Origin of the sequence: Rhizobium sp. ARZ01, from assembly GCF_014851675.1 — a bacterium.
GTDB lineage: Bacteria > Pseudomonadota > Alphaproteobacteria > Rhizobiales > Rhizobiaceae > Mycoplana.
The window spans coordinates 57,672-167,869 of the sequence record NZ_JACVAE010000005.1; the positions used below are offsets into that span (position 1 = coordinate 57,672).

Here is a 110,198-nt window from a genome sequence, read left to right on the forward strand (position 1 = left end):
AGGTGCCGACCCAAGATACACTGGAAGCCTGCGAACCGGGCGGGCACGAAGTGGTGGTTCCGCCGGACGTGTTGCACAAAGCGCCATCCAAGGCGCAATGCCGCCAGTACTCACAAGCGGAACCCTCCTCTGCTCCAGCAGTTTCACTGGCGTAGGCGGCGCCGAGGGTGCGGTCGTAGGGCAGAAGCGGCATGAGCGCAGCTCCCCCCAACAGTGCGCCAGTCTTGGCAAGGAAACTGCGGCGTCCAAATTGACGTGCGGCGAGGCGGGCACTGTTTTCCGCAGTTTTATCGATTGTGGTTAGGAGGTAGTTGATGAATTTCAGCATATCTTCCCCTTTTCATAGTTTGCAAATTCAAGCTCGTAGTAAAGCGGAGCTCTCTTCGAATGTTTGGATGGTCGAATTCGCTGTTTCCGCTGCGGTGAACAAGCTCTCAAGGTGCTCCCGATTGTTGATCAGCCCCTTGGCGCGCACAATTCCGTCACCGTCGATCAAGACGGCGAAGGGTATTTTTTGAACTCGGTATGTCAGACCCAGATTGGCCGAAAGAACATATGGGAAAACGGCAAGGCCGGCTTTCTCGATGAATGCTCTATGCTTGTTCTCGTCGCCGTCGCTGGCAAGAACGACATCGAGCCAGCTGGCTTCAGCAATTTGCACTGAGCGGAGGACCGGGATCATCTTCTTGCAAATTGGGCAAGTCGTCGACAGGAAGAATACAACCGTACTCCGCGCTCCGTGCGCACCTATGGAGACCGAGCCGCCGGTGAGACTGGAAAGTTCGAAGATCGGGGTAGCTTCGCCAATCTTGGGACCGGAGTCGTTGACAAGCGCGCCGACGGGCGCGATGCGTTCGTAGAGTATCCCAATCTGTCGCGTCAACGCGAAGATGACAACGGCGAGTGCGAACAGGGCCGCCCAGAGGACAATTACGGCAAATACTAGGGGACTCATCGGCCTTCCTGCTTTCTGGCTGCTTCTGACAGGCGCCCGGGTCGGTTGGGCGTGCGGCCGAAGTTGGCTAGGACCTGATCAGCAGCGATGTAAGTGATCCAAAATATGAGTCCGGCCGCCACCGCCGCGGCCACCCCAGGCAAGCCGATTGGCCCACGTACCCCACTCGAGAGGACCGTGATCGCGATCAGCAGGGTGTTACGGGCTAACAGACTCCAGGAGAGGGGTTGCGTGATTGCGCCGCAACCGCATTCGACGCTCAGCCGACCGCGCAACAGGTTGATCGCGATAGCGATGCCGTAGAGTGCCAGTAGTGCGCCAGCAAAATAGCTCGCCCAAGCGACGGTCGCCGGTAATACGAGACCAGCAACTATCGTCAGCTCCGCAACCACGGCTAGTCGCGATACCCAAGTAACTAGATAGGGAGGCAACAGCTCATAGTCGGCGACGTATCCGGTGAAAGCGGGGAAATCAGCAAGCTTATGCAATGCGGAATGCGCAAAAAGCAGGACAAGAAACGTAGTTGCCGACGCCCCCAACATGTCTTCCGTCATGGGTAGCATCATTCTCTTTCCGTCGAGACCAAAGAGACGAACATCAAGCCATTGACCGTCTGCGCCGGCTTGACCGTGAACTCCCCTGCCGGGTTAACTTCGAACCGCGTGAGAATGCCGTCGGAATCGTTAACGCCGTAAAGATCTGGTGTCTTCCCGGAGGTCACGGCTATGAACTTTATGCCCTCCACCGGGGAGCGGGATAGGACCTTCCTCGCTCCGAGGTCGATCGCCCATATTTCCGTTGCCGGATCCTTGTGGCTTCCATCCTTGGCATCGGGGTGCATCGTTACGAAAAGAACATCGTTTGCCTCGCTATAGGCCATGATGCTGAACCCGCCCGGCGCCCATCGGCCTTCCGTTCCCTCAGTGTAGGAGAATTTTTCCACCAGCTTGGGGGCCGCATTCTTGTCAGAGATGCGATAGAGATTGCCGTTGTAGGATGAAAAGATGAGGTCATCGCCGACCCGTTCGGCCGCAGTGAAAAGGGGATCCGCGTCGGCATCAAAAATCTTCGCGCTCCTGGCCGGTTCTGAAACCTTGCCATCAGCGCTCACCTCAAGACTGATGATCGTCCCGTCACCACAGAGTGACGAGAACTTCGCACCTGCGGTAGAGGGATAAATCGACCAGCAGCCGGGAGTCGGAACCTCGGCAAGGACTTTGCCAGCCTCAAGGTCGACAACGGTCACTGATGTTGCGGGCGTCGCATTTTGTACGAAGATGTACTTCCCGTTGGCGCTCAATTGGAGCATGTTTCTGTGAGATCTGAGCATGGCCATCTTGGATGGGATCACGATCTCGCGCTTTAGCGTCAAGGTTTCGACGTCGTACTCCTCCAGGACCGCCTCGATCGGGCCCCTTAGAAGCCGCTTTGCATAGGTTGAAGTGGTGTAAGCGGTCCTTCCATCAGCGCTTAGCGTGAACTGGCTGACGAGGCCGATGCTAACATTCCCCTTGAGTGCCAAATCCTTGGCGCCATAGACGTTCACAGTACTTGCGCTATAAAGGCCCTGCGTCACTGCAAAGACGTTTGGCCCTGGCTTGATGCGTTCTTCCACCGTCAATTTTTCTGGAACGAATGCCTCCTCGGCCATAGTGTGGTCGATGACCAATGCATTGATAGCAGCGGCAAAAAGAAAGACAGGCAACCGCATTTTCGAACTCCATTATTTGTGACTCTACCAATTCAATTGCTGTTACTCATGTGCAGCGGGGTCGTCGCCACGATGTCCAGGCAGATTTGGGCCGAGATGATATGCGCGACTTGTTCAACAGGGATGTCATTTGCACGCCATCCCTCGTGACATATGTCTTGATTAACCGTCATCGCGCTTCTCCTCCATCTACCGCTGCACCGCACACGCACAGCCCGGCGCGCCACCGTGCTGGCGCCCTTGCAGGCATCACGTTGCCTCGCCACAAACAGGTCCCTCTCCAAAACGGCGGCGATCACGTTGTCCGGATTTGGAAAACCAGCCTCACTACCCACAACAGCCAGCCCAGCCAGGCCAGGAGGTAATGGCTGAAAGGAAAACCTCGCCACAGCAACTTGCCCAACGCGATACGATTCGCCACCTCTCTCCCCCGTGGCTTCTCCGTACGATCCACCATAGGCAGGGCGAAATGGCGTAGTAAAGCGCTGTTTCGGATCGTATAAGATCTCAAAAATAGCGCTTAACGCTAATGGAGCGGCAAGCCATGACGCGGAACTGGATCGCGCGGCCCTCGGCAAGGCGGTTCGGGTTTGTGACCGTGCTCACGGGCAGGGGATGATGTGGCCCTGCTGGGATTCACGTCGGGTTCCACGCAGGCAACGATGCATTTTCACCACGATCTTCTCATCATCGCTGATGCCTAAGCCGAGATGGTTCTGGGGCGCACCGACGATGTCTTCGCTCGTCGGTCGGGTTCATCGCTCTCTTTGTCAGGGGCGGTGAAACCTGAGGGCGGCGGAAGGCCATCAATGTCGGAGCTTGTCCCGTCGGAAGCGGCGGTCGACGAATATGACTCAACACGATTCTGTCTCCTGAGACGGTGGCCGCTGCCAGTCGTCAAACGAGAACATGAGCTGCCCATGTCGGAGCTGTGAACGTTGCAGCCATCGGGTTTCAAGAGACAAGACAAATTTTCGAATACTGCCGTCGAATGTACTTGACAGAAAATTTCATATAGATTGTTATTTGGGAGCCAAATGAATTTCCTGGAGAATAAGAGGGGAGGGGGTTCATGCATACTGCCCGTCTCTTCGGACAAAGAGAACTGCGCGAAATCGGACGACATGTGCGGATCGAGCGAGAAAAATCTGGGCTCACGCAAGCTGATGTTGCTGATGCCGCTGGCATGTCGAAGCGCGCCGTGCGCGATCTTGAGGCTGGACGCTCCAATCCGACACTCGCTACCATGGTTGCGATTTCGGATGTGCTCTCCATCGCCCTTGATGCGCTGATCGCAGCAGCATTGCAACGCCGGCCGGGGCCTGACCTGACGTTTGCCGCCAATATCGGGCCTGGCTCTAATGCCCTGACCCGAACCCTGCCGAACCCGAGCCTTCGTGCCTCGCTCATGTGTTACTCGGCGGAGGGCGAACAACCGGAATTGCCGAAAGCAGCCATATTCGGCCAAGTCCTGGCGGGCCAAGCAAGAGTCTCGCTTGACGGGGACTTGGTTGTTTTGCGGCAGGGTGACAGCCTGCATGCGCGCGCCGGTGTCGTTAACGATCTCAAAGCTATCGGATCAGGAGTGCGTGTGTTGCTCGTAGAAGCAGCCGGGGGCAATCCGTGGCCGGCAAAACATGAATCTGTGGGAGATAGTGTAGTATGAACGAAATCACCTACCTCGTCGCGACAGACGTCGGGGGCACGTGCACCGACACGATTGTTGTCTCGTCGCAAGGCGACATTCATATAGGTAAGGCTCTTTCCACCCCGCCCGACTTCGCGACGGGCGTGTTGAATTCCGTGCGCTCCGCCGCCGATGCAATGGGCATGGAGCTTGGCTCGCTTCTCGCTCGGACAACGTTGTTCATCCATGGATCGACCGTGGTGGACAACACGGTCTTTACCCGCGACGGGACAAAAACCGGGCTGATCGCGACCGAGGGGTTTGAAGACACCATCCTCGTCACGCGAGGCGCGTATGGCCGCTGGTCCGGCCTCACTGAGGACGGAATTAAAAACCCGGTCAAAACGGACAGGGCTTCCGCTTTGGTGGAATCCTCGGCCATTGTCGGGGTCGCGGAACGAGTAGACTGCGATGGCGACGTCGTGACGCCTTTGGACATGGAACAGGCGGAAAGAGCCATTCGCTTCCTTGTCCAGGACAGAGCGGTGGAATCCATAGCGATCTCGCTTTTGTGGTCATTCGCCAATCCTGCTCATGAACTGGCGCTCCGCGACCTGGTGAAGCGTGTGGCTCCGGACGTGTATGTCACAATTTCTAGTGACATTGCGCCGGTTCCCGGGGAGTATGAGCGGACCTCAACCGCCGTGATCAACGCCTATGCGGGCCGCATTACGCGTGACTATCTGAGTGCCCTCGAGGCCTTGTTGCGCGAAAATGGCTACAGTGGCCAGACCATGGTCATGCAAGGCTATGGCGGCCTCCTTCCGGTGGAAGAGGCAGCAGAACGTGCTGTCGGCATGGTGGAATGCGGACCCGCTGCAGGCGTGATCGGGGCAAAGTTCCTCGGCGACATGATGGGCGATGCCGACATCATCGCCGCCGACATGGGTGGGACGACCTTCAAGGTGGGTGTCATCCAGAACGGTGAGCTCGAATTCGCGCGCGAGCCACTGGTCGACCGATTTCATTATGTCGCGCCCAAGATCGACGTTGTGTCGATTGGCGCAGGCGGCGGCAGCATCATTCAAATCGATCCCAAGACGCGGCTACCTATGGTCGGACCGCAATCGGCCGGTTCACGCCCAGGTCCTATTTGCTATGGCCTGGGCGGAACCGAGCCGACGCTGACCGATGTCATGCTGCTCATCGGCTACATGGATCCTGGCCACTTCCTGCGCGGCAGCATGTCGCTCGATGCTGAAAACACGCGAAGGCTGTTCCGGGAAAAGGTCGCCGATCCTCTCGGTGTCTCCGTGGAAGAAGCTGCAATCGGCATCTACAGGATTGCCTCTGCCCAGATCTCCGACTTGATCCGCAAAATCACGGTAGAGCGCGGTCTCGACCCACGGGACTTCGTGTTGCATTCCTTCGGCGGCACTTGTGGCATGCTGGCGTCGGCGTTTGGCGAAGATCTCTCCGTTCGCCGTATCGTCATACCTTACACGGCATCAGTGAACTGCGCATTCGGACTGGTCACAGCGGATGTTCGCCACGAATACTCCGTAACCAAAACGCTGCCGGCCAACGTGTCGCCCGATGAAATCAACGCACTCTTCGAGCCCATGATTGAGCGGGCGAGGAAGCAGCTTACGGCCGAAGGCTTTGATGCCGGTTCGATTGGCATGAACTGGTCGGCCGATCTACGCTATGGACGGCAGGTCCATGAAGTAACGACCCAGATCCGCGCGGGCGCCCCGCTCGATGCGCAGGGTCTGGCGCTGCTACTGTCGGATTTCGAAAAACTGTACGAACGCAAGTTCGGAAAGGGCTCCGCCTATCGCGAAGCAGGTATCGAAATCACGATGCTACGGCTTACTGCCAGCGGCAAGCTCAAACGACCGAGCCTACCCAAGCTTGAAGAAGGCTCCGCCGACGCATCGGCCGCAAAAATAGGCTCGCGGCGAATCTATGTCGAACGACGCGGCACCCTCCACGAAGGGTCGATCTACGACTTCAACAGGCTGCAGCCCGGAAATCGACTGAGCGGTCCTGCTGTCATCCATACGCCAATCACGACAATTGCAGTGCAGGAAGGACAGGTGGCTCGGATGGACGGGTATCGAAACATTGTTCTCGAGATGGAAGGATGAATCTGATGGATCCGATGACATTTTCCATTATCCGCCATCGTCTATTCCGTATCATCGACGAGGCCGTGATCACGCTTAAGCATGTGTCGGGGAGCGCCATCACCAATGAAGGCCACGATCTCATGGTCTCGCTCTACGGAGCAGACGGGTCGTTGCTGATGGGCGGCGTCGGCTTCCTGCATCACCTCACGAGTGCTGCCGAGGCCTGCAAAGCCATCATCCGGAGATTCGAGGGTCGCATTCGCGAAGGCGACGTCTTCCTTCTCAACGACCCCTACACCGCGGCATTGCATACCTCCGACATTTATCTGGTGGCTCCGATCCATTACGGGGGCAAGCTCGTTGCGTGGAGCGCATGCTTCGTTCACGTTTATGACATTGGGGCCATGAACCCGGGTGGCTTCAGTCCGCAGTCTACTGATATCTTTACCGAGGGCTTCTCCTCTCCGGGCATCAAGATCGTCGACCAGGGCGAGATGGTGCAGGACGTCGTGGACACCATGCTGAACATGGTTCGTTCGCCCGAGATGGTCATGCTGGATCTTCGTTCCATGATCGCCTGCAACAATGTCGCGCGCGAGAGAACGCAGGCGCTGATCGCAAAGTACGGCGTCGAGACGGTCGAATCTGCGGGCAACGAGCTAATTCGACAGTCCGAGATGCTTTTCCGTCAACGGCTGCAGGAACTGCCAGACGGCTCCTGGCAATCGCGACAGTATCTCGATGTTGAAGGGGAAACGGCCACCGTCCGCCTGACGATGACGAAAACCGGTGACCGGCTCACTTTCGATTTTTCGGGATCGAGCCCACAAAGCCGACATGCGATCAATTGCACCAAGTGGGCCGCGCTGGGCGGATTGTTCGCGCCGCTGTTTCCCCTGTTATGCTACGACATCACCTGGAACGAAGGCATTATTCGTCTCGTCGAAATGATTGCGCCGGAGGGTACAATCGTCAATTGCACACGGCCCGCGCCCGTGTCAGTGGCGACGGTCGGCGCAATTCAGTCCGTGAACAATGCTGCCTGCGCCACGATCGGGAAAATGCTGGCTGCCAGCGACAAGTTCCGTGAGCAGGCTACAGCTGTTTGGCACGCAAATCACTTCGCCATCTTCAAGTTCGGCCGGAACCAGAAAGGCACTATGTCGATCGGTATTCTTACCGAGACCTTCGCCGGTGCGGGCGGTGCGCGCTCCTTCGCGGACGGGGTGGAAATTGGCGGAGAAGTACCGAATCCCATCTCGCGAATGGCCAATGTCGAAACGATCGAGGCGAGTTTTCCGATCCGGTATCTGTTTCGGAAGCGAAAGGAAGACTCCGGCGGGCCGGGCCTTTGGCGTGGCGGTACCGGGGGAGAGCTTGCCATCGTCCCCCACAAAGCACCCGATGGCGGCCTTCACTATGTTATCTCCGGTAAAGGCTCGAGGCATCCCATGAGCGACGGTCTGGCCGGTGGTTATCCCGGCGCGCCCAATAGCTATCAATGGGCGAAGAAGGATGAAACGCAAAAGGACGGTGACGATTCTCGATTGCCGGGAGCCGCACAGTCAGTTTCCTGGGGCGTCTATCCATTGATGGGTGAGGACGCACTGTATGTGCGTTGGAACGGCGGCGGAGGCTATGGCGATCCGCTTGAACGGGAGCCTGGCCATGTGAGCCGCGACGTTGCCGAGGGCTTGGTCAGTGTTACCGCAGCCCGCGAAATCTACGGTGTCGCACTGAATGACACTCGCAAGCTCGACCCGGATGCGACCGCAGCACTGCGGCGCGAAATGAAGGCAAGGCGAATTGGGAAGGAGTTGGTTCGATGAGTGACGTACGTTCGTGGTCTCCTACCCTTGTCAGCAAGACGGGCGACGGTGGACAGAGATATATCGCTTGCCGCCAGTGCGGCACTGCAATTTGTCCGACGAGCGCTGAGTGGAAGGCGCACGCCGTGCTCTCGGAAGAGCCATTGGCTCGATCCGGAGCGGCGTTCTCAGGCGTGAGCGAGGTTCTGCAGCTGCGGCGCTTCTTCTGCGCGTCTTGCGGGACGACCCTCGACACCGAGATGGCGATGCCAGGAGAGCCCTTCCTCGTTGACAGGATCATGGAGTGACGGATGTCGTTCGCGCGGCGAGAGGCGATGGATCAGGCGGCCCTGGAAAGCCTGGGCTTCCAACTGCGCCAGCTTCGCAAGGCGAAGGCCTTCAGCATAGCCCAACTCGCCGTCGCCGCCGACGTGCCCGTCAGCACGATAAGCAAGATCGAGAATGGTGTGCTGAAGCCGAGTCTTGTGAATGCGATCAACCTTGCGACGGCGCTGGATTCAAACCTCGGCTTCCTCGTCGACCAAACGCGCAAACAAACCGCACGGTATTCGATTGTACGAAAGTCTCAGCGAAGCCGACGCGAGTTTTCCGAAATGTCCATGGTTCTGGAAGACATGAATGTTGGCTTCGTTCCGGGCCTGTTGGAGGCGCGGGTGGGCACGCTCAGTCCGGCTGCTCATTCAGGATCCGAGCATATGACGCATCCCGGGGAGGAGTTCACTCACGTTCTCTCCGGTCAAATTCTCTACGATATCGATGGGGTGCATTACAGGCTGTCCAAGGGCGACAGCCTGCATTTCAAGTCGGATACACCGCATCGCTGGGTCAACGATACTGAAAGGCCTGCCACGATCCTCTGGGTCTTCTCCGATGGGCTTTCATTCTAGGAAGGAATAGACAATATGATTAGCCAGCACATTATCGACCGAGTCATGGCGAGACGGGGCAAGCTGCACCTGTTCGACAGTATCGATGCCAAGCGCACGGCGCTTGTGATTATCGATATGCAGAAGACATTTTGCGAGCCCGGTGCCCCGGCTGAAGTACCCTCGTCCCGCTCAATCATCGAGCCTATCAATCGTCTTGCGGCGGCGTTGCGCAAGGCGGGTGGCAAGGTCATCTGGTGCACGCATGCAAATGTCGGTGTGGATGACAGCAGCGACTGGCGCAATTTCTTCGACAATTTCGTGTCCGACAACGTCCGTTCACGGACGATCGAAAGTCTGTCGCCGGGCGGTTCGGGTCAGGAAATCTGGCATGAGCTCGACGTCGACGATAGCGACATCAAGCTTTTCAAGAATCGTTACAGTGCGTTGATCTCTGGATCGTCCCAGCTGGAGCGCGTACTCAGAAGTCTGGACATCGATACGCTGCTCATCTGCGGTACCAAGACCAACATCTGCTGCGAATCCACTGCGCGCGACGCCATGATGTTGGATTTCAAGGTCGTCATGGTCTCCGACGGAACTGCTGCCCTGTCTGACCAAGAACATCGCGTCGCCTTGGAGAACACCATCCAGCAATTTGGTGATGTCCTCAGCGTCGATGAAATCACGGAGCGTTTCTGACAAGCAGTGTAGCGCTCCAAAAACATAAAAATGCGCTAACACAGGGGAACTGATATGAAAAAGCTGCTTTCCATGTTTGTGGTGGCGTCAATGGCTTTTGCCGTTGGCGCCCACGCAGAAACGAAGCGTATTGCTCTTGTCCTGCCGGGTCCGATTACTGACGGCACCTTCAACTCGGCTGCCAACAAGGGCATCGAGGCTGCAAAAAAGAAATATGACATCGAAGTCGCTGTCCGGGAGAACACCGACTTTGCGCAGATGGAAGAGGTATTGCGATCCTATGCGGACGATGACTACGACATGGTCATCGCCCATGGTTTCCAGTTTGGCGAGGCAGTCCTTGCCGTTCACAACGACTATCCGGAAACATTCTTCGTCGTTAATACAGCCCAGGTTTCGGCGGCACCGAACGTCGCATCGTTCGACAATCGCTGGGGCGATGCCGGTTATATCGCGGGTGCCGTAGCAGCCCTTTATTCGAAAAGCGGGAAGATCGGAACGATCGGTGCGATTGCCGTACCTGTCATCGAGCAATACAATCTCGGTTTCGAGCGCGGTGCCAAGCACATGAAGCCTGAAACCAAGGTGCTTTCCGCCTATGTCGGTTCATTCACTGACGTCGCGCGTGGGGCCGAAATTACGACATCCCTGATAGAGCAGGGAGCCGACGTCGTGACTTCTACGGGCAACGAGAACGTCATGGGCACGATACAGGCTGCCCAGAAGGCAAAGGTCAAGGCAATCGGCAGTGCGTTCGATAGCTACCAGATGGCACCCGACACGATCATCACGACCGCGCTGATCAATATGGATGTAAACATTGATCTTGCGATTGGCCGTTTCATAGAGGGCAAGCTCAAGCCCGAGTCTTATGTGCTCGGGCTGAATGATGGCGGCATTGGCCTGGCACCACTGCGCGAATTCGAAAACCAGATCTCCGCTGAGGACAAGGCTCGCATCGATGCTCTCATTGCGGATATCGCGGTCGGTCGTATCAAGGACTTGCCCTGACTTGTCGAACATCGATACTGGTTCCACAGTGCGGAGCTTCGTTGCCCTCAAGGGAGTCACGAAGCGCTTCGGACCCGTCGTCGCCAACCGGTCCGTGGATATCGATGTTGCCACCGGTGAAGTTCTCGCCCTCGTTGGCGAGAATGGCGCGGGCAAATCGACAATCGTGAATATGCTCGCCGGTCTGTTGAGGCCGGACGAGGGGTCGATTTCCGTCAACGGACAGGAAACAAATCTGACGAGCCCCACAGCTTCCATTGCTGCTGGCATCGGCGTTGTTCATCAGCACTACGTGCTGGTGCCGACGCTATCAGCGCTCGAGAACATTGCGCTCCAGATGACCGAGTATGGTCTAGGTCGCATTGATCGAAACGGGCTTGCCACGGCCGTCCTCCGCGTATCGACTTCGCTCGGCTTCGCGTTCGACCTCGACGCCAAAGTAGAAGACATGGACGTGGCGCATCAACAGCGCATCGAGATCGTCAAAGCATTGATGCGTGAGGTCCGGCTCCTGATACTGGATGAGCCAACAGCCGTCCTCGGAGCCAACGATCGAGAGAAGCTTTTTGAGACAATAGGGCGACTGAAGGCACGCGGAACGTCCGTTATCCTTATCACCCACAAGCTTGATGATATTTTCCAGGCCGCGGACAGGGTGGTGGTCCTTAAAGCAGGCGCGGTCTCTCTCTCATGCTCGGTGTCCGATACGGATCCGAAAGGTATCATAAGAGCTATGGTTGGTGATGTCGGCAATAACGCGATTGCCGACATTGTCGATGGTGGAGGCACGCTTGTTGTCGAGCGTCAGGCCAAGGAGGCGTGTTGCTCCGTCAAAGCGGCCTCGCTGCTGCGGGCAAATGGCTCGCTTGCGGTGAGCGACCTGTCGCTCGATGTCCACTTTGGTGAGATCCTGGCAGTGGCTGGTGTTGACGGGAATGGCCAGAGTGAGTTCGTGCGCTGCCTGGCAGGGCTAGCGAGGCCATTCTCGGGGCATGTTGACTGCCTGGGAGTTTCGTCGAGCTCAACTGGCTGGAACACTGCATTTCTCAGGAGCGTCGGCGTCAGCCATATTCCAGAAGACCGTCGCAGATCAGGTATTGTCGGAGCGATGTCGCTCGCGGACAATTATCTCTTAGGCCATCTTCATAATCCCGAGTTTGTTCGACATGGTTTTATTGATCGGCGAAAGCTGGGCGTCGTTACGACGCAAATGCTCAAGGACTATGAAGTTCGCGCCAGAGGACCTTCTGACCCAATAGCGAACCTGTCTGGCGGCAACCAACAAAAGTTGGTCCTGGCGCGCGAGCTTGCCGGAGAGCCGAAGCTCATACTGGCTGCCCATCCCTCTCGTGGACTTGACATCAAGACAATCCGGTTCGTGCACAAGCTACTTGCTGACGCGCGTGCGGAAGGCAAAGCGGTGATTTTCCAGTCGTCGGATATCGATGAAATCCTCACTCTTGCGGACAGGATCCTTGTCTTTGCCGGCGGTCGTGCTTTCGGGCCTGTCGATTGTCGAGGGCTCAGCCGCAAGCAGGTGGGAGCCTGGATTGCCGGGCAGGAGGATCTGCCATGACGGGGGCCAGTTCAAATGTTCGCGCGGCCGGGGCAATCGTTTCTCTTGTTGCTTTGGTCGTTGCGGCCATCGCCATTACCGACGCCGATCCCTTGTCTGTCATGACCGAAGTGGTGCAACGTGCGCTTTTCACGCGGGCGGGCTTTCTGGAAGCATTGCTGCGCGCAATACCCTTGACGATCATGGGCCTGGGTGTCGCTCTCGCGTTCCGGGCGAAGGTCTTTAATATCGGTATGGACGGCCAGTTGATTGCTGGGAGTGTGCTGGCCGTACTTGTGGCGCCCTTTCTGCCCTTAGGGCCGATTGGCCTGTTTCTACTTATTCTAGTCGGCATGATTGGCGGCGGTATCTGGGGTAGAATCGCGGGTGAGCTGAAATCGCGATGCGGAGGCAATGAAATCATCGCGACAATCATGCTGAACTATGTCGCGATCCAGATCCTATCCTGGTTGGTGAGAGGGCCCTTGCAGGAAGCGGCAAAGATCATCCCACGAACTGATTTGATCGATGCTGCATTTCGGCTGCCAGTACTTCTGCCGGGGACGAGACTCCACGCCGGTCTGATCATTGCGCTTCTGTCTGTCGCGATCATCGCGGCGTTCATGTCGAAGACGCGTTTCGGTTTCAAGCTGTCGGTGGTCGGCTCCAGCAGTTCCGTTGCTCAGTATGCAGGGATCCGGCCAGGCTCGGTAGCGAGCCTCGCCCTGTTGCTGTCAGGTGCCATGGCGGGCCTTGCAGGCATAGTCGAAGTTTCGGGTCTCTACGGCCGCCTGCAGGAGGGCTTTGCGCCCGGCTTCGGAATTGCTGCGATTGCAGTCGCGCTGGTGGCTCGACTGAATCCCCTGCTGATCCCGTTTTCGGCCTTCGGCTTCTCGCTTCTCTATGCCGGTCTGGGATCTCTCGCGCGCAAAGGTACAGTACCGTTCCCCATTATCAACATCATCGAGGCCGCGATTATCCTTATCTTCCTTGCCTCCTCTGTCATGTCTACGCGCGCCAAGGAGGTGAACGGGCATGGATGAAATCTTGCTGGTCAGTTCACTGCTTGCGGCTGGTATCCGGTTGGCTGTGCCGATTGCGTTCGCGTCTATAGGCGAGACCATCTCGCAGCGGGCAGGCGTGATTAATGTCGGCATCGAAGGCATCATGCTGGTGGGTGCCTTCGTCGCGGTGTGGCTGACGGTGATATCAGGAAATGCGTGGATAGGGTTGTTCGCCGCTGTCGTGGCCGGCATGGTCATGGCCGCGATCCACGCCTATTTTGCAGTCATACTCAAGGTCGAACAGATTGTTGCCGGTATAGCTCTGCTGTTTTTTGGGCTGGGTATTTCCGGGTACGGATTTCGTCTGACAATAGGCGCTTGGGGTACAGCTGTGCCAGTACCGGGGTTCGAGCAGTTGAATGTCCTGGGGATGGCGAACGTCCCCGTCGTAGGACCAATCCTGTTCGGGCAACATGCGCTCGTCTATGTGATGGTTGGACTTACGGTCCTCATTGCCTGGATGCTGCGTGCAACACGGCTCGGCCTTATCATCAAGGGGGCCGGAGACTATCCGAACGCCATCGATGCTGTCGGGATCAATGTGGATAGAACACGGATAATCTGCACTGTGGCAAGTGGCGCTTTTGCCGCTGTCGGAGGCGCATTCCTCTCCACGGCGCATCTTTGGGGCTTTGTCGAGGGGATGACGGCGGGGCGAGGCTTCCTAGCAATAGCGTGCGTGGTCTTCGGCAGGTGGAATCCGGTGTTGGGAGTGATCATTGCGCTGATCTTTGGTATCGCCGATGCCGCACAGATCAGGTTGCAATCCTACTTTCCAGGTATTCCCTACCAGTTCTTCGTCATCGTTCCCTATTTGGTAGCCATTCTATCGATCGCCATCGGATCGAGACGTGCGAGGACACCGGCTGCATTGGGTGTCCCGTTCCGCAAGGCGGTTTGAGAATTGAAGTGGATGTCGACCAATAGGCTCGTGTCGGTGTTGCACCATGCAGCTTCGAGAAGGCGGCGTGGTTCAACAACGATCTGCCTTGGCCACCTGCATTCATGTGCCCTCGTGATCAGAACGCCAGCATTCCGATGCTCTGCCTTGCAGGCCCTTCTCGTGCCCCAGCGGGGCGAGAGCACATGACCTGCGGCAGCCGCTTGGAGCGGCGCCGATCGGGTCATCCCTGAAGACACTGAGGACGGACTGCAGGCCAGGTAGGACCTGCGGTGCCATGAAAGGACAAAGACATTGAGGATCGGGACACCGAGGGAAATCTTTGCCGGCGAGGCGCGTGTTGCAATGACGCCGGACTCGGCGCTGCAATTGCAGAAGCTTGGGCATGAGTGCGTGATCGAGGCCGGGGCGGGCCGGTCGGCGGGCTTTTCCGACGACGCCTATCGCGCCGCCGGCGTGACGGTCGTCGATGATGCGAGCGCGCTCTTCGCCATTGCCGATGTGGTCACCAAGGTGCGGCCGCCGGCGCCGTCCGAGATTGCGCGCCTATTGTCTGGCCAAACGCTGATCTCCTTCTTTTATTCGGCCCAGAACGGAGAGCTCTTGGCGCGCGCTCGCGTCAGCGGGGCAACCGTCATCGCCATGGACATGGTGCCGCGCATTTCCCGCGCCCAGAAGATGGACGCGCTGTCGTCGATGGCCAACATCGCCGGCTACCGCGCCGTCATCGAGGCCGGCAACAATTTTGGTCGCTTCTTCACCGGCCAGGTGACCGCCGCCGGCAAGATCCCGCCGGCCAAGGTGCTGGTGATCGGCGCGGGTGTCGCCGGTCTGGCGGCGATCGGCACCAGCGTCTCGCTCGGCGCCATCACCTATGCCTTTGACGTGCGCCCGGAAGTGGCCGAGCAGATCGAATCGATGGGCGCCGAGTTTGTCTTCCTCGACTTCGCCGAGCAGCAGGATGGCGCGGCCACCGGCGGCTATGCCGCCCCGTCCTCGCCGGAGTTTCGTGAAAAGCAGCTCGCCAAGTTCCGCGAACTCGCACCTGAGATCGACATCGTCATCACGACGGCGCTGATCCCGGGCCGCGATGCGCCAAAGCTGTGGCTTGCCGACATGGTGGCGGCGATGAAGCCCGGCTCGGTGGTCGTCGACCTCGCCGCCGAGCGCGGCGGCAACTGCGAGCTGACGGTGGCCGACCAGAAGGTGGTCTCGGACAACGGTGTCACCGTCGTCGGCTACACCGATTTCCCGAGCCGCATGGCCGCTCAGGCCTCAATGCTCTATGCCAACAACATCCGCCACATGCTGGCCGACCTGACGCCGGGCAAGGACGGCGTCATCGTGCACAACATGGAGGACGACGTCATCCGCGGCGCGACGGTGGCCCATAAGGGCGCGATCACCTATCCGCCGCCGCCGCCGAAGGTCCAGGCGATCGCCGCGCAGAAGCCGCAAGAAAAGGCCAAGGAGCTTACTCCGGAGGAGAAGCGCGCGCAGGAACTGGCCGCCTTCAAGGCGCAGACGAAGAACCAGGTCGGCCTTTTGGCCGTCGGCACGGCGCTGCTGCTTCTCGTCGGCGCCTATGCGCCGGCGAGCTTCATGAGCCATTTCGTCGTCTTCATGCTCGCCTGCTTCGTCGGCTTCCAGGTGATTTGGAACGTCTCGCATTCGCTGCACACGCCGCTGATGGCGGTGACGAACGCCATTTCCGGCATCGTCATCCTCGGTGCGCTCCTGCAGATCGGCTCCGGCAACCGGCTGGTCGTGCTCTTGGCGTCGCTGTCGGTGCTGATCGCCACGATCAACATCGTCGGCGGGTTCTTGGTGACGCGACGCATGCTCGCCATGTTCCAGAAGTCGTGATCGGGGAGGGGAAAACATCATGACGATCGGTATCGTTTCGGCTGCCTATCTGGCAGCAGCAGTTCTGTTCATCCTCTCTCTCGGCGGCTTGTCCGGCCAGGAGAGCGCCAAGCGCGCCGTCTGGTATGGCATAACAGGCATGGCGCTGGCGGTTGTCGCCACCGTGTTCGGCCCCGGCGTCGGCCATCGGGGTATCATCGTCTTGATGATCGCCGGCGGTTCGCTGATGGGCTACTACGTCGCTGCCCGCGTGCAGATGACAGAAATGCCGCAGCTGGTGGCGGCGCTCCACTCCTTCGTCGGTTTGGCCGCCGTCTTCATCGGTTTCAACGCCGAGCTGGAACTCGGCACCGTGCTGGAGCTCAAGGCCGCCGGTGGCGACCTTAGCAAACTCGCCGGGTTTGCCGAGAAGCTCGCCCCAAAGGATGCGGTCGAGATTGCCATACTTAAGGTCGAGGTGTTCCTTGGCGTCTTCATCGGCGCGGTGACCTTCACCGGTTCGGTGATCGCCTTTTGCAAGCTCGCCGGCAAGGTCGACGGCAAGGCGAGGAAGTTGCCCGGCGGGCATCTTCTCAATGCCACAGCCGCGCTTGCCTCGCTGGTTCTCCTGGTGGTGTTCTGCAACGGCGCCGCGATATGGGCGTTGGTTCTCATGACGCTGCTCGCCTTCTTCATCGGCTACCACCTGATTATGGGTATCGGCGGCGCCGACATGCCCGTCGTCGTCTCGATGCTCAACAGCTATTCCGGCTGGGCGGCGGCGGCGATCGGCTTCACGCTCGGCAACGATCTTTTGATCGTCACCGGCGCGCTGGTCGGCTCGTCGGGTGCGATCCTCTCCTACATCATGTGCAAGGCGATGAACCGCTCGTTCATCTCGGTCATCCTCGGCGGCTTCGGCGGCACAACCGGCCCATCGATGGAGATCGTCGGCGAGCAGATCGCGATCGACGCCGACGGCGTCGCTTCCGCCCTCAACGAGGCCGACAGCGTCGTCATCGTGCCGGGCTACGGCATGGCTGTGGCGCAGGCTCAACAGGCCGTTTCCGAACTCACGCGCAAGCTGCGTGCGTCCGGCAAGACTGTCCGCTTCGCCATCCACCCGGTGGCCGGCCGGCTTCCGGGGCACATGAACGTGCTGCTCGCTGAGGCCAAAGTGCCCTATGACATTGTCTTGGAAATGGACGAGATCAACGAGGACTTCCCGACGACCGACGTCGTCATCGTCATCGGCTCGAACGACATCGTCAACCCGGCCGCCCAGGAAGACCCGAACTCGCCGATCGCCGGCATGCCGGTGCTTGAGGTGTGGAAGGCCAAGCAGGTGTTCGTCTCCAAGCGTGGCCAGGGCACCGGCTATTCCGGCATCGAGAACCCGCTGTTCTACAAGGACAACACCCGCATGTTCTACGGTGACGCCCGCGAGTCGATCAGCAAGCTTCTACCCGCTGTTTGAACCACTGCGCCACCCGCGCACCGCAAACAGCCGACGAATTCCTGCTTTCGCGCGGAAAATCTACCAGACCTGCGTCCCCGGCTAAGATAGCAATCTTGGCCGGGGACGCAGGTCTGCGCGCCGTTCGAAAGGAGCTCAGCGCGATCGACAGTCCGACGCCCTATCCCAGGTTAACGTGACTGGCCAACGCAATGTGCGTTTCTCAGCGCTCAAGAGTTCCATAATTTGTCTTACGCAATTTTTCTTATCATATTGAAAAACACGGAGAAATAGCCTTCTCAGTGTTGCGATTTGAGGCGTGGCTCCTGCGCGTCGAGGCCAGTGCAAGACGGGCTTTGACTAGACGCCGGCAATCGAGCGCCAAGACTGTACACCGAAAGCAACCCAATCCCGCTGTTGGTGATGGCGTCCTGGATCAGGCCCGGATCTCCGTCGATCAACCCTCAAGGGGTCGGCTAGCAAGCTGCCGCCGCTGCGACTTCGTCTTCGCGGTGATCGCGACCGTCCCTGTTCCTTTGAGGAGCCATCAGCGGGAATTGGCCCGCTTCCGATGGAGCACCCAAACATGGCACACGATCTTTCCCTCGCTCAGTCGCATGCCTTCCACCTCTGCAAGGACCTGATGGTCCCCATCACACTTTTCAAATCCGGCGATGAATTCGGCGTCCTTCCGTCCGACGAACTCGATGACGAAGACGATCTTGAGATCGTGCATGAGTATTTCCCGCGCGGGTCTCATTGAGACCCGCTTGTCCCTGCCGCTGGCGACCTGTCGGCCGCAAGAGAAGCTACGCCGCAGCACTCAGCTGCAACTTTTGTCAGTTGCGTGCAGCGCCCTTGCACCTTCCGCTCTTCGCGGCGGGCTGATTTTGGCCCGCGACTTGCGGGAAGGAAGAAGGGACGGCCGCGCTGCGGCCGAAGAGAAAATGAAGCGAGAAGATATAGAGGCGCTGCGCGCAAAGGTGTTGCGAGGCCCTGCTGGAACGGGCTGGCTATGAGATCGATCTCAAGGAAAGCACACGCCGTGCCGTTAAATACCGGCAGGGCGGCAACATCATTATTGTCACGCATGCCGGGCGCGGATGGTTCGATCCGCTCAGCGACGACAAAGGAGATGTCTTCGGCCTTGCGATGTTTCTCGACAACATTCCTTTTCCGTCGGCGGCAGAAGCAGTCGCGTCGCTCGTCGGGTTTCAGCTGTCTCGGCCGGAGTGGAGGCCGTCGCGGTCCTCGGAGACGGGAGAAAACATCGGCGAGCGTTGGCGAGGCCGGCGCGTCCCCTCGCCCGGATCCGGTGCCTGGCGCTACCTCTGCCGGGTACGCTGGATTCCGACAGGCGTCGTCCGGCAGGCAATCCGAGAAGGTGTCCTCCGAGAAGGACCTTTCGGAAGCATGTGGGCGGCTCTTGTCGATAGCGACGGGCACGTCGTAGGTTGGGAGGAGCGCGGTCCCGACTGGCGCGGCTTTTCGACCAGAGGATCAAAGGTTCTGTCCGGTTCGGACCGAGCGATGCCACTCGCCTTTGCGTCACAGAAGCCGCGATCGACGCGATGAGCCTTGCAGCCATCGAAGGTTCGCGGGAGCACACGCTCTATCTCAGTACCGGCGGGGATTGGTCGCCGGCAACAGACGCAGCTCTTGGCGTACTGGCTGCGCGACCGGGGCTTAAGCTTGTCGCCGCCACCGATTCCAATTCTCAAGGGGAGGTCTACGCCGACCGGCTGCGCGCCATTGCGGAGAACGTCGGCAGTGACTGGCAGCGTCTCCGGCCGCCGGCAGACGACTGGAACGAGGCTCTCCAGAACAAGGAAAAGGAAAATCGGGAAAGAAGGACGAAGAGGGAAGAGAAGCGTGCCGCATGCGCGCCGGTCGCGTCAAGGGAGGCTTCGCCCGGCGTGCGCCGGCCCTTGACCCGGCCGGACACGAGGTCGGCAACGCGGAAGGGGCCATGAAGGACTGAAGAGGATGGTGAGGTCGTAACGACAGTACCGCCTTCGGTCCAAAACCCCGAAAGGATCGGGCTGATGACCTCGACAATCCTCCTCCGCAAAGTGTTCCAGGGCGTGGCCAAGCGCTCCGACATGTTCTGCATGTTCGACCGGCACGCGAAGCGCCCTGATCGCTTCGATGGCGACCAGTCGGCAATCTATGCCGGCGAGTGGTTCGAGATCGACGATCTCTCCTACACCTACATGCTCGACATCCTGCCGCCGCTGTGGATGCGCGACCGGCTCGGTGACCTCTGCTTTCTTCGCAATCCGGATCGATGAGGCTATCCGCTACTTCCACAGCTATTGCGACCTCTCAGATTCGCACTCTGTGGAAGCAATGCGCTCGACGATTGTCACGCGCGAAAGCCGACCGGTCCGGGCGATGACCCGCGAAGAACGGCTCGAGCATATCTGGAGCACGACCACCGACGACTACCGCGGCTATGCCGGTGAGCGCTGGCCAGCGCCGATGCAAGGCCATCGCACGGTCATGCTCTATGGCGGCCCGGAAGGCACGTTTCTGAAGCTGCTCGACACACTGACTGACGACGAGATCGCAGCCAAGTTGCCGGTGCATCTGCGCCACCTCCCCTCGCCGCTGGCTGAGTCGTCGGCGGCGGCCAAGGCCGTAATGGCGAAGAGCGCCGGTTCTTGGTGCCGAGCGACGAATACGCCGGCCGCGGCAGGTTCGGCTTCGTCATCGATCCGGCTCGTCTACGATGGGCCGTCCTCGTTCATCGGCTGGCGGAGCGGGGAAGATGGGACATGACAGTCGCCGGCGCCTCGCAGCCACTGATGAAGGCAGTCGGTGCTCGCCGTGAGATGCAGCACCATCTCGATTGTTTGACCCGGCAGATCGCGGCGCGCCGTAAGACAGGCGACGACGTTGAAGGTCCAGAGGCGAGCTAAGCGTCGGCTCAACGCCCGACCCAGCCATCAGAAGCTTGTCGAACGCCTCACCTTCGAGCGGTGGGGCGAACTCGACGCCATCGCAGGCAAGCTGGCGCGGCAAGATCAGGTCATCAATCAGCTCGGGGCATCACGATCATGCCCCTGAGCGCTTGCGGGCGGCATAAGGCGGACAGGATTCGAGGCGGCCGCGGAACTCGCCTTCTCCATTTCCGGTGTTGGCCACGGTGGCAGGCTTGGCCATGCCGGTATCCACTGGCTTCGGGCTGGTGTCGGACCGGGGCCGAACTGCCCTTCTTGTTCGCTGCGGTCTGAACCGTCGGCCGGTCGTTTCAAGGCCGCTGGCGCGCCGCGGCGCGGCCGGCCCAGCCTCTCTGCGCGAGGACAAGCCCGCGGTCTGCTCAGGTCGAAACCTGCTTGCCCGCAAGCCTGCCCTGCTTGTTCAGCCGAGGCGGACCTGTGAAGCCGCCCGTCCTTCGCCGGTTCTGGTCGTCCGCATCGAAGGACAGACCGGCACGGGGCCGGAACCGCTTCGGCAAGCCAGGAAAGGTACAGACATGGCCAAGCCCATCACCCCAAACCGCTCCAACGCCAGGCAGTCGCAGCTCCGCAAGGGGGCGACCCTCGAAATGGTCCGCCTCACCTGCCCTGATGCCACCCAGGCGCTCAAAATCGCCGAAAGCTTCGGCGCAGCGATCGTCGACAGCGATGGCATCCGTAGCCTGCATGAGCGGCTGATCGTCGAAACCGCCGACAGCCTTTCGGAAGGGCTCGGCGAGAAGGCCATGCAGATCCATTTGCAGCGCATCGTCGGGGCCTTCGTCGGATCGGCGCATGGTGCCGGGCAATTCTACTCCCGCGCCGTCACCGAGGCGCGTGACGCGACCGCGAAAGCGTCGAACGATGCCCGCGATGAGGATCTCGACGGTCCGGTCGGCTATGACGGCGCCGCCCAGCGCAAGCGAGAGTTCGCGGGCGACGTGGGGATCCAGTCCCACGCGCTGCGAATGGCAGCCGAGGGCGCGGTGGCCGCCTACGAACAGGTCGTTGGCGAAAGCTGGAAGCCCTTCGATCGCCCGGTCGAAAACCCTGGCGCCTCCCTCGATCGCAAGGCGGCAGAGGCACAGATGGCGGCCTTCGGGTGACCGCATCGGCGGGTCCAACCTCGCCTTCTTCTGCTCTTCACGGCTGGTGCCTCCGGGCGCCGGCCTTTTCTTATGTCGAAATGGAGATCCGGAGAGGCGCCTATCGCGGCCCGTCTCGGTCGACGGTCCTGTAGGAGCCGGGCGCCCATGCAACGGCTTCGCCGCCCTCCACGCTGTTGCGGCCGTTCCGGTGCATGGGCATCCGATCGGCCCCTGACATCGGACCGTGACGGACCGCGATAGGCGCGGTCGTGGAACGGAGAATGAAACTATGAGCAGGAAAACGGACACGGATCGCGCTGACATCTACACGCGGATCACCGATCTGATTGTCGAGGATCTCGAACAGGGTGTGCGCCCATGGACGAAACCATGGAGCGCCACCAATACTCATGGCCGCATCAGCCGGCCGTTGCGCCACAATGGCCTCCCGTACTCAGGCATGAATGTGCTGCTCCTCTGGTCGGAAGGCATGGCGCGTGGCTTTGCCTCGCCCATGTGGATGACCTTCAGGCAGGCTCTCGAACTTGGAGGTGCTGTGCGGAAGGGCGAGACCGGCTCGACCGTTGTCTTCGCCAGCCGCTTTACCAAGTCCGAGGCTGACGGAAACGGAAATGCAGTCGATCGGGAAATCCCGTTCCTGAAGGCGTATGCCGTGTTCAATATTGAGCAAATTGACGGACTGCCTGACAGTTACTATTGCCCGCCGGCCAAGGTGTTTGATCCGGTAGAGCGGATCGAGACTGCAGATCGATTCTTCCGCAATACCGGCGCCGTGATCCGGCATGGCGGCAACCAAGCCTATTACTCACCGGTCATGGACTACATCCAGATGCCGCCCTTCGAGGCGTTTCGCGATGCCGCCGGATATGCGGCGGTTCTCAGCCATGAGGCCACGCACTGGACAGCGGCTGAGCATCGCGTCGGGCGCGATCTAACTCGCTACGGCAAGGATCGAACGGAGCGTGCGCGCGAAGAGCTCATTGCCGAGCTCGGAAGCTGCTTTCTATGCGCCGACCTCGGCATCGCACCGGAGCTGGAGCCGCGCCCCGATCACGCTTGCTATCTGCAGTCGTGGCTATCCGTGCTCGCTAACGACAAGCGCGCGATCTTTCAGGCGGCCGCACATGCTCAACGCGCCGTCAGCTTCCTGCATTCACTGCAGCCGGGGGCGGAAGTGAAGGCAGCGGCCTGAAATTCACCACTTACAAGCGGTCGTCACCACCGGTGGCGGCTGCATGATCCATATCTCGCTGATCCCTGAGGCCTTGTGCGATGTCAGCGTCCAGCCTTCCCCAGATCGACGGTTTCTGGGCATCGGGTTTGGGTTTGCGGGACGGTTTGTGTTCGACGATGAACGGTTTGGTCTGCTGACGCATTGATCCTCCAGGCTGCGATTCGCGAGCGCAACGATATCGCAATGGGCAAGGTGGGCAAGCGGGCGAGACGAAGCGGAATCCTTGTCCCCGACTGATGGGCCTGATGACAACGGTCGTGGTGGGGCGAGGCGGCATGACTCATTTGTGGACCGGCGAGCGCAGTGGAACGCCATTGCCATATCCCTTCACGTCAGAGTTTCGGCAACCCATCTGCGGGCTCGATGAGGCATGTCTGACCGGAGACCGGCTTCGCCTCGATCGTCTTCCCGCAACGGCAGTTGCAGATTTCTTACCCCGGAGCCGTGCGGTCCCCTCCTCTCCCCCTAACAAATCTGCGACTTGCCGCCCTCCATTCCATTCCGGCCTTATCAGGTGCGGTCCGATCGTCTCCGGTCTTTGCGACAGCCATCGAGGCCGCGATGGGCGCGGCCCGAACAACCAAAAGGAATACGACAATGGCAACCATCGGCACCTTCACCTCCACCGAGAACGGCTTCAACGGCTCCATTCGCACCCTCGCCCTCAACGTCAAGGCCCGCATCGCCCGGGTCGAGAATCCCTCGGACAAGGGCCCACAGTTCCGCGTCTACGCCGGCAGCGTTGAACTCGGCGCCGCCTGGCAGAAGACCTCCGAGCAGGGCCGCGACTACCTCTCGGTCAAGCTCGACGATCCGAGCTTCCCGGCTCCGATCTACGCAACGCTCGCCGAGGTCGAAGGCGAGAAGGAAATGCAGCTCATCTGGTCCCGCCCGAACCGGGACTAAGGTTCCCAAGAGGCTCCGCCGCCGGCGGGGCCTCTTCCTCTGTCGAGAAAGCCAAGCTAGTCCGGCATCGAACCAGGACGGGCTTTTTTGGGTGCCATACGGTGAGTGGGGAAGCTGCTCAGAGTGAGCGATCGTACCAAGCGGGCATGCCGGCCTCAAGGATGAGCGGTACCCCCAATTTCCTCCCGCAGCCTCACGGCTCCCCTGAAATCGGCTCCCCCGCTCTCCGGCGCTGCCGGTCCTGTCGCGATCTCTGACCCCGCCATCCCCTTCTCGAAACAGTCTGTCATCTTTCACACGCAGTTATCCGGCCGCTTTCGGCGGCGGAGCCATCATCGGCGCACTCGGCGGGTTGATCGGGCTTGGCGGCGCGGAATTCCGTCTGCCGCTGCTCATCGGCGCATTCAATTTCGCGGCTCTCGAGGCAGTGATCCTGAACAAGGCAATGAGCCTTGTCGTCGTGTCTTCCGCCCTGCCGTTTCGAGCCAGCACGATCCCTTTCAGCCAGATCGCATCGAATTGGCCGATCGTACTGAACCTTCTAGCGGGAAGCCTGATCGGTGCCTGGTTCGGCGCAGGATGGGCGGCACGGTTGAAATCTGAGACGCTCTACAGGGTGATATCCGTTCTTCTGGTCGCGATCGCCGTGGTGCTGGTGCTTGGCCACAGCACCTCGGCGGGGCAACCGCTTCTGACCGGAAACTGGCAGATTGTCGCCGGGATATCCGCCGGCTTTGTGATCGGCATCGTCGCGTCGCTACTGGGCGTCGCCGGAGGCGAATTGCTCATTCCGACGCTTGTTCTGCTCTTCGGCGCGGACATCGAGCTTGCCGGAAGCCTTTCACTGGCGGTGAGCCTTCCCACAATGCTCGTAGGTTTTACCCGCTACAGCCGCGACCAGAGCTTTTCGGTTCTGGGTCGCAACAGGGTGTTCGTCGTCATCATGGCCGCGGGATCGATCGTGGGGACGGTTGTGGGCGGCCTACTCCTCGGCATCGTCCCGAATTTGGTCCTTCTTCCCGCGCTCGCCGTGATCTTGTTGCTGTCAGCCGTGAAGGTCTGGCGGCACGGCTGACAGCATTTTATCCCTAGATCGACTTGAGGTGGACTCGCTTCTCCAGTTCTGCCGCATTCTCCTTCCGCTCGCTGTAGCGGTCTGTAAGGTGGGCAGAGGCGTCCCGTGTCAGCAGCGTGAACTTCACCAGTTCCTCGCAGACGTCGACGACGCGGTCGTAATAGGAAGAGGGTTTCATCCTGCCGTCGGAATCGAACTCCTGGTAGGCCTTGGCAACGGAAGACTGGTTCGGGATCGTGATCATCCGCATCCAGCGGCCGAGGACGCGCATCTGGTTCAGAGCGTTGAAGGACTGGCTGCCACCGGAGACCTCCATGACCGCCAGCGTCTTGCCTTGCGTCGGCCGGATCGACCCGAGCGACAGCGGAATCCAGTCGATCTGTGCTTTCATGATGCCCGTCATCGCGCCGTGGCGCTCGGGGCTGACCCACGCCTGACCCTCAGACCATTGCGACAGGTCGCGCAGCTCCTGCACTTTCGGATGGTTGGCCGGGGCCTCGTCGGGAAGCGGCAATCCTCTCGGATCGAACATGCGCACCTCGCATCCGAGGTGGTCGAGAAGTCGCCTGGCTTCGTGCGCGAGCAACCGGCTGTAGGACACCTCCCGAAGCGAGCCGTAGAGGATCAGGATGCGCGGCTTATGCGTCGAAAAGGCCGGACGCAACGCGTCGAGATCAGGTTGGCGAAGATGACGCTCCTGCAAGGCGGGAAAGGTCTCAGACAACGCGCTTGCCCTCCTGATCGAGGACCTGTTCCCCGTCTTCCTTGAAGAAGGCTCCCTTGAAGGCATCCGGCAGGATGTCGAGGACGACCTCGGAAGGGCGCGCAAGCCTGGTGCCGAGTGGCGTGACAACGAACGGACGGTTGATGAGGATCGGGTCTTTCAGCATGGCGTCGAGCAGTTGGTCGTCCGTCAGCTTCGGATCATCGAGACTCAGCTCGGCGTATGGCGTACCCTTCTCGCGGATCGCCTGTCGGACGGTCAGCCCAGCATCGGAGATCATTCTTGCCAACTCGTCGCGCGACGGTGGCGTCTTGAGATACTCGATGACATCAGGTTCGATCCCGGCTGCGCGGATCATCGCCAGCGTGTTGCGGGACGTGCCACAGGCGGGGTTGTGATAGATGATGGCATCCATTGTCATGTCCTTTCGGTAAGGGTGTTCCGGGATACGGCGGGAGCTGCCTCGTACCAGCCTTTGGTGCGGTTCACGGCCCAGACGACCGTGAGCATCACGGGAACTTCGATGAGTACGCCGACGACCGTCGCCAGCGCCGCGCCGGACTGGAAGCCGAACAGGCTGATGGCAGCCGCGACCGCGAGTTCGAAGAAGTTGCTGGCTCCGATCAGTGCTGAAGGCCCGGCGACGCAATGGCGCTCCCCCGACATCCGGTTCAGGAGATAGGCCAGCCCCGAGTTGAAATAGACCTGAATCAGGATGGGGACGGCCAGCAGCGCGATGATCGTCGGCTGGGCGATGATCTGCTCGCCCTGGAAGCCAAAGAGGAGAACGAGCGTTGCCAGCAAGGCGACAAGCGAAAGCGGCTGCAGTTTCGCCAGCATGGCGTCTAGCGCCTTCGTCGAGCCGTCGGCGGTCAGCCGCGCTCTCAGGACCTGCGCGATGATGACGGGGACGACGATGTAGAGGATGACCGACAGAACAAGCGTGTCCCACGGCACGGTGATGGCCGACAGTCCGAGCAGCAACCCGACGATCGGCGCGAAGGCAACGACCATGATCGCATCGTTGAGGGCCACCTGGGACAGCGTGAACAGCGGCTCGCCGCGCGTCAGGTTGCTCCAGACGAACACCATCGCTGTACAGGGCGCAGCCGCAAGGATGATCAGGCCAGCGATATAGGAGTCGATCTGGTCGGCCGGCAGATAGGGACGAAACAGCCAGCCCACAAACAGCCATCCGAGCAGCGCCATGGAGAACGGCTTGATGGCCCAGTTGATGAACAGGGTCACACCGATGCCACGCCAATACGTGCTCACCTGCGCCAACGAACGGAAGTCGATCTTGATGAGCATCGGGATGATCATCAGCCAGATCAGGATGGCGACGGGCAAGTTCACCTTCGCGACCTCTGCCACGCCGATCACTTGGAAAACGCCGGGCATCAGATGGCCGAGGGCGACGCCGACGACGATGCAGAGAAAAACCCAGATGGTCAGATAGCGTTCGAACGTAGACATCTCACTCGGCCTTTGCGGACTTGACGGAAGCGCCATCGAGCGAACCGATCTGGCGGACGTGCCGCTCGAGCGCCAGGCGATCGATGGAGGCCAGAGGCAGATTGATGAAGGCCATGATGCGGTTCTTCAGAAAACGGGCGGCCTGCGCGAAGGCGCGCTGGATTTCGACTTCAGTGCCCACAACTGCAGCGGGGTCTTCGACACCCCAATGCGCCGTCATCGGATGACCAATCCATACAGGGCAGGCCTCGCCGTGCGCGCTATCACAGACGGTGAAAATGAAATCCATCTCGGGTGCACCCGGCTCGGCAAAGACGTCCCAACACTTGGAGGAGAAGCCCGTCGCTGGATACCCGAGCGCGTCCAGTTCCTTCAGGGCGTGCGGGTTGACTTCGCCCTTGGGCTGGCTGCCCGCGGAGAAGGCCCGGAAACGCCCGCCGCCTTCCTTGTTGAGGATGGATTCGGCGAGAATAGAACGTGCGGAGTTGCCCGTGCACAAGAAGAGCACGTTGTAAGTCTTATCGGTCATGGTCGTTTTTCCGTGGTTAGGTCGGAAGTCTGTTGAGTTTCATGATCGTTGCCGATGCCGGGCAGATGCCCGACAGCTGACGGGTGGCAAGAACGGCGGGCGGCACATCTGCGCGCTCGATCACTGCGAAGCCAAGGCTTTCGAAGAACGGTGCGGCGGAGGTCGTTGCCAGGAAGACTGCCGAGCTGACATTGACGGTCTTCAGCGTTTCCCTGGTCAGCGATTTTCCAAGCACCTTGCCACGTTGCTCGGGCAAGATGACTATCGACCTGAGAAGCACGTCGTTGCCGCACGCCTCGATGCCAGCATAGCCCACCGTGCCCCCATCGAAAGAAACTGCCCTGAAAAACGAGCGCCCAGCGTCTTCGAGGTCTTCGGTTGGAAGACCGGAAGCCGACAGCGCCTCTTTCAACTCGGGATCGCTTCCCGAGACTGGCTCCAGCATGATGTCGCTCATGACAGCTTCACCTCGGGAGTGCAGCAGGGTGTAAGTTCCGCGATGAGAGGCGCACACAGTTCGGTCGAACCGCCGCAGCAGTCTTTCAGCAGAAAGAGGGTCAGATTGCGCAGCCCCTGAAGATCGGCTCGGTAGATGATAGAACGGCTCTGCCGTTCGCTTGTCACGAGGCCGGACCGCGACAGCGTCGCGAGGTGCGCCGACATGGTGTTCTGCGGGACATCGAGAAGCCGGGCGAGTTCCCCGGCGGGCACGCCATCAGGCTCGTGCCGGACGAGCAGCCGGAATGTCTCGAGCCTGGTGGTCTGGGCCAGTGCGGCCAGCGCCGCGATTGCTGTAATGCTATCCATATATCCAGACTAATGGATATATTGTTGTTGTCAACAGGTGGCTGAACCTTTTAAACGTCGTCCAAGCCAACGTCTGCTTTCGGGCAGTGGCCAAGCTGGTCTCTACGGCCGACATGGCGGCGCGGAGCAGACGGAGGCTGGCGTCAGTTTTTGGCCCTAAGCAGATGCCAGACCAAAAGACGTCATGTCTCAATGAGGGCGTGTTCCACGACGGGCTGAGTTACGTGGCTCCGCCATACGGCACGGCCCAATTACAGTCGGAGCGAAACAAATATCGCTGCCGAATAGCACTCTCATTTTTACGACGGGCCAAATACTCGGAGTAAGGCATTCCCCGCAAAATGATGGCTTTTTAGGTGGCAGGGCAGCAGGTCAAGATCAACGCTAGCACCTTGGTGCGCTAGTTTCCGGTTGGCATTCCCGCGTCCTTTAACAGGGCACTCTCGATATCCGCTGCGGACACCTGCAGAAACTGGCGGGTGGCGGTGACAGTGGAGATCGCGGGTATCTCGAGATGAGTAGCCACGCGCCTGTAGGCGGAGAAGCTGAGACCTTCGATAAGCTCCTCGTCAACGACGAGGCGATAAGTCCCGGCTTGCAAAGGCGCTCCAAGGCAACCCAGGACAAACGGATGTTCGAATGTTATTTGCGTCTCTGTCGTTCTTTCAATCATTTGCGCTATCGACCCGCCCTATTTTATCGCGTTGACGTGGGTTGACCCAATGTCGTCGGATTTGGTTGTTCGTACCTGCCTTGTTCCGGGCGGAAGGCCCAGACCGCAGTGATCGCAGACAGCACAAGCAAAGCAGACATCAGCAATCGGCTAGACATTGCGGCGCTCCCACACGGCCACGACAGTCTTGCTCCCGATCGGCAAAGTACGACGAGGGCTCTTGCTTACTGCTCCGCCTTCGTTCTCCCAAGTTTGTACGTCTGGCTCGTCAGGTTGCCTCGGCGTCTTGATGCCAGCTCTGCTCAGATTGTGTGGCAAGCCTTGGATGGCATAGCGCGGAAGCGGTGATTTGTAGTGCGCTCTATTGTCAATGGCCTTGCCGAAATTGCGCTCCAACTGCGCGGTAAGAGCATACGGGGATGTCTCCCCGGCCAGGAACAGCTTCATCACGAGCAATGCGGCGGTGTTGAAAAGCGATTGATCTTCGGCGAGAACATTGGCGTCATAGCCCGCGTCGTCCAAAACAGACTGGACCATTTTCATTTCGGAAGGCGAGATGGAAGCATATCTGGGATCGGAAGACATGATGTCCTCCTTTGATTGGGGCCAGGGTAACTAGCCCTCAAACAGTAGCGCCCGTAACATTGCTACCGACAACTGAAGGATGCGCTCCCATCGCACCAAACGCAAGCGCGTGCAGGTTTCATTCGGACGGGCGGGTATGGCAGCTCATCACCGGCTTGCCCTCTATCGTGAGGTAACGCCAACGATGTCAGGTAGTTTGCAGCGTGCCACCGCGCTCGGGCCGGGACTGTGTCGGCGTGATCCATACAACAGAGCCAGCTTAGGAGCTTCGGCCGACAAGAAAGCCGGAAAGCAAGTCGATCTGCTCCTGTTGTTTCACGATCAAAGACTTCAGGTCTGTGTCTCTCATTTGGTCGAGCTTGTCGTGCAGCGCCATGATTTCGATCTCCGCTTTCAGATTGACTTCGTAGTCATGCGCGGCGTCGGCCCTATCTTTGGCCGCGTATCGGTTCTGGCTCATCATGATGATGGGGGCCTGCACGGCGGCCAGCATCGAAAGGATAAGATTGAGGAAAATAAACGGGTAAGGGTCAAACGCCCGTGTTGCTGCAATCAGATTTGCGCCAACCCATAGCGCGAGCGCTCCGGCAAAGATGGAGATGAACGTCCAAGACCCGCCAAATTCAGCCACCTTGTCTGCGAGACGCTGAGCGGTTGTGAGCCTGTCGTCGAAAGATTGGTTCGCATCGCGGGTGATTGCTCGACGGGTTACCATACGCCGGAAAATCGCTCGCTCGCGTTCGCTCAGGAGCTCGAAAGGTTTCCCAAGATACCTGTCCGCCGCACTGACAATCGCTTGCTCTGCGTCTTCGCCATCTATTGCTGTCGACATAACACTCCTCCGCGCTGTTGCATGGAGATGCTAGTCCGCCCACCCGAATTTTGGCGAGTCCTAATGGATGTCGATTTCGAGGCTGAGGGACCGGCGCGGCCGTACGGAGGTTTCTCTCTTGGCTCAGCGCTACCTTTTCGTTGCCTTCTTTTTGGCGGGAGCGGGCATGGCAATTGGTGCTGACAGGCGGAGTTCCCGCAATTTCTGGCTTTTCCGATCGCGCGCTTGATTTTCCTGCTCGGTGATTTGCATCGAGGCAATCGTCGTGGGATCGCGCTGTTGCGTTGGTTTGCGTCCCGCTCGGTCGGAATTGTCCTGCATTTGCCAGCTCATGTTAGTCTCCTCGTTTGGCCTTCATTCTCAGAATGAAATCGCATTCTTGTGGATTGGTGCTTGTCGTGGGCGGTGCTCCAGGTTGTAAAGCAGGAACGTGTGGCCAGCCGTTCCAGCTTGGAACTGTCGGATCAGGAACCGTGCGGTATCCCTGCGTGCTTTTTGGTCGCCTTCGCTGCTCGACACCTCGAACCCTGCCTGGTTGAGAACCGCTCGCTGCATGCGGGTGTCTGTCATGGCGAAGTATTGTTGAAACACGAGGGCAGTCATTGCGCCCTCCTTATTTGGCGGACTTAACAAGCTTCGTTGCGGCCGTGAAAACGCCACGGCCGCGACATTGGAGCCTATACACCCTCATGGCCAGAGAGTTCAGAGAGGCTTGACCAGCTCATCTCCACAGGCCGAGGCCAGCGCGGAGTTTGGTTGATCAGTGCCAAGCGGGGTAGCCCAGCCGGACTTTTCAACGATAGAGCGACGGCCGTAGATCGAGGCTGCCTTGATTTGCGCTAACACGTTGGCTGCCGCAGGATCGCTTTTTGACCTCTCAACACAGTAAGGCGTCAAGGCGAGAGCGATGCCAGATGATACATCCGAGGCGGAAATATTACGTGCCGTACCGCTGGTCACCCATCCTCCCCAAGAAAAACCAAAAATCACCATGGCAAAAGCGCCGACAGCCGCACCGGTTAGTGCGGGTTTAATCCATGTGGGGATGTCCATGACCTTGTCCGATCGTAAATGATCGAGTCCGCGTTATTGCGGGCGAGAGAATTATTATAGCACCAGAGAGATCAAAACCTTGCATGAAATCGGTCCTAACAGAGAGAACTCGGCCTCGGCTTCGATATCCTCGACCTCGAGCGTGGCCTCTTTTTCAACGTTTGCTATGCCTGTGGCCGCGGGTGGATCCAGCTACGATTTCCGGGTCATCCAGCAGTTTCAGAAGCTCTGCAAGTTTCTCCGGCGGCGGTGCCGCAGCCTGGAGTTGTTGTCGGCGTCTGCGCCATGGCAACCGGTGCGATCAGAACCAACAGAAGGGAGAAGAGGCTGCAAAACAGGGGTGCGGGAAGCTTGAACATAATACCCCCAGCGCGTTTGCGGAACCTACGATACGTCATTCCGCCTGGCGAAAAGTCTAGCGCGTGAGGGAACAATCTAGCGTAGATCTACGAATACCGGCGTGCATCCAAACGTAGAACCTCGTGGCGCCGGCGTAGCATTGCTAGGGAGACCCTAAATTGCGTATCGGTGCAGGCGGAGTGTCGTGCCGACGTTGTCTCGATTGAGGATTGTGGCCACTTCCTTTGCGTCAGTCGATGAAAGTCTTTCCACCGGAAGGAAGCCTGGTGCAGCCGTATAGCCCGAGCGCATGTCAATTACGCTCCATGTACCGTCAGGCGCGCGCCGATGTTCATACGGCAATACATGCACTGGGGCAGTTTGGGAATTGACGTGGGAGACGTTGGAGGACATTGGGTCCTCCTTTCTGTTCGGGGCTAGGGTAGCCAGCCCTTAAGCAGTAGCGCCCGTGACATGACTGCTGAAGCACTGATAATGGGCGCTCCTGTGCCAAATAGCAAAGGGACAATTAAGGTCACTTCGAGGTGATGCCTCACGAGATGCGCCGCCAGCGGTCAACTTTTGACGGGTAGGACATCCGGAAGGCAACGTAGCGATCAACTGGCTGTCATCAGAAGCGTGACCCACGCGATGAATACTAGCGAGAGGATGAGTGCCCACTGACCTAGAACATCATCGTGGAGCAGGGGAACTACAAGAGCACGTGCGTTTACGTAGGTGAGGCGTAAGGTTTCGGAGAACATGGCGTCCTCCTTTCGGATCGGGGCCAGGGTAGCCAGCCCTCAAGCAGCAGCGCCCGTGATATTGTCTGCTGAAGTGATGATTATGGGCTCTTCTGCGCCTATTGCAAACGGTCAATTGAGGTCACTTCGAGGCTGAAGCGGCAACGAGAGAGACGGGCGGTCGTACAGGCCTTCTACCGCGTTGATATGGGCTGCCGCAATGTCGCCGGGCTAAGTCGTTGGTAACTGCCTTGTTCTGGTCGGAAAGCCCAAACCATCACGACTGAAAACAGCACGAGCAAAGCACAGATCAACAATCGACTAGACATCGTCGTTCACCCATCAGGGCGCCACCCTCATTTTCCCATGCCCACAGGTCCATCAAATGATCATGTCGCGGCGTGCCGACATTGCGGTGCTCAAGATTGTGCAGCATGAAGGAGGGATCAGTTGTTCCGCACCGGAATTGCCGGATGAGGTAGGCTGCCGCTTCCCGGTCTAGCTTTCTGTCGGATGCAATCTTCGAAGTGCAGTAGCCGGCTCGCAGCAAAACGGCGCGCATCATTCTGATGTCTTCAGTGCCCATATATTGCTGAGGAAAGATGGAAGACATGACGTCCTCCTTTGACGGGGCTAGGGCTTTTTGACCCCAAGCAGCGGCGCCGGTAACCTGGCCGCTGAAGTAGAAACAATGCGCGCTTTTGCAGACGCTGGCAAGCGATAGGTCACTTCAAGGAACGCAGGCGTCCGCAGGGAAAGGGCCCCTTAGGCCACGGCGGGGGGCGGGAGGGCAGCGTACCGCTGCGGTTGGTCCTGACCATCCTGCGGTATCAGCGAGCCATCGTCCGGTGACATAATTGGCTGACGGATATTAAAAAGCGCTATGCTAAGCACAATGGCGAGCAAGGCGAATAGCAGGAGCACGAAGGTGAGGCCTGATTTCTCCATGGCTGCATTATAGCACGGCCGATCGGATACTGCCCGCCGCCTTCAGTGCGGCGGGTTTTGATGCTGGAGGAGCCAACTAGCGTCCCCAACGACCCTCGTGACGTTGAGACCGATGAGATTGTAACTCAACACATCTGTCGCCTGGACAGTGACGAAAGTCTCCCCTATGGTGAGTGTCTACGGGATCTCAAAACGTGCTGAAGTTCACAAAGGTACCTGCAGATCTCCCACTCTGTGTCCTCAGATGAGGGGCAGAGATTGAGACGTCAGCGGGTAATCTTGGCCAAGTCCCTCAGCCGTTGTTGCTCGCCAACGATCATGTTCTCAATCTCCTGGGGTGTCTCGATCACGTTATAGGTGGTGACGCCATCGCGAGATGCGGCGAGCGTAGCAATCTGAGTGAATTCACCCCCATCGTATCGTCGAAAGTTGACCACATTGTCCATGTTGACGTGTAGGGCTCCGCTGCTGTCGTGAAGTTCAAGCCACATTTCTGTGCCCTCAAGGTTGACCATGCCAGTCTGAAAAGCGCCCCCGCGCTTGCGTGCCTCCATCCCCTCCACGGAATGAGTAGCGGCTCAAGGCCAGCGTTGTTCCTGCCAAGTGTCGCCATCGGTCACTTCGACCGAATGAAGATCCCCGCTTCCTCGGCGGCCCTGATGAACGCGTCTCGGGCATGGTCCGGCGACGCGTGCCCATTAAGGACTGCAACGCAGGCGATACGAGCATGCAGGTGAGCCTGTCCAGCTTCCGCCGGCCATCGGTTCAGCAGGATTTCAGCAGCCTCGCTCGTGGTGATCACGACGCGGTAGTTCCCGGTCTTGCCGAGTTCCAGTTCGACACCCTTATCCCATCGTTTCGGATCCATGCCCGGATCATATCACAACGCGCCGTAGGGCGGGGGACAGCAGCATGGATAAGAGTGACGCGCGCTGGATATGGACGCCACGCGGCTACTGCGGTGGGTGCTGGAAGGCCAAGTACGAGGCCATGAGGCACACCCGCCGCGACGGGAGGCCGGGATCGCATCGATCCCGACGTTTCCGGCGCCGGAGGTGCAGGGCTGATCATACCGGTCCTCGATCCGGCCACTCCGAATAGTTCAAGGATTGACCTGGATCCGACAGTCGACGTGTTTCACCCCGTCAAAGGTCGCAGCGATGGCAGTCGCCGCTCGTCGTTCCTCTTCGGTCAACACGGTGCCCGTGAGAACGATCGTCTCGTCGACAAGGGTAACTTGAATATCGCTGGCGTCCACGTTGCCGGCGACCGCGAGCGCATTCGCAACCCGTTCTTCAAGGCCCGCTCGGGTGCGCGGATCTTCTGGTTCGAATTCTTCACCGTGGAAAGTCGGGGGCTTGAAGACCATAGCTTTACCTCGCTGCAATCTTCCTCAAACGAGACGGCTTAGACGCTAGTAGGCGAGTACCGCCATCCAAACGATGAACATCGCAATCATGAGCACCCAGGGGCCGACAATGTCATCGTTGAGTAGATAATTTAAGCCGTCGAGGGCGTTCAGGTAAGTGAGGCGTAAGGTTTCGGAGAACATGGCGTTCTCCTTTCGGATCGGGGCCAGGGTAGCTAGCCCTCAAGCAGCAGCGCCCGTGACATGGCTGCTGAAGCGTCGATAGTGGGCGCACTTCCGTCTGATGGCAAACGGTCAATTGAGGTCACTCTGAAGCGGAACCGAAGATCGAAAGGTCGCATTCGGCTCGGTGGAACGAATAGCTACGGTACCCGTTGTTTAAGGAGGTCGGGACTTTATCCATGACACAAGCTCAGGCTTTCGCCTTCGCCATTCTGATTGGCCTGATGTTCGCCTTCATATGGGGACGGCTTCGCTACGACCTCATTGCGGTTCTCGCGCTGCTTGCCGCAGTTTTCACCGGCATCGTGCCGCACAAGGCAGCGTTCTCCGGCTTCGGGGACGACATTGTCATCATTGTAGCCAGCGCGCTTGTCGTAAGCGCCGCGATTGAGCGCAGTGGTGTCATAGGGGCATTCCTCCATCGCGTGGCGCCCAGCGTGACCTCTGTGCAGGCTCAGGTTGCTATTCTCGTGACGACCGTCTCGGTACTCTCCGTGTTTATCAAGAACATCGGCGCGCTGGCGATGATGATCCCAGTCGCATTCCAGATGGCGCGCCGGTCGAAAGCTTCCCCTTCGTCCTTTCTCATGCCGATGGCGTTCGGTTCATTGCTTGGCGGGCTCACGACCCTCATTGGGACATCGCCGAATATTGTCGTTTCCCGGATGCGCGAGGATTTGACGGGCCGACCTTTCAACATGTTCGATTTCACACCTGTCGGTATAGGGCTTGCCGCAGCGGGGATAGTCTTTCTGGCGTTTGGCTACCGACTGCTTCCCAGGGGACGCGAGGCGGTCCCGACAATGGAGAAGGCGCTTAACATCAAGGACTACATGACAGAGGCACGCATTACTGCGAAGTCGACGGTTCTCGGCAAGTCGATCAGTCATTTGTCGACCTTGTTGGACGAGGAGGTCCTGGTCACCGGCCTTGTTCGCAACCGGGTCGAGCGCCTGATGCCGCTGCCGGACGTCGTCCTTCGTCAGGGCGATATCGTTCTGTTGGAAGGAGACCCTCAAGCGCTGGAGCGAGGAATCAGTCGCGCGCGTCTGGAACTGGAGGGGCACGACCGCCCCACGGAAGCAAAAGGGGTCGACGAGGAGATTGCCGGAATTGAGGTGGTGATCGGCCCGAGATCGGTTTTGATCGGGCAAACCGCCAAGCGCTTGGCGCTGCATGATCACTTCAATATCAATCTTCTCGCGGTGAGCCGGAGCAGCAAGCGCTTCACCGAGCGTTTGCGCGACATCGCGCTAAGACCAGGCGACGTTCTCGTTTTGAAGGGCGATCTGGTGCTTCTCCCGACCAGGCTGATGGAACTCGGTCTTCTTCCGTTGGCCGGGCGTGAGATCCGCTTGGGGAATCCGCGAAAGGGCCTGATTCCGGTGGTGGTCCTGGCTGGTGCCATGGTGCTAACGGCATTAGGCCTGCTGCCCGTTGCCACAGCCTTCTTTGCTGCTGCTGTCCTGACGGTACTGCTCGGGTCACTTTCGCTTCGGGAAGCTTACGAGGCTGTCGATTGGCCCATCCTGATAATGCTCGGGGCTCTCATTCCCGTGAGCGAGTCGATCCGTACGACCGGTGGTGCCGACCTTATCGCCGGCGGCCTCGCTCAATTTTCCAACACCTTGCCCCCCTACGGCGCCCTTGCAATGATCATGGTGGCAGCAATGGCGGCGACGCCGTTTCTGAACAATGCAGCCACCGTTCTCGTGATTGCCCCGATCGCGGTAACCCTTGCTCAGCGCCTTGGCTACAATCCGGACGCGTTTCTGATGGCAGTCGCTGTGGGGGCGGCCTGCGATTTCCTCACCCCTGTTGGACACCAGTGCAACACTTTAGTGTTGGGTCCCGGTGGATACCACTTCGGCGACTATTGGAAATTGGGGCTGCCGCTCTCGTTCATTGTGATCTTGCTGGGTGTGCCTCTGATCATGTGGTTTTGGCCGCCCGTTTAGCGCGCAAGCGACGTTTCAATTCCGATTTCAAGTTTACCGTGGCGTCGGCCTAATGTCTGCCCATAAGGACCAGAAGGAGCAGACAACCGCCACGATGCCCCTAGAGATTCAGCTCATGGCTGTCGCCTGTGCTCAAGGTTGCACCAGCGTCAAGTACAATATACCTGCGCGTAAACAAGGCTGCGTTCAGACGACTCGCCCATCAATGACCGCTTCTGGCGCGAAGCTGCCGTCCGACTGGGCGATATTCAATGTCCGCTTTAGACCCTGATAGTGGACTCAGCCCCGGCGCTGTTACGTCGATACAGATTTGCGTCCGTTTGATGAAATCGATCTAGCTGCACGCAGGTTTTCATATCGCTTCGCCGAAACCAGATCGCACGACCGCAGCGAAGCGGAGGGTTGCCGGCCGTAAAAACGATCTGCTCATCGGCGCGCATCCGCAGAACTTCATGGGGCAGGATTAACGGCCGGGCGGCCACCTGCTTTGACCGCGTTCTCGATGATCCTCGCGACTGAACGCTGCGGCTGACCTGATCGATTTCGACCGTCGTCATGCCGCACCTGCGGGAAATGTAGTCGGCAGTCTCCGGATCGTTGATGGCGGCGAAGCTGATCCAGCTCGCGCTTTCAAACCATTTGCTGGATGCATCCCGACCACCGTAGGTTTCGCGCAGCTGTCCGATGGACTGATAGATCATCGTCAGCGTGATGCCATATTTGCGGCCGGCGTCACGGGCCGTCTCTAGGATGCGCATGTAGCCAAGTCGGGCAATCTCATCGAGAAGGAAAAGCGCGCGTCCTTCCATTACGCCGTCGCGATTGTAGATGGCATTCAGAAATGATCCGATCACAACCCGCGCGAGACCCGCATGCGTCTCCAGCGTCTTCAGGTCGATGTTTATGAACACGTCGGTCGTCCCCAGCGCGATGTCCTCGGTCCGGAATGTCGAGCCTGACACAAGGGCGGCATAGTTCTGGTACGATAGCCAGTGTGTTTCCTTGATTACATTGGCGTAAACGCCGCTGAATGTCTCTGGCGTCATGTTGACGAACGCTGCGACGTTTTCCTTCACGAAGTCGGATTCGGAATTGTCGTAGATTTCCTGTAGGCGCTGGCGCAGTTTCGGCTCGGGCTCGGAGAGATTGGCCCGCACCTGACGCAACGTCTGTTGCTCCTTCGGTGTGTGTTCGGAGAGGCAAACGTCGGCGATGATGGCTGTCAAAAGCTGCAGAGCCGAAGCACGGAAGAAGTCGTCGCGGACGCCGCTGGTCCGGCTACTATCGCTCATGATCCATGAAGCGACCGACGCGATGTCCTCCTCCTTCGTGCCGCCGAACCGGCCGATCCAGTCGAGGGTGTTGAAGCCGGTTTGCGGGCTCTTTGGGTCGAGCGTCCGGATCCTCCGTCCTGCCTGTTCGCGGTGCATCGCGACCATCGGCGCCACCTCGTTCGACGGATCCAGCACCACAAGCGCTCCACCCCATTTGAGTGCCGTGGGGATCGTCACAGACGCCGTCTTGAAACCACCTGAGCCGGCAAAGACGATGCCGTGCGATGAGCCGAAACAGCCATCGAAACAAAGGAGTGGCGAGGTGCCGCCGGCACCCCATGTCTCGCGACTGTCTGCTCGAAAAGCCTGCACCGACGTGCTGTCGCGGTCGACCCGGTAGCGCTCACCGATGACAACACCGCCCGCCTCGCCGAACAGCTTCTGCGCGACCGCCATCGTCATCCAATCGGCCTCGCCGTGCATTGCTCGCTTGCCACGGATCCGCTTCGGCTCCGCGCGCGCGAACGCGGCGTTGCCGATCAAGGCGACGCGGAGCGCAAAGCAAACGACCATCACGGCGGATGCCGCACCGATCGCCGTTGCAGGATCGAGATAGGCGACGAGGGACTTTCCCGCAGGCAACTTTCCAACGAAACCCGAAAGACGGATCGCCTCGCGCAGGGCGGCGATAAAAACTGTCGCCATGCCACCGGCCACGACACCCCAGCCGGCGGACTTGATGCTGGGGGAGCCTGCGCTTGCAAACACAAACACCATGCCGATGATCGACGCACAGACATAGGGAAGTGCGATACCGATTCGCCCGAACGTCAGCCGCACTGCTTCCGTCTTTCCGAATGCAGCAATCCATGAGGCCGTCCCGGTCGCTCCGATCACTACGGCCATCATCAAGGTCAGGGGGATGACAAAAAGCGCGAGCCTATTCGCCGTCATTGGCGAAGGCCTCCGCACCGATCGCCGTCAATCGCTCGCGCTCACCCGGGTCCGCCTTCAAACGGCGGCCGAGTTCGATGAGAGCTCCGAGCAGCAGGGCCCGTTTCTCGAAGCGAAGGCCAGCCTTTACGATCAGGCCGCCAAGCGCGATCTTCTCATGGGCATCCTTCTTACGGGCATTGGTTGCCGTTGTCCGTTGCATGCGCTTAAGCCTCGCCACCGCTGCCCTCAGCCGCGCCAGGCGTAACCGGCGGGGTTTGCGACGAGCCAGCCAATCCCCCTTTCTTTCCAGTCGAGCCGGCTTGACCTCCGCGAAACCGCTTCGCCATCTGCTCCAATGCTGCCTGCAATTCGCCTTCCTCGATATCGAGATCCCCTAACCCGGCCCTCAACGCTATCCGTCCGATCCGTTCGGCTTCCCTGGTTTCGGCATGCTTCAACTGATCCTGGAGCTTGGCGATTTCTTTGCGGATTTTCGAGGATGGCTTTTTCATTTCGTCAGGTCTCCTGGTGAGAAAGTATGTCTTTCAAGCCGCAGTTTCCCGGTTTGCTGTGCGGAACGCACTACTGTGAATCCTACAATCGCCAAGGGCGATGCTCTGATGAATGATCCCGCCGCTCGACAAGAGCGGCTCCGAAGGGCGCAATTATACGTCGCTGATGCGACGCTCTGCTTTTGCCCTTAGGCAGAAACCTCCGCTCCCGACGAACCCATTGAATCGCTCAATCGAAGGAGCTGTTGCTTCACATGGCCGTCCCGCATTTCTCAGTCAGTATCGTCGCCCGCGGCTCCGGCCGCAGCGCCGTGCTGTCGGCGGCCTACCGGCACTGCGCGAAAATGGACTACGAGCGGGAAGCCCGGACGATCGACTTCACTCGCAAGCAGGGACTGCTGCATGAGGAGTTCGTCATTCCTGCCGATGCGCCGGAGTGGTTACAATCGATGATTGCTGATCGCTCGGTGTCCGGCGCCTCGGAAGCCTTCTGGAACAAGGTCGAGAACTTCGAGAAGCGCTCTGATGCGCAGCTTGCCAAGGATGTGACCATCGCCCTGCCGATTGAGCTCTCCACGGCGCAGAACATCGATCTCGTTCGGGATTTCGTTGCCAGGCACATCACGGCCCAGGGCATGGTGGCTGACTGGGTCTTTCATGATGCACCGGGCAATCCGCACATCCATCTGATGACCACTTTGCGGCCGTTGACCGAAGACGGATTTGGGCCGAAGAAAGTTGCCGTGGCCGGTCCTGATGGCAAGCCACTCCGCAACGATGCCGGCAAGATCGTCTATGAGCTTTGGGCCGGTGGGCTTGATGACTTTAATGCGTTTCGTGATGGCTGGTTCGCCTGTCAGAACCGGCACCTGGCGCTGGCCGGTCTCGATATCAGGATCGATGGCCGATCCTTCGAGAAGCAGGGTATCGAGCTGACACCGACCATCCATCTCGGTGTCGGCGCCAAGGCGATCGAGCGGAAGTCAGCGAGCGCGGAGGAAAAGGCTGTCCTCGAGCGCCTGGAGCTGCAGGAGGAGCGGCGCGCGGAGAATGCCCGCAGCATCCAGCGCAATCCGGACATCGTGCTCGACCTGATTACGCGAGAAAAGAGCGTCTTCGACGAACGCGATATCGCCAAGATCCTACATCGGCATATCGACGATGCCGGTCTATTTCAAAACCTGATGGCGCGCATCCTGCAGAGCCCAGAAACGCTGCCGCTCGACCGAGAGAGAATCGACTTTGCCACCGGCCTGCGCTCACCGGCAAAGTACACCACACGCGAGCTCATCCGGCTGGAAGCCGAGATGGCCAATCGTGCGATCTGGCTCTCGCAGCGGTCCTCGCACGGCGTTCGACAGTCAGTACTCGACGCGACGTTCGCACATCATGACCGGTTGTCGGACGAGCAGAAAACGGCCATCGTGCATGTTGCGGGCGAAGAGCGGATAGCCGCCGTCATTGGCCGCGCTGGCGCGGGCAAGACGACCACGATGAAGGCCGCGCGCGGGGCATGGGAAGCGGCCGGCTATCGTGTCGTCGGTGGTGCGCTTGCCGGTAAAGCGGCGGAAGGTCTGGAGAAGGAAGCGGGTATTGCCTCCCGCACGCTGTCGTCTTGGGAACTCCGCTGGAGCCAGGGCCGCGGACGGCTCGACGACAAAACGATCTTCGTTCTGGACGAGGCCGGTATGGTGTCGTCGCGGCAGATGGCGCTGTTCGTCGAAACCGTCACCAAGGCTGGCGCTAAACTGGTGCTGGTCGGTGATCCGGAGCAGCTGCAACCGATCGAAGCGGGTGCCGCCTTCCGGGCGATTGCCGACCGTATCGGCTATGCCGAGCTGGAAACCATCTACCGCCAGCGGGAGCAATGGATGCGCGATGCGTCGATCGATCTCGCCCGCGGCAATGTGGGCAAGGGGGTCGAAGCCTATCGGGCCAACGGCAAGATAATCGGCGCAGAACTGAAGGCTGATGCGGTCTCGAAACTCATTGCCGACTGGAACCGCGACTACGATCCGGCGAAGTCCACTTTGATCCTCGCGCATCTGCGGCGTGATGTCCGAGTACTGAATGAACTGGCGCGCGCCAAGCTCATCGAGCGCGGGATCATCGAACCCGGTTCGAACTTCAAAACGGTCGACGGCAATCGCAACTTTGCCGCTGGCGACCAGATCGTCTTCCTTAAGAATGAGGGTTCGCTTGGCGTCAAGAATGGCATGTTGGCCAAGGTGGTCGAGGCGGCTCCAGGTCGCATCATTGCGGAGATCGGGGACGGTGAGCATCGTCGTCAGGTCTCGGTCGAGCAGCGCTTCTATAACAATGTCGATCATGGCTATGCCATGACGGTGCACAAGAGCCAGGGCGCTACCGTCGACCGGGTCAAGGTGCTCGCCTCTCTCTCCCTCGACCGCCACCTGACCTATGTCGCGATGACCCGCCACCGTGAGGATCTCGGCGTCTATTATGGCCGTCGTTCTTTCGCTAAGGCCGGCGGCTTGGTCCAGATCCTGTCGGGCAAGAACGCCAAGGGAACGACCCTCGATTATGCCGGTGGCAGCCTCTACCGGCAGGCGCTTCGCTTCGCCGAGGCGCGCGGCCTTCACATCGTCAATGTGGCGAGAGCCGTTGCCCGTGACCGTCTCGAATGGACAGTTCGGCAGAAACAGACGCTCGTCGACCTCGCCGGCAGGCTCGCGGCCATTGGCTTCAGGATCGGCCTTACCACGAGCATGACGAAAACAATTCTCGATGCAGCACAGGGGGCAAAGCCAATGGTGGCCGGAATTTCTACGTTCCCGAAATCGATCGACCAGCTGGTCGAGGACAAGCTTGCGGTCGACCCGGCGCTGAAGAAGCAGTGGGAGGAGGTGTCGATGCGCTTCCATCATGTTTATGCGCAACCAGAAGCAGCCTTCAAGGCGGTCGACGTAGACGCGATGCTGCGGGATCAGGCGACTGCGATAAAGACGATTGCGAAGATCGCCGGCGAGCCGGAAGCCTTTGGCGCGCTCAAGGGCAAAACCGGCGTCTTCGCGAGCCGTGCAGATAAGTCCGATCATGATCGGGCGCTTAAGAACGTCACGCCGCTCGCCGACAGCATCAGCGACTATCTGCGCCAGCGCGGCGAGGCTGAGCAGCGAAACCACGCGGAGGAAATCGCTGCCCGCAGGCAGGTCGCGCTGGACATCCCTGCCCTATCGGCCAAGGCCAAGAACGCGCTCGAACGCGTGCGTGACGCCATCGATCGCAATGATCTGCCGTCAGGGCTGGAATACGCGCTCGCGGACAAAATGGTGAAGGCCGAACTCGAAGCTCTTGCAAAGCTTGTATCCGAACGTTTTGGCAAGCGGACCTTCCTTCCTCTCGCGGCCAAAGACATGAACGGCGAAGCGTTCCAGCGGGTTACCGCGGGCATGAACACCACGCAGAAGAGCGAAGTCCAGCAAGCCTGGAGCACGATGCGGACGGTGCAGCAGCTGTCGGCTCATGAGCACGCCGTTACAGCGCTTAAAGCATCCGAGGCGATGCGTCAGACGAAGAGTCAGGGGTTCACTCTCAAATGACGGTTTCAGTTGGAAAGATAGTGCCGCTTTCGGCCAAGCGAACTTGGTTTCTCAGCGCGGTGCTGGCCGCGTTTGGGACGGTCGTGTGCTTGGGTATTGCTGGCTTCAGAGCCAACTTGACACCCAGCGAACCTCTGGGCCTCTGGCGGATCATCAACCTCGATCGCGCTGTTCGCATTGGTGATCTGGTCTTCGTTTGTCCACCCGTCACCGACATCATGCGCGAGGCGCGCAGGCGCGGCTATCTTCGCCGTGGGCTGTGCGCCGGTGATATCGCCCCGCTGATCAAAACCGTGGCGGCAGCGTCAGGTCAGGTCGTTGAGATAGACGGCGACGTGCACATCGACGGCAAGCGACTTCCACTCTCGCAGGTAATGCTCATGGACGGACAGGGGCGCCGGTTGGTGCCGTATGGGGGTGGCGTTGTTCCGTCCGACGCGGTGTATCTGCATTCTGATTTTCCAGGGTCTTTTGACTCCAGATACTTCGGCCCGCTCCCGACAGAAAATATCCTCGGTTTGGCGCAGGAGGTATGGACCTATGCGCCGTGACTATTTTCGGGGGGCGTCGCTCGTCGCGGCCTCCTCTGTTGTCGGCTGGGTTGGTTGGAGCGGAAATGTTCTCCTGCTTCCGGCGGCCGTCGCGTTCCCTGCCATCTGGTCATTTGCGATAACGCGCTGGCAGGCGGCGGGTGTGTCCGCGGCCTACTTTCTCGCCGCCTCGCGTGGGTTGCCGCAGGGCGTGGCGAACTTCTATTCGTCCCAAATCTGGCCCGGCCTGTTGCTGTGGCTGATCGCTTCGGCCGCATTCGTGATCGTGCATTCGGCACTCTGGACGAGCCGCGCTGGGTGGAGAAAGCCGCTTCGCTACCTGGCGGCATGTGTTGCGATGTCAGTCCCGCCCTTCGGGATCATGGGATGGGCGCATCCGATTACGGCTGCAGGCGTCTTGTTCCCGGCCTGGGGATGGTGGGGCTTGGCTGCGATGGCAGCCGGCCTGGCGCTTGTAACGACATACCATTGGCCGGCTGCAGCCATCGCCATGACAGGCTTTTGGCTCTGGTCCGCCGCACAGTGGACGACACCGAGTTCACCTGCGTCGTGGCAGGGTGTCGATCTTCAAATCGGCGATTCTCTGGGCCGTGACGCCGGCCTCGCGCGGCAACAGGGGCTTGTCGACCTCGTTCGCCTGCATACGCCAGGAACAACGGCCGTTCTCCCAGAGAGCGCGTTGGGCTTCTGGACACCGACCGTCAGCAGTCTTTGGGAGTCGATGCTCGCCGAGACCGGGATCACGGTCATCGCCGGCGCAGCGATCATCGACCAGGGTGGGTATGACAATGTGCTTGTGAAGATATCGTCTGACGGCAGTGACGTTCTTTACCGCGAGCGTATGCCTGTCCCAGGATCCATGTGGCAGCCATGGCTGACGTTGACGGGTGAGGATGGCGGAGCCAGGGCGCATATCTTCGGCGATGCCGTCGTTTCGGTGGGCGACAGCACGATCGCACCGCTGATTTGTTACGAGCAACTTCTCGTCTGGCCCATCCTGCAGTCCGTCTTCCAAGGTTCCGATGTCGTCGTTGCGGTTGGGAATGGCTGGTGGACGGCTGGGACGTCGATCGTCGATGTTCAGCGGGCAAGCAGTACGGCATGGGCACGCCTGTTCGACCTACCTCTTGTCATTTCTTTCAACACCTGAAACCTGAGCTCGCATGCTGGACGCTGTGTTGATCAAGGAATGCGCCGATCCATCGTTGAAGCCGGCGATCGTTGAGCAATTCGTCAATGCTGTGGGTTCCAACGACCCGCTCGCCATTACAGTGAAGTCTGGAGGCCGCCTGATCCTCGTCCCGAAATCGAAGACGCCTGAACAAGCGATCGAGATCGGGCGAGAGAATATTGAGCGATCGGTCGTCCGGGTGGGCCTGACGCAGTTTCCGGCTGGAGTTGGCGTCAAGGATGTATCGGAATTAAAACCCGATCTGGTGGAGCCCTGCGCCAACCTGCGTATGAGCACAGCGATGTTCGCGAAGATCCTCCGCATCGTTACCAGATGGTATGGCAATCCCACAAATGAAGATGTGTTCCTCAGCTGTTCGATGATGCGATCCACGCTTGGCAGACTGGAAAGTTCGAGGGCGAGAACGTGTTTCAGGCGCAAGGTCCAGGTGGGGTGATCGTCCAGAAAGGATCCGTCGTCTCAAACGTTGAAAATGATGTCGACGAAGCCGATTCGGCCATTCCTGATCAAGTGTCGAATGAGGCTGAAAAAGGCAGGAAATCCGAATTGACCTTACGAAGATTGGCGGTCACGAGTGATGCGTCTCCGTCTAGGATCGCCAGGAAAGCCCGAAATTAGTGCCTTCCATGTGACATGGAGTTTAGGGGTATCCATGGGCAGTGGATGCCCTTACGCCATTCATTCGAATGGTGGCCCAAGTGCTGGACTAGAGGATCTCGATAGAGAAAAATCTCGTGAAGCAAAGCGTCTTCCTGCCGTCTGATCGAGCCATTTCTTAAAATTGGACGTTGCGCGAATTAAAAATAGACGAGTGTACACTTTAAATTAGACGGGCCATTAGAACCGGCGATCGAAGATGAGGTTGTCCTGGGCAAAGACATGATGAACGTCGTTCTCGCCGGCGGCTATCCGGAAGTCTGAGGCGAGCTTCTTTGGCCAGACGCGTCGCATGGCTCGAGGATTATGTCAGTCTGATACTGGTTCGCGACGTGCGGGACATCGCGAACATTGATCAACTCGATCGTTTGCCCCGCCTTCTCAACATACTGGCCGAGCATGCGGGGCAGCTGACCAACAATAGCAGCTTCGAAGGATTGTCCGGAGTGACGACCCAGAAGTACATCGCCATCCTCGAACGCCTGTTTCTGGTGAAAACCCTGGCCCCATGGTCGAACAATCGGCTCAGTCGGCTCGTCAAAACGCCAAAACTTCATTTCATCGACACCGGACTGCTCGCCACATTGCATGAGGATGAGTTGGCCCGGCTATCTGAACAAAGCCCGGTTCGGTGCGCTGCTGGAAAGTTTTGTCGTCTCGGAGCTTATGAAGCTAGCATCCTGGTCCGAAAGGCGTATTTCGTTCTCACACTACAGAACAAAGGATCGCGATGAAGTCGATGTCGTGATCGAAGATCGACGCGGCCGGATCATTGGCATCGAGGTAAAGGCTTCCGCGACTGTAAGGCCAGATGATTTTCGCGGGTTACGTCAGCTACAGGACGCTGTGGGTGATCGCTTCGTGCGTGGCCTCGTCCTGCATGATCATGACCGCATCATTCCCTTTGGGGAGCGCCTGCAGGCCGCTCCGTTGGCATCACTGTGGTTGATGTAGGCATCGAATACGTCGGATCGCGCGTATCGTCACCCGGCGGTACGGCAGTCCGACTAGGGCTTGCGCTTCTTTGGTTTGATTGGCGGTATAGGGAACATAGGCGGTGGTTTGGCCTTGAAGGCCTGGTCGCCTGTTCAAGGGGCGCCGATGACAATAAACTTCTTGGGTTTCCTCCTCGGTACATCCACCTTGATGATTGAACTCCCGCCCAAGTACGTGCCGCGCTTTGCCACCGCCCGGCCCCGCTCCCTATAGGCGCACCGGTCACATCCCTCTACTTCATCACAAGCCGAGACACTCAACTATCTTTGGTGCCAACCGTCCGGACGATCGCTGCAAGTGCCAGCATTCCAGGATCGTCAAGTTCCATGCTTCTTTCGGGCCACAAGCGGGCCCGGCCGACCCGGCATGGCCTGCCTCTGAATTCCTGAATCGCATCTTGCGCCGCCGACATTGCAGCAGATGCGATTTCACTCGGCGATGTACAGGCTTCGACTGAAATTGCGATCGCATCAAGGCCGTCTATGATCGTCTTATCGCCCAGTTCCGAACGCCCCAATGAAAGCATCTCGTCGCGCGCGGTTTTCAGAATGATCGACAGATCGGTCAGTGGCAGGCTCGCGCGATCGCCACAGCAGCGTCCCATCGCTAGTAGCGCAGCGCTGACAAGTGTTCCGAGGCTGGAACCCGTGCTGCCCGAAGCAGCCTTAGCCATCGCTCTGAACGTCTCGCCCAGGTTACCGCATGCAGTGGTTGCTTCGACCGCGGTCAACAGGCGCGCGAGCATGGTTCCGGTGTCGCCATCGCCAAGACGACTGTCGGCCAAATTCAAGTCCGATTCCATAGAGCGTGCCGCAGCCGCGCAGCGGCTTGCTATGACAACGATGTCTTGGCTTGTTACCATCATTGAACCCTCCAGAAAGGCGATGCCGCCGGCGCGATGAACAGCGGTTCGGTTTCCCGATCGACAAAGCAGATGCTGATCGACAGCCCGGCCATTTCCATCGATGTCGCAAAGGATCCGACGAAGGAATGAGCAATTGTGATCCTTCTCGCTGTCAGGACCTCATGTGCCCTCCGCACAGCGATGTAGAGCTCGTCCACCGGGGTCGCACCGAGATTGTTGACGAGGAGAATGGCTCTGTCGCCCTCACCCTGGGTCCCTCGGTCGTCAACCAGCCTTTCGACCATTTCGTCCACCAGAGCATCGGCCGGTCCCATCGGCTTTCGCCAGATTCCGGGCTCCCCGTGAATACCAATCCCAAGTTCGACTTCGTTGGACCCCATGTTTGCAAGGGGCGCCTCGGCAGCCGGCAGTCGGCACCCGGACCAGGCAAGCCCAATCGAATATGTTGAGGCAATAGTCTTCTCGGCAATCCGAGCGACGTCATCAAGGCAAGCGCCCGCTTCTGCTGCAGCGCCTGCGGACTTGAAGGCGAGTACAAGACCGGCAACGCCGCGCCGCTTTTGACGTTCCTGCCGCGGGGCACTAGCGACGTCGTCTGTACCCAGTACACTGCGCACTGCTGCAACACTTGCCATTTTTGCGGCCATCTCGAAATTCATTCGATCGCCCCCGTAGTTTCCATAGAGGAGCAAGACGCCGGCGCCGCCATCCGCCATATCGATCGCGTCGACGCAAGACTGTAGTGTGGGGCCTTCGAAAACGTTGCCCACAGCACAGCTGTCAAGCAGTCCATGGCCGATGTAGCCGCAGAAGAGGGGCAAATGGCCAGATCCGCCACCGGTGGCGATGCCGACCTTGCCCCGCCTTGCGCCGTTGCGCCGCACGATAGTTCGCCCGGTCTGGCCTGCCCGTACCAGGTCGGGATGGGCTGCGACCAATCCTGAAAGGCTCTCGTCGACATAATTCGAAGGGTTGTTCATAAATTTTTTCAAGATTTCCTCCTTTGGTGCTCAAATTGCTTGTGTAGCCAGCGTTTCTGCCGCTTTGCCACACTTGGATTGCCTTCCTCTCGATGCCAGGCCCCTCTCAAGGACCCGCACGGCCAGCGAAGCAGACCAGGCGATCGTGAAGTACAGACCCGCAGTCAGCGCAAAAACGTGAAGCGGTAAAAAGCTTTCCGACATGATAGCGCGCGAAATCAGGGTGAGCTCGGGGACGGCGATCAGCGCACAGATCGAACTGTCCTTGAGAAGCGAGATAAGGTTGACAAGGAGCGGCGCCAGCATGTGGCGGATTGCCTGCGGGAGCAGTACGAGGCGGAACGCCTGGACTGGCGTGAGACCAACCGCGAGGGCTGCCTCGCGTTGGCCGGGCGCGATGACGGCCAGACCCGCTCTGAACACTTCAGACAGGAATGCGCCGTAGACGAGTGCAAGTCCCAGGGTCCCGGCCGCAAAGGCGTCCAGGACAATGCCTGCGCCTGGCAATCCGAAGTACAGAAGATAGAGGATGACAAGGACTGGCACGCCACGGGCCAGGACGACATAAGATTTGGCAATGGCGCGCACAAGTGCCGTGCGGCGAGTCCGAAGGTACTCGATGATCAATCCGATCAGGAACGCCAGACAGAACGCTACCACGGTCAACGCCAGGCTTGTCCAAAGCGCGTCCAGCAGGCGTGGCCCCCAATCGGCGAGATTGGCGTATATTGTCTGCAGAAAGAGCATATCAATACTCCAGCCGGCGTTCGGCCAGCGCGAACATTTGGCCCACAACGAAGGTGAGTGCGAGGTAGAGAAATGCCGCTGCGCAGTAGACCCAGGCGGTCGCGAATGTCTCGTTCACGATCTGCCGTGCATTGAACATCACTTCCGGAGCGGCAATGGCAGCAACGAGGGAGGTATCCTTGACGAGGCCTACGGCATAGTTCCCGAGCGGAGGCAACGACAGCCGCAAACCCTGGGGCAATATCACCAGGCGGAAAGCCACAAGGGGTGACAGGCCGATAGCCGCCGCAGCCTCGCTCTGACCCTTCGGCACTGACCGAAAACCCGCCAGAAAGATATCGACGAGCACGGCGCCGCCAATCATTCCAAGACCCACCACCGCCACGGTCATCGATGACAATCGCACCCCGGTGGCGGCTAACCCGAAGTAGAGTAGAAAAAGGAAGGTGAGGCTTGGAACGTTCCGGAGCAGTTCGACATAGATACGGATTGAAACGACCGCCAAACGGTTGACCGTCCGATGTTCGATCGTGGCCAGTACCAAGCCGATCAAGAGCGCCATTGTCAGTGCGCCGGCGCTCACCTGAACGGTGACGACGGCTCCCGACAGCAGCGCATGGAAAATTCGTTCAAAGAGAAGGGCGTTCATGCGCGGTTCTCCGACAGGCTAGAGAGGAAGCGCTGAAGCCTCGGCTCTTTCGGCCGGTCAAGGAGTTCCCGTGCCGGGCCTTCCTCGACCACAGTCCCACCATCCATGAACAGGATGCGATCGGCGACTTCGCGCGCAAAGGCGATCTCGTGTGTGACGAGCACCATGGCACGTCCTTCGCGAGCAAGTTCCTTGATGACATTCAGCACCTCTCCGACAAGCTCGGGGTCGAGCGCGGACGTCGGCTCGTCAAAGAGCAGAAGCTTGGGGCGTTGCGCGAGCGCCCGTGCAATCGCGACCCGTTGTTGCTGCCCGCCCGAAAGCCGGCCCGGAAACTCCCGAGCCTTGTGCGAGAGGTGAACCTTTGCGAGCAACTCGTCGGCCAGTTCGCCGGCGGCGGCTGCGCTTAGTCCCCGCACCTTTCTGGGCTGAAGTGCCACGTTTGCTCGTACATCGAGGTGAGGCCAGAGATGGAAGTGCTGAAACACCATGCCAATTTCTGCACGTTGGGGCGCCAGCTCAGCATCGGTGAGCTGGCGGCCACTCTGGTGCCGGCCGACCAACTGTCCGTCGAGCCTGATCTCCCCGCTTGTCGGGGGATCGAGAAAGTTTATCGCGCGCAGGCAGGTGGATTTTCCGGAACCGCTTGGACCGATCAATGCGATGCGCTCGCCACGCCGGAGCGCAAATGAGACATCCTTGAGGACTGCGAGGTTGCCGTAGCATTTGGTGAGCTTTTGAACAGTGAGAAGTGTGTTGTCAGGCATGACGGCCTCCACGCGGGATTGGGTGCGACCGGCGAACCGGTCGCATGAGCGGTTATTGTCCGCAGACGGGCGGCTTCCAGGTTTCCGGGCGGTCGACTCCGGCTCGAAAATTCTTCGGCGAAGGTGCGTAGTTCGCCTCGCTGACATTCCCGTACTTCCGGCCAATGACCTTGACCTCGCAGGTTTGCCAGAGCTTGCGGATCTCGGCGCTCAGCGCATCGGCCAGATCCTTGTTTTCCTTTGACAGGCCGAAGACGTACTGCCGGCCGACACCTGTCAGGAGCGGAAACTCGGGGTTGTTGTCGGTGAAGGGCAGATTGCTGAGCCCCCAGCCAGGATTTTTGGAGATTGCATAATCGATGACCGGTGGGTCTCCGACCAGCGCCTGGATGCGACCGGTGGTCAGGTCTCGCATTGCCGCATCCGAGCTGTCGTACAAAGCCAGCTCCAGACCGGAAATGCGCCGAAGCTCGGGCAGAAATGAAAAGCCCGTGATCGAGCCGACCTTCTTGTCTTCAAGATCGGACAGTACATGCCAGCCGGTTTCCCGCTTTGCCGTTATGCCGTTCTGGAAATATCCGGTTGGATCGGTCAGGGACAAGGCGTCGGCCCGTTGCTCGGTCCAGGCCACGTTGCCGCCGATGATGTCGACGCGGCCTGTCTGGACAGCGGCAATCGCTCCCGACCATTCCATCGGTACAGGCTTCACCGAAAGGCCGAGGCGATCAGCCGCAATCTGCAGAATCTCGCCGTCATAGCCGACAAGCTTGCCATCACGCACCACAAGTCCCGGCATGTCGCCTGTGATTGCGACCGAAAGCATGCCAGGCTCGACAAGCTTGTACTTCGACGTGTCTGCCGCGGGCGATAATGCTGGATTGAGCCCAGCCAGCAAAGCGATCGTGCCACCGATCATCAGCATCAGTTTATTTCTCATCGTTGTCATTCCCCTTCCTCTTTGTGTTGACTGCAATTGGCCGGCGGTAAGGTTGTCGCCACCGGATCTGGCACCCCGGCGAACCGGGTCATGGATAGTCCTGCAAGGCAGGTCGGCGATCGGCCGTCGATGGCAAGCTCGGCCAGGACTGCCCCGACAGCGGGTCCGAGTTGAAAGCCGTGCCCGGAAAACCCAAAGGCATGGTAGAGGTTGGCGATCGTGGGACTGGGGCCGACGACAGGCAAATTGTCAGGCATCCGGCCCTCGATGCCGGTCCAGCTGCGAACGACAAGAACATTCGCGAGCGCGGGCACCATGTCGATCGCCGCCTTGGCCGCGTCCATGGTCACTGCCGCAAGTGGCCTTGCCCGTAGGGCGTCCCTATCGGCGATTCCAACGCCCGACCCGAAGATGACGCTTCCGTGTCCGCTCGCCTGCCTGATGTAAATTCCGCCGCCACAGATGCCGAGATTGGGACCGATCAGCGGGGCGATCGGTTCTGTGACGCACATGTTCGGCGCCATCACGTCTTCGTGGACGGAGTCGCCAAACCATCTAGCGACATTGGCGCCCCAAGCTCCGGCAGTGTTGACCAGGCGATGGGCACGGATCGGCGTATCTTGGCCGGTGACATAGATTTCGAACCCGAGCGGCGACGGGACCGCGCGTTCGACTGGGCATTCTTCCCGTACATCGGCGCCCAGTTGCCGGGCTGCGCGCGCAAATGCAGGGGCGGCTAACCGTGGGTTTGCCTGTCCGTCATCAGCGCAAAGAGAGGCGCCGTAAAAGCGGTCGCCAATGTAAGGAAAGCGGCGGCGCAAATCGGCCCCGTCGAGAAGTTCAATGGCGATGCCGTGATCCGCAGCGACGGCTTGATGGGCGACCAGATCGACCATGTCCCTGTCGTTTCGGGCGAGTTTAAGATGACCTGTCGCGACGAATTCGCAGTCGCAGCCGACAAGGGCGTGGAGCCTGCCCCATATTCCTCGACTGCGCGTTGCGAGCGGCAGCTCCGCGGGGTGGCGACCTTGCTGGCGCACCCCGCCATAATTGACGCCGCTCGCCTGCCCGCCGCATCGGCCGCGCTCGAGAAGGATGACGGAAGCCCCCTTCTTCCTCGCGTGCAACGCCGTCGAACAGCCTGCGAGTCCGCCGCCGATGATGGCAAGGTCAAATACCGTCATCGCGGCCTCCTGCCAGCGTTGCAAGGGCGATGGGCTTCAACGGCGCCTGACCTCGAAGCCTGCCAACGTGAAGGATATCGGTCGATGCCGCAGCTGCGATCAGTTCGGCGGCAGCCGGACCGCAGACGCGGCCCTGACAGCGTCCCATGCCAAGCCGTGAAAATGCCTTCACGCGATTGATGTCGCTTTCTCCGGACAGTTCCACGACCTGGCGCACAGCCCCCGCAGTCAGTCCTTCGCAGCGACAAATGAGAGCTTCATCCGGAAGGGTTTTCAGTTGATCGGTGGGAAAGGCAAAAACCGAGTCCAAGGCTTTTCGAAACCGCCGCGCCCGCCTGATTTCCCGACGTAGCGCTCCGGCTTGCGGCGCCTCAGAACCATCCATGTCCGACAATAGCGCAAGTGCTGCGAGCTCACCGGCAATGGCGGCAATCTGGTTTCCACGGACCGAGACCCCGTCACCGGCAAGGTAGACACCATCAACGCAGCTGCGACCATCAAGATCTGTTGTCGGCAACCACTGGCGCTGTTGCGGGTCGAAATGAAAGTCGACCCCAAGAAGATCTGCGAGTTGCGTCTCCGATTTCAGGCCATAGCCGATCGCAAGCGCGTCGCAGGACAAGATGGTCTCACGCCCCTGCCCCTTCCTGCGGTAACGCAATCCGCTGGTTCTGCCATCGGATCCATGCAGGATCTCAAGCGGCTCGATGCCCGTCTTGATCGGCACGCCATGTGCTTTGAGCCAGGCAATATAGAAGACGCCTCCTGCGAAGGTCGCTCCTCCGGACGCTATTGCCGGTAGGTCGGAAAAGCGACGGAAGGGTCGCCCGGCTTCCAACACTGCAACAACGCGTGCACCCGCGCGGGCGTATTGGTAGGCCACCAGGTAGAGCAACGGACCGCTACCTAGAAAGATGACGCTTTTTCCAATGATCGAGGCCTGTGCCTTGAGCGCGATCTGCGCTGCACCCAGAGTGACGACGCCGGGGGCCGTCCAACCTTTCGTCGGGACGATGCGGTCCATGGCGCCGGTCGCGAGAATGAGCCTCTTCCACGGCTGACATATCGCCTTGTCGCCACGCGCCAGATGAAGGAGGCCGGGCTCAACCGCCCAAACCATTGTTTCGGCGTGGTAAATGATCGAAGGCAACAGTGCGGAAAAATTGTCGTGAAGGCGCCGGGCGCGGCGGGCGTCGAAACCGTAGAGCTTTTTGTCGCTTTGCTGCAGTGGTGACGGTGGGCGACGAAAGACCTGGCCGCCTGGAAACATTCCTTCGTCGACGAGGATTGGTCTGTGCCCGGCATCCACCAGTGTCCGTGCCGCGCTGACGCCCGCAGGTCCGGCACCGACCACGACGATTGGCGGTTCGGCCGTCATCGGCTTAGTCCCGAAGCGGCGGTGGACAGGCACATACCGTCTTCGACCAGGCTGGAGCACGCACGGATGCGTTCTCCAGAGTCGGTCCAAAGCCAGCAATCCTGGCAGGCACCCATGTAGCAGAACCCAGCTCGCTTCTCGTCACGAAACTCGAAGTCGCGGATGTGGCCGAACTCGGCATTGAGGGCAGTCAGCACGGTCTCGCCCTGATGTGCCGAAATTCTCCGCCCATCGACCATCAACTCAACCTGAGGTGACATTGAGCGGTCCAGCCGTCCCGGTCCTTTCGATTGTTGTCGCTGCAACTCGCTGGCTCCTTCGCACAGTTGATAGTTGCAGGCTAGTGAGCCATAATATGGATGTCAAATGATGAATCACCCATAATATGGAAACTCTAGCTACAGGTGTTCGAAAGTTCTCGACGACCTGGGGTAGTAGTCGAAAGGATTCTTATGCCGAATGCCATCAGTCAGCTTGCAGCTTTCACACGTTCGACTACCGAGGTGCCGCGTAAGCAGCGCGATGCCGCGTGCAGGGCGCTGCTCGATACGCTCGGGGTTGCTGCAAGCGGAGCGGGAACACCAGCCGGTATGGCGTCGCTCGATGCAGCGCACAAAATCTGGGGCTCCGGCCCATCAACGATCTGGTTCTCCGCGAAGCGGCTGACGCCATCCGGCGCAGCTTTCGTCAACTCGACCTATGCCTCAAGCCTTGACCTGGACGACGGCCATCGGGCGGCGGCGGGCCATCCCGCTGCCGCAATCGTCCCTGCGGTTCTGGCATTGAGCGAAAATCAGGTGATATCGGGTCACAAGATGCTGTCGGCAATCGCGATCGGATACGAGGTGGCGGTTCGTGCGGCTGCTTCGCGCGACATCGATGGCCTTAGAACCACCGACACCGGTCTTTGGTGTGGTTATGGCGTGGCCGCCGCCGCAGGCTGGCTCATGCAGTTGTCTGAGGACGTAGCTGCCCATGCCATGGCCATCGCCGGTCAGACAGCGACCGGCCAGTTCGGAACGGGCTGGACCCGTCTTGGGCACACGGTCAAGGAGGGCATTCCCTGGGCAACCGCGAATGGACTTCAGTCGGCCTTTCTCGCAGCCGCCGGGCATACAGGTCCGCTCGACATGCTTGACGAGGAATCGCTCTACGACCAAAGGCAGCTACTTTCGGGACTGGGAGATGCCTGGGCTATCGAGCATGCCTATTTCAAGCGCTACAGCTGCTGCCGATGGGCTCATGCTGCGATCGATGCGGCGGTCCAATTAAAGGAGCGTCTCGGGGTTTCGGTTCTTGAGATCGACGAAGTCGTCATCGAGACATTCGCCCGTGCGCTGTCTTTGCCGAACCAGGCGGCCCCTGTTTCCAGCGAGGCTGCGCAATATAGCATTCCGTTCTGCACTTCCGTTGCCCTTGTTCGTGGGGCGGCGGCGCTGATGCCGCTCAAGCATGAAAGTCTTGGCGACGAAGAGGTGCTCGCTCTTGCTTCGAAAATTCGGATTGTCGCCAGCCCTCTCTATGCCGGATCGTTTCCCGCGACCACGCCAGCCAGGGTGACCCTGATCGTCGCGGGAAAGCCGGTGACACTGGAGATCGTGCATCCGAAAGGTGATCCCGGAAATCCGATGAGCGACCAGGAACTCAAAGATAAGTTTGCAGCGCTGACCTCGGGTGGGCCACTATCGCAAACCCAATCGAAAGCGGTCGCCGACGCCGTACACGCTCTTTTGGACGACGGGCCGACCAGGCCGCTGTTCGATGCCCTTTGCAACCCGTCATAGTCATTCTACAAAGCTGCCATCTGACAAAGAGTGCTCGACAGACGGATGGGGTTGAAATGGCAAAGGACGAGATCGCGGCGACAGGCACACAGCTGCTCGACAGAGCGGTCGCGATCTTGAAGTTCTTGGGTGATGTTGGTCAGCGCGGTGCGACAATGGCCATGATTGGCGAGGCCATGGGGTTAAAACAATCGACGGCGCATCGAATTGTGACGGCGATGGAGCGCCATGGTCTGGTTGACCGGGAGCGTGAAACGAAACGCTACCGTCTTGGGCTTGCCTTGTTTGCCATGGGCGCTGCGGCAGCCGACGGTACAGGCTTGAGGACAGTTGCACGCCCTGCCCTTGTGCGACTTTCTGCCAACACAGGAGATTCAGTCTTCTTAATGGCACGAGCCGGGTTCAATACCGTCTGCGTCGACCGCCAGCAGGGGACGTACATCATAGACAGCCTGACGGGCCATACTGGAGGACAGATTCCAATGGGCGTCGGGCCGGCGAGCCAGGCGATCCTTGCATTCTTGCCCCCAACGGAAGCCGAGGTCGTCATGACGACAAACGCGCCTTTGTACAAGCAATATGGCGGACTGACTGAAAAGAAGGTCAAGGACGCTTTGGGCGAGATCCGCCAAAGCGGCTATGCGATTGATCGGGGCGCGCTGGTGGCTGGGATATCTGCGATCGCAGTGCCGATCCTGCCGCCTGGTCGGGACGCGGTGGCCGCAATCGCTATAAACCTGACAAGCGCGCGCTTGACGGACGAACGTCTTCCCCACTTGGTCGAGATGCTGAAAGGCGAAGTTCGAAAGATCGAGGCATCTCTCAACCCCTTGGATGAGCTGCGTGTCGGATAGTCGTCAGCCGGTACATAGCAAAGGGCAACCTCAGACCGGTCCGCCGCGGCCTTTCAAATTCCAGGAAAATGCGGGCAGTACCAACTTCGGGGAAACGTTGTTATCCAAGCACAATTGATGCAGTCGCTCACATGCGAGGTTTTGTTGTCGAAGCGTATCCTTGTGCAGGCCCGTCAGCACGAGCGCTGCATCGATTCCCGCTCTGTTTGCGCCGGCCACGTCCGTCTCAAGGCTGTCTCCGATCGCAAGAACCACATGTGCAGGCACACCGAGTAGGTGAAGGGCATGCGCATAGGCTGGCTGGAACGGCTTGCCGTGGTAGAGGACGGCTCCGCCGAGGAGTTCATATCGTCTGGCAACGCCGCCGGCGCATTCGATCAGCTTGTCTCCGATGAGGACGGTTCGATCCGGATTGGCGCACACCATGGGCAGGCCCCTCGCACGAGACTGGCCAAGAACCCGTTCGAGTTCTTCCGGTGGCTCTGTCATTCCGGTTGCAAGCATAAAGCTCGCTTCATCGATCGACCCAGCCGACGTTCGGCCGGAGCCCGCAAGGAGGTTGGCGAGTTCTGCTGGACCAACGTGTAGGTAGCGATCGCCGAGATTGTCGCGACCCGTTTCCAAGCTCAACGCCTCAAAGACAAGTTCGCCAGATGTCACAAGGCCGCTATAGAGATCCGACGTGAAACCCATTTGGGCAAGCCGCATCGCAACCTCCTTGCTCCGTCGCGGGGAATTGGACAACAGGCAAACCGCAATGTCCCGCCTTCGCAGCTCATGAAGAGCGTCGACGGCGCCATCCAATGGCGTTATGCCGTCATGGATTGTTCCGAACAGGTCAAGAATGATCGCTTGATAGCCCTCTACGATATCGTAAAGGCTCACCACCTCCAAGCTTTATCGGGATCGCTGCTGCAGAAGATGGGCGGCGATCGCAACGATGATGACGGTGCCGCCGAGCATGCTTGGCGTTGAGGGATGTTGGTCGAAGAACAACCAGACCCAGAGCGGGGACAAGGGCGTTTCGACAAGCGACAGGAGTGCCACTTCGCTGCTCGGAAGCAGTCGTGCGCCTTTGCCGTAGAGCACGAGGCCCCCTGCCATCTGAAAAATCGCAAAGCACAGGAGTGTCGCAACCTCTGTGACGCTGACGCCCATCGCAGGCGTAAACCACGCGGCCACGATGGCCGCGACGGAATTGGATGTCCCGACCATCCAAAGGGTATTGCCGCTGTGGCTCGCGCGAAGCGAAACGGTCATGGCCGCCATCGACAGGGTCATGAGCAGGGCAAGGAAGTTGCCAAGTTGACCGACGCTGGAACGCCCTGTTCCTGCAAATATCAAAATCGCGCCAAAGAGGATGAACCCGGAGGAAATAAGAGTAGTTCGGGTGGGTCTCTCGCGCAGGACAAGGCTGGAGGCGATAGCGGCAACGAGCGGAAGCGAAGCGTGGATCATCGCAACGTTGGCGACGGATGTCAGCTGGAGCGCCGGGACAAAGGCGATCATTCCGAGCGCTGAGAATAGCGTTGCGATCACGACTGCCCGATCCAGCAAGAGCGGTTTGGGAGACGCGCACCATAGCAAGGTTGCCACGACGAACACCAATGTCGCGCCAAAGAGGCTGCGCCAGAAGAGGATAGTCCAGACGTTCATTGACGCGAGCAGCCCCATGAACAGGCCCGCGGTGCTCCAAAGTGTGGCAGCGGCAACGACAAAAATCCTACCGGACTTGCGGTCATTCATGGACTACCCACCTGTGGCTGCCAAAATCCAAGGGGCGTCATGACAAGGCTGGCGTAGTGTCGGGCGACAGTTCGCTCCAAGCCTGATGAGTAGCTCTTGGGGAATGGTATGGGCCACTTTTGCCATTGTCTCGATTGGCAAATGTGGTCCTATGAATTCAACGAGTTGTCCTTCGGTGCAAAGTTTCGCTGGAACGTCGCTGAGATCGACAGCCACGTATTCCATGGCGACGCGGCCAACGACCGGGGCTTTATGCGCGCCGATCAGGACTGCAATGACATTGCCTGCCGACCACGGCAGGCCTTGCGCGTAGCCCAGTGCGACAATCCCTATTCGCATTGACCGGGTGGCGCGAAAACTTGCTGCGTAACCGACGGCTTCACCGCAATGAACCGCCCTGACTTCGGCAATTCTGGCGAAGAGTTGCACGACGGGGCGGAGCGGATTTGGTTCGACACCGGCATTGTTCAGGCCGAAGAGAGCCGAACCCGCCCGCACAAGATTGAAATGATAGTTTTGCCCGAGCCAGACGGCTGCCGACGCGGCGAGACTTCGCCTGCGTGGATTGACTATTTGGCACATCGCGACGAAGCGGTCGCGCTGCAAGCGGTTCGTGGTATCGATTGGGTCATCGGCGCAGGCGAGATGACTGATTGCGAGGTCGGGCTCGCGACGGACCCTATGTTTGAATGCTCGAACTTGCGCAAATGTAAGGCCGAAACGTGAGAAACCGGTCTCAAGGCCTAGAACGAGCTCTGGAAGCTTTTCAGCGGCAAGGATTGCATCCTCCAAGCGACCGCAGACAGGTGCAAGCCGATACGTGCGATAGACGTCCAACGCGTTGTCTTCGATTCCCGCGAGAATGTTTATCTGTACCGAACTTGCCAGCTTTGTTCGGATTTGCATTGCCTCACGGAGGTTTGCGACAAAGAACGTATGGCAGCCAGCCTCCAGAAGCACCGGAACGACAAGGTTCATGCCAAGACCGTAAGCATCGCTTTTGACTACCGCTGCGACTTCGGTGTTGGACCCAACAAGTGATCTGAGATGATGGAAGTTTGCCGCGATCGCCGAGAGATCGATCTGCAATTCGGGCTCCCTTTTTTGATAAGTGTGCGTCGGCATCCGCAACCCCAGGTAAGGAATGTGCTTGCAATGTACCTAAATGTCGATCAAAATACAACCAGAGATTGTTAACACAGGCTCGGAGGGCTTGTCATGGCCAGGGAGAAGCGGAAGACAATCATTCTCATTATTGGAAGCGGTGTACTCGGTGGTGCTGTCCTTGATTTCCTGCTTCAGAGCAGACGGGACTACGCCTTGGTCGTCGGGGCGAGGACGCCTGAAAAGGCCCTGCATCGGATCAATCTGGCGCGCTACACCGCGATGAATCTCGGTTGCGAGGAAACGGCGGTTTCGATATCGCCTCTAGACCTGATGGATGTCGATCAGACTGCGGAGCGATTGCACAGGCTACATCCCGACATCATCTTCAATGCCACCACCCTTCATAGCTGGTGGATCATCACCAGGCTTCCGTCCGAGGCTTACAAGCGTCTGGATATGGCGAGGGGCGGTGTGTGGACGCCAATGCACCAGGTTCTCACGCGTCGCCTGATGAAGGCGGTCAGATTGGCAGACAGCCGTGCGACGGTGGTGAATGCATCCTATCCGGATGTCGTTAACGCCTCGCTTGCCGCCGAGGGGCTCGCACCTGCAGTGGGCATCGGCAACATTGCAAATGCAGTGCCCGGAATTCGTCTTGCCGCCTCCTACATGCTCAAGCGCAGTCCTGCCGCGATTGATGTTCGGTTTTTCGCCCACCACTACATTAGCTATCGCATGCCAAGCACAGGAGGCACCGACGGAGCTCCCTATCACCTGACGATCTACGCAGACGGCAAAGAGGTTTCCCCTTTTGAAATCGACCACGATCGCCTGTTTTCGCTTGTTGCCGGTCGATTTCGCCGCATCAAGGGACTTGCCGGGCAATCCGTTACCGCCTCGTCGGCCACTGCGATGCTGCATGCGGTGGCTGACGGCTCTGGTCAGGTCGTTCATGGACCGGGACCGCTCGGGCTCGTCGGCGGTTATCCAGTCCGTATGACGCGATCGGGCCCACTGATCGACCTCCCGTGCGGACTGACACTCGAGGAGGCGATCGAAGTCAACCGGCAATGCCAGCGGTTTGACGGGATCGAGAGCGTCGATGATGACGGGACCGTACGGATTACGGATGAATCCGCGAACATCATGAGGGAGGCGATGGGCTATGAATGCCATGCGTTCCGTCCCGATGAATGCGAGGAGAAAGCTGCTGAGCTTGCCTCCCGATTTGCGGAATATGCTCGTCAATTCGGCATGAGTAACCTTGCCTCTGCTTAGGCAGCGCTCTCATGGGCGAAGTCAAATGCGTGGTAGACGCCACGATCCGGTCGCCCGAGGCAGATCGAAGCACGTCGATCCCTGCACTCGAAGACGACCGAGAATGCTGTCTGCGTCGGCTCGCGCGCCGACGCGGTTTTGCAGATCGCGTCTGGCGCGCCAGTCGTGTTCCGTAGGAGGCGGTGAATGTCACCGATGCTTTCAAGGCTCAGATTATTTGCCGAGCGCATCCGCTCTCGGCTGGAAGGATATATCCGTGCCATCGCTTCGATGTCTTCCATGATGGCGACCGGTGGCGTGATGGGATGATTGGTATGGACGATCTGGTTGCCGGTCAGGGGGACACAGCCAATCGATGGCGAAATCTCGCACCCTGACACATTCCCGGAGGCGTCGCCGACAAGATAGCAGCGACCGGAAAGATGATTTGTCATGCGCAGCCTCGCGAGCACCCCTTTAACGTCCTGTTCCTGCAGGAGCAGGCGCCGGACGACGAGACTTGGAACTCCCTGCGTGGCGGTATCGACGATGAGATCATTGGTAACGAGGGCTAGTCCGGCACAGTTCATGCCCACCCAACCAAGCGTTCCCGGTGAAGCCACCATTACAACACCATGGTCCTTGTCCTGGTGAAGGAGCATTGCAAGTTCTTGTTCGGTGCCAGGTAGGGCATCCCAGTTTTGGGCCACGACGGCTTTCTTGCCGTCCGTCACTGCAACTGTCGTGCAGCCTCCGGGCGGCGTGGCGTCGAAAAACTCGAAACCCGAAAGGAGATAGGCGCAGAGCGGTGATATTTCGCTGCCCTCGGCGATGCCCCGGATTTCGGCAACGATTTCCGGCGCTAGCACTTCAAGCTGCAGCCAGGAACGTCCCGCTAGGCGTTCGGCACGGCTCCAGGTCTCGTTCGTTGACGATCGTTTGAGGCGGGAAAGTGACGCGTGGATTGCGGTCGCCAACGCCTCGCCATGTTGTCTTCCACGAGAATAGGGATCTCCTCGCAACGTGATAAAAGGCATTCTTCCGGTGTTCATATTGCAGACCTGTCGTAAACTTGCATCCACATTATGGATGCTTCGCTGCCGGCGTCTATCCGCATGCAAGTCGTCGCTGTATGAAAGTTTGGCGCTACCGTGGATAGAACCGCCACGGACCTCCTTGCCTCGCCTTGTAAGATTTAACAGTTCTTGGCCGGGGCTTTGCCCTGCACACTGCTTGGGCATGCATCAGGGTAACCAGCAGGGGGATGCAATGTCTCACTCTTGTGATCAACGAAACCAGGTTGCTGTCAAAAGGTGGATATCGAGAGCTGCTCTTTTCAGAAAGAATGGAAAAGCGAATTGTCGTTCACTCTCTCCAGACCCTGAGCCGACGGAGTAGCGCGATGGGTCGGCGAGGTAAGTCACTCACGGAAGGTCCGGACGCCGAGCAATTGGTGAAGGCGTTCGTGCATGATGAGGCAAGCGCCCTTCTGCGGATCGTCCAGGAGATCTCGCAGCGGTACCCGGGGCGCGATGACCTTCAGCTTCTCCACCACCTGCTGGGCATGGTTGTTCAATTGACACAGCCGGAAACGGTGCCGCACAGCAACTGATGAACGGGGTCCGGATGAAATTATTTGCAATTAAGAGTTGTTTCGATATGATTCAGTCCGAGGCAATCCTTGTTGTCTTGGGGCGTGGAAACCCCGATTGAATCGCTACATGCGCGCAAGTCGTGCCTTTTCTACGATCCGCAAGGGTCGGGGAACCTGTGACGTATGCAAGAGGCCCATCGGGCTAAAGGTCACGGGGGCCTGTCAATCGGCTTTCCAATTCCCCGACTTTTACCATCGCGTCAGGCGTACCAACCGCCTGGCGTCGTGTAGGAGCTGCGGAAAATGGCGCAACGAACGACGGCGCAGGCACTGGCCTCATCCAGCACAATTATTGACGATACCAAGCTACATCCGGTCGATCGAGAGGTCGGAAACCGAATTCGGGTCAGGCGCTTGCAATTGCGCATGTCGCAAACGGCGCTTGGAGCCGGCATCGGCGTCTCTTTTCAGCAGATTCAGAAATATGAGAGCGGCGTCAATCGCGTGAGTTCGTCCGTACTCTATGAGATCGCCGATGTCCTCGATGTTCCGATGACACACTTCTTTGAAAAGCTGCCACCTCCGGGAAAAGGCAATACGAAAGGTATCATTCAAAGGGCGGATGTCCGCCAGGATTTTGTTGCAACAACTGAAGGACAGCGGCTTGTCGACGCATTCTTGGCGTTGCCCCAGAAGACGCGTTCGAAATTTGTGGCGCTCATCGAGGTCTTCGGCAGCAACGCGTTGTAGTGCCTCCGAGCATCGACACATTCGACTGTCAAGCGGCCACGCCGTTGGTTGTCAGGTTGAAGTCCGTCAGTCTTGACGCTATATTGCGTCATAGTTCCTGGCATCGATCAACTGGAGGTGCACCATGGGTCTTGCACAATATGCTGATGATGGGCTCTTCGCACCGCGCAAGATCGCCGACGCTTTCCGCACGACCAGCGAGGAGGTCGCCCGCACTGCCGGTTTGGGAAAGGATGCGGTTCAACGCAAGGACCGCATTCGCTCAGACAAGACACAGCGGCGTCTGCGTGAGATGGTCGAAATCGTCAACAAGGTCGAGCCACGCTTCGGGTCTACCTTGTTGGCCTATGCTTGGTATCGGTCGGAACCACTGTCCGGTTTTTCCGGTCAGACAGCGATGCAACTGGTTCGAACCGGTCGTGCGGACGACGTGCTCGATTACATCGACGCGGTCGACGCGGGCGTTTACGCGTAACTTGTCGGATGCGCTTCACCGGAAAACTCTACCGGGCATTGAACCCGGTCTTTGCACGCGATCCAATGTCAGGCCGAGGCGCTGAACTTTATGGAGGCCGGTTCAACCCGAAGGGAATGCCTGCGCTCTACACGTCTCTATCGATCATGACAGCGCTAAGAGAGGCCAACCAGGTTGGCAATCTCCAGCCGACGACGCTTGTCTCCTACGATGCGGATATCGTGCCTGTCTTCGACAGCCGTGATGAGGTGGCGTTGAAAGCACAGGATATGGATGCGATGGCAATAGCCGATCCAACGTGGCGCGATCAAATGCAGGCAACCGGCGAGGCCAGATCGCAGGTTTTTGCGCGGCGGCTTGCAGCTTCCGGCTACCAAGGGCTGCTCGTCAGGAGCTTCGCGCCTGGCGCGACCCATGACGATCTCAATCTGGTTCTCTGGAACTGGGGCGACGTCCTTCCCTCTCGCCTTTCGCTGATTGACGACGAGCACCGACTTTTGCGTTAGCAGGAAGTTCTTGTCCTTGCCCGGCAGCGATGAGCGCTAGTTGGCGCATATCGCCGCATTTTAGCTGCCGAACAGGAAATCAGCGGGCGCATGCCTGTTTGGCTGATCGCCAAAGAGCGCCAGGCAATTTGGGATTTGGGGCTTTAGATCAGGTCGTGGTCTTTGGCGATAGCTACAAGTTGTGGAACCGTCGCCGCTTCAAGCTTCCGGCGGGCGTTGTCCAGGTAGTGTTGGACTGTCCGCTGCTTGATGCCCGTGAGTTCGGCGATTTCAGGCGCAACCTTGCCTTTGGTAGACCATGCAAGGCATAGCATTTCTCGCGGTGACAGCAGCCTTTTTGGACCACGGGCGATGGCCCCGCCCATACTTTTCAGTCGATAGTGAATGGCAAGTACGGCTTGAACCGCCTTCGTCGGTTCCAGCGATAGCAACCTACTCGACTGGGTGGTTGGCGAAGCGAAAGTCAGCATGATGGTCGCCCCAAAGCCCCCTTCCACGGGGAGCGTGATCCCCGAACGCAGTCCGTGATCGATAGCATGGTCGCGAAATGCTCGCATCTGCGCAGATCCCCTCGTCGGCCAGCTTTCCGCGGTCCAAGCAAACATCGCCATACGCCGCTTTGCTTCAGTCACAACCGGATCGATACGGGAATATTGGTTGCGCAGGTATAATGCTTCCCACTCAGCAGGATAGGTATTGAAAGTACGGATCTCCGCTCCCTCAGTTTGAAGATATGCGAAGCGCTCAAATCCACATGAGTGCGCGAAAGTGGTTAGGGCGCTTTTGATCATCCATGGATTGTGAGCAGCGTCCACCATATCGATGAGAGAGCGAATGTATCGGTTCACAATCTGACCTCCTGGCTCGGCTACGCGCGGCTCGTCCTGGCAGCGCTGGCACGCTCCTCCACTCGTGCAGCCGAAGCGATCTCGTTTTGCGCCAGCATTTGCCCCCGGGCTCTGAAAAATTGCGCGGCGCACGGGTAGATTGCATTGAATTTTGCGCTCGCCTGCTTTTCTGGGCAAGTTTAGACAACAACTGCTCGGTCTTCAGGCCTAAATGAACCCACTGGCGTTGCAGGACTGACACAGTAAAATTGACTGGCGTCATGCCATGTCGTCAGGGTTGCACTATTCAGTGCGGTGCCGAATTTGGGAAGACGATGTCCTGATCGACCAGGATATTGAACTTGTAGCCCGGGCGTACTCGCACTGTTGGCTGAATATTAAGATTTCTGGAAATGGTTTGCTCGGCGGCACGGCCAAAAACTTCGGCGAAATTTCGGCGGGCTGCGTCCGTGGCGGTATCCTGTGTCGCAAGCGTTGAACTCTCCGGGAGCGACATATCGATACCAGTGCCAATGATCGCGACGAGGGCGGCTGATGCGAAAGTGCGCCATAGATGCCGATCCAACTTGTCGCTGAAGCCGCCGTAACCCTCGCCATCCGATCCGGCCATTCCGCCGATCTGCAATGTCGAGCCGTTCGGGAAAATCAGATCGGTCCAGACGACGAGGACGCGCTCTTGGCCGAACGAAACCCTGGAATCGTAGCGTCCGAATACTTTGGCTCCCTGCGGGATCAGGAGCCGGTAGCCGGTGGCGCTGTCATAGACGTTTTGGCTCACCTGCGCGATGATCCTGCCAGGTAGATCGGAATTAAGGCCGCTGATCAAGGTCGCTGGGATGACAGAGCCCCGCTTCAGTTCGTATGGCGACATTGGCGGTACAACCCGATTCGGCAAGTATCCGAGCTCCTGAATGTCCTGGTTGAAAAACGCTTCCTTGGAAGCCTGCCCGTTCGGATCGCCATTTTGGCTGAACAGTCCAGACTGCATTGCTGCAGTGTACAAGTCGGAGGTGCTGTTTGCTGAGACGTCTTTCTGGCGCCGCGCGCTTATCGTGTTTTCGGCGACGGTCTTCTCTGCCGTGGAGACGTCGACTTTAAGGGGAGAGTCGAGGGCCGTGGCACGCGCCTGCAGACGGGCCATCCGCTGGCGATGCGCCTCGCGGATATATTGCTCATCCTGCTCACGTTTCAGCCGCGCCCTCCATTCGGCTTCTGACTCGCGCCTCGAACGCTCCTCGTATTGCATTGGCCGCTGCTCGTTGAGCGGTTCTGGTATCTGCGCCTTTGCCGCGCCGGCGGGTGCAGGCTGGAACACGTCCTGCTTTTCCGGCTCGCCGATGATGCCGTCTGATATGCCCTTCTTCAGCTGATCCCCGAAATTCGTCGCAGGCGTTTTCGATGCGGCGCCGAGATCTCCGTTCTGGTTTGAGGCCAGGCCGCGCCACGAAAGGCCAACGAAGACGACCCCAAAGAACACTACGGTGATGACGACCGCGATCAAAATCGGGAGGCGATTGAGGCGGCGCATGTTCTGTCGATCGTCGCCATTGGTGGAAGGACCAAGTTGCAGCGACTGGATCATGGTTCCCCTCCCCTTCAATTAAGCTGCATGACGGAAAGCGGGCTCGATGGTGTCGCCCCTGTTGTCGTTGGCGTATAGACGCGGCCAAGCGCGATGGACGGCGTAGTCAGCCGAGCAAGCACTTCGCCTTCGGTATCATCAATGGCATAGGTGAGCTCGATCGCCTTCTCTTCCTTTTCCACTTTTCCATCTGTGATGACGTTATAGCCCCATCCTTTGAGGGCCGCTTGCAGTGCGTTAGCGTACTCGGAACCATCCTTGTCCATCTTGATCGCCGTAACGTCAGCCGGCCCGATCTGTTCGGCAAACTTGGTCGCCATGTCCCCGGCAATGGCGCTCGCAACAGGCCCCGCGACTTCGGCTGAGGGTAAGGTGGCGGCGATTTCATCGGCAGTCTGGCAGCCGGAGACAATCGTGACCGTGAAAAGGAGGCAAAGCAGCTCACGCATGCGTCAGCCTCCGCGCCGGATTGTTATCTTCTGTTGGCGCCAGCCGACCCCGGAAACGAGGATCGCCTTGTCGATAGCATAGTCGACGATCATCATGTCGTTCTTCATCCGGTAGTTGACGACGCGGTTTTGACCGCCGCTCACCACAAACAGCACCGGAGCATCCTGATCTGAAATCGACCTCGGAAACCGGATGTAGGTTTTTGCTCCGTCTGAGTAGACCTGCTTTGGTCTCCATGGGGCACTCCCCCTGATCGTATAGGAAAAGTTCAACTTGTCCGGTGCTGGACCTTGAATGCCACCTGTTTCAAGTCGAGCATTGATATCGGCAAGCTTGTTGGAGACGTCCTCCGGATACTCGAAGCCGACACGAGCCATGTACTGGCTGGGGTGGGATTTTAACTGGATATGATAGGTGCGGCGCGAGGTCGTGACCACCATAGAGGTGACCAGGCCAGGCTCCGATGGCTTCACCACCAGGTGGATCGCCTGTCCGCCAGTGGCGCCGGACGTCGCTGGCTCCACCTTCCATCGGACGGTGTCACCCACCAGAACATCGCGGACGATCTCACCACCCTGAAGCTCTATATCGCAAACCTGAAGCGGCGAGCAGATGATGGAGGGCTGCGTTTCGGCGAAGAGGAAGATGACCTTGCCGTCCGGTCCCGTCGTTACGAGGCCTGGTGCTCCACGCCACTTCCTGGAAATATCGGCCCCCTTTGCCTCATTCGGGGTCATGTTCTGGGCCATAGCTCCATCAGCAAGGGCGAGCACGGCCATGCAGCCCGCGGCGGCGATGTTTCCTATTTTGCGCATTGTTGAAATCCCCTGCCCCTCAGAGCTGTGCGGTCCAGTCGAAGTCGTGGATATAGAGACCGATTGGGTTCAGACGGATGGTTGCCTCGTCCTGCGGCACAGTCAATGTGACCGTCGCAATCCCTCGGAAACGGCGCGTTTCGATTTCCCTGCCCTTGCGGTCCCGCTCATACTCCGTCCAGTCGATCTGGTAGGTATGAGAAGACAGCGCCACGATGTTGTTGACCTCGATTGCGACCGTTGCCGACTTCGCTTTCTCGAAGGGCGAATTGCCCCGAAACCAGGCATTGATCTTCTGGGTCGATGGATCGGACGTGCGCAGCAATGCATAGGTTCGGTCGACGTATTGCTTTTGAACAACCGCATCAGGCGTGATCGACCTGAAGCTTGCTACGAAATTGCCGAGCGTGGCCCGGACGACGCGTGCGTCGGCATATTCGATCTGTTGCGGGAAGCCCGCGGTGACTGACGTACCGAGCTTGTCGACCTCGACGATGTAAGGCACCAGCTTGGTCTGAGTGCTGAGATACATCGCGTAAGAAAAACCGATCATGGCCATCGTGAGGCCAAGAATACCGACGAGGCGCCACGCGGCCGCGGCCTTGACATAGGATCCGTAGCGCTCGGACCATTCCTGTCGAGCGGCCAGATACGGGTTTTCGGGGGAGCGGTTTGTAGCCATCATACTCTCGCCTACTGACTATCGGAGGTCATTGCGTTCGGGCGGCGGTTTCAGTCCTCTGTGGCCGCTGCGGTTCTCCTCCAGTTTGGCGTTCGCCAATCCGAGGATTGAGCCCGCGTAGGCGCCAGGAGAACTGATCGCCTTTTCCTTGGCCGCAGAACCTGCGGCCTTGCTGACAGAGCCGATGCCGGCGCCAATCCCCCGCAGCGCAGCGCCTGCGAATGAAGACCCAGCAGCACGCGCTGCTTGTCCTGCTGCGTACCCTGCACCCAGTGCGCCTGCGGCAAGAAAGGCGCCGCCCGCGGCGAATGATGCCGCCTGCCCGCCATGGCGGATCGTTTCCATCCCGTTCGATACCGAAGCACCCTGCACGACACCTTGAATGATGGTCGGAGTGTAGATTGCGACAATGAAGACAACGACGGCTATGCCGGCAATCGCGAGCACGGTTTGAAACTGGTCGCCCATTTCGGGTTCATCGGCGAGCCCGATCAGCACCTCGGATCCAATGCGAGAGATCATCACCAAGGCCATCAGCTTCATGCCCACCGAGAATGCGTAGACGAGGTATCGGATCGCAAAGTCCTTAGTGAACGAAGAGCCGCCAAGACCAAGCATGATCATGCCGGCAAGCAGGCCAAGATACATTTCGGCCATCACCGAAATGAAGATTGCAGCGACAAGGGAAAACGCCACAACCGTCACGACCATGGCGAAGGCGGCCGAGATCGCCAGCGCGTTGTCCTCGAAAAGACCGAAGCGCACTTTTTCCGACATCTTGGTGGCAACGGCCAGGCCCGCATTGAAGACATCGGCGGGAGAGGCGGTGCCTCCTCCGGCGCCTATCTGGAAAAGACTGTCGACGACAGCCTTGGCAAAGGCTGGCCCCTGAGCCAGCACAAATGCAAAGAAGCCCACGAACATGATCCGTCGGACAAGTTCGGCGAACCAGCTGTCGAGAGAAGCCGCCTGCAGCGCAAGCCAAACTGCCGCGATACCGATCTCGATCGTCGCGAGAATCCAGAACAGGGATCTGGCCGCATCCATCACGGTCGTTTCCCAGCCCTTGGCTGCTGCGGTGATCTGGTTCTGCAGTGAGGTCAGGACAGAGCCTTCCTGTGCAAACGCAGGTTGAGCCGTCCATACAGTGATGGCAAAGAGGAGCGTAGCTGCTCGCAATTGGGGACGGGTCGGGATCATGGGCTTACCACTCGACCTTCATTTTCTGGCCACCCGATGTCGGTGGTGCGGTCGCTTTGAAGAACTCTTGCCTGCGCTTCTGTGCCAAATCCTTGTCGGTTTGCTCTGATTGCAGCCATGTCCCGGTCATCGTCATCTGCTGGGAGACGAGGCCGCGCAGCTTTTGCATCTGTGCAACCTGTTGGGCGGCGATCTCGTGGCCGATCTGCAAGGCCTTCATCTGCCCGTCCGCTGATTCCGACAATCCCCGAAGGGCGCCCATCGTGTCCTCTTCGCTCTCGAATTGATCGGCCGTTAGGTTTGCGGCCCTGAGCGTGCCGGCGATCGTCTCCCGGTTGGTGTCAGACCAGCTCTGGTAGGTCGAAGAATAGCTTTCGGCGTTTGGCAGATTGGTGTCGAGATCGGCGTAGCTCTTGAAACGCTGCTTCAGGACGTCGTCCGAGTTTCCCATCGAGAACGCGATGGTCTGTCCCTGGCCCACGATGTTGCGAAGCCGGTTCAAGTCGCTTTCGACCTGGCCCCAGACGTGAGCTGGGAGTTGCGCCGTGTTCTGCAGCATGTTTTCGTAAATCTTCAGCTGGTTCTGGATCTGCTCCGCCAGCTGGCCGATTTGCGTCAGCTGATTGTCGACCTGGATTCCAGAGCTTTTCAACAGATCGATAAGCTGGGCATTGTTGGCAAGCTGGGTCCATTCGGTCGCAGCACCCGTGGCCGCTCCTGCGTATGCAGGGCTGGTCGAGCCGAGAAGGATTGCGATCGCGGCAAGGCCGCCTAGCGATCTATGCGAAGGTGAGTAGAGACGCGGCATCATTAAGCCCCCTTGTTTCAAGCCAACGGACCGGCCAGTGGTGGCCATGCTCGGATTTCAGCGCGCAGATGCGCTTGAGGTCTTCCTTCCCCGATGCACCGACGAAGCTTAAGGCCACCGGTCCGAGCGACATGTCGAAGAGCCGCCTTCCTTCCGGCGTTGCGACGTAGTACTCGCGCTTGGGAATGGCGTTCGAGACGATCTCGATCTGCCTTTCGTTGAAGCCGATCTTCTCGTAAAATTCGCGCGTTCCTGGTTCTCGCGCGGTGCCGTTCGGAAGGCATATCTTTGTGGGACAGGATTCCTTCAGCACGTCGATGATGCCCGAGCGGTCGGCGTCGGAAATGGATTGCGTCGCAAGAACGACAGCGCAGTTCGCCTTGCGGAGCACCTTCAGCCATTCGCGGATCTTGTTCCGGAAGACCGGGTGACCGAGCATGAGCCAGGCTTCGTCGAGAACGATCAAGCTTGGAGTGCCGTCCAGGCGCTTCTCGATGCGCCGGAACAGATAGGTAAGCACGGGCACCAGGTTGCGCTCGCCCATGTTCATGAGCTGCTCGATCTCGAAGCATTGAAAAGCCCCGAGCGTCAATCCGTCTGCCTCGGCATCGAGCAATTGCCCCATTGGTCCATCGACAGTGTAGTGATGCAATGCGTCCTTGATCTCACGCATCTGCACGCCGGAGACGAAATCTGAAAGAGAGTGCTCGGGGGCACTGGCCATCAGTCCGATCTGGCGCGAAATCGCATTTCTGTGGTCCGGAGTGATGGAGACACCCTGCAAACCGACCAGCATCTCGATCCACTCGCTCGCCCAGGCGCGATCGCCATCGCTTGAGAGCTCCGAAAGCGGGCAGAACGCAAGCGTCGCCCCTTCGTCACTGCCGATTTCGTAGTGATCGCCACCGGCGGCAAGCGTCAAAGGCAGGAGCGACTTGCCTTTGTCGAAGGCGAAGATCTGGGCGCGATCGTAACGGCGAAACTGCGCGGCGATGAGAGCAAGCAATGTTGATTTGCCCGAACCCGTCGGGCCGAAGATTAGCGTGTGCCCCACGTCATCGACATGAAGGTTCAGCCGAAATGGTGTTGAGCCGCTGGCAACCTGCATCAGAGGCGGTGAGCCCGATGAATAGAAGGGGCACGGTGCGACTGCGTTTCCGGACCACACCGAGTTGAGGGGAATGAGGTCGGCAAGGTTTCGGGTATTGATCAGCGGCTCGCGGACATTGCAATACCAGTTGCCCGGCAGGCTTCCGAGATAGGCTTCGGTGGCATTGAGCGTCTCGATCCGCGCACCAAAGCCTTCAGCTTGCACAAGCCGCCGGATCGCCTCTGCTTTTTCCTGCAGCGTCTCCTGATTGTTATCGAAGATTATGACGACGGGCGTGTAGTAGCCGTAGGCGACAAGCTTCGAGGAGGCCTGTGCGATCGCATCCTCCGTCTCCGCAACCATGGTCATGGCGTCCTGATCGAGCGAGCGGCTTTGCGTCTGGAACAACTGGTCGAAGAACGGTCGGACCTTTTGCTGCCACTTCTTCCGGGTTCGCTCGAGTTTCTGTCGCGCTTCCTCAGCGTCCAGGAAGATGAAACGCGACGACCATCGATATGAGACGGGCATAAGATCGAGGCTGTTGAGAACCCCGGGCCAGCTTTCAGCAGGCAAGCCGTCGATCGCCACGACCCCGAGAAAGCGGCTGTCGACTTTCGGGGTCAGACCGTGTTCGAACTGCGCGGTTGCGATCCAATCCAAGTACATGGGAACGTCCGGGAGCCGGATTGGGTGATTCTCGCCCGTGATACAGAAGCGAATGAATTGCAGGAGTTCGTCGTAGCGGACAATTCGCTCCCCACCGCGTTCGGTCGTTTGTCGCGTTTCCATCCGCCGGATCGAGAGTGTGTTTGCAAGATATTGCTCGATTTCGCGAATCGCATTGTTGAAGAGGAGGAGGACTTTATCCGCATAGGACTTTTTGCGGCTTTGTTCGTCGGCGTAGATGTATCGACTGAGCGCAGTTTTCTTCGTACCGAGCGGCCTGTATGTGAGGATCACGGCGTGTTTGCTTTCGAAATGTCCTTGCTCTCGCTCGAAATGCGCCCGCCGCTCAGCGTCGATTGCCCGGGTGATCGGGTCCGCAAAATAGCAACGATGCTCCGAGGGATATTCGACCGTTGGGATGCGAACGGCCTCGACCTGGATCATCCAGCCGCTTCCAAGGCGGGACAGAATAGCGTTGATCTGTCTCGAAAGTTCGTTGCGCTCCGTGTCCGTGGCGCTTTCGCAGTCAGGTCCGGCAAAATACCAGCCGGCCATCAGGCTTCCGTCCTTCAGGAGAAGAACTCCGTTATCAACCAAGCCGGCATAGGGAACGAGATCGGCGAAGGACGGGCCGGTATCCCGGAATAGTTTGAGAGCGACCATGCCCATCTCCCCTCAGTACTTGCGCCAGGGCGAGGTCGTGGATTTGTAACAGGGCTTGTAGGCGATATGCCGGACGTAGACCTGTCGCATGAGCGGATCGGATTTGGCCATCATCCGCAGTAAGCCGACGAGCGCGATCCAGACCGACACCCCGATGAATGCCGAGTAAACCGTCAGGACCACAAAGATCAGGATGATGGCTGCCAACCCGGTGATCAACACCAGTTCACGGTCGGCGCCCATCAACAGGTTTGGTCGGGACAGGGCCCGGTGGATGCGATTGCGCTGCAGCCCGGACGCAGATTCAGCCATGACCGCCCTCCCCTCGCCCCCTTGGCTGCATGTTCGTATCGTCAGCAAGACCGATCGAGGCGCCCGTTGCCCCAAAAAGGCCAACGATGGTCGTGGCGCCGAGCAAGATGCCGGCGACGAGGACGACGTACATCAGCCGTCGTGCGAAATCGTTCAGCTCCCCGCCGAAAATCAGCATGCCGCCTGCGATCGCCACCGCAGCCAGTGCGATGTAGCCTGCAACCGGGCCGGTGATCGACTCCTGGATCTGCTCAAGCGGCCCCTCCCAGGGTAAGCTGCCTCCGGAACCCGCCATTGCCTGCACTGCTGTGAACAGCATGACAGGCACGGCAAGAAGTACGATGCCGGGCTTTTGGGTATTATGCGACACGACGCTCTCCTTCGTTGTCGGATCACTGTTCCGACGCGAACTCGTACTGGCCATTGACGAAGCGCTCGACGCGGATGATATCGGCCACGCGCCGCCCTCGCGGGGTCCTTTCGATCGAAACGATCAGGTCGACGGCTTCGCCAATGACGCAGTTCATAGGTTGCTGACTTGCTTCGGCGGTGAGTTGTTCCAGACGTCGCAATGCCGATTGGGCGGTATTGGAATGTATGGTTGCCACGCCGCCGGGATGCCCGGTGTTCCATGCCTTCAGAAGAGTCAGTGCTGCCCCGTCCCGAACCTCGCCGACCACGATCCTGTCGGGACGCAAGCGCAAGGTGCTTTTGAGAAGTCGGGCCATGTCGACGTTATCGCTGGTGTGCAGGAATACTGCGTTCCCGGCAGCGCATTGGATCTCGGCCGTATCCTCGAGAATGATGAGGCGGTCATGGGGATGGGATTTCACCATTTCGTCGATGACGGCGTTCGCAAGCGTTGTCTTGCCCGAACCTGTTCCCCCGGAGATGATGATGTTCAGACGGGAGCAGATCGCGCCGCGGATCGCTTCTGCCTGAAGGTCGGTCATGATGCCGGACCGTATGTAGTCTTCGAGCGGGAGCAGACGCGAGGCCCTTCTACGAATGGTGAAGGCTGGCTTGGATACGATAGGTGGCAGCAAGCCCTCAAAGCGATGGCCGCCAATCGGCAGTTCACCCGATATGATCGGCTGGTCGGCGTCGACCTCGGACTGAAGCGCGTGGGCTACGGTGCCGATGACCAGTTCCGCAGCCGAAGACGGCATCTTGCCTGCCTCAGTCACTCCCTGTCCGAGACGCTCGATAAAGAGCCTGCCGTCGGGATTGAGCATGATTTCGACGACGTTTGCATCATCGAGTGCGATGCAGAGGTCGTCGCCAAGCGCGCCTTGGAGCTTGCGCACCAGCCGGTGGTGAGAACGGAGCTCAGTCACGGAAATCCCCTAAGCCACCTGGCGGACCGCAACGAGGTCGGAGCTGTAGTCGGGCGGGCAGAGCTTTTCGAATGTCTCCATATCCACCGGCAACGTGCCAGCGACGGCCATGGTTGCGCCAATTCTTCGCGGCTCACCTAGCCGGTCAAGCGGCCACCCTGCCCGGGCAAGGATCCGCTCGAACCTGAGGTCGGTTACGGTAACGATTTCGGTGTATAGATTGACGATACACCATTCGATGATGCCGGCGAACATGGTTAGCGTCGCCGCATGAATCCAGCCATCTCCCCTCCCCTCAGCGAGATTGGTATCGACGCAGAAGCGAGAGCTTTCGACCATTGCGGGATGGGCGTGCAGTCGTCCGTCTGGAAGAAGAAAGGGAAATACGCCTGCCAGCATCGTTGGACCGATGGCCGGAAGAAGCCTTGCACATCCTGCTATTTTTCCGCCTTCCAGTACGGCGAGAATGTATGTCGGCCGGAACCGATCGAAGCTATCACACTCCCGGCCATCCCTGACATCAACCTCCCAGCCCAGGCGCTCGGAGAATATCTTTGCGCGCAGACGATGCTGAGCGTCGACCAGTTGGCTTTCCTTTGTGCTTTGTGCTGCTGAAATCGCCACAATTCGCATCGTTCCCTCCGCCGTTCCGGTTTGAAGGAATTTTCAGCACGGAAGCCGGCGATGGGGCAGTTGTAGAGTTCGACAAGCCACAAATGGCTGTCGTCGCTCAGAACCTGCCTCGACCGACGGACGATGTTGCCAGATGAAGGCGCTTCTCACTGAGCCCGGGCAGGTCGTAGAGCTGTCTTCAGGTGAGTCGCAGCCAGCCACCTGATTCTCTAGATCGGATGACCTGACCCGGCAGGGCGTTTATTGTATGATTCACAGGTGAACGAACGGCGTACGTGCAACCGCAGATTCTGATCTATGTAACTGATTAGACAGAAGAAATCCGCGTGTTACTTGATTTTGCGCGGTGCGGGCTGCAAGCCCGACAAACTATTGATTCACCTATGCTCCTTGCCAGCGCTGGCGAGAATCAACCATAATAACGGTTAGATTGGCGCTCAAAGCCAAAAACCGTTATTTGGGAGCTCTCCCTTCATGAATGCTACTACGCCGCAAATGGCAGCAATGCGACCTATGCATTTCGAGGAGATGATCCTCGAGCAGGGCGATTTGATCTCCAAGAAGCTGCATTTGCTAAGCATGCAGCAATACCCGCCCAATGCCAAGAAAGGACTGCGCCACTTCTCGCTGGCAGAGGTCGCTCAGTTTGTTGGCGTTTCGCAAAGCACATTGAAGAAATTGCACCTGGAGGGAAAAGGCCCCCTTCCCCAGACGTCATCTTCCGGTAGACGCTCCTATACTGCCGAGCAAATGGGCGATCTTCGCCAGTACCTGGAGCAGCATGGTCGCTCCGAGGCGAGAAATTACGTTCCGCACCGTCGCCCCGGTGAGAAATTGCAGGTCATTGCCGTTGTGAATTTCAAGGGCGGGTCAGGCAAGACGACAACGGCTGCGCACCTGGCCCAGTATATGGCGCTAACCGGCCACCGTGTCCTGGCGGTCGACCTTGACCCTCAGGCCTCGATGTCTTCGCTTCATGGGTTCCAGCCTGAGCTCGATCTTACGCCGTCGCTCTATGAAGCAATCCGCTATGATGAAGAACGGCGCTCGATTTCGGAAATCATTCACCCGACGAACTTCCCAGGCCTTGATATCATCCCGGCAAATCTGGAACTCCAGGAGTTCGAGTACGACACGCCGCTTGCCATGTCCAACAAGGGTTCCAACGAGGGCAGAACCTTCTTTACGCGGATTTCGCGTGCCCTTGCCGAAGTGGAAGATCGCTACGATGTCGTTGTCATCGATTGCCCGCCGCAACTGGGTTATCTCACGATTACCGCCTTGACGGCTGCAACGAGCGTCCTCATCACAATCCACCCCCAGATGCTGGACGTCATGTCGATGGGACAGTTCCTGTTGATGCTGGGTGGAATATTGAAGCCGATCAGGGATGCAGGTGCTGAGGTCAACCTCGAATGGTATCGCTATCTCATCACTCGCTACGAACCAATGGATGGGCCGCAGGCTCAGATGGTCGGATTTATGCAGACCCTCTTCCACCAGTTCGTGTTGAAGAACCAGATGCTGAAATCAACGGCAATCTCTGATGCGGGTATTACCAAGCAGACCCTCTACGAGGTTGAGAAGAACCAGATGACGCGCGCGACCTACGAGCGCGCGATAGAGTCTTTGAACGCAGTCAATGCCGAGATCGCGGATCTGGTGCACGCGTCGTGGGGGCGAAAAGTTGTCAGCTGACAAAAACGGCAATTTTTCCTTTAGCTTCAGGCAGTTGCAGCGATCGGGAACGAAATAAATGGCGAGAAAGAATTTACTGGCTGGTCTTGTAGACGACGGGGAGGCATCCCAAGCGGATCAGCCTCAATCCTACCCCATGCGCGGGGCCTCGCGAAGCATGGTTCGCTCGCTGGATGAGTTGTCGAAACAGGCGGAGAAATTTCTGGAAGGCGAGGCAGTTGTTGAGCTGACCCCCGATGTTATCGACAGCTCATTCGTGTCAGATCGAATGGAGGACGATTCAGATCAGTTTGAGGAGCTCAAACAGGCGATTGCTGAACGTGGCCAGGACACCCCGATCCTTGTCCGGCCGCACCCCGTGGCCGAGGGACGCTACCAGATCGTCTTCGGTCATCGACGCGTCCGTGTCGCCCGCGAACTCGGTCTGAAGGTCAGGGCCGTCGTCAAGAATCTCGATGACCGTACACATATCATCGCGCAAGGCCAGGAAAACTCCGCGCGCGCCAATTTGACCTTCATCGAGCGTGCCTCCTTTGCACGTCGGCTGGAGAACTTGGGGTATGATCGGGGTGTCGTCTCTTCCTCGCTGGCGGCAAATGCTGCGGCGGTCTCCAAGATGATGTCCATTACGGAACGGATACCAGCCTCAGTGATCGAGGCGATCGGCTCGGCCCCGGCAGTCGGGCGTGAGCGCTGGCTGGAACTCTCACTGCTCGTCGGCAAGAATGCCAACGCGGAAAAGGTAGGAGAGTTGTTGCTCGAGCCGTCGTTCGCCTCGTTGAACAGCGATGCGCGGTTCAATCACCTCTTCAAAGCACTGAACAAGTCTGGAAAGCCGGTCAAGAAAGCCGCGATCAATGTAAAAGACACGTGGCAACCGGCAGACAAGGCCGTTTCGGCTCAGTTCACGAATACAGGAAAGGCATTCGCGCTCTCGATGAAGTCGAAGAATGCAGGCCGATTTGGTCAGTTCCTGGCAGGGAATCTGGATCGGCTTTATGCCGAATTCCTCTCAGTTGATGATGGTAAGGGAGACTAAGCCGCAAAAGAAAAAGGCCCCCAGACGGTAACCATCGTGGAAGCCTCTCTCATCGTTTAGCAGCCTGAGAATCGCATTTCCACGAATCACAGTCAAGAGTCTTTGGCACCGTTATTGGTGAGCTGGTCTTCTTTTGCCTATTGGAAGGTGAAGGAAAATGCAGAGTGGGAATGTGACGACGCCCTTCGGGCGGCGGCCGATGACGCTTGCCTTGGTGAAAGGGCAGTTTGAATCAGCCAACATCTGGGCGGGAAAGTCCGTCGACAAATGGAAAATCTATCGGGATGCCTGCGATGCTCGCACGCTGCTCGGGCTGCGTGATCGAGCCTTGGCAGTTTTGAATGCGCTGCTGTCGTTCTATCCGGAGACTGATCTGTCTGAGGAAGGCAATCTCATCGTCTTCCCATCGAATGCACAGCTCTCGGCGCGGGCAAACGGGATTGCTGGGTCGACGCTGCGCGAAAACCTGGCACTCCTTGTCGACGCGGGCCTCGTCCATCGCAACGACAGCCCGAACGGAAAGCGCTATGCGCGCAAGGGCAGGGACGGGACCATTGAGGCGGCGTATGGCTTCAGTTTGGCACCGCTGTTGGCACGCTCGGAAGAGCTCGCCCAGATGGCCCAGCAGGTTGCCGAAGAACGGCGCCGGCTGAAGGTCGCCAAGGAACGCATTTCGATTTTCCGCAGGGATCTCCGCAAGCTGATTTCTGCCGCAATGGAAGAGGGGGCTTCCGGCGACTGGGGCATGGTCGAGGCCCACTACGTGGCGGCAGTCGGACGGCTTTCGAAGGCAAAAACCGAGTCGGAACTCACGGAATGCCTGGAAGAAATGACGATGCTGCATGCCGAAGTGGTCAACTTGTTGGAACTTCAGCTGATTTCGCAAAAAAGCGACACCAATGGTGCCGAATGCCGTCAGCACATACAGAATTCAAATACCGAATCCAGCAATGAACTTGAACCTAGCTCTCGACAAGAGCAGGGCGGACCGGCTGTGCGAACCAGCGAGCCTTTGCGGGAGGCGATCAAGGCGTTTCCGTTGGGAATGGTGCTGCGGGCTTGCCCGGAAATTGTGATGTACGGCCCTGGGGGCGCCATTTCGAGCTGGCGCGAACTGATGACCGCGGCCGTCGTGGTCCGCTCGATGTTGGGGGTCAGCCCGTCCGCCTACCAGGAGGCCTGCGAGGCAATGGGGCCGGAAAATGCGGCCGTTGCGGTCGCCTGTATCCTTGAAAGGGCAGGGCACATCAATTCGGCTGGCGGGTACTTGCGCGACCTGACGCGAAAAGCGGCGCGCGGCGAGTTTTCGCTTGGGCCGATGCTGATGGCCTTGCTGCGCTTGAACGGCAAGCCGGTGCAGAGTACGGGCTGATTGGCGGCAGACTGTTGGTAGTCGTTGATCGAAATTGGCGAAGAACGGAACGGTGGAAATGACAGCGCAGTTTGACATGTTTGCGGATGATGCGCCGACCGGGGGCAGCCGAACACGCCCGGATGGACGCGTGGCGCCGGCCATGAACGAGGACGAGATGGTCCGGCATCTGCAGGCGACAGGCCGCTATCGGATCCTGTCAAAGCTCCAGCCTCGACCTGTTGCCCGTCTGCTAAATCCGGCCTTTCCGTTGCGCGGGGTCATCATCGATACCGAGACGACAGGTCTCAGTTCGCGCAAGGATGAGATCATCGAGATTGGCGCGGTTGCCTTCAGCTTCGACGAAACCGGGATGATCGGTGAGGTGACCGACGTCTATGGCGGACTGCGGCAACCAAGTGGCCCGATCCCGGCTGACATCACTCGGCTCACGGGCATCACTGACGCGATGGTCGCCGGGCAGGCAATTGACTTCGATCGGCTGAACGCGCTGGTGAAGCCTGCCGATCTGATCATCGCCCATAACGCCGGCTTCGATCGGCCATTTTGCGAAACATTGTCCGCAGTCTTTGCCGACAAGGCCTGGGCCTGCTCGGTGTCGGAGGTGGATTGGCAGGCGAGGGGCTTCGAGGGGACGAAGCTTGGCTATCTGATCGGCCAGGCCGGCTATTTCCATGACGGGCATCGGGCGGTCGACGATTGCTTTGCACTGCTGGAGGTTCTCGATCGCAAAGACCAAGGCCAGGTCGGATCTGCGTTCGCCGAACTGTACGAAAGAAGCCAGCGCTCGCGTGTCCGCATCTTCGCGGAAAATTCTCCCTTCGATCTCAAGGATCACCTGAAGGGCAGGGGCTATCGCTGGTCCGACGGCAGCGACGGCCGTCCCAAGGCTTGGTGGACCGAGGTAGCTGAGGCTGATCTCGAGGACGAGATTTGCTGGCTACGTGCCGACATCTACCGCTATGAAGCCAACCCGCCGATGAAGCGGCTGACGGCATTTGATCGTTTCAAGGGGTAGTCAAAGCGGCAAAGGGTGCGGAGCCGTCAGCAGCACCCTCGCCATGAGGATCTAGAACCGTATTTTCCGGATCGAGGTTGTGTCGGCGCGGATGTTATTCAGTACCGAGCAGACCGTCGAACACCTCGAGCAACGTATCGACAATCGTCTGGCCCAATGCGTTCGCTGCTGCGGCAATTGCCTCGTCACTGCCCTCACGTGCGGCGAGCGCGAGATTGCCACCCTGTTCTGCGATGATGGCACTTGCACGTTCGATCGCCCATTGGGCGAAATCGGCCCGTGACTCGATGGTCGCTGTTTCCATGAACAATTCCTTTCGCGTTCAGGATGTCTTTAGTGTTTACCGGGATAGTGGCCGGGCGCGTTTGGTGTTGCGTACGCGCAATCCAGCCTGACCTAGACAATCAAGCGAGCAGCCTTGCCGCGCCGGCGCTCCGGGTTGTTGTAGTAGGCGGCGGCCTGGGTCAGTGACCTGTGCTGCGACTGTTGCATCGCCTCGGGCAGCGGCACGCCGCGATTGGCGGCCTCGGTAAGATAGCCGGAGCGCAGGCCATGGGCAGAGAATTTTTGCGGATCAAGCCCGGCCTTCACACACCGCGCTTTCAAAATGAGGTTGATCGATTGTGACGTCAGCGCGCGGCGATCGACATTGCCCCACTGGTCGATGCGGCGGAACACCGGGCCACTGTCGATCCGAGCCTCCTGTAGCCAGCGCTTCAATGCTTCGACGGGTCGGCCGATCATCAGCGACCTGGCGTCGTCGTCCGGGCCTGTGGTCTTGGTGCGGCCGAGGCGGATCGCCAGGCAGGGGAGGGGAGCGGAGGCCGGATCGTCGGGTTCGGAACGAACCGGCTCTTCCTCGACCAGATCCTCTACGCGCAGGTTTGCGATCTCCGAACGCCGGCGGCCACCGGAGGCAAAGGCGGTCAAAAAGATGGCGCGATCGCGAATATCGACCAGCCGGTCGCCGGCACAGGTGGACAGCAATTGGGCGAGAATATCGGCGGTGACGGCGCTCATGCTCTTTTTCTGCCGCGGCCGCCCGGTTGCGCGGACGGCAAGCCGCAAGGCACTCTTCAACGACGGGGCGGAGAAGGCGCCGGTGAGCCCGCGCCAGCGCGTCAGGATCGACCAGGAGGTCAACCGCCGCCGCACCGTGGCCGGCGCATGCGGACCCTCCGATCGCAGCAGTCTTTGGCCTCGCAATCCGACCTCTACCTCCGCCGGCATGCCGTGGGCCGAATCGTCTTCACGCTTGGCCAGATCCCAAAGGTGGTGGGCGACGAACTTCAGCAGCAGCGCCTCGGGGGCGGGCCAGGGGAGGGGCAGGCCAGTCGCCAGCACACACCAGGCCTCAAGATAGGCAAGGTCGGAGGCGAGCGCGCGCAAGGTGTTCGCGCCCATGCCCTCCTTGGCCAGATGCTTCAGCGTGGCAACGTCGTCGTCGGTCAGCAGGATTGCCAGCTGATCACGCCGGTCGAACGGCAGGATTGCATTGAGCGCGTCCAGTTCTTCGGCGCGTTTGAGGGCGGATGCTGAGGAGACCTCGTTCATTTCGGCAGGCCGTCGGCGTCGTAGAGATCGTCGTGTGCCGACGTCATATCCTGGTTCGAGCCCGCCTTACCGTCAGCGGCGCGAGTCCAGGCCTTTTCGATCGAACAGAAACCACCGGCCTGGGTCCGTTTGTCGCTGTGGGCGGCCCCCGCGATGTCCGCAGCGGCTTCATTTGCGGGAAGCCCATCTTCCTGAGAGAAAGCGGTGAGCTGCGCAATGGGCCGCTCTCCGCGGCAGACAAAGACATCATCCCCCCGGAAGGCCAGTTCGACCAGCTCTTCCAACCGCTCGGCAGCTTCCTCTACATCGACGAATATCTTCATCGGCGTGCCTACCAGATGCGTTCGTGCAAGACCGTGTCGAAGGCGCTGTCAACGGAGACAAACGCGCAGTGTTCCAGCCGCGTCTGGGCCGCCAGAAGGCGGTCCCATGGGTCGCGGTGATCCCAGTCGAAGCTTGCCGCCAGTTCGGCGTGCAGATCGGTGATGGCAAGTGTCTGCAGGCCGCTGTCGGCAACGGCGGCCCGCAACTCCTGTGGCCTGAGATCGAGCTTTTTCAGCCGCATCTTGTTGTCGAGCTCGTAAAACGAGACGGCGCTGACAAGAATCGTGTTGGCCTTGTCCTCGATCATCGATCGTGCCGTCAAAGAAAGCCGATCGCTGCCGATCGTCCACCAATAGACTGCGTGGCTGTCGAGCAGCACCTTCATGTTGGCCGGCCGTCGGGCTTGCCCTGGGAAATACCGACATCGTCATTCCAGTCGCCGGCATCGATCGCGGCCTGTTCGGTGTCGAGTTCGTCGAACAAATCCTCCGGCAGGCCACGCTGGCGCAACAGGCCGAACGGCCGTTTGCCGCCGTCGGCCGGGCCGATGCGCGCATAGACTTCGTTGCCGCGCATGATCATGATTTCCTCTCCGTGGCTGGCGCGTTCGAGTACCTCGGCAAAATGCTTGCGGGCTTCGCTGATCTTGTAGCTGGTCTGGGGCATCGACGCCTCCGTTCATTGGCTTGAAGCGGCACGATATCATGGCTTCGATGAGCGTACAATGCACCTGTACACATCACTATCGATACTTGGTCCCTATCGATAGTGACGACATCAACCCACAATCATGCCCAGTGAGGAACTCTAACTTTGAGATAGAGTTCCTTTAACGAATCATTTACCATGATTTCAATGTCTTACGATCTCGCGAATTTGCCCGTCCAGAGCCTGCTCAAGCCCATCTCCGGGGCTGGGACCGCGCTAGCGCGGCTCGACGAGCGCATCGCCCGTTCCGAGGTGGGGAGTGGATGGATCGAACGGTCGCATTTCGCCGATGCCTGCGCTTCGCTGTGGATCGACGGCGAGCTCGTCCATCTCGAGGACCTCGTCCTGCACGATGCCAGTCATGATATCCGCACGCCAACGCATGAACTGACCATCGCTCGCGACGTCCTGCGCACCCGCCGGCGGATCGCGGCGCAGCCGCCCGGCTGGGCACTCACCCCGGACGGTCTCCGCAGCCTGCGCCGCCACAACGTCGTTGCCGGGCAGGCGTGGCCTACAGCATCTTTGGGTGACGGCGGCATCGCCGAAAGCGAAGCCCCCGCGGTGGATGCCGATCTGGCTGGAGAAGGGGAGGGGGAGCACATCGATGACGGCGCCAGCGCACTCGACGCCGAGCTGGCCGCTATCGATGCGGTCCTGGCGCGCTCAGAAGCGGTGTTAAAGAAGGCCGCCGCACCGACAAGTCGGTCGCGGGAGCGTGACCCGCTCGTCTACGATCTCGACTGGGACGAGGACGCGCGGCTGGAGGAATGGCGCACCGTGCTGCGCCAGGCGGATCATTATCCGCCGGTGCTGCAGGCCATCGTCGCCCTCGATGCCTGGAACCAGCTCGAAGTGCTGCAGCACGCGCCCTGGCTTGGCCGGGACCTCGCTGCCTCGATCCTGCGCCAGGCCGGTGTCACGACGGGCCCGCATCTCGCCGCCATCAACCTTGGCCTCAAAACCATTCCCGTCGATCGCCGTCGGCATCACAGCCGCGAGGTCCGCCTGCTGGCGATTGCTGATGGTCTGATCGCGGCCGCCGAGATTGGGCTCAAGGAACATGACCGGCTGGCGCTGGCTCGGAAAATGATGGAGCGGAAGCTGCAGGGGAGGCGGGTCTCGTCAAAGCTGCCGGAGCTTGTCGAGCTGGTGATGGCGACGCCGCTTGTTCATGCCGGGACCGTCACCAAGACGCTCGGGGTTACGCCGCAGGCGGCGCGGCGGATTGTTTTGGAGCTGGGCTTGAGGGAGATGACCGGGAGGGGGAGGTTTCGGGCGTGGGGTTTAGTGTGATGGCCTTGCGGGCGATCTCGCTCCTTGCAGACCATCTCTGATTAGCCGGCCTCATTAAAGGCATCATAAGCAAAATCGTGCTCCGCAAGTACCTGTGTCGCCTCATAAGGGATGCCTATCCCGTTGATCCTGCCGGCTTCGGCAATGAGGTGCAGGTTTTTCCTTGGACGTGATGCAACGACATAGAGCAACTTGCTTGCACTCTCCGCAGCATTCGGATCTGAAAAGTGCGGGACCATCCCTTCGAGCAACGCAAAAGCGATCACCGTATCGAACTCCGCTCCCTTCACCCCGTGGATCGTCGACACGGTTATTCCGGTTCGTGTTGCGAATACACGCCTGAACATTGCAACGCTCGATACACCTTGAACCCCTGCATTCTCCAGTCGCTGGATTTGAACTCGAGAGCGCTCAAAAAAGGCGACGTAGTGCTCCTGAAGCGCTGGAAAGAGTTCGAGATCTACGTCGAGAACCAACAAGAGCTCTGCAAAAAATAGCTCGAGATATTCCAAACCGTCTTCCACGGTGATATCGATCCCATTGCAGATGCGAAGGAGATCACGCGGGGAAATTTTGGAGACGTCCACACCAGCGGATCCGAGGTGATCAAGGACCTCCCTAGCCCATCGAGTACGTCGGATGAAGATCTGCGGATCGGGCCGAGTTAAGGCAAGACGTGAAACCTTGAACCAGATGTTGTCCTGATCGCGAGAAAACGGCGCCATGCCGGGGCCGTCGAAGCTATACTCCGGGAGAGCTGCAACCAGGCGCCTCGTGACTGCGGCCAGCTGGATCCATTGCGGCCCCACAACGCAAATTTCGTGAGGGGCAATACCAAGTGTCTCGATATTGTAGCGTATGAGCCGAACGATTTCGTCGTCCAGCTCCTGCTGGTTAACTTCTTGCTCGAAAGAAATGAGGCTTGGAAACTCCCTGACAGCGCCGACGGCATCGATGTTTGCTGGCACAACAGAGTAGGCTGAAAAATAATCGACGATCCGCTCTGACGACCGGTAGTTGCTCGCCAGGCTTTTTTCCACGATGTCGACACCGGCGAGGGCCGCGAAGTCGACCCTTGTCATCGCGTAGCCGCCAAGTGAGCCATAGATTGCTTGGTTGGGATCTCCAACGATGAAGATTCTCGTATTTCCACCAGACGCATTCACGATTCTGGCTATAATATTATATTGTATTTCTTTGGTGTCTTGATACTCGTCGACCAAGATGTATCGAAAAAGAGACGCTAGGAGAATTGAAATAGACGGCTGGCTAACAATGAGGTCGTAAGCGCAGCTCAGGATCATCTCAAAATCTATTAGGCGGTTCTCTTCCAGGTGCTGCCAATATTGGTTTAACACGGACAGAGCGGCCAAGCGCCTATTCGGGTTCGCGTTTTCCAGCTGGCAACCGGCTGTCGTGTAATAATATCTGCAATCGAGTGCCCGCACCTGATGTGGCGATTGACCGCAAAGTTCGTCCAGAATGACCTCAGTCTCGTGCTGGTCGACCACGCGAAACCCGTTTTGCAGCTTCTCATGGTAAATGGCGTAGGGACGTAGTATCCAATCAAGGCAAAATGAATGGATTGTTCCGATCCACAGCCTGTCTGTTGCCACACCCAATCGCTCGATCCTCTCGGAGATTTCCTCGGCGGCGCGGTGCGTGTAGGTGATGGCAATGACCCAATGACGCTTGCTATCGAGCTTGGATAGCTCTAGCGCGATTTTATAAGTTAAAGCTCTGGTCTTGCCGCTCCCGGGGCAAGCGGCAAGGAATACGCTCCCTTCGTGCTCGATGGCGTCAATCTGCTCATCATTTAGGTCACCGTCTTCCCAGACAAACACCATCAGGCATGTCCTAGAACATCGATAATGACATCTCCTGCCATTGTGCCAATGATCGCCTCTCGAAGCGGTTCGATCTCCAGATCGCCAATGCGAAATGCTTCAACCTGGGCGCGTAACGCCACAATCTGAGCTTCTGATATGACCGCTGGATCGGTGTGAAATTTCAGGCGGTGATCAATCATGTTCGCCAGCACCCGACGACTCAAAGGTTTGTGGGCGGTGAAAATCGCCTCAGTCAGGTAACTGGGGATTCGCGTTGTTCCCGTGACCAGCTTGGCCATCTGAATTGCAAGCCAACCCTTCTTGGCATAGCTCGCCATTGCGAGGATTCGCTTGCCGTAGGTTGCCACGTCGCCGGACCTCAGCTCCGCGGTCGCGGTAACAATGGTTGCGGCGTCGCTGTACACGGAATTGAGCACTGAAACTGTCAGCTCAACGTTCCCGGCCGCAACGAAGTCAACTTCGAACGTACGTGGCGCGTAATGAACCGAAATCCATTCGTTTCCATCCTTGAAGGCCGTCAAACGAGTGCGCCGCGCGATGCCGGCTTCCTGCGAGCCGAGCGCCTTCTCCTTGGCGTTTTTCAACGCTTCAGGATCGTCTGGATGCGGGTCGGTATTGAAAAAGGTAGCATCCAGATCAGTCACGATTGCGCAACGGCGACGAATTCGATCATTGTGAAACAGAACTGCGACGTTTTCGAAGCCGGTGCTGCGAATATTGATCAGACTTATGCCCAGTTCATCGAGGCTTACTCCCAGCACCTCTTTGACCAGCACCGGCACGAGGATTTCTTCCGCGTCGCCCTCAACCAGGATCACGCTTTTCGCAAACAATAGATTGCTGCGCACGGCGTCAAGATACCGCTGAATGCTTCGGATTTTCGGTTCTTCTAAGCCAGCACTAGGCAGGAATGCTTCGCAGCGCGAGCCGCTCCGACCCAAGATGTTGACGTTCTCGATGTTGCTTACCTCGGAGATCTGGGTCGAGTGGGTTGAGTAAATCACCTGGGTGTCGGGGTAGCTCAACCGGTCGAAAAGAGTTTTCTGGATATGTGTGTGGATGTGAGCCTCGGGCTCTTCGATTACTAGAAAATTCGCGCAGGCTTGTTTCGCCTTTTGATATTTGAATTCGAGGAGCTTGAGAGTAAGAAATATGAGGTTCGCTCCGCCGAGACTCAACTCGTTGATGGCTCCCTCGTATTGATCATCCGTCTCGCCAACAAACAATTTCAGTGATTGGAAAAGTCGATCAGCCTCGCCCGGGACAGCTGATCGGACTGCAAGGCTCGCCGGAGAGTAGGTCTCGCCTGCGGCATCTCGGATCGTTTGGCGAATATCTGCTCGGATTTCTCCGACGTCTGGAATTGCTTCGATTTCACTGTTCAGCTCATTCACGCGCTCGGTGATGGGCGCAAGCACTGCTGGGTCCAAATCGCCGCTTTTACTGCGGAGGAGCGTCAAAAGGGGATTAGTTCTTTGCCCCTGGAACTCACTTACGACGTCACGAAGAGCTTGAATGAAGGTGAAGCAAACCTCCTTGCTGACCGACATGATGCCTGGAACCTTCCCTCCGAGGGAGGCTGGATGCAGCTCTGCCGGAAACTGAACGGTCCCAAAATTTCCGACGAGTTCTTCGTAGACGGCTGGATCAGAGAAGTCCGCGGTGCTTTTGCCGGTGAAGACGGTCTCATAGTCGTCCAACGTGACCGTATTTAAGATAGCGGCCAGCCCAGGCTGATCGCCTTCATCGAGTTGCGCCAGACGTGACCGAACCGCAGCATTCGGACGGAAAATGAGATTGTATGTAGCGCGAGCAATGGCTTCGTCTTCAATTACTCCGGTTCCATGAAGGAAAAGCGCCTGCACAGCTTCGTCCTGTGACACCTCCGCAAACTCGATGCTGATAATAATCCAGTGACCACGCCAATTGCCGATACCGCGATGAAAATCGCCTTCCTCTAGGCGATAGGCCCAACGAAGGAAGTCGTCATCCAGCATTAGACGCATTGCACGGAACAGGTTCGTCTTACCCGATCCGTTTTCACCGATGATGGTGTTGATGCCTGTATTGAAATGAAAACTTGCACGCTCGAAATTTCGATAATTTACAAGCTGAACACGAGAAATATGCATGTCGCACCGTCGGTGAATCGCAGATTAGAAATTGTACACGCAAAGCGGAATAGTTGCATCGGACAAGGCGATCATTCCGCTCCCATCCACTATCGAGATGTCAGCGGTGGTTTTACCTCTCGACGGATTTTCATCGCGGATCACTCGCGATTGAGAAGGAACACTGCCAGACTACAAGCAACACTCACGACGAGTTCTGCCTCGGCGGCACTCGCATTGCGTCCCTCCTGGACATGGCGGCCATTTTGCGAGGCATATCCCCATAGCTTATGGACCGCTTCGCCAAGTGGAGGCGTGAAAGCTAGACCGTTAATGATCTGACCCAGATTTAGATTGGGTGAGTCTGTCATGTCGCGCGCGACACATTCAAGCGCTGCCATCGAGTGCTGAATCGCTCCAGTTCGATCCGGCTCTGGTCGTCGAGAAATATCCCTCAAAGCTTCTCGAATCTCGCTAGCAGCTGTGTAGCGACCAGTTTCTGCGAATGCTTCCACGGCTCGTTGCGTCGCGATTTCGAACGTCTGGTCGCCGCGGAACACGATGCCATCAGGGCTCTTCAACTCCCAGCCAATGCCCTTTTCTCTGAAGACCCGGTTGAGATCGCTTTCAAAACGGTCTTGTTGGTCTGGTCGGTATTCGAATGAGCGCCAAATCGCTTCCGCAACATCATAGACCTTGTACCATTCGCAGCTTGCTAAAAGGCCTAGAACCTCTTCCCAGATATTCGGGTATTCGCTCCAATTATTGAGATCGGGGACTTCTAATAATATGTCGCAAACAATTGCGCGGATTGCCCTGGGGCTGAGTTCACAGTTCCGGGCAATACTCGCAACCTGAAAACGTAAGAAGTCCGGCGCATCTTCGCGAACAGTGATCTTCGGATCCGGCGTGCCATAACCGTGCCTGTCGGAAAAGAAGCGGTTCATATTATCTCCATGGGAGCAGTGTCGATCGTTCGAATTTGCGCATCTCGCATTCCAGAAAGCAACCGAATCTGCATATTTTACGAGGGGATAAAGTCGAGGCGCCCCATGGGAAATGTTACTGTCAATCCACTTGCACTTGCTACGCCTGTACTAAGGCCAGAGATTGCCGAGATCCTGGATTTCGCGAGTGGCGAGTTCCTTGACGCTGCTGCCTATATAGCTGCAAAGCGATATGATCGGTTGATTGCCGAGCGTGTCGACATCCGCGAGGGCCTGGACAACAATCCGCGCTTTGGGTGCGCCCTTTGCGCAACCCCGGTTTATCTTGTCGCTTCTGGAAAGAAGCGTTTTTTCTTCCGTCATCGGCGCGAAGACGGTTCCTGCCCTTCCGTAACGCGGTCAGGGCTCTCACGTGCAGATATCCAAGCGCTGAAATATGATGGCCAGCGTGAGAGCCTCGCTCATCTCCGCATCAAAGAGCGAATTGTGCGAAGCCTCACTTGCGATCTCTCAAATAGCGAGATTGTATCGGAACGCCAGTGGAGGTCTGCCCGGGACCCGGCGAGCCGGCGCCAACCGGATGTGCAAGCCATGACGGTGTTTGGCCGTGTCGCGTTCGAGGCACAATTGTCGACCACCTTTCTCGATGTCGTCGCCGGTCGACGGGCGTTCTATAGAGATGAGGGCGCATTGCTGGTGTGGATCATGGCGGGCTTCGATCCTGACTATCGTCGTATGACCACTGACGACCTTCTGTTTTCCAATAATTCAAACATCTTGGTCGTCGATGAAGAAACAACGGCTCGGTCGGAGGAAAGCGGGACCTTTCACGTCAGAGTTCACTATCGTGTCCCCGAACTCTCCAATGGCTCACCTGTCGACCATTGGGAATCAACGATCTGTCCGTTTCGGGACCTGAAAGTTGATCTGCACGCGCAAACCGCTTGGGCGTTCGACTACCAAGGGCAGTCCGAAAAGCTTCTCAAAGCGGAAATGGAGGCTATTGCAAGAGCGGACGACAGTTTGAGGGAGCGGCTATTCGAGTTTTGGAAGTCGCGAAATCAACAGACTCCAGATCCAATTTCTCGCGAGGCAGTCTGGCAAGGACTAATGGAGGATATTTCTGCCCGCGGCGTCACGCCACCGACTAACGACCGCTACGATCGCGCCATCACCGGTCTCATGAACGGAATACTAAGTGTCAAGGAAGGGAGTCCAATAGGATGGGATTTCAAGCACTTAGTTGAGGTTGTACACCGGATTTGTGACGGCTATCCGGAACATGTCCTGACTATGGGCTATGCGATCCGGATCTATGGGCGCGAAGCGTTGATCGCTTCGCAGGACAAGAGCGGAAAATGGGCCAAACGCGCCCTCTCTATTCGCAAGCTGATTCTTGAAGGCGACCAGCGTTACCTGCCGAACGAAGATACTCTTCCGTTCTTGACGTTTGTTTTTCCGGAAGTGGGATCCAAAGTGGAAGCATTTCTCGCATCAGATCGCGCGAGGTCGCGGCTTTAAGTGTGGCGGAATAGATCTTGTGTGGTCGGAACTGCGCCCGCCGCCGTGTCTTGGTCATCATCGAACGGGAATGAGGCGCCGGATCCTCAGTAGGGGTCCCTTCGATGTCACAAGTTCTAACTCTCTCGCAGTCCAGAACGGTCTAGCTTTCCCACGGTCTCGAGGTCACTCGTCGGTGTTCGGATGAGCGAGACTGTAAGCGCCCATGTGCACGCCGACTACCGCCGACTGCAACCGACTGATTTTCCCACCCACATCGCGACTACTTTTTCGCAAATCGGCGATCCGGCTTTCCAGCAGCTCAAGCTTGGCAATCATGTTCGCGCGCCGGAATGCCACTCGTAACTCCGAAGCCTTCACGGCGAGATCGCCGGCGAGAGCGCTCATCATGCCTGGGCTTAGGCGCGCGTCATCGATCGCGAATACGCGATGGTGGATCTCTTCGCTGATTTTCCATGCGTGCAAGTATATGGGGTCGGCCATGGCGCTACTCTTCGCCGAGGATTTTCAACCGCGCCGGAAGGGTGGTTAGTCTTGGAGCCAACATCGTCAGCCTTCGCTTTGGCTCAGACTTTTGTTTCAAAGCATCCACTCCCGCTTTGGTTAGTCGATAGCATGGAACGGCCGGATCGTTGGACCACGGTGTTTTGGTTGCGTAGCCCTTCGCCACGAGACGTTCGGCCATTTCGGCGCTGATGAAGGGGATGCGATTTATCGGGTCATCAAAGCTTGCGGCCTTCAGGGCATTGATCGCCTTGATGATTGCAGGCGGTTCTCGCATCAGCCGAACTCGATCTGGAGCAAGTTCGGTCCGCGCATCTTGAAACGGCCGAACTGCAATGGATCGCCATGCTCGCACGTTCCAAATATGACCTCCGCATCATCCGGCAAATGCGCAATGGCGTCGCGGATATCTTTCACGGTCAAGTAGCCATCGCCACTCCCGGAAATCATGGTGCCAGAAGCCTTGTGCCGATGATTGTAATTGATTTCACTCACCGCTTTGCTCTCCCGGTATTTCCATCATACACAAGGAAATAAGCCATGGATCGGCACACAACTGAAGGACATTGCCGATGAACGTGCAAGTTTTAGGGTGTTAACCACAACTATGAGGTTTGCGGGCAATCGGGAGCTCCAAACTAGATGACTTCTATTCTTGACGACGCCCTCGCGAACGCGCGGGCGGCTCTTTTTCCGACCCGCTCCGCTGCTAGGTCGACATCCGAGGGTCGGCTCGCCGGTTCCTATCATCAGCTTGTTGCGCTCTCCTCCGGCCGATTGGCCATGATCGACGATGGCCTCGGCTTCCAGCTCGTGCTCTGGTCGCCTTGCCCCTCGAGGAAGCAGTTCGAACGCTATGTTTCTTGTTTGTCCGCGATGATGCTGGCGTGGATTGGGAAGTCGGCTGCAATGCGGCCTGGGGGTTGTGAATTTGAGCCGCCGGTTCTTGTTGGGTGAACACAAATATTGCACGCTCTTTGGAGAATTTTGAGAGCGAGTCGATGTTTGCGAAAGAGTTCGACGAAATAGCACTTTCCGATCTGCAAGCACTTGTTGATGAGGGAATCCCCGAAGGCAGGCAACTAGAATTCAAGCGCGATCATTACGGGCGCAAAGACGAAGACCGGCGCGAGTTTGCTGCAGATGTTTCCGCCATGGCCAACGCCGTCGGTGGATATCTTATGATCGGAGTCGACGAGCGGAACGGCGTTGCCTCAGACGTCAGCGGCGTTGCGACACCTGATCCTGATGGTTTGGTTCGAGCGGTTTCCGATAGCATTCGAACGTCGTTCGAACCGCCAATCCTCGAATTTAGGGTAAAATGGGTTGCTATCGAGGGTGACCGCGGCGTTCTGGTAGTCAAGATGCCGCGGAGCTGGAGTGCGCCCCATCGGGTAACTGTCGCCAAGGATCATCGCTTTTTCATCCGCGACGAAAACGGAAAGCATCCGATGTCAGTAGAAGAGTTGAAGCGAGCGTTTCTGTTTGCATCGGAGGTTGAAGAGAGGATCAGACGTTTTAGAACCGAGCGGCTGGAAATCCTGATCAACAACGAGGGGCCTTTGGCGGTTGGCGCCGATGGAGATGCTCGACTGGTCATGCAGGTCGTGCCGCGAGCCTCTTTTACAGATGGTATCTCACTCTCGTTTGATGAACGTGGTGGAACGAAGTGGCCATGGCCTCTCGGCGCCAGCGGCGCAAATACAATGTACTCGCTCGACGGTCTCGTCGCTTATTCAGGGCCGGAAGAGCAATTTAATACCGTCCGCGCATTTTCGACGCTTTTTCGCAATGGTATCGCGGAGGCCGTTGCAAAGTTGAACGTCGGCGGGACGGACGGTCAACGCAACATTTATCTGACCGGTGTCGAGCAAGGGATAGCGTCCGGTATTCGGCAGATCCTGGGCGAATACGAACGGCGGTCGATCCCGGCGCCATACACGGTTCTCGTGAGCCTCATCGGCATTCGTGGCGTTTCGGCCCCGATTGATGAGTGGCGCGGCAGCATTACTTATCCGTATCGTTCTGACCGGATCATGCTACCCGAACTCAATATTGATGTGAGAGGCGCGGCGGATGTTCCAGAGAATACCCTTAAGCCTCTATTTGATCTCATGTGGAATTCGTTTGGTCATCACGGCTCGCCTAGTTTCGACCAGTCGGGAAAATACGTCCGACGCTGAACGCTGTCGTTGTCCTCTATCTCTATCGGGCGCTTATGCGATGCAATGAAACTGCATGGATTCTTCGGTTTTTGAGCCTGAATGTATTGACGGTATTCATCTACTGAGGCGTCTACTCATTTTGAGTGCGTTCTTCCCCTGCGAAATTATGGTTTTTCAATAGTTTAGCTAGAACGAAGTGCATGCCGCAGGTTCGAGTCCATTCAAGAGCGCCGTGCCCGCAAGAACTACAGGGAAAGCCGTTCCCGGCAGATCGTTTCCACCAGGCTCTGCAAAATCTTCACCCTTTCAACAAGCCAGGTGAGTTCCTCGTTGCTGATCGCATATTTTGACGAGTAACGCGCTTCCACATAGGCTCTTGAAAGCAGCTCAAAACAGCGACGTGAAAACCTGCTATCGCGCGGCCAGGCGGCAATCAGCCGATTGTCGATCCGTTCAGCCTGGGACCGAAGGACCTTGATGCGATGAGACTTGGGGCTGTAGAGCGTCAGTGTGAGCAGGGCGCAATGGTAGGCACGCTCCGTCGCTTGATGAAGCATGAAAGTTCCATCGCGCCAAATGTTATTCGCGATGCTAAATTCCGCTACCCTCAATGCATCATGAGATAACTGGAGCCACTGCTCGAGGTATAGCTTAGCTTCTTCAAACTTTTCGTCTACCGTTAGCGGCTTCGATTGCGCTAGCGTATGGCCGGGCTCCTCATAGAGGACGAGCCCGTCTCTAGCGATGTCGACGAAGAAGGGACGTCCGCGGGAAAGCTGGTCGTTGACGTCCTGCAATGTGTGCACGATCGGGACGGCCGGTGTCTCGATGCGGTGGGCGATCTGCTCCTTCAGCAGCTGCTCTTCGATGCCTTCCCACAGGTCGCGTTCATCGGCAAAAGACTTGGTGCTGACCACAAGCAAAAGGTCATAGTCTGAACGATAGCCGCTCAAGCGGTCCTCGACCCAATCGCCACGGGCGTAGGACCCATAGAGGATCACCTTCAGGATCTTGCCGCCGCTTCGCTTGCCGGACAGCTTGGTCGCCTGGAACTGCTCGACCTCGGCAAACAGGATTTCGACAATGCGGGCGAGCTCGCGGCGCTTTTTGTCCGGTAGATGCTCAAGATGATCGGTCAAGGTCAAAGCAGCGTCGAAGCCTTCGGTGTGAATCGCATCCATCGTAGCGTTTCCAGCATGATTGCGCACCTGAAGCTTCTACGCGAGAAGGGCGACGTCCACAATTAGAGGATTATGCAGTCCAACTTGGTCTGCCAGCGAGATCCTCCCGTGGAAGGGACGGTGGGGCAAATCTAGCCGTCTAATCCTCGTGTCCATCCGTATCGGCGGCAGCGACGTAGAACCGCAAATTGCCGGACATCCTTCAGGATGGTCGACTAATACACTCAGAATTCTGGGGATATGCGGAACGTCCCGGGCGGGGCAGTCGGATCCGCCTCCCCTGCGGGCGCTATGCTGAGGCTCCCGCGGCTGGCCTTTAACCGCCTGTGACGTGTCGAGAACGCCCGAAATCCCGCCTTTGGCGGCGCTATGCTGATTTCTCCGGTACTCTTCATCTTAAGCAGAGCCGACGCGAGACCGCGGTTTTCATCGAGCATCGCGGCAAACCCGATGTGGTTTACCGGCCGCTCGCCGATGCCTGGCGGAGCGCCGAAATACGGTGATCACGCTGCGAGGATGGATGTTTCGCGCCGCAGTGGCCTGAGATCGATGCTGTCCGTCGGGGTCCAGATGTAATCGCCGGTGAGACTGATATGCTGCCACCCGAGCGGGGTGATGTGTTTGATAATGTCGGGCGGCGTGGCGATGCCTTCCCGGTTGAGCTCGGCGAAAGCCGGTTCGAGATAAAGCGTATTCCAGTAGACGATGGCATTGATCAGAAGGTTCAGTCCTGACGCCCTATAGAACTGGCTCTCGAAGGTCCTGTCCCGCAGTTCTCCGAGACGGTTGAAGAACAGCGCGCGGGCCAAGGTGTTCTGAGCTTCGCTCTTGTTGAGTCCGGCGGTCGCGTTCCTGCGCATTTCGGGGCTCTGCCACCATTGGGGCAGGAAGATGGACCGATTGATGCGCCCGATGTCGCGTAACGCAAGCGCCAGTCCGTTCTGGCGCGAGAATGCGGACAGCTTCGCCAGCAGGGTCGAAGCTCGCGAATATGCCGGTCGTGCGCCCAGGCGAGCTGGCGCTTGGTTATTCCGGGGGAAACATCCGCCATTCTGGTGAGGCCGAGATTGATGCCGTCCGCCAGAATGGCGGTGAGGAGCGCAAGCTTGTTGTCAACCGTCCGACCGCTGCGCAGATGGGTGAAGGTGTTGGAAAATCCCGTGCGGGCGTCCACCTCAAGCAACAGATCGGTGATGCGGATCGCAGGCAGACGTTATGGCGAGGAGTTGAAGGTGAAGTACCCTGACTTGTCAGATCTGGAATTTTGGTTCCGGGGGCCTGATGACACCGAGACTTATAAAATTCGCCGGTTTGATGGGAATCGAAGTGACGAACCCGCTTAGCGAAGAGTTTATCTCGCTCGAATTTCATCTGCGCAGCCTTGCGGCATCTTTCGACGGCGGCAGTCCGAACTGACGGGCATATTCCCGGCTGAACTGGTTCGGACTTTCATAGCCGACATAGAAAGCAACGGACGTTGCGTTCCCCTCCCCGGCAATCAGCAAGGATCGCGCATGGAGAAGGCGAACATGCTTCTGGTACTGGAGCGGGCTCAGCGCCGTTACCGCCTTGAAGTGGCGATGAAAGGCTGAGACGCTCAGTGCCGCCATTTCCGCCAGCGCCTCGACACGAAGCGGTTTGGTGAAATTCTGGCGTATCCATTGAATGGCAATGCCAACCCGCGAAAGCGCGGTATCAGGGGTCGCAATATCCCGTAGCATCCAGCCGAGCGGGCCCTGCAGGACGCGAAAAAGGATTTCCCGCTCATAGGCCGGCGCAAGGGCAGCGATCTCGTTCGGGCGCTCCATCAGCCGGAGCATGCGAACCCAGGCATCCAGTAGGTCCGTCGTCACCGGTGCCACGGAAAAGCCGGTGCTGTAAAGTTCACCTCCGGCAGGTTTGGGCAGATCGACCAAAAGGTTCGCAACGATTGCCGGTTCCAGTGTCAGGCTGATCGCCAGATAAGGCTCTTGGTTCGCTGAAGTATACACTGAGCCAATGGCGGGCAGATCGATCGACATCACGAAATAGGTCGCGGGATCATAATGGAAGGTCCGGTCGCCGACGGTCATGGTCTTCGATCCGGTTAGAATAATATTGACCATCGGGTCGTAAACGGCGGCAAGCCTGTGCTCCGGGATCTCGCCCTGCACCATCGCGACGCGCGGAATGCCTGTCTCGGTACGGCGGTTCTCTGCCCTGGAGGCAAGTTGCCTGAGTTCTTGAAGCTGTGTGATCATGAAATTCGTTGTTTCACAACAATGCTGCGCAATCAACACGAAAGCAGAAATAGGCAATCTTCAGAGAGGATCGTGCGAGCGATCACAAGCGGTCTGCGGCTATCTATTGCTTATCCAAATCGAAGGAGAAGCATATGAGCATCGTCATCATCACCGGCGGCAGCCGCGGTCTTGGGGCCAGTGCTGCGATCCAATGCGCCAAGCGCGGCATGGGGTTATTCTCACCTACAACAATAACCCGGAAGCGGCAGAGAACGTAGTGCGGAGCATTGAAGCCGAGGGCGGCAAAGTTGCAGCTTTGAAGCTCGACGTCGGCGACAGCGGGTCGTTTGCCGCCTTCCGCGACACGGTGCGCGTTACGCTTGGCAAGGTCTGGGAAAGCAATCTTCTTTCATCGTTCTCCTCCATTCACGCGACATCAAAAGACTTGCGGGTTGCGATGCGCCGAGCAGCCATCATGCCCGGACCTCCTGACGCTGGAAGGCGACATAGGCCAGGGTGAAGAGCAGGATCATGGCTGCGACCAGCCCTGAAAGCTGCGGCCAAACGACCAGCAGGCTTTGCATCGTCGGCAGCGGCGCTCCGGCGATGGCACCGTCGACCTGATCGAAGAACAGCGGGCCGACCGACCGGGCCGCCGGATTGAGCAGCATCGCCGTTACCTCTCCATAAAGTGTCTGCGGGGACAGCCGCGCGACCGCCTGCTGCGTTTGGTACTGCGTCACGACGGTCATCGGATCGAGAGGATCGATCGGCGCGACGGCGCTTGCTATCAACGGTGCGATCATGTTCCAGAAGACGGTCAGAACCAGCCAGACCGACAGCGCCGCGAGCGCTGAGGTCGCCGGCGAGCGGATTATGGTCGAGAATGCGATCGCCAGCGCCAGCCAGACACCGGCATAGGCGAGCGTGGTCGCAAGGTAAGCAATACCGCGCACGATGTCCGCGGCGGATGGCGGCAGGCCAAGCAGCAGAATGCCAAGCCCGGTCATCAGCAGCCAGAGCGTCAGCAGCGCGATCGTGATCACGAGAAGGCCCCCTAGGAGCTTGCCGAAAAGCACAGCATCTCGGTAGATTGGCTGCGCCAGCAACCGGCTCATCGTGCGGCGCGCGTATTCGCCATTGACCGCGTCGAATCCGAGCGCGATCGCCACCAGCGGCAGGAGAAACCCGAGGAAAGCTGCGAAGGAGGGCAGCGGTTCGCGCGCGACCGTGAGGAGTTTCAGGAACAAGAAGGGGTCCTCGGCGGTCGTTTCGGTAATGCGGCCGATGGCTCCGTAAACGGCGCCAATCGCGGTGAGCAGGACGAGCAGCATGATGAGATGCATGCGTGCGCTGGTCATGTGATCCGCAGCTTCCTTGAGCGCCACCGTTGCGGTGCCTTTGAATGGCGAGCCTTCACGCATCATGGCGGGCCTCCTTGAAGTAACGGCTGTAGGCTTGGTCGAGGCCGGCACGGTGCAGATCCAAATTCTTGAGCGAGCCGCCGGCCTCGATGACGAGGCGAGCGAGTTCCGGTCGGACATCGCGCTCGGCTTCGATCAGCCAATGTCCTGCGCGGCCCGGCACGATTGACTTCACGCCGGTGCTCGTTTCGCCTAGCTTCGAAAGATCAATGCCGTCCGCTTCGACATCGATGACAAAGGCGCCGCCGCCAGTTTTATCCGCCAGTTCCTCGACGGTTCCGAAGAAGCCGATTTTGCCGTCGCTGAACAAGGCTATGCGGTGACAGACGGATTGCACGACGTTGAGCATGTGCGACGACAGCAGAATGGTCATGCCGTCGCGGCTCAGCGACTGGATCAGATCAAGCAATTCCTCAGTCGCTTGCGGATCCAGGCCGGAGGTAGGTTCGTCGAGAATGCCGACGCTGCAGTTGCGCATCAGCAGCTCCGCGAGGCCGAGCCGCTGGCGCATGCCGCGGGAATAGTTTCCGACCAGCCGGTCGGCTACGTCAGTCAGCCGCACCTTGTCCAGCGCCGCTGCGATACGCTCCTTGGCTAGGTCTGATGATAGGCCGGCGAGGCGAGCCGTATAGGTCAGGTTCTCGCGCGCTGACATGCTGTCGTAGAAGCCGATAGCATCTGGCAGATACCCGACCTCTCGCTTAACGTCGAGCGGTTGGCGCAGTGGATCCTTGCCGAGGATACGCACTTTTCCTTCCGTCGGCTCGGTCAAGCCCAACAGCATCAGGATCGTTGTCGTCTTGCCCGCACCGTTCGGTCCGAGCAGGCCCACAACTTCACCGGCCGATACGGACAGGTCGATTCCGGCGACCGCGGTGACCCGGCCATACCGCTTGACGAGCCCCTTGGCTTCGATGACGATCGTGCTCATCGCCGTCCGTACCTCATCACCGCCATGCCAAGCACGAGCGCCGCCGCTGCGATGACGCCGAGACCCGCCATGCCCCAAACCGTCGAAGCGTTGACCTTTACGCGGAATTGCGCAGACTCCGATACAGGACCGCCGGTGGCGCGCACGGTAACCATGTAGTCGCCCGCGATCGCGCGTTCGGAGGGGGTAATCTTGACATTCACCTGGCTCGTGGCATCGGGCGCGATCATATTCACGCGTTCGGGCTCGAACTCGACTTTCCAGCCAGAAGGTGGATTGGCCGCGAGCTCTATGTCGCTTGCGGGCGCGCTGCCTGTGTTGACAAGCGTAAAGGGGAAACGTGATTCCTTGCCGGCCACGGCCTCGCCCGAAAGCCGTTCCTGCGGGCCAGTCAGGGTTACCTCAGGCTGCCCGGTCACTTCGATGCTAAGTTCAGTCGAGGTGCTCGTTCCGCCGCCAGAAACCTCCATCACCACCGGATAGCGTCCGGCCGGCGCGGACCTCGGAGGCGTAACCTCCAAGGTTACGTTCTCGCTCGATCCCGCTTCGATCGGCAGGCCGGTGATTTCTTCCGAACCGTAGCCGCGTTTGAAGCGCGTCTGGAAACCCTCGGGAGCGTTTGCCACAAGGTTGAACAGACTTTCCTCGGCGCCGTCGTTGGTCACTTCCATCCTGAAGCTAAACGTCGAGCTGGTCGTGCCCCTGAGTGCCGGCAACTCGGACTTTAGCTCCAGGCCGGCGCCCTCGTCTGCGTTCGACAATTTCACTACCAGTGGGAGATCGGCGGTCGCATTGCCGTAACGCGCCTTAACGTCGATCGGGACGCTTTCGCCGCCAACACCCTCAGGCGGCGTCAGTTCTAGATTGACCTCTTCCGTCGCGTTGGGCGCAACGATGACCGCCGAAACCTCGCGGTTGCCGCCCTTGAGCGACCATTGCCAACCGTCAGGAACCCCAGACACTTGCAGGGATGCTCGCTGCGGCGGCAGGTTGGCGTTGCGTAGGGTCAACTGAATCGATTCAGTCTTGCCTGGACGGATCGCCAGTTCCGGGTGCGGCGTTGTTAGCCAGAAGCCGGTCAATTCAGGCGCTTGCTGCGGCTGCTGGGCAACCGCTTCAGCACACGCAAACGTCGCTGCTACAGCCAGGGCTGTAATCCATCGAGCAGATTTCCTCATCTCCTTCTCCCATCGATGTTAACGTCATGCGTCGGGCAACCACCTACCGGATCACCAGCAAGTGTTTCGACCCGGCGCGAAACAGATCGAGCACTATCGGTTCTTTAACGCTGTCTCGAGTTCCCGCGATAGGCCGGCGATTGGCAGCAACGATCACATCGCCCATGCGCAGACCGGCTCGGGCCGCAGCACTTCCATCTTCAACGCTGGAAACAACCACGTTGCCGGCCGCATCCTGGAACTCAGCGCCCTCAAGGCGAGCGGGCATGGCTCCAGGCTTGGCAATTGCCTCGTCCGGCTCGATGCGCATTGACACCGTTTTGCGAACCCGATCGCGCAGAAATTCGATTTCGACTTCCGATCCGACCTGAGCCAGGCCGACACGATTGCGGAGATCTGCCGAGCCCGTGACTTTCCGATTGTTGACGGCGATGATGACATCGCCAGCTCGAAGGCCCGCCTGTTCCGCGGGGGAATCTGTCTCAACGTTGCCGACGACGGCGCCGTAGCTTTCCTCGATGCTGAGCGCTTCGGCGAGATCGGGCGACAGGTCCTGCTGGACGGAGATACCGATCCGGCCGCGCCGCACTTCGCCATGCTCGATCAGTTGCTCCATCACGGCCGACGCCATCGCGATCGGAACCGCAAAGCCGATGCCGACATTGCCGCCGGTGGGCGCGATGATTGCGGTGTTGACGCCGACCAGCATGCCGTCTGTTGTCACCAGTGCGCCTCCCGAGTTGCCGGGATTGATCGAAGCATCCGTCTGGATGAAATCCTCATAGCCCTCGAGATTGATGCCGCCACGGCCAAGGGCGCTGACGATGCCGGAGGTGACGGTCTGGCCAAGCCCGAACGGATTGCCGATCGCGACAACGGAGTCGCCGACCCGCAGGGCACCAGAATCGCCAAACGAAAGCGCCGTCAGCTTGTCGGCGACGATCCTCAGCAACGCTATATCGGTTGCCTTGTCGCTGCCCACCAGGTCGGCCGTGAAGCGGCGGCGGTCCTTCAGGGTTACCGCAATCTCGCCGGCGTCCGCGACGACATGGTGATTGGTGAGGATATAGCCTTTGTTGGCATCAACGATGACGCCGGAGCCCGCGCTCAGCCGCTGTTGTTGCTCAGGTAGGTTGAAATAGCGACGGAAGAAGTTGGTTTCGGCGGAAGCGCGAGACCTCACTGCAATGTTGACGACCGCCGGCGTGACGTCCTCCAAGACATCAGCGAGCGAGGGTTGCATGCTTGCCGACATCGCCGACTGCGGCCGTGCCGCCGGAAGCGGCGCAGGAACCAGTATGAGGACGAGTGCGGCGAATACGCCAACGTATTTCGACGAACGCGTGGTCATTTTTGGCCCCTAACTCTTTAGTTCCTCCTTCGGTGCAGGGGCGAGCCGTCGGGTCCAGCCTCATTGGAGTCACGATTTTGGCTCCTGCCAAACCAGCACCAGCCCGATAAACGCCGCGCCGATTCAGGCGCAATGCATCTCTTACTTCACAAGTCTACCCAAAGCCCGCGCCCCGTCGGGGGGCGCGGACCTATCATTGCAGTCAGAAGTCCATGCCACCTCCCGGCATCGGCGGGAGCGGTACATCCTTCTTCGGCTTCTCGGCGACCATTGCCTCGGTGGTGATCAGCAGGCCGGCGACCGAGGCCGCGTCCTGCAGCGCGGTGCGAACGACCTTGACCGGGTCGATCACGCCCTGATCGTAAAGATCACCGTACTCGTTCGTTTGCGCGTTCCAGCCATAGCCAAATTCGGTCTTCTCGCGCAGCTTGCCGACAATGATCGAGCCTTCGGCACCCGCGTTCTCGGCGATCTGGCGCACCGGCGCCTCGATCGCGCGGCGAACCAGGTCGATGCCGTGCCTCTGGTCGGCATTCTCGGTCTGAGCGTTGTCCAGTGCTTTGACGGCTCTCAGCAAAGCGACGCCTCCGCCGGGCAACACGCCCTCCTCGACGGCCGCCCGCGTGGCGTGCATGGCGTCGTCGACGCGGTCCTTGCGTTCCTTCACCTCAACCTCGGTTGAGCCGCCGACGCGGATGACGGCAACGCCGCCGGCAAGCTTGGCCAGCCGCTCCTGCAACTTCTCGCGATCGTAGTCCGACGTGGTTTCCTCGATCTGCGCCTTGATCTGCGCGACGCGGCCCTCAATCTCTGTCTTTGAGCCAGCGCCGTCGACGATCGTCGTGTTGTCTTTTTCGACGACGACCTTCTTGGCGCGGCCAAGCATATTGAGGGTCACGTTCTCGAGCTTGATGCCCAGATCTTCAGAGATCGCGGTTCCGCCAGTGAGGATCGCTATGTCCTCCAACATCGCTTTGCGGCGGTCGCCGAAGCCCGGCGCTTTGACGGCAGCGACCTTCAGGCCGCCGCGCAGCTTGTTGACAACAAGCGTCGCCAGCGCCTCGCCTTCGACATCCTCGGCGATAATCAGCAGCGGCTTGCCGGATTGAACGACCGCTTCGAGAACCGGCAGCAATGTCTGCAGGTTCGAGAGCTTCTTTTCGTGGATCAGGATGTAGGGTTCCTCGAACTCAACCCGCATCTTCTCGGGGTTGGTGACGAAATACGGCGAAAGATAACCGCGATCGAACTGCATGCCTTCGACGACTTCCAGCTCCGTCACCGCGGTCTTGGCTTCCTCGACGGTGATCACTCCTTCGTTGCCTACCTTTTCCATCGCTTCTGCGAGGAAGCGGCCAATCTCGGTGTCGCCATTGGCCGAGATGGTGCCAACCTGGGCGATCTCGTCGTTCCTGGTGACTTTACGGGCGTTCCGCCGCAGTTCCTCGACCACAGCTTCGACTGCTTTGTCGATACCGCGCTTGAGGTCCATCGGGTTCATGCCCGACGCCACAGCCTTCGCACCTTCCTTGACGATCGCCTGAGCGAGAACAGTCGCGGTGGTGGTACCGTCACCAGCGATGTCACTGGTCTTCGAGGCAACCTCCCGCACCATCTGTGCGCCCATATTCTCGAACTTGTCCTCGAGCTCGATCTCCTTGGCGACGGTGACGCCGTCCTTGGTGATGCGGGGCGCGCCGTATGACTTGTCGATGACGACGTTACGGCCCTTTGGACCGAGCGTAACCTTGACAGCATTGGCGAGGATGTCGACGCCGCGCAGCATCTTTTCGCGGGCGTCGGAATGGAATTTCACTTCCTTGGCAGCCATTTTTCTACTCCTTCCTGAGGCAGCATTCCTTGTCTGGCATGGGTCCGGATCGGCACTAGGCTGCGTTTCTCGCTGCGGCGTCGACCTCGATCACGCCCATCACGTCCGATTCCTTCATGATCAGGAGATCCTCGCCATTGAGCTTGATCTCGGTGCCCGACCATTTGCCGAACAGAATGCGATCACCCACTTTCACATCGAGCGGTCGCAGCTGCCCGCTGTCGTCGCACGCACCCGGGCCGGCGGCAACGACCTCACCTTCCTGTGGCTTTTCCTTCGCCGTGTCTGGGATGATGACGCCGCCGGCCGTCTTTTCCTCGGCCTCGATGCGGCGAACCAGGATTCGGTCATGCAACGGACGGAACGTCATATCGCTCTCCTCATGGACAAACAGATTTTTCAACGGGTCCTCCGCACCGCATTCGAAGCGAACCGACGCGGGGCGCGCCGACCTTTTCGGCATCGCGCGCAAATCGATCTGGTTTTTGTCTTTTCGAGTTTCAAGAGGGAATCAGAAATTTTTTAGCACTCTACCAGGTCGAGTGCTACCGGCATGAATTCATGAGACTATTTCACGTCGCTGGTGGTTGGGGGGTGTGGCTGCCTCTTGACGCAAGGCATCATGATCCCCACCTCATTCTCATCGACGCCCAAGTGGGTCGACACCAGTCCGGGAGCCCCAAGCTTCTTGGCGCTCCCTCGTACCTATGTTTCGACGAAGTCTTCCGCGGCTTCGGCCCGCCATCGTTGCTCGGTGGCACGTCGCCCTTCAATGGTTCGTGGCCGCACGTGGAAATCGAGGAGAATGACAACGAAATCCGCCTGATCGCGGAGGTACCAGGCGTCGATCCAGACAACATCGAGGTGCTGCTGGAAGATGGCGTGCTTACGCTTCGCGGCGAGAACAAATCGGAGACTGAGGACAAGGATCGCCGGTTCAGCGAGCGCTACTACGGGCGCTTCGAAGGGCGGCTGGCCCTTGGTCGCCAAGTCGATGAGGACAAGGTCGCCGCAACGTTCAAGAACGGTCTGCTCACCTTGACGCTGCCGAAGACCGAAAAGGCGCGAGCCAACGTCAAGCGGATCACGATCGACAGCACCAAATAATACCGACCGCGCAAGCCAGCCGGGTGCTAACGTGCCCGGCTGGTTATTCGCGTGGCAAAAACCGATGATGACGGAACCCCTTGCGCGAGACGGACAAACCGGCCGCGCTGACCGGAAGTCGTGGAGCACGTCAGCACAAGCCAGCCCTGGCGATTGACATCAACTGCCCACGACCAAACATTGATCCCGTAGCACGCATTTTTCGCCCGTCACGCTCTGTGATGACTTCGGCGCGCGTCTCGGGGCGACCCCAACCCGCGATGCCGCCATTGCCTACGCAAAGCGACAGAAACTGAATTGCACCGTCGTAGACGACAGGAGCCGCCGTCCCTAGTTTTCGTTGATATCAACGGCAAGCTCTACCATTCAATCCCCGTTGCTGCGCGATCGGCGCATCGATCGGCATCGCCAATTTTCGGAAGAGCCCGCCGCTGAAGCGGCGGGCCGTGCTCTCCTTTTCTCGATCATACATGTGCATGCGGGTTCCGCCGATAGTCCCAGAGTGCCCAGGCTGACACGGCGGTGACGAGCACGCCGAGGACCACATGGGTCCACATCGCGTTCATGTTCGCCGCGAATTGAAGCAGCCAGGGCGAGACCATCAGCCAGGAGAAGATGCCTCAACCGCACCACAGCCTACCGCTCCTCCAGGCCCAAAAAGCGGCCGCCGGAACAATAATGAAAAGCGAAAGCTGGCACCGTGCCGTCTGAAGAAGGCATTCTTTCGATGGGAACTGAATTCCCAGTCCGTATATGTTTGACGTGCCGCTCATATGAGAACCGCCCGTCGGAAAGCTGGCAAGGCTTTGAAGCAGGCGCCCAGATAACTCCGTCAGATATCGTACCGCGAATCGAGCTCTCGCAGGGCAGACCGAACCTCATCGATTGAAACCGGCTCAGGCGTTCCTGGCATATGACGGAGAGCTGGCTTCGAATCTATCGCGTAAAAGTCCGAAGCCCACGCGGCGAGAATGGCCCGTTTATCATCGACAGAAAGTGCAGGAGCCTTCACCACGTCCATTGGACGTCGAAACGGCGACCAGTGAGATGCTAGAACTTCCGGTCCGATGTTCACGGCAGTTGCGGCAATCTGCTTAAACATATCGTCCATCATCGGTTCACCTCAGCTTACGTGTGGATCCCGACTCCACCTCGGATAAGTCGCCGTTACCGGGTCAGTTTCCGGCGCAAGCAGGTCGTGTTTTTCCGCAAAGGCGGCAAACAACCCACGCGCGGTCTCAGCTTCGATCTCCCCGCGCAAGGCGGCGCCGCACGCCTTGAGCGCAACCGAATGCGGACCATCCCTGAGCGATATCGGCCACTCGACCAGATGGCGGTAAGCGTCCATCACGCTTCTCACTTCCGTCGGAAATCCAAGGCCGACGAGAATACGCACAGGGTTCTCGAACATATCGGGTTTCATAACTCTCTCCTTTCCAACCCGGTGTGCCCATGGGCGCCATCGAAACGGCGCCCATATCCGATGTTTTCGTTTAGGCGGCGCTCTGGGCTTCGATCTGCGGCGCGGCGTCCGGCCGTCTAAGATCGGAACCGCTTTGAATGCTGACCTTGCGCGGTTTCAATGCCTCAGGAATTGCCCGGACGAGATCGATGGTCAGCAGACCATTGCTCAATCCCGCTCCACGCACCGTGACATGGTCGGCGAGCTCGAAACGATGTTCGAACGGGCGGCCGGCGATGCCTCGGTGCAGGTAGGCTTCGGACGGAGAATCCTGCTTCTTGCCAATAACGGTGAGAAGATTGGTCTGGAACGTTAGGTCCAGGTCGCCTTCGGCGAAGCCGGCAACCGCAATCGAGATGCGGTAGCTGTCGTCACCCGTCTTGACAATGTCATAGGGCGGCCAATCGCTGGTCGAACGGTCGCGCTGGGCGTTTTCCAGAAGATTAAAGAGCCGGTCGAAGCCAACGCTCGATCGGAAGAGAGGCGTGTAGTCGTAAGATGTTGCCATAGCCATATCCTCCTGAAAGCAACATGGGTATGGAGCGCCGAAAGACGGCGCTTCCAGCATTGCCAGCCCTGTTGTCAGCGGCTGGCGGCAAATGATCTGGAAATCTCAGTGCAGCTTGAACTCACCTTCAATACGGCGCCATTCGTTCGGCCAGATCAGGCACTGATGCGTATAGCGAACGGAATGCAGCGGGCCGTCGAGATTGACTTGCCAGATTTCTGGTAGGCAGTCAGTGTTAGCGGCAGAAGGCTCAGACCGACAAAATCTAGCGCAAGCGACGGAAGCCATCAAATTGGACGCAGCCTATGTCGATAGATATCGCGACCATTAGACGTATTGCCCGCCTTGCCCGTCTTGCACTCAGCGAAGACGAGGCTGAAAAAATGTGTGGCGAGCTGAGCAAAATTCTGACCTTCATCGAGCAACTTTTGGAGGTTGATGTCGAAGGCATCCCTCCGATGACCTCGGTTGTGCCAACAACCATGAAAATGCGCCAGGACGTCGTGACCGAAAGCAATCATGCCGAAGAGATCGTGGCGAATGCTCCTCTCAGTGAGCGCAACTTCTTCCTGGTCCCCAAGATTCTCGAGTAAGCACAGACAGCCTCGGGCTTTGGAGCATTTCACGGCCGGCGATCGCCGCCAAACGATGCGCCCCTTTGCGTGGCGCGTGTTGGCGGCTTGAGATTTCCGGCCCACATCCGATGCTTCAAAAGCTTGCCGATCTCGTTTGTGATCGAATGATGTGTCATGGCGAAGGTCCTGTCGTTTTGCACTTAATCAGGTTCTTCCTCAAATTGTGTGGTTCACTCACCGTTAGACATGATGCCGCTATGGGCGGGGATGCAAACGAAAACGAAATGGTCGCCCGGCCCAGGTGCAAAAGTCCTGGGTGTCGCGCCCACTGCCTGATGACAGTTGGGTTGTTTCCGCTGCCGGTCCAGGGTTCGGCATTTGCCCTGATTGCGGCCGGAGGACTCGAAATCGGCATGGCTGGTCCAACCGGAGCCTTCAGGATCTGCCGGTCCAAGGAAAGGCAGTAACGATTAAGCTTCGGTTGAGCCGCTGGCGGTGCGCACACCAGAACTGTCAACGACAAACGTTTACCGATCGACTTCCGACGAATGCTCCCCCTTATGCGCGCCGGACAACGAGGGTCTCAGAGATTGTCAGTCTGCTCGGCCACAGTGCCGGCGGTTGTCCTGGCGAGCACTTGATGCGAAGGCTCGGCGGCATGGCTGTCAGCGATGCCGCGCTCGCGCGTTGCGACGCCACGATCCGGGTCGTTGGCATAGGGAGCTGGCGGCGATCCTGGCGCTACGGGGCCGGGTGCCACACGCTCATCGACAATCACAGCAGATGGTGTTCGATACCGTGCACGCCTTGCACAAGGAGGGTCTGTCCTGTTCGGAGAAGGCGAAATTCTCAAGGAAGCGCTCGAGATTGCCACCGGCCCAAAAAGACATCTGTTGCGCTCGCTGTCATTGCCGAATCACTTCGCGGTGACGGCGGTGTGCGAGACTTTGGGTGTTGCCCGGTCAAACATGGCAGAACGTGCAAAGCAGATCCCTTCCAAAGCCCGCGGACGGCGGCCGCTTGCTGATCGGGGACTGGTTGAAGAGATCAAAGCGATCATCGCCGACATGCCGACCTGCGGCTATCGCCGGGTTCACGCCATTTTGCTCGAAACGCCACCAACGAGGGGCGTGCCTGGCCAAATGCCAAGCGCGTCTATCGAGTGATCAAGCTGCATGGGCTGCTTCTTCAGCGCCATACCGGTGCTATCGATGCCCGCCGCCATGATGGCCGTGTTGCGGTCGAAGTGTCGAACCTTCGGTGGTGCTCAGTGCGCATTCCGGTGAAGTCGGCCGCTGATTCCGAAACGAAGCCGGCCACCTATTCCGATCGCACCGGCTATCGCCACTATCGCTCCGACCCGGCGATCTGCCGCGACTGCCCGTTGTAGGCCGCCTGCACATCAAACGCCGCTGCGACCCGCACCGTCACCCGTCATGTCTGGCCGATGCACGCGAGCGCGCCTGACGTCCTGGGGCAAGGCGATCTACAAACGCCGCAAGGGGACGGTCGAGCGCTCGTTTGCCGACGCCAAGCAGCTTCACGATCATCGCTATGGTCCTGACCAGGGCCCCTAACCCAAGGCCCGGCGTCGCGACGACACATACAAGCCGCCGCAATCCACTCGACAGCGCAAACCCTAAAACAAAAACCCGCCGAAAATATCGACGGGCTTGTCAGCAGTCTGAGCCCGCCGCTGAAGCGGCGGGCCATACTCCAATTCTCTATCATGCATGAGCATGCGGGTTCTGCCGATTGTCCCAAAGCGCCCAGGCCGACACGGCGGCGACGAGCGCTCCGAGGACCACGTTGGTCCACATCGCGTTCATGTTCGCCGCGAATTGAAGCAGCCAGGGCGAGACGATCAGCCAGACCCCGAGCACCAGGCTCGACCACTCTTCCCACTCAGCAAACGCCGACAGCGCGGCGACCGCCAGAGCGGCGAGCAAGATTCCTACAATCCGTGCGTTCCACGCCGGTATGGTTTCGCTGGCGAAGCCGAGCACCCAAGGTGAAACGAACAGGGCGACTGCGAGAACCAGATTGAGCCAATCCTGTGCTTTCTTGCTTTCCATCAGTCCATTTTCCATGACAACCTCGACGAATGAAGCTTGATCGACGGTGTTCTCGCGTGCTGTGCACGCTGCGCGAAACGATGTAATTTTGCGAAATACGATCTTCAAGAGCCTGATTATCTCCGTGGGCTGCAGCTACCACGACTAAGGCGATTGTGATCGACTGTCTCGGCAGATCGACGATCTTTGCGTAGGCGAACAGTGGCGGAACACACCCTTGGAGGAAGGCCCGCGACGAAAGAGCGCGGCCATGCTCTCGAACCCGCGGTCCGCCCCGGACCTTTGAGTTTGCATATAAGCGTGGATGCATAATGCACACTCCACCCCTTGAACTCGACAAGCCGCGAGAATAAATCTTTGACGGGCGCCATCCAAAAGCGCTTTCCTTGTTGAAAACCAACGAATTCAGTGAGGTGGAAATGCACACGAAGATGTTTGACCGACCAGTTTACCTGCGTGAAAGGAAGGATCTGGTCCTCGAAATAACAAACCTGGACGACGCGATCGATTTCCTCGAGGAGTGGTCCAAAGGAGATCGCGATATCATTCATGACGCGACCCTGAAGACCTGCTACCTGGCACATGACGGCCACAAACCAGTTCAGGTGGCGCGCGACGCGCTCCGCTCCTTTGCGCACAAGAAGGGTATCCTTGTGAAAGCGCCCGCGGTGTTGCCGTGGATGATCAAGGCCAAACCGGGCGG

Annotated in this window: 114 protein-coding genes and 11 pseudogenes (2 of these 125 cut by a window edge); 49 read left to right on the top strand and 76 right to left on the bottom strand. The window is 58.8% G+C overall.

The annotated features are described in order from the left end of the window. The 4 genes in view from IB238_RS22695 to IB238_RS22710 are tightly spaced (at most 27 nt apart) and all read right to left on the bottom strand, a layout consistent with a single transcriptional unit that may run on beyond the window. Nucleotides 1-328 carry the 5' portion of a methylamine dehydrogenase light chain gene (locus IB238_RS22695; RefSeq protein ID WP_192252678.1) on the bottom strand. 215 nt of this gene lie to the left of the window's left edge, so 328 of the gene's 543 nt are visible here — the first part of the coding sequence; the start codon lies at nt 326-328; its stop codon lies beyond the left edge, outside the window. A 27-nt stretch (nt 329-355) separates the two neighbouring features. Continuing rightward, nucleotides 356-955 (bottom strand): methylamine dehydrogenase accessory protein MauD, encoded by a 600-nt coding sequence (mauD, locus tag IB238_RS22700; RefSeq protein WP_192252681.1) that lies wholly within the window; start codon nt 953-955, stop codon nt 356-358. Beyond that, nucleotides 952-1,509 (bottom strand): MauE/DoxX family redox-associated membrane protein, encoded by a 558-nt coding sequence (locus IB238_RS22705; RefSeq protein WP_192252684.1) that lies wholly within the window; start codon nt 1,507-1,509, stop codon nt 952-954. The genes mauD and IB238_RS22705 overlap by 4 nt, the downstream gene beginning before the upstream one ends. Nucleotides 1,510-1,517: 8 nt before the next feature. Continuing rightward, nucleotides 1,518-2,666, bottom strand: a complete 1,149-nt coding sequence (locus tag IB238_RS22710) for an amine dehydrogenase large subunit (RefSeq protein WP_192252687.1) — start codon at nt 2,664-2,666, stop codon at nt 1,518-1,520. A 528-nt stretch (nt 2,667-3,194) separates the two neighbouring features. On the opposite strand from IB238_RS22710, the pseudogene IB238_RS24750 reads away from it, so the two are divergent. From IB238_RS24750 to IB238_RS22800, 19 genes and pseudogenes are all read left to right on the top strand, one after another. Beyond that, nucleotides 3,195-3,367: pseudogene (locus IB238_RS24750) on the top strand (2-aminobenzoate-CoA ligase); the annotation flags it as partial. A 371-nt stretch (nt 3,368-3,738) separates the two neighbouring features. After that, nucleotides 3,739-4,332, top strand: coding sequence for a helix-turn-helix domain-containing protein (locus tag IB238_RS22715; RefSeq protein ID WP_192252689.1), 594 nt, complete (start codon nt 3,739-3,741; stop codon nt 4,330-4,332). Then, nucleotides 4,329-6,443 (top strand): hydantoinase/oxoprolinase family protein, encoded by a 2,115-nt coding sequence (locus tag IB238_RS22720; RefSeq protein ID WP_192252691.1) that lies wholly within the window; start codon nt 4,329-4,331, stop codon nt 6,441-6,443. The genes IB238_RS22715 and IB238_RS22720 overlap by 4 nt, the downstream gene beginning before the upstream one ends. A 5-nt stretch (nt 6,444-6,448) precedes the next feature. Further along, nucleotides 6,449-8,254 carry a hydantoinase B/oxoprolinase family protein gene (locus IB238_RS22725; RefSeq protein WP_192252693.1) on the top strand — a complete coding sequence of 602 codons (1,806 nt, stop codon included), beginning with the start codon at nt 6,449-6,451 and terminating at the stop codon, nt 8,252-8,254. A 290-nt stretch (nt 8,255-8,544) separates the two neighbouring features. Beyond that, nucleotides 8,545-9,141 (top strand): XRE family transcriptional regulator, encoded by a 597-nt coding sequence (locus IB238_RS22735; protein WP_192252697.1) that lies wholly within the window; start codon nt 8,545-8,547, stop codon nt 9,139-9,141. A gap of 45 nt (nt 9,142-9,186) precedes the next feature. Beyond that, a complete protein-coding gene (locus IB238_RS22740) occupies nt 9,187-9,822 on the top strand; it encodes an isochorismatase family cysteine hydrolase (protein ID WP_192253391.1) in 636 nt (211 codons plus the stop codon). Nucleotides 9,823-9,876: 54 nt separating this feature from the next. Continuing rightward, complete coding sequence (locus tag IB238_RS22745; protein WP_192252699.1) at nt 9,877-10,833, top strand: BMP family protein; 957 nt, start codon at nt 9,877-9,879, stop codon at nt 10,831-10,833. A 1-nt stretch (nt 10,834) separates the two neighbouring features. Next, on the top strand, nt 10,835-12,409 hold the full coding sequence (locus IB238_RS22750; RefSeq protein ID WP_192252700.1) for an ABC transporter ATP-binding protein: 1,575 nt from the start codon (nt 10,835-10,837) through the stop codon (nt 12,407-12,409). Further along, a complete protein-coding gene (locus IB238_RS22755; protein WP_192252703.1) occupies nt 12,406-13,431 on the top strand; it encodes an ABC transporter permease in 1,026 nt (341 codons plus the stop codon). The genes IB238_RS22750 and IB238_RS22755 overlap by 4 nt, the downstream gene beginning before the upstream one ends. Next, the gene (locus IB238_RS22760) at nt 13,424-14,353 is read left to right on the top strand and encodes an ABC transporter permease (RefSeq protein WP_192252706.1); all 930 of its coding nucleotides are present in this window, start codon (nt 13,424-13,426) and stop codon (nt 14,351-14,353) included. The genes IB238_RS22755 and IB238_RS22760 overlap by 8 nt, the downstream gene beginning before the upstream one ends. 294 nt (nt 14,354-14,647) lie before the next feature. Beyond that, on the top strand, nt 14,648-16,219 hold the full coding sequence (locus IB238_RS22765) for a Re/Si-specific NAD(P)(+) transhydrogenase subunit alpha (RefSeq protein ID WP_192252709.1): 1,572 nt from the start codon (nt 14,648-14,650) through the stop codon (nt 16,217-16,219). 19 nt (nt 16,220-16,238) lie between these two features. Beyond that, nucleotides 16,239-17,675, top strand: a complete 1,437-nt coding sequence (locus IB238_RS22770; RefSeq protein WP_192252712.1) for an NAD(P)(+) transhydrogenase (Re/Si-specific) subunit beta — start codon at nt 16,239-16,241, stop codon at nt 17,673-17,675. Between the two features lie 565 nt (nt 17,676-18,240). Further along, nucleotides 18,241-18,417, top strand: a complete 177-nt coding sequence (locus IB238_RS22775) for a hypothetical protein (RefSeq protein WP_192252715.1) — start codon at nt 18,241-18,243, stop codon at nt 18,415-18,417. 389 nt (nt 18,418-18,806) lie between these two features. Next, entirely contained in the window at nt 18,807-19,229 is a 423-nt protein-coding gene (locus tag IB238_RS24755; protein WP_246723799.1) for a DUF3991 domain-containing protein, read from the top strand. Next, nucleotides 19,226-19,627, top strand: a complete 402-nt coding sequence (locus IB238_RS24760) for a toprim domain-containing protein (protein ID WP_246723800.1) — start codon at nt 19,226-19,228, stop codon at nt 19,625-19,627. Before IB238_RS24755 ends, IB238_RS24760 begins: the two co-directional genes overlap by 4 nt. 72 nt (nt 19,628-19,699) lie before the next feature. Beyond that, nucleotides 19,700-20,270 (top strand): annotated as a pseudogene (locus IB238_RS22785) (DUF1419 domain-containing protein); the annotation flags it as partial. A 161-nt stretch (nt 20,271-20,431) separates the two neighbouring features. Beyond that, nucleotides 20,432-20,575 (top strand): hypothetical protein, encoded by a 144-nt coding sequence (locus IB238_RS24765; RefSeq protein ID WP_246723827.1) that lies wholly within the window; start codon nt 20,432-20,434, stop codon nt 20,573-20,575. Nucleotides 20,576-21,132: 557 nt separating this feature from the next. Next, the gene (locus tag IB238_RS22795) at nt 21,133-21,720 is read left to right on the top strand and encodes a hypothetical protein (RefSeq protein ID WP_192253394.1); all 588 of its coding nucleotides are present in this window, start codon (nt 21,133-21,135) and stop codon (nt 21,718-21,720) included. 271 nt (nt 21,721-21,991) lie between these two features. Next, nucleotides 21,992-22,915: a zincin-like metallopeptidase domain-containing protein gene (locus IB238_RS22800; protein WP_192252718.1), complete on the top strand. Its 924-nt coding sequence runs from the start codon at nt 21,992-21,994 to the stop codon at nt 22,913-22,915. A 10-nt stretch (nt 22,916-22,925) separates the two neighbouring features. On the opposite strand, the gene IB238_RS22805 is transcribed toward IB238_RS22800, so the two are convergent. Then, a complete protein-coding gene (locus tag IB238_RS22805; protein ID WP_192252720.1) occupies nt 22,926-23,099 on the bottom strand; it encodes a hypothetical protein in 174 nt (57 codons plus the stop codon). A 455-nt stretch (nt 23,100-23,554) separates the two neighbouring features. Between IB238_RS22805 and IB238_RS22810 the strand changes: the two genes are divergently transcribed. Then, nucleotides 23,555-23,863, top strand: a complete 309-nt coding sequence (locus tag IB238_RS22810) for a DUF736 domain-containing protein (RefSeq protein WP_192252723.1) — start codon at nt 23,555-23,557, stop codon at nt 23,861-23,863. A 283-nt stretch (nt 23,864-24,146) separates the two neighbouring features. Beyond that, on the top strand, nt 24,147-24,938 hold the full coding sequence (locus IB238_RS22815; RefSeq protein ID WP_192253397.1) for a sulfite exporter TauE/SafE family protein: 792 nt from the start codon (nt 24,147-24,149) through the stop codon (nt 24,936-24,938). A gap of 13 nt (nt 24,939-24,951) precedes the next feature. Here the strand turns inward: IB238_RS22815 and arsH are convergent, their stop codons facing one another. The 17 genes from arsH to IB238_RS22900 all read right to left on the bottom strand — a co-directional run bounded on the left by arsH (nt 24,952) and on the right by IB238_RS22900 (nt 35,199). Further along, complete coding sequence (gene arsH / locus IB238_RS22820; RefSeq protein ID WP_348648296.1) at nt 24,952-25,680, bottom strand: arsenical resistance protein ArsH; 729 nt, start codon at nt 25,678-25,680, stop codon at nt 24,952-24,954. Continuing rightward, on the bottom strand, nt 25,655-26,077 hold the full coding sequence (gene arsC, locus IB238_RS22825; protein ID WP_192252729.1) for an arsenate reductase (glutaredoxin): 423 nt from the start codon (nt 26,075-26,077) through the stop codon (nt 25,655-25,657). Before arsC ends, arsH begins: the two co-directional genes overlap by 26 nt. 2 nt (nt 26,078-26,079) lie before the next feature. Next, complete coding sequence (gene arsB, locus IB238_RS22830; RefSeq protein WP_192252732.1) at nt 26,080-27,138, bottom strand: ACR3 family arsenite efflux transporter; 1,059 nt, start codon at nt 27,136-27,138, stop codon at nt 26,080-26,082. Nucleotide 27,139: 1 nt separating this feature from the next. Continuing rightward, nucleotides 27,140-27,667 (bottom strand): arsenate reductase ArsC, encoded by a 528-nt coding sequence (locus IB238_RS22835; protein ID WP_192252735.1) that lies wholly within the window; start codon nt 27,665-27,667, stop codon nt 27,140-27,142. A 16-nt stretch (nt 27,668-27,683) separates the two neighbouring features. Continuing rightward, a complete protein-coding gene (gene arsN2, locus IB238_RS22840; protein WP_192252738.1) occupies nt 27,684-28,124 on the bottom strand; it encodes an arsenic resistance N-acetyltransferase ArsN2 in 441 nt (146 codons plus the stop codon). Continuing rightward, nucleotides 28,121-28,474: a helix-turn-helix transcriptional regulator gene (locus IB238_RS22845; RefSeq protein ID WP_192252741.1), complete on the bottom strand. Its 354-nt coding sequence runs from the start codon at nt 28,472-28,474 to the stop codon at nt 28,121-28,123. Before IB238_RS22845 ends, arsN2 begins: the two co-directional genes overlap by 4 nt. A 400-nt stretch (nt 28,475-28,874) precedes the next feature. Next, the gene (locus IB238_RS22850) at nt 28,875-29,147 is read right to left on the bottom strand and encodes a hypothetical protein (protein WP_192252744.1); all 273 of its coding nucleotides are present in this window, start codon (nt 29,145-29,147) and stop codon (nt 28,875-28,877) included. Between the two features lie 150 nt (nt 29,148-29,297). Then, nucleotides 29,298-29,732: a hypothetical protein gene (locus IB238_RS24770; RefSeq protein ID WP_246723801.1), complete on the bottom strand. Its 435-nt coding sequence runs from the start codon at nt 29,730-29,732 to the stop codon at nt 29,298-29,300. A 259-nt stretch (nt 29,733-29,991) separates the two neighbouring features. Continuing rightward, nucleotides 29,992-30,564: a DUF1003 domain-containing protein gene (locus tag IB238_RS22860; protein ID WP_192252746.1), complete on the bottom strand. Its 573-nt coding sequence runs from the start codon at nt 30,562-30,564 to the stop codon at nt 29,992-29,994. Nucleotides 30,565-30,693: 129 nt separating this feature from the next. Next, complete coding sequence (locus tag IB238_RS22865) at nt 30,694-30,897, bottom strand: hypothetical protein (RefSeq protein ID WP_192252749.1); 204 nt, start codon at nt 30,895-30,897, stop codon at nt 30,694-30,696. A gap of 27 nt (nt 30,898-30,924) precedes the next feature. Next, on the bottom strand, nt 30,925-31,167 hold the full coding sequence (locus IB238_RS22870; protein WP_192252752.1) for a hypothetical protein: 243 nt from the start codon (nt 31,165-31,167) through the stop codon (nt 30,925-30,927). Between the two features lie 99 nt (nt 31,168-31,266). Next, a complete protein-coding gene (locus IB238_RS22875; protein ID WP_192252755.1) occupies nt 31,267-31,617 on the bottom strand; it encodes a hypothetical protein in 351 nt (116 codons plus the stop codon). A 1,392-nt stretch (nt 31,618-33,009) separates the two neighbouring features. Then, nucleotides 33,010-33,312, bottom strand: a complete 303-nt coding sequence (locus IB238_RS22880; RefSeq protein ID WP_192252758.1) for a hypothetical protein — start codon at nt 33,310-33,312, stop codon at nt 33,010-33,012. Between the two features lie 601 nt (nt 33,313-33,913). Next, nucleotides 33,914-34,201 (bottom strand): hypothetical protein, encoded by a 288-nt coding sequence (locus IB238_RS22885; protein ID WP_192252761.1) that lies wholly within the window; start codon nt 34,199-34,201, stop codon nt 33,914-33,916. 62 nt (nt 34,202-34,263) lie between these two features. Further along, on the bottom strand, nt 34,264-34,515 hold the full coding sequence (locus IB238_RS22890; RefSeq protein ID WP_192252764.1) for a DUF982 domain-containing protein: 252 nt from the start codon (nt 34,513-34,515) through the stop codon (nt 34,264-34,266). A gap of 234 nt (nt 34,516-34,749) precedes the next feature. After that, the gene (locus tag IB238_RS22895; protein WP_192252767.1) at nt 34,750-35,016 is read right to left on the bottom strand and encodes a BON domain-containing protein; all 267 of its coding nucleotides are present in this window, start codon (nt 35,014-35,016) and stop codon (nt 34,750-34,752) included. A gap of 45 nt (nt 35,017-35,061) precedes the next feature. Further along, complete coding sequence (locus IB238_RS22900) at nt 35,062-35,199, bottom strand: hypothetical protein (protein WP_192252770.1); 138 nt, start codon at nt 35,197-35,199, stop codon at nt 35,062-35,064. 218 nt (nt 35,200-35,417) lie between these two features. On the opposite strand from IB238_RS22900, the gene IB238_RS22905 reads away from it, so the two are divergent. After that, nucleotides 35,418-37,196 carry an SLC13 family permease gene (locus tag IB238_RS22905; protein ID WP_192252773.1) on the top strand — a complete coding sequence of 593 codons (1,779 nt, stop codon included), beginning with the start codon at nt 35,418-35,420 and terminating at the stop codon, nt 37,194-37,196. A 260-nt stretch (nt 37,197-37,456) separates the two neighbouring features. On the opposite strand, the gene traG is transcribed toward IB238_RS22905, so the two are convergent. The 3 genes from traG to traC are packed head-to-tail and all read right to left on the bottom strand — an operon-like array spanning nt 37,457 to nt 39,918. Continuing rightward, nucleotides 37,457-39,424: a Ti-type conjugative transfer system protein TraG gene (traG, locus tag IB238_RS22910; RefSeq protein ID WP_192252776.1), complete on the bottom strand. Its 1,968-nt coding sequence runs from the start codon at nt 39,422-39,424 to the stop codon at nt 37,457-37,459. Then, on the bottom strand, nt 39,411-39,626 hold the full coding sequence (locus tag IB238_RS22915; RefSeq protein ID WP_192252778.1) for a type IV conjugative transfer system coupling protein TraD: 216 nt from the start codon (nt 39,624-39,626) through the stop codon (nt 39,411-39,413). Before IB238_RS22915 ends, traG begins: the two co-directional genes overlap by 14 nt. Nucleotides 39,627-39,630: 4 nt before the next feature. After that, the gene (traC, locus tag IB238_RS22920; RefSeq protein WP_192252781.1) at nt 39,631-39,918 is read right to left on the bottom strand and encodes a conjugal transfer protein TraC; all 288 of its coding nucleotides are present in this window, start codon (nt 39,916-39,918) and stop codon (nt 39,631-39,633) included. A gap of 254 nt (nt 39,919-40,172) precedes the next feature. Here traC and traA point away from each other — a divergent pair, with 254 nt between their 5' ends. The 5 genes and pseudogenes from traA to IB238_RS22945 all read left to right on the top strand — a co-directional run bounded on the left by traA (nt 40,173) and on the right by IB238_RS22945 (nt 46,835). Further along, entirely contained in the window at nt 40,173-43,481 is a 3,309-nt protein-coding gene (gene traA / locus IB238_RS22925; RefSeq protein WP_192252784.1) for a Ti-type conjugative transfer relaxase TraA, read from the top strand. Further along, nucleotides 43,478-44,032, top strand: coding sequence for a conjugative transfer signal peptidase TraF (traF, locus tag IB238_RS22930; protein WP_192252787.1), 555 nt, complete (start codon nt 43,478-43,480; stop codon nt 44,030-44,032). Before traA ends, traF begins: the two co-directional genes overlap by 4 nt. Continuing rightward, the gene (locus IB238_RS22935) at nt 44,022-45,182 is read left to right on the top strand and encodes a conjugal transfer protein TraB (protein ID WP_192252789.1); all 1,161 of its coding nucleotides are present in this window, start codon (nt 44,022-44,024) and stop codon (nt 45,180-45,182) included. Before traF ends, IB238_RS22935 begins: the two co-directional genes overlap by 11 nt. A gap of 13 nt (nt 45,183-45,195) precedes the next feature. Continuing rightward, nucleotides 45,196-45,842 (top strand): annotated as a pseudogene (locus tag IB238_RS22940) (TraH family protein). A gap of 371 nt (nt 45,843-46,213) precedes the next feature. Then, nucleotides 46,214-46,835: pseudogene (locus tag IB238_RS22945) on the top strand (DUF4143 domain-containing protein). A gap of 298 nt (nt 46,836-47,133) precedes the next feature. Here the strand turns inward: IB238_RS22945 and IB238_RS22950 are convergent. The 9 genes from IB238_RS22950 to IB238_RS22990 are packed head-to-tail and all read right to left on the bottom strand — an operon-like array spanning nt 47,134 to nt 54,644. Further along, entirely contained in the window at nt 47,134-47,742 is a 609-nt protein-coding gene (locus IB238_RS22950; protein ID WP_192252791.1) for a dihydroxyacetone kinase subunit L, read from the bottom strand. Next, complete coding sequence (locus IB238_RS22955) at nt 47,739-48,734, bottom strand: dihydroxyacetone kinase subunit DhaK (protein WP_192252793.1); 996 nt, start codon at nt 48,732-48,734, stop codon at nt 47,739-47,741. Before IB238_RS22955 ends, IB238_RS22950 begins: the two co-directional genes overlap by 4 nt. Before the next feature lie 18 nt (nt 48,735-48,752). After that, a complete protein-coding gene (locus tag IB238_RS22960) occupies nt 48,753-49,469 on the bottom strand; it encodes an amino acid ABC transporter permease (protein WP_192252795.1) in 717 nt (238 codons plus the stop codon). 1 nt (nt 49,470) lies between these two features. Further along, complete coding sequence (locus IB238_RS22965) at nt 49,471-50,118, bottom strand: amino acid ABC transporter permease (RefSeq protein ID WP_192252797.1); 648 nt, start codon at nt 50,116-50,118, stop codon at nt 49,471-49,473. Then, nucleotides 50,115-50,885 (bottom strand): amino acid ABC transporter ATP-binding protein, encoded by a 771-nt coding sequence (locus IB238_RS22970; RefSeq protein WP_192252799.1) that lies wholly within the window; start codon nt 50,883-50,885, stop codon nt 50,115-50,117. Before IB238_RS22970 ends, IB238_RS22965 begins: the two co-directional genes overlap by 4 nt. 52 nt (nt 50,886-50,937) lie before the next feature. Then, nucleotides 50,938-51,822 carry an ABC transporter substrate-binding protein gene (locus tag IB238_RS22975; RefSeq protein ID WP_192252801.1) on the bottom strand — a complete coding sequence of 295 codons (885 nt, stop codon included), beginning with the start codon at nt 51,820-51,822 and terminating at the stop codon, nt 50,938-50,940. Between the two features lie 5 nt (nt 51,823-51,827). Further along, on the bottom strand, nt 51,828-53,006 hold the full coding sequence (locus IB238_RS22980) for an FAD-dependent oxidoreductase (protein WP_192252804.1): 1,179 nt from the start codon (nt 53,004-53,006) through the stop codon (nt 51,828-51,830). Continuing rightward, complete coding sequence (locus tag IB238_RS22985) at nt 52,993-54,384, bottom strand: NAD(P)/FAD-dependent oxidoreductase (RefSeq protein ID WP_192252807.1); 1,392 nt, start codon at nt 54,382-54,384, stop codon at nt 52,993-52,995. Before IB238_RS22985 ends, IB238_RS22980 begins: the two co-directional genes overlap by 14 nt. Next, the gene (locus IB238_RS22990) at nt 54,381-54,644 is read right to left on the bottom strand and encodes a (2Fe-2S)-binding protein (RefSeq protein WP_192252811.1); all 264 of its coding nucleotides are present in this window, start codon (nt 54,642-54,644) and stop codon (nt 54,381-54,383) included. The genes IB238_RS22985 and IB238_RS22990 overlap by 4 nt, the downstream gene beginning before the upstream one ends. Nucleotides 54,645-54,836: 192 nt before the next feature. Between IB238_RS22990 and IB238_RS22995 the strand changes: the two genes are divergently transcribed. Further along, complete coding sequence (locus tag IB238_RS22995) at nt 54,837-56,168, top strand: MmgE/PrpD family protein (RefSeq protein ID WP_192252813.1); 1,332 nt, start codon at nt 54,837-54,839, stop codon at nt 56,166-56,168. A gap of 56 nt (nt 56,169-56,224) precedes the next feature. Then, nucleotides 56,225-57,022 (top strand): IclR family transcriptional regulator, encoded by a 798-nt coding sequence (locus IB238_RS23000; protein ID WP_192252816.1) that lies wholly within the window; start codon nt 56,225-56,227, stop codon nt 57,020-57,022. A gap of 30 nt (nt 57,023-57,052) precedes the next feature. Here the strand turns inward: IB238_RS23000 and IB238_RS23005 are convergent, their stop codons facing one another. From IB238_RS23005 to alr, 3 genes are read right to left on the bottom strand one after another with little or no spacing between them, the layout of a single operon-like run. After that, nucleotides 57,053-57,910, bottom strand: coding sequence for a TIGR01459 family HAD-type hydrolase (locus IB238_RS23005; RefSeq protein WP_348648297.1), 858 nt, complete (start codon nt 57,908-57,910; stop codon nt 57,053-57,055). 9 nt (nt 57,911-57,919) lie between these two features. Continuing rightward, nucleotides 57,920-58,768 (bottom strand): DMT family transporter, encoded by an 849-nt coding sequence (locus tag IB238_RS23010; protein WP_192252822.1) that lies wholly within the window; start codon nt 58,766-58,768, stop codon nt 57,920-57,922. 3 nt (nt 58,769-58,771) lie between these two features. After that, nucleotides 58,772-59,893 (bottom strand): alanine racemase, encoded by a 1,122-nt coding sequence (alr, locus tag IB238_RS23015; RefSeq protein ID WP_192252825.1) that lies wholly within the window; start codon nt 59,891-59,893, stop codon nt 58,772-58,774. A 93-nt stretch (nt 59,894-59,986) separates the two neighbouring features. Between alr and IB238_RS23020 the strand changes: the two genes are divergently transcribed. Continuing rightward, nucleotides 59,987-61,153: a hypothetical protein gene (locus IB238_RS23020; RefSeq protein ID WP_192252828.1), complete on the top strand. Its 1,167-nt coding sequence runs from the start codon at nt 59,987-59,989 to the stop codon at nt 61,151-61,153. Here IB238_RS23020 and IB238_RS23025 read toward each other — a convergent pair. Further along, the gene (locus IB238_RS23025) at nt 61,150-62,373 is read right to left on the bottom strand and encodes a C45 family peptidase (RefSeq protein ID WP_246723803.1); all 1,224 of its coding nucleotides are present in this window, start codon (nt 62,371-62,373) and stop codon (nt 61,150-61,152) included. The genes IB238_RS23020 and IB238_RS23025 overlap by 4 nt on opposite strands. A gap of 161 nt (nt 62,374-62,534) precedes the next feature. On the opposite strand from IB238_RS23025, the gene IB238_RS23030 reads away from it, so the two are divergent. The 4 genes from IB238_RS23030 to IB238_RS23045 all read left to right on the top strand — a co-directional run bounded on the left by IB238_RS23030 (nt 62,535) and on the right by IB238_RS23045 (nt 64,457). Next, the gene (locus tag IB238_RS23030) at nt 62,535-62,744 is read left to right on the top strand and encodes a hypothetical protein (RefSeq protein WP_192252831.1); all 210 of its coding nucleotides are present in this window, start codon (nt 62,535-62,537) and stop codon (nt 62,742-62,744) included. A gap of 285 nt (nt 62,745-63,029) precedes the next feature. Next, entirely contained in the window at nt 63,030-63,476 is a 447-nt protein-coding gene (locus IB238_RS23035; protein WP_192252834.1) for a helix-turn-helix transcriptional regulator, read from the top strand. 124 nt (nt 63,477-63,600) lie between these two features. After that, the gene (locus IB238_RS23040) at nt 63,601-63,951 is read left to right on the top strand and encodes an MbcA/ParS/Xre antitoxin family protein (protein WP_192252837.1); all 351 of its coding nucleotides are present in this window, start codon (nt 63,601-63,603) and stop codon (nt 63,949-63,951) included. A gap of 8 nt (nt 63,952-63,959) precedes the next feature. After that, on the top strand, nt 63,960-64,457 hold the full coding sequence (locus IB238_RS23045) for an RES domain-containing protein (RefSeq protein ID WP_192252840.1): 498 nt from the start codon (nt 63,960-63,962) through the stop codon (nt 64,455-64,457). A 143-nt stretch (nt 64,458-64,600) separates the two neighbouring features. Here the strand turns inward: IB238_RS23045 and IB238_RS23050 are convergent, their stop codons facing one another. The 12 genes from IB238_RS23050 to traI form a co-directional block, all read right to left on the bottom strand. Next, nucleotides 64,601-65,305, bottom strand: coding sequence for an autoinducer binding domain-containing protein (locus IB238_RS23050; protein ID WP_192252843.1), 705 nt, complete (start codon nt 65,303-65,305; stop codon nt 64,601-64,603). Nucleotides 65,306-65,591: 286 nt separating this feature from the next. Then, on the bottom strand, nt 65,592-66,887 hold the full coding sequence (gene trbI, locus IB238_RS23055; RefSeq protein WP_192252847.1) for an IncP-type conjugal transfer protein TrbI: 1,296 nt from the start codon (nt 66,885-66,887) through the stop codon (nt 65,592-65,594). 14 nt (nt 66,888-66,901) lie between these two features. Continuing rightward, nucleotides 66,902-67,336, bottom strand: a complete 435-nt coding sequence (gene trbH, locus IB238_RS23060) for a conjugal transfer protein TrbH (RefSeq protein WP_192252850.1) — start codon at nt 67,334-67,336, stop codon at nt 66,902-66,904. A 3-nt stretch (nt 67,337-67,339) separates the two neighbouring features. Then, complete coding sequence (trbG, locus tag IB238_RS23065) at nt 67,340-68,152, bottom strand: P-type conjugative transfer protein TrbG (RefSeq protein ID WP_192252853.1); 813 nt, start codon at nt 68,150-68,152, stop codon at nt 67,340-67,342. A 19-nt stretch (nt 68,153-68,171) separates the two neighbouring features. Beyond that, nucleotides 68,172-68,834 (bottom strand): conjugal transfer protein TrbF, encoded by a 663-nt coding sequence (locus tag IB238_RS23070; protein WP_192252856.1) that lies wholly within the window; start codon nt 68,832-68,834, stop codon nt 68,172-68,174. A gap of 18 nt (nt 68,835-68,852) precedes the next feature. Next, a complete protein-coding gene (gene trbL / locus IB238_RS23075) occupies nt 68,853-70,034 on the bottom strand; it encodes a P-type conjugative transfer protein TrbL (protein ID WP_192252859.1) in 1,182 nt (393 codons plus the stop codon). Between the two features lie 4 nt (nt 70,035-70,038). Next, the gene (gene trbJ, locus IB238_RS23080; RefSeq protein ID WP_192252862.1) at nt 70,039-70,842 is read right to left on the bottom strand and encodes a P-type conjugative transfer protein TrbJ; all 804 of its coding nucleotides are present in this window, start codon (nt 70,840-70,842) and stop codon (nt 70,039-70,041) included. Next, entirely contained in the window at nt 70,814-73,261 is a 2,448-nt protein-coding gene (locus tag IB238_RS23085; RefSeq protein WP_192252865.1) for a conjugal transfer protein TrbE, read from the bottom strand. The genes trbJ and IB238_RS23085 overlap by 29 nt, the downstream gene beginning before the upstream one ends. 12 nt (nt 73,262-73,273) lie before the next feature. After that, complete coding sequence (locus tag IB238_RS23090; RefSeq protein ID WP_192252868.1) at nt 73,274-73,573, bottom strand: conjugal transfer protein TrbD; 300 nt, start codon at nt 73,571-73,573, stop codon at nt 73,274-73,276. Further along, entirely contained in the window at nt 73,566-73,943 is a 378-nt protein-coding gene (locus tag IB238_RS23095) for a TrbC/VirB2 family protein (protein WP_348648291.1), read from the bottom strand. The genes IB238_RS23090 and IB238_RS23095 overlap by 8 nt, the downstream gene beginning before the upstream one ends. Before the next feature lie 22 nt (nt 73,944-73,965). Then, a complete protein-coding gene (trbB, locus tag IB238_RS23100) occupies nt 73,966-74,910 on the bottom strand; it encodes a P-type conjugative transfer ATPase TrbB (RefSeq protein WP_192252871.1) in 945 nt (314 codons plus the stop codon). Nucleotides 74,911-74,919: 9 nt separating this feature from the next. Continuing rightward, nucleotides 74,920-75,543 (bottom strand): acyl-homoserine-lactone synthase TraI, encoded by a 624-nt coding sequence (traI, locus tag IB238_RS23105; protein WP_192252874.1) that lies wholly within the window; start codon nt 75,541-75,543, stop codon nt 74,920-74,922. A 474-nt stretch (nt 75,544-76,017) separates the two neighbouring features. On the opposite strand from traI, the gene repA reads away from it, so the two are divergent. From repA to IB238_RS23125, 4 genes are all read left to right on the top strand, one after another. Then, on the top strand, nt 76,018-77,241 hold the full coding sequence (gene repA / locus IB238_RS23110) for a plasmid partitioning protein RepA (protein ID WP_192252877.1): 1,224 nt from the start codon (nt 76,018-76,020) through the stop codon (nt 77,239-77,241). Between the two features lie 58 nt (nt 77,242-77,299). Then, nucleotides 77,300-78,280 (top strand): plasmid partitioning protein RepB, encoded by a 981-nt coding sequence (gene repB / locus IB238_RS23115; protein ID WP_192252880.1) that lies wholly within the window; start codon nt 77,300-77,302, stop codon nt 78,278-78,280. A 157-nt stretch (nt 78,281-78,437) separates the two neighbouring features. Further along, entirely contained in the window at nt 78,438-79,652 is a 1,215-nt protein-coding gene (repC, locus tag IB238_RS23120; protein WP_192252883.1) for a plasmid replication protein RepC, read from the top strand. A 58-nt stretch (nt 79,653-79,710) separates the two neighbouring features. Beyond that, complete coding sequence (locus tag IB238_RS23125) at nt 79,711-80,670, top strand: 3'-5' exonuclease (RefSeq protein ID WP_192252886.1); 960 nt, start codon at nt 79,711-79,713, stop codon at nt 80,668-80,670. 94 nt (nt 80,671-80,764) lie between these two features. On the opposite strand, the gene IB238_RS23130 is transcribed toward IB238_RS23125, so the two are convergent. The 5 genes from IB238_RS23130 to IB238_RS23150 form a co-directional block, all read right to left on the bottom strand. Next, nucleotides 80,765-80,974, bottom strand: coding sequence for a hypothetical protein (locus IB238_RS23130; protein ID WP_192252889.1), 210 nt, complete (start codon nt 80,972-80,974; stop codon nt 80,765-80,767). Between the two features lie 92 nt (nt 80,975-81,066). Continuing rightward, nucleotides 81,067-82,224: a site-specific integrase gene (locus IB238_RS23135; RefSeq protein WP_192252892.1), complete on the bottom strand. Its 1,158-nt coding sequence runs from the start codon at nt 82,222-82,224 to the stop codon at nt 81,067-81,069. Then, a complete protein-coding gene (locus IB238_RS23140; protein ID WP_192252895.1) occupies nt 82,221-82,547 on the bottom strand; it encodes a hypothetical protein in 327 nt (108 codons plus the stop codon). Before IB238_RS23140 ends, IB238_RS23135 begins: the two co-directional genes overlap by 4 nt. Before the next feature lie 8 nt (nt 82,548-82,555). Next, nucleotides 82,556-82,933 carry a type II toxin-antitoxin system VapC family toxin gene (locus IB238_RS23145; RefSeq protein WP_192252898.1) on the bottom strand — a complete coding sequence of 126 codons (378 nt, stop codon included), beginning with the start codon at nt 82,931-82,933 and terminating at the stop codon, nt 82,556-82,558. After that, a complete protein-coding gene (locus tag IB238_RS23150; RefSeq protein ID WP_192252901.1) occupies nt 82,930-83,214 on the bottom strand; it encodes a type II toxin-antitoxin system prevent-host-death family antitoxin in 285 nt (94 codons plus the stop codon). Before IB238_RS23150 ends, IB238_RS23145 begins: the two co-directional genes overlap by 4 nt. 180 nt (nt 83,215-83,394) lie before the next feature. Between IB238_RS23150 and IB238_RS23155 the strand changes: the two genes are divergently transcribed. Further along, the gene (locus IB238_RS23155; RefSeq protein ID WP_192252904.1) at nt 83,395-84,552 is read left to right on the top strand and encodes an RHE_PE00001 family protein; all 1,158 of its coding nucleotides are present in this window, start codon (nt 83,395-83,397) and stop codon (nt 84,550-84,552) included. A gap of 41 nt (nt 84,553-84,593) precedes the next feature. Here IB238_RS23155 and IB238_RS23160 read toward each other — a convergent pair whose 3' ends face one another. From IB238_RS23160 to IB238_RS23170, 3 genes are all read right to left on the bottom strand, one after another. Then, nucleotides 84,594-86,399 carry a UvrD-helicase domain-containing protein gene (locus IB238_RS23160; RefSeq protein WP_210333693.1) on the bottom strand — a complete coding sequence of 602 codons (1,806 nt, stop codon included), beginning with the start codon at nt 86,397-86,399 and terminating at the stop codon, nt 84,594-84,596. After that, a complete protein-coding gene (locus tag IB238_RS23165) occupies nt 86,399-88,534 on the bottom strand; it encodes an AAA family ATPase (RefSeq protein WP_192252907.1) in 2,136 nt (711 codons plus the stop codon). The genes IB238_RS23160 and IB238_RS23165 overlap by 1 nt, the downstream gene beginning before the upstream one ends. 140 nt (nt 88,535-88,674) lie before the next feature. Beyond that, entirely contained in the window at nt 88,675-89,460 is a 786-nt protein-coding gene (locus tag IB238_RS23170; protein ID WP_192252910.1) for a hypothetical protein, read from the bottom strand. 105 nt (nt 89,461-89,565) lie between these two features. Here IB238_RS23170 and IB238_RS23175 point away from each other — a divergent pair, with 105 nt between their 5' ends. After that, complete coding sequence (locus tag IB238_RS23175; RefSeq protein WP_192252913.1) at nt 89,566-90,981, top strand: DUF6035 family protein; 1,416 nt, start codon at nt 89,566-89,568, stop codon at nt 90,979-90,981. 165 nt (nt 90,982-91,146) lie between these two features. On the opposite strand, the gene IB238_RS23180 is transcribed toward IB238_RS23175, so the two are convergent. From IB238_RS23180 to IB238_RS23190, 3 genes are read right to left on the bottom strand one after another with little or no spacing between them, the layout of a single operon-like run. After that, a complete protein-coding gene (locus IB238_RS23180) occupies nt 91,147-91,464 on the bottom strand; it encodes a hypothetical protein (protein ID WP_192252915.1) in 318 nt (105 codons plus the stop codon). Between the two features lie 4 nt (nt 91,465-91,468). Then, nucleotides 91,469-91,762: a hypothetical protein gene (locus IB238_RS23185; protein ID WP_192252917.1), complete on the bottom strand. Its 294-nt coding sequence runs from the start codon at nt 91,760-91,762 to the stop codon at nt 91,469-91,471. Continuing rightward, nucleotides 91,762-91,980, bottom strand: coding sequence for a hypothetical protein (locus IB238_RS23190; RefSeq protein ID WP_192252920.1), 219 nt, complete (start codon nt 91,978-91,980; stop codon nt 91,762-91,764). The genes IB238_RS23185 and IB238_RS23190 overlap by 1 nt, the downstream gene beginning before the upstream one ends. A gap of 237 nt (nt 91,981-92,217) precedes the next feature. On the opposite strand from IB238_RS23190, the pseudogene IB238_RS25000 reads away from it, so the two are divergent. Then, nucleotides 92,218-92,414: pseudogene (locus IB238_RS25000) on the top strand (DUF3363 domain-containing protein); the annotation flags it as partial. Between the two features lie 24 nt (nt 92,415-92,438). Next, nucleotides 92,439-93,668, top strand: a complete 1,230-nt coding sequence (locus IB238_RS23195; protein WP_192252923.1) for an ATP-binding protein — start codon at nt 92,439-92,441, stop codon at nt 93,666-93,668. A 227-nt stretch (nt 93,669-93,895) separates the two neighbouring features. Here IB238_RS23195 and IB238_RS23200 read toward each other — a convergent pair whose 3' ends face one another. The 3 genes and pseudogenes from IB238_RS23200 to IB238_RS23210 form a co-directional block, all read right to left on the bottom strand. After that, nucleotides 93,896-94,831, bottom strand: a complete 936-nt coding sequence (locus tag IB238_RS23200) for a HEPN domain-containing protein (protein ID WP_192252926.1) — start codon at nt 94,829-94,831, stop codon at nt 93,896-93,898. A gap of 503 nt (nt 94,832-95,334) precedes the next feature. After that, a pseudogene (locus tag IB238_RS23205) lies at nt 95,335-96,041 on the bottom strand (Tn3 family transposase); the annotation flags it as partial. Nucleotides 96,042-96,198: 157 nt separating this feature from the next. Continuing rightward, entirely contained in the window at nt 96,199-97,071 is an 873-nt protein-coding gene (locus tag IB238_RS23210; RefSeq protein ID WP_060585922.1) for an AraC family transcriptional regulator, read from the bottom strand. On the opposite strand from IB238_RS23210, the gene IB238_RS24775 reads away from it, so the two are divergent. After that, entirely contained in the window at nt 97,070-97,573 is a 504-nt protein-coding gene (locus tag IB238_RS24775; protein ID WP_246723804.1) for a hypothetical protein, read from the top strand. The genes IB238_RS23210 and IB238_RS24775 overlap by 2 nt on opposite strands. On the opposite strand, the gene IB238_RS23220 is transcribed toward IB238_RS24775, so the two are convergent. The 6 genes from IB238_RS23220 to IB238_RS23245 form a co-directional block, all read right to left on the bottom strand. Next, nucleotides 97,527-98,480: an ABC transporter permease gene (locus IB238_RS23220; RefSeq protein ID WP_060585925.1), complete on the bottom strand. Its 954-nt coding sequence runs from the start codon at nt 98,478-98,480 to the stop codon at nt 97,527-97,529. The two genes, IB238_RS24775 and IB238_RS23220, sit on opposite strands and share 47 nt — an antisense overlap. Continuing rightward, a complete protein-coding gene (locus IB238_RS23225) occupies nt 98,470-99,408 on the bottom strand; it encodes an ABC transporter ATP-binding protein (RefSeq protein WP_192252929.1) in 939 nt (312 codons plus the stop codon). The genes IB238_RS23220 and IB238_RS23225 overlap by 11 nt, the downstream gene beginning before the upstream one ends. After that, complete coding sequence (locus IB238_RS23230) at nt 99,405-100,586, bottom strand: NEW3 domain-containing protein (protein WP_192252932.1); 1,182 nt, start codon at nt 100,584-100,586, stop codon at nt 99,405-99,407. Before IB238_RS23230 ends, IB238_RS23225 begins: the two co-directional genes overlap by 4 nt. 43 nt (nt 100,587-100,629) lie before the next feature. Further along, nucleotides 100,630-101,937, bottom strand: a complete 1,308-nt coding sequence (locus IB238_RS23235; protein ID WP_192252934.1) for a Do family serine endopeptidase — start codon at nt 101,935-101,937, stop codon at nt 100,630-100,632. Between the two features lie 202 nt (nt 101,938-102,139). Then, nucleotides 102,140-103,768, bottom strand: coding sequence for a chaperonin GroEL (groL, locus tag IB238_RS23240; protein WP_192252937.1), 1,629 nt, complete (start codon nt 103,766-103,768; stop codon nt 102,140-102,142). Between the two features lie 55 nt (nt 103,769-103,823). After that, complete coding sequence (locus IB238_RS23245) at nt 103,824-104,138, bottom strand: co-chaperone GroES (RefSeq protein ID WP_192253409.1); 315 nt, start codon at nt 104,136-104,138, stop codon at nt 103,824-103,826. A gap of 191 nt (nt 104,139-104,329) precedes the next feature. Between IB238_RS23245 and IB238_RS23250 the strand changes: the two genes are divergently transcribed. Next, entirely contained in the window at nt 104,330-104,875 is a 546-nt protein-coding gene (locus tag IB238_RS23250; protein WP_192252940.1) for an Hsp20/alpha crystallin family protein, read from the top strand. Nucleotides 104,876-105,339: 464 nt separating this feature from the next. On the opposite strand, the pseudogene IB238_RS23255 reads toward IB238_RS23250, so the two are convergent. The 5 genes and pseudogenes from IB238_RS23255 to IB238_RS24780 form a co-directional block, all read right to left on the bottom strand. Further along, nucleotides 105,340-105,483: pseudogene (locus IB238_RS23255) on the bottom strand (SPW repeat protein); the annotation flags it as partial. 224 nt (nt 105,484-105,707) lie between these two features. Continuing rightward, on the bottom strand, nt 105,708-105,989 hold the full coding sequence (locus IB238_RS23260) for a hypothetical protein (protein ID WP_060585934.1): 282 nt from the start codon (nt 105,987-105,989) through the stop codon (nt 105,708-105,710). A 9-nt stretch (nt 105,990-105,998) separates the two neighbouring features. Further along, complete coding sequence (locus IB238_RS23265) at nt 105,999-106,298, bottom strand: DUF982 domain-containing protein (RefSeq protein WP_192252947.1); 300 nt, start codon at nt 106,296-106,298, stop codon at nt 105,999-106,001. A 70-nt stretch (nt 106,299-106,368) separates the two neighbouring features. Beyond that, nucleotides 106,369-106,845: an Hsp20 family protein gene (locus IB238_RS23270; protein WP_192252950.1), complete on the bottom strand. Its 477-nt coding sequence runs from the start codon at nt 106,843-106,845 to the stop codon at nt 106,369-106,371. A gap of 105 nt (nt 106,846-106,950) precedes the next feature. Next, a pseudogene (locus IB238_RS24780) lies at nt 106,951-107,064 on the bottom strand (protein usg); the annotation flags it as partial. Nucleotides 107,065-107,150: 86 nt separating this feature from the next. Here IB238_RS24780 and gatC point away from each other — a divergent pair. The 4 genes and pseudogenes from gatC to IB238_RS23295 form a co-directional block, all read left to right on the top strand. Beyond that, the gene (gatC, locus tag IB238_RS23280; RefSeq protein WP_192252956.1) at nt 107,151-107,438 is read left to right on the top strand and encodes an Asp-tRNA(Asn)/Glu-tRNA(Gln) amidotransferase subunit GatC; all 288 of its coding nucleotides are present in this window, start codon (nt 107,151-107,153) and stop codon (nt 107,436-107,438) included. A gap of 310 nt (nt 107,439-107,748) precedes the next feature. Then, nucleotides 107,749-108,162 (top strand): annotated as a pseudogene (locus IB238_RS23285) (transposase family protein); the annotation flags it as partial. 94 nt (nt 108,163-108,256) lie between these two features. Then, nucleotides 108,257-108,690, top strand: a pseudogene (locus IB238_RS24785) (IS3 family transposase); the annotation flags it as partial. A gap of 54 nt (nt 108,691-108,744) precedes the next feature. Next, nucleotides 108,745-108,976 (top strand): annotated as a pseudogene (locus tag IB238_RS23295) (transposase); the annotation flags it as partial. A gap of 171 nt (nt 108,977-109,147) precedes the next feature. On the opposite strand, the gene IB238_RS23300 reads toward IB238_RS23295, so the two are convergent. Further along, nucleotides 109,148-109,510, bottom strand: coding sequence for an SPW repeat protein (locus IB238_RS23300; protein ID WP_192252959.1), 363 nt, complete (start codon nt 109,508-109,510; stop codon nt 109,148-109,150). A gap of 404 nt (nt 109,511-109,914) precedes the next feature. On the opposite strand from IB238_RS23300, the gene IB238_RS23305 reads away from it, so the two are divergent. Then, a protein-coding gene (locus IB238_RS23305) for a DUF982 domain-containing protein (RefSeq protein ID WP_060585965.1) crosses the window boundary here: on the top strand, nt 109,915-110,198 show its 5' portion. Its footprint extends 19 nt past the window's final position; 284 of the gene's 303 nt are visible here — the first part of the coding sequence; the start codon lies at nt 109,915-109,917; its stop codon lies beyond the right edge, outside the window.

What these genes read in the sequence shown, in the direction of transcription:
- IB238_RS22795 (WP_192253394.1), top strand. Translation starts at nt 21,133, where the DNA reads ATGGCCAAGCCCATCACCCCAAACCGCTCCAACGCCAGGCAGTCGCAG.
- groL (WP_192252937.1), bottom strand. Translation starts at nt 103,768, where the DNA reads ATGGCTGCCAAGGAAGTGAAATTCCATTCCGACGCCCGCGAAAAGATG.
- IB238_RS23030 (WP_192252831.1), top strand. Translation starts at nt 62,535, where the DNA reads ATGGGTCGGCGAGGTAAGTCACTCACGGAAGGTCCGGACGCCGAGCAA.
- traF (WP_192252787.1), top strand. Translation starts at nt 43,478, where the DNA reads ATGACGGTTTCAGTTGGAAAGATAGTGCCGCTTTCGGCCAAGCGAACT.
- arsC (WP_192252729.1), bottom strand. Translation starts at nt 26,077, where the DNA reads ATGGATGCCATCATCTATCACAACCCCGCCTGTGGCACGTCCCGCAAC.
- trbL (WP_192252859.1), bottom strand. Translation starts at nt 70,034, where the DNA reads ATGATCCCGACCCGTCCCCAATTGCGAGCAGCTACGCTCCTCTTTGCC.
- alr (WP_192252825.1), bottom strand. Translation starts at nt 59,893, where the DNA reads ATGCCGACGCACACTTATCAAAAAAGGGAGCCCGAATTGCAGATCGAT.
- IB238_RS22970 (WP_192252799.1), bottom strand. Translation starts at nt 50,885, where the DNA reads ATGCCTGACAACACACTTCTCACTGTTCAAAAGCTCACCAAATGCTAC.
- IB238_RS23250 (WP_192252940.1), top strand. Translation starts at nt 104,330, where the DNA reads ATGAGACTATTTCACGTCGCTGGTGGTTGGGGGGTGTGGCTGCCTCTT.
- IB238_RS23145 (WP_192252898.1), bottom strand. Translation starts at nt 82,933, where the DNA reads ATGAAGGTGCTGCTCGACAGCCACGCAGTCTATTGGTGGACGATCGGC.
- IB238_RS23260 (WP_060585934.1), bottom strand. Translation starts at nt 105,989, where the DNA reads ATGATGGACGATATGTTTAAGCAGATTGCCGCAACTGCCGTGAACATC.
- IB238_RS22705 (WP_192252684.1), bottom strand. Translation starts at nt 1,509, where the DNA reads ATGACGGAAGACATGTTGGGGGCGTCGGCAACTACGTTTCTTGTCCTG.
- IB238_RS23140 (WP_192252895.1), bottom strand. Translation starts at nt 82,547, where the DNA reads ATGAAGATATTCGTCGATGTAGAGGAAGCTGCCGAGCGGTTGGAAGAG.
- IB238_RS22745 (WP_192252699.1), top strand. Translation starts at nt 9,877, where the DNA reads ATGAAAAAGCTGCTTTCCATGTTTGTGGTGGCGTCAATGGCTTTTGCC.
- IB238_RS22980 (WP_192252804.1), bottom strand. Translation starts at nt 53,006, where the DNA reads ATGACGGTATTTGACCTTGCCATCATCGGCGGCGGACTCGCAGGCTGT.
- IB238_RS23155 (WP_192252904.1), top strand. Translation starts at nt 83,395, where the DNA reads ATGATTTCAATGTCTTACGATCTCGCGAATTTGCCCGTCCAGAGCCTG.
- IB238_RS23130 (WP_192252889.1), bottom strand. Translation starts at nt 80,974, where the DNA reads ATGGAAACAGCGACCATCGAGTCACGGGCCGATTTCGCCCAATGGGCG.
- IB238_RS22895 (WP_192252767.1), bottom strand. Translation starts at nt 35,016, where the DNA reads ATGGTCTTCAAGCCCCCGACTTTCCACGGTGAAGAATTCGAACCAGAA.
- IB238_RS23090 (WP_192252868.1), bottom strand. Translation starts at nt 73,573, where the DNA reads ATGGCTGAATCTGCGTCCGGGCTGCAGCGCAATCGCATCCACCGGGCC.
- IB238_RS22880 (WP_192252758.1), bottom strand. Translation starts at nt 33,312, where the DNA reads ATGTCTTCCATCTTTCCTCAGCAATATATGGGCACTGAAGACATCAGA.
- IB238_RS22865 (WP_192252749.1), bottom strand. Translation starts at nt 30,897, where the DNA reads ATGAGCTGGCAAATGCAGGACAATTCCGACCGAGCGGGACGCAAACCA.
- IB238_RS23040 (WP_192252837.1), top strand. Translation starts at nt 63,601, where the DNA reads ATGGGTCTTGCACAATATGCTGATGATGGGCTCTTCGCACCGCGCAAG.
- trbJ (WP_192252862.1), bottom strand. Translation starts at nt 70,842, where the DNA reads ATGCCGCGTCTCTACTCACCTTCGCATAGATCGCTAGGCGGCCTTGCC.
- IB238_RS23125 (WP_192252886.1), top strand. Translation starts at nt 79,711, where the DNA reads ATGACAGCGCAGTTTGACATGTTTGCGGATGATGCGCCGACCGGGGGC.
- IB238_RS23000 (WP_192252816.1), top strand. Translation starts at nt 56,225, where the DNA reads ATGGCAAAGGACGAGATCGCGGCGACAGGCACACAGCTGCTCGACAGA.
- IB238_RS24775 (WP_246723804.1), top strand. Translation starts at nt 97,070, where the DNA reads ATGAAATTCGTTGTTTCACAACAATGCTGCGCAATCAACACGAAAGCA.
- IB238_RS22875 (WP_192252755.1), bottom strand. Translation starts at nt 31,617, where the DNA reads ATGGACATCCCCACATGGATTAAACCCGCACTAACCGGTGCGGCTGTC.
- IB238_RS23270 (WP_192252950.1), bottom strand. Translation starts at nt 106,845, where the DNA reads ATGGCAACATCTTACGACTACACGCCTCTCTTCCGATCGAGCGTTGGC.
- IB238_RS23135 (WP_192252892.1), bottom strand. Translation starts at nt 82,224, where the DNA reads ATGAACGAGGTCTCCTCAGCATCCGCCCTCAAACGCGCCGAAGAACTG.
- IB238_RS24770 (WP_246723801.1), bottom strand. Translation starts at nt 29,732, where the DNA reads ATGTCTTCCGATCCCAGATATGCTTCCATCTCGCCTTCCGAAATGAAA.
- IB238_RS22720 (WP_192252691.1), top strand. Translation starts at nt 4,329, where the DNA reads ATGAACGAAATCACCTACCTCGTCGCGACAGACGTCGGGGGCACGTGC.
- mauD (WP_192252681.1), bottom strand. Translation starts at nt 955, where the DNA reads ATGAGTCCCCTAGTATTTGCCGTAATTGTCCTCTGGGCGGCCCTGTTC.
- IB238_RS22735 (WP_192252697.1), top strand. Translation starts at nt 8,545, where the DNA reads ATGTCGTTCGCGCGGCGAGAGGCGATGGATCAGGCGGCCCTGGAAAGC.
- IB238_RS23150 (WP_192252901.1), bottom strand. Translation starts at nt 83,214, where the DNA reads ATGCCCCAGACCAGCTACAAGATCAGCGAAGCCCGCAAGCATTTTGCC.
- IB238_RS23085 (WP_192252865.1), bottom strand. Translation starts at nt 73,261, where the DNA reads ATGGTCGCTCTCAAACTATTCCGGGATACCGGCCCGTCCTTCGCCGAT.
- IB238_RS23175 (WP_192252913.1), top strand. Translation starts at nt 89,566, where the DNA reads ATGGGAAATGTTACTGTCAATCCACTTGCACTTGCTACGCCTGTACTA.
- IB238_RS23165 (WP_192252907.1), bottom strand. Translation starts at nt 88,534, where the DNA reads ATGCATATTTCTCGTGTTCAGCTTGTAAATTATCGAAATTTCGAGCGT.
- IB238_RS24765 (WP_246723827.1), top strand. Translation starts at nt 20,432, where the DNA reads ATGACAGTCGCCGGCGCCTCGCAGCCACTGATGAAGGCAGTCGGTGCT.
- IB238_RS22810 (WP_192252723.1), top strand. Translation starts at nt 23,555, where the DNA reads ATGGCAACCATCGGCACCTTCACCTCCACCGAGAACGGCTTCAACGGC.
- IB238_RS23185 (WP_192252917.1), bottom strand. Translation starts at nt 91,762, where the DNA reads ATGCGAGAACCGCCTGCAATCATCAAGGCGATCAATGCCCTGAAGGCC.
- traG (WP_192252776.1), bottom strand. Translation starts at nt 39,424, where the DNA reads ATGACGGCGAATAGGCTCGCGCTTTTTGTCATCCCCCTGACCTTGATG.
- IB238_RS22800 (WP_192252718.1), top strand. Translation starts at nt 21,992, where the DNA reads ATGAGCAGGAAAACGGACACGGATCGCGCTGACATCTACACGCGGATC.
- IB238_RS23265 (WP_192252947.1), bottom strand. Translation starts at nt 106,298, where the DNA reads ATGAAACCCGATATGTTCGAGAACCCTGTGCGTATTCTCGTCGGCCTT.
- IB238_RS23070 (WP_192252856.1), bottom strand. Translation starts at nt 68,834, where the DNA reads ATGGCTACAAACCGCTCCCCCGAAAACCCGTATCTGGCCGCTCGACAG.
- IB238_RS23180 (WP_192252915.1), bottom strand. Translation starts at nt 91,464, where the DNA reads ATGGCCGACCCCATATACTTGCACGCATGGAAAATCAGCGAAGAGATC.
- trbI (WP_192252847.1), bottom strand. Translation starts at nt 66,887, where the DNA reads ATGATCCAGTCGCTGCAACTTGGTCCTTCCACCAATGGCGACGATCGA.
- IB238_RS23230 (WP_192252932.1), bottom strand. Translation starts at nt 100,586, where the DNA reads ATGAGGAAATCTGCTCGATGGATTACAGCCCTGGCTGTAGCAGCGACG.
- IB238_RS22915 (WP_192252778.1), bottom strand. Translation starts at nt 39,626, where the DNA reads ATGCAACGGACAACGGCAACCAATGCCCGTAAGAAGGATGCCCATGAG.
- IB238_RS22890 (WP_192252764.1), bottom strand. Translation starts at nt 34,515, where the DNA reads ATGGATCCGAAACGATGGGATAAGGGTGTCGAACTGGAACTCGGCAAG.
- IB238_RS22770 (WP_192252712.1), top strand. Translation starts at nt 16,239, where the DNA reads ATGACGATCGGTATCGTTTCGGCTGCCTATCTGGCAGCAGCAGTTCTG.
- gatC (WP_192252956.1), top strand. Translation starts at nt 107,151, where the DNA reads ATGTCGATAGATATCGCGACCATTAGACGTATTGCCCGCCTTGCCCGT.
- IB238_RS22775 (WP_192252715.1), top strand. Translation starts at nt 18,241, where the DNA reads ATGGCACACGATCTTTCCCTCGCTCAGTCGCATGCCTTCCACCTCTGC.
- IB238_RS23200 (WP_192252926.1), bottom strand. Translation starts at nt 94,831, where the DNA reads ATGGATGCGATTCACACCGAAGGCTTCGACGCTGCTTTGACCTTGACC.
- IB238_RS22715 (WP_192252689.1), top strand. Translation starts at nt 3,739, where the DNA reads ATGCATACTGCCCGTCTCTTCGGACAAAGAGAACTGCGCGAAATCGGA.
- repA (WP_192252877.1), top strand. Translation starts at nt 76,018, where the DNA reads ATGAATGCTACTACGCCGCAAATGGCAGCAATGCGACCTATGCATTTC.
- IB238_RS22905 (WP_192252773.1), top strand. Translation starts at nt 35,418, where the DNA reads ATGACACAAGCTCAGGCTTTCGCCTTCGCCATTCTGATTGGCCTGATG.
- IB238_RS22900 (WP_192252770.1), bottom strand. Translation starts at nt 35,199, where the DNA reads ATGTTCTCCGAAACCTTACGCCTCACTTACCTGAACGCCCTCGACGGC.
- IB238_RS23235 (WP_192252934.1), bottom strand. Translation starts at nt 101,937, where the DNA reads ATGACCACGCGTTCGTCGAAATACGTTGGCGTATTCGCCGCACTCGTC.
- arsN2 (WP_192252738.1), bottom strand. Translation starts at nt 28,124, where the DNA reads ATGAGCGACATCATGCTGGAGCCAGTCTCGGGAAGCGATCCCGAGTTG.
- IB238_RS24760 (WP_246723800.1), top strand. Translation starts at nt 19,226, where the DNA reads ATGAGCCTTGCAGCCATCGAAGGTTCGCGGGAGCACACGCTCTATCTC.
- IB238_RS22950 (WP_192252791.1), bottom strand. Translation starts at nt 47,742, where the DNA reads ATGATGGTAACAAGCCAAGACATCGTTGTCATAGCAAGCCGCTGCGCG.
- repB (WP_192252880.1), top strand. Translation starts at nt 77,300, where the DNA reads ATGGCGAGAAAGAATTTACTGGCTGGTCTTGTAGACGACGGGGAGGCA.
- IB238_RS22710 (WP_192252687.1), bottom strand. Translation starts at nt 2,666, where the DNA reads ATGCGGTTGCCTGTCTTTCTTTTTGCCGCTGCTATCAATGCATTGGTC.
- IB238_RS22850 (WP_192252744.1), bottom strand. Translation starts at nt 29,147, where the DNA reads ATGATTGAAAGAACGACAGAGACGCAAATAACATTCGAACATCCGTTT.
- IB238_RS24755 (WP_246723799.1), top strand. Translation starts at nt 18,807, where the DNA reads ATGTTTCTCGACAACATTCCTTTTCCGTCGGCGGCAGAAGCAGTCGCG.
- IB238_RS22740 (WP_192253391.1), top strand. Translation starts at nt 9,187, where the DNA reads ATGGCGAGACGGGGCAAGCTGCACCTGTTCGACAGTATCGATGCCAAG.
- IB238_RS23160 (WP_210333693.1), bottom strand. Translation starts at nt 86,399, where the DNA reads ATGGTGTTTGTCTGGGAAGACGGTGACCTAAATGATGAGCAGATTGAC.
- IB238_RS22935 (WP_192252789.1), top strand. Translation starts at nt 44,022, where the DNA reads ATGCGCCGTGACTATTTTCGGGGGGCGTCGCTCGTCGCGGCCTCCTCT.
- trbG (WP_192252853.1), bottom strand. Translation starts at nt 68,152, where the DNA reads ATGCGCAAAATAGGAAACATCGCCGCCGCGGGCTGCATGGCCGTGCTC.
- IB238_RS23300 (WP_192252959.1), bottom strand. Translation starts at nt 109,510, where the DNA reads ATGGAAAATGGACTGATGGAAAGCAAGAAAGCACAGGATTGGCTCAAT.
- IB238_RS22760 (WP_192252706.1), top strand. Translation starts at nt 13,424, where the DNA reads ATGGATGAAATCTTGCTGGTCAGTTCACTGCTTGCGGCTGGTATCCGG.
- IB238_RS22805 (WP_192252720.1), bottom strand. Translation starts at nt 23,099, where the DNA reads ATGCGTCAGCAGACCAAACCGTTCATCGTCGAACACAAACCGTCCCGC.
- IB238_RS23245 (WP_192253409.1), bottom strand. Translation starts at nt 104,138, where the DNA reads ATGACGTTCCGTCCGTTGCATGACCGAATCCTGGTTCGCCGCATCGAG.
- traI (WP_192252874.1), bottom strand. Translation starts at nt 75,543, where the DNA reads ATGCGAATTGTGGCGATTTCAGCAGCACAAAGCACAAAGGAAAGCCAA.
- IB238_RS22885 (WP_192252761.1), bottom strand. Translation starts at nt 34,201, where the DNA reads ATGGAGGCACGCAAGCGCGGGGGCGCTTTTCAGACTGGCATGGTCAAC.
- IB238_RS22860 (WP_192252746.1), bottom strand. Translation starts at nt 30,564, where the DNA reads ATGTCGACAGCAATAGATGGCGAAGACGCAGAGCAAGCGATTGTCAGT.
- IB238_RS23025 (WP_246723803.1), bottom strand. Translation starts at nt 62,373, where the DNA reads ATGCCCAAGCAGTGTGCAGGGCAAAGCCCCGGCCAAGAACTGTTAAAT.
- IB238_RS23170 (WP_192252910.1), bottom strand. Translation starts at nt 89,460, where the DNA reads ATGAACCGCTTCTTTTCCGACAGGCACGGTTATGGCACGCCGGATCCG.
- IB238_RS23220 (WP_060585925.1), bottom strand. Translation starts at nt 98,480, where the DNA reads ATGATGCGTGAAGGCTCGCCATTCAAAGGCACCGCAACGGTGGCGCTC.
- arsB (WP_192252732.1), bottom strand. Translation starts at nt 27,138, where the DNA reads ATGTCTACGTTCGAACGCTATCTGACCATCTGGGTTTTTCTCTGCATC.
- IB238_RS22990 (WP_192252811.1), bottom strand. Translation starts at nt 54,644, where the DNA reads ATGTCACCTCAGGTTGAGTTGATGGTCGATGGGCGGAGAATTTCGGCA.
- IB238_RS22965 (WP_192252797.1), bottom strand. Translation starts at nt 50,118, where the DNA reads ATGAACGCCCTTCTCTTTGAACGAATTTTCCATGCGCTGCTGTCGGGA.
- IB238_RS22995 (WP_192252813.1), top strand. Translation starts at nt 54,837, where the DNA reads ATGCCGAATGCCATCAGTCAGCTTGCAGCTTTCACACGTTCGACTACC.
- traA (WP_192252784.1), top strand. Translation starts at nt 40,173, where the DNA reads ATGGCCGTCCCGCATTTCTCAGTCAGTATCGTCGCCCGCGGCTCCGGC.
- repC (WP_192252883.1), top strand. Translation starts at nt 78,438, where the DNA reads ATGCAGAGTGGGAATGTGACGACGCCCTTCGGGCGGCGGCCGATGACG.
- IB238_RS22755 (WP_192252703.1), top strand. Translation starts at nt 12,406, where the DNA reads ATGACGGGGGCCAGTTCAAATGTTCGCGCGGCCGGGGCAATCGTTTCT.
- traC (WP_192252781.1), bottom strand. Translation starts at nt 39,918, where the DNA reads ATGAAAAAGCCATCCTCGAAAATCCGCAAAGAAATCGCCAAGCTCCAG.
- IB238_RS22725 (WP_192252693.1), top strand. Translation starts at nt 6,449, where the DNA reads ATGGATCCGATGACATTTTCCATTATCCGCCATCGTCTATTCCGTATC.
- IB238_RS22960 (WP_192252795.1), bottom strand. Translation starts at nt 49,469, where the DNA reads ATGCTCTTTCTGCAGACAATATACGCCAATCTCGCCGATTGGGGGCCA.
- IB238_RS23020 (WP_192252828.1), top strand. Translation starts at nt 59,987, where the DNA reads ATGGCCAGGGAGAAGCGGAAGACAATCATTCTCATTATTGGAAGCGGT.
- trbH (WP_192252850.1), bottom strand. Translation starts at nt 67,336, where the DNA reads ATGCGTGAGCTGCTTTGCCTCCTTTTCACGGTCACGATTGTCTCCGGC.
- IB238_RS22845 (WP_192252741.1), bottom strand. Translation starts at nt 28,474, where the DNA reads ATGGATAGCATTACAGCAATCGCGGCGCTGGCCGCACTGGCCCAGACC.
- IB238_RS22835 (WP_192252735.1), bottom strand. Translation starts at nt 27,667, where the DNA reads ATGACCGATAAGACTTACAACGTGCTCTTCTTGTGCACGGGCAACTCC.
- IB238_RS23225 (WP_192252929.1), bottom strand. Translation starts at nt 99,408, where the DNA reads ATGAGCACGATCGTCATCGAAGCCAAGGGGCTCGTCAAGCGGTATGGC.
- IB238_RS22975 (WP_192252801.1), bottom strand. Translation starts at nt 51,822, where the DNA reads ATGAGAAATAAACTGATGCTGATGATCGGTGGCACGATCGCTTTGCTG.
- IB238_RS23035 (WP_192252834.1), top strand. Translation starts at nt 63,030, where the DNA reads ATGGCGCAACGAACGACGGCGCAGGCACTGGCCTCATCCAGCACAATT.
- IB238_RS23045 (WP_192252840.1), top strand. Translation starts at nt 63,960, where the DNA reads ATGCGCTTCACCGGAAAACTCTACCGGGCATTGAACCCGGTCTTTGCA.
- IB238_RS23010 (WP_192252822.1), bottom strand. Translation starts at nt 58,768, where the DNA reads ATGAATGACCGCAAGTCCGGTAGGATTTTTGTCGTTGCCGCTGCCACA.
- IB238_RS22870 (WP_192252752.1), bottom strand. Translation starts at nt 31,167, where the DNA reads ATGACTGCCCTCGTGTTTCAACAATACTTCGCCATGACAGACACCCGC.
- IB238_RS22985 (WP_192252807.1), bottom strand. Translation starts at nt 54,384, where the DNA reads ATGACGGCCGAACCGCCAATCGTCGTGGTCGGTGCCGGACCTGCGGGC.
- IB238_RS23210 (WP_060585922.1), bottom strand. Translation starts at nt 97,071, where the DNA reads ATGATCACACAGCTTCAAGAACTCAGGCAACTTGCCTCCAGGGCAGAG.